The organism is Rhizorhabdus phycosphaerae, from assembly GCF_011044255.1.
GTDB classification, from domain to species: Bacteria; Pseudomonadota; Alphaproteobacteria; order Sphingomonadales; family Sphingomonadaceae; genus Rhizorhabdus; species Rhizorhabdus phycosphaerae.
The window spans coordinates 2,004,342-2,115,138 of record NZ_CP049107.1 but is presented as its reverse complement, the minus strand read 5'-3'; the positions used below and the strand labels follow the sequence as shown (position 1 = coordinate 2,115,138).

Sequence of the window (110,797 nt, the reverse complement as noted above, 5' to 3'; positions counted from 1 at the left end):
AGTACCTCCTGCCCTTGGGTTAAGTGGGCCAAATCATAAAATCCAATTGTTGTTCTTTGATGATATCCATAACCTCGGCTTATGCGACGCATTTCGCTCTATCATCTCGAAACGCTGCTCTGGATCAGCCGGCTCGGCACCTTCGCAGCCGCCGCCGACCGTCTCAACACCACCCAGCCCGCAATCTCGGCGCGAATCCGTGAATTGGAGGGACAGGTGGGGTTCGACATCTTCCAGCGCGCCGGTCGCAACATGGTGCTGACCGCCAGGGGGCGGCAATTGGTGGAAGAGTGCGAGCCGCTCTGGGCGTCGATCGAGCGGACATTGCTTCACTCGGCCCGGCTCTCCGGGACCGCCGGTATCGTGCGGATCGGTACCGGCGAGATCGTTGCCGCCACCGTCCTGCCGCCCTTCCTCAGAGCGTTGCAGGACGACTTTCCGCAGGCCTCGCTCGAGGTCGACATCGATCTCTCGCACAATATGCTCCAGAAGCTGCTGGGCGCCGCCAACGACCTGATCTTCGTCGCGGGGCCCGTCGCGACCCCGAATGTCGAGACGGCGCCGGTGGGAAGCGTCGATCTTGTCTGGGTCGCTTCACCCGCCGTTGCCCGCCGCGCGGTGAGCGGGCCCGGATCGCTTCCGATCTGGCTGCTGCACCGTCACTCGCCAATCCATGGCCTCGCCCTGTCGGCGCTGGAGGAAGGTGGCGCCGGCCGGCCTGCTATCCACATCTGCAACAATGCACGCATGCTGATCGACCTGGTCGCCGCAGATGGGGGATTGAGCCTCGTGCCGCGCCCGATGGTCGCCGACCAGCTCGACAGCGGCACGTTCGTGCGGCTTTGGCCCGAGCTCGACCGGTCGATCGAGTTCCACGTCGCGGTCCGCCGGCAGGAGCGGGATCCCCTCGTCCGCGCGCTGTTCGATCGCGCGGCCCTGCTGCGGATCGGCGGCTGATCGGTCAGCCCACCAGCATCTCGGCGACGCGCTCCATCATCCGTCGCGGCGTCTGGCCGCGCTGGCGGAGGAGCAGCGAGGCGACGCGATAGGTTCGTTCGTTATCGACGTCGATGGCGTGCGACCCATCCTCGATGATCAAAGGCGCGATGCGCAGGTCGAACCGCCGCGACAGCCGGTCGAAGGCACCCGCCAGCGAAAGGCGGTGAAGAAGGAGCAGCGCGACATTCGCCGCGCCCACCGCCGCGAGCAGGCGCAGGGGCTTCTTCGCGAACTGTCCGCCGCTGCGAAAGCTCTCGGCCGCCGCGACGGCCCGGCGTCCGCCGAACCCGTAGAGATTGCAGTTGGAAACCTCGACGTCGCTGAAGCGGTAGAAGCGGCGCTGGCCCTCCGGATGGGCGGCCAGTACGCTCTCGCGCGTGGCGAGCGCCACGCTGACATCGGCGCCCGTATGCAGGTCGCGCACCACGGCTTCGACGGCGGCCGGGGTAAGCAGGACATTGTCCGCCGTCGTGACGATCATCATGCCCTCTGCCGCTTCGGCGGCGGCGAGCACGCTGTCGGCCAGATTGTCGGCTGCCGCGACGAAGTCGATCGCCGGGGACCCATCGCCCAGCAGATCGCGCAGGGGCGCGAACATGGCGGGCTCGACCACGATCAGGATGCGCCGGCAGCCGGACGAGTTCCGCAGCGCCGCGACGACATGCGCGATCAGCGGGGCATCGTCGATCGGGACGAGGCATTTGTGCGACACGCCATGCGCTTCTGCCAGCGGGTCGACGACACCGGGACGCTGTGCCGCAAGGATAGCGGCGCTGAAGCCGGGCTCAGGCAGCAACACGTTGGGGGACCTGCTGCAGAAGCCCATGCCGCGCGAGGCTCTCGGTCAGGATCGTCTCGATCAGCTCGGCATGGCTCCAGCCGATCTGCCGTGCCGCCATGGAGATCGTCTTGCGCGACCAGAGGTTGCAGTTGAGGTTCACCTCCATGAAGCGAACCTCGCCGGTGCGGCTGTCCAGACGGAACTCGAACCGGCCATAATCGAACGGCAGGAACTCCTGCATCAGCGCAAGCGACTGGCGCTCGGCCTCGGCGATCACCGCCTCGTCTCGCAGCGGGCGGATCTCATAGGCCTGTCCGTCGATCAGGTTCCGCTTCTCCAGATAGGTGCGCAGATAGTGGGGATCCTCCTGCTCGACGATCTGCATCGGCAGGATGAAGGGGCGTCCCTCGCGGGTGATCACGCAAACCTCGATGTCGTGGCCGGGGATGAAGGGCTCGACGATGACGTCATGGCCTTCGCGGTGCAGCCGGTCGACCGCCGCGCCGATGTCGGCGAGGTCGTCGGCCGCGCTGATGCCCCAGCTCGCCGAGGATGCGTTGGGTTTGACCACCCATTTGCGCGCGGGCGGAACCGCCGAGAGATCGATGGCCGCCCCACGCCGGAAGATGGTCCAGGGCGCCGTTGGCAGCCCGCGCGCCACCGCCATGTGCTTCGACAGGTGCTTGTCGTCCGACAGGCCGCGCAGGATCGGGTTCGCGCCCAGATAGGGAATGCGGTGGCGCTCGCACAGGATCGGCAGCAGCATCTCCGAGTTGAGGAAGCCACCGCGATTGAGCAGGGGGAAGACGAAGTCGGCGTCGGGCTCCTCGAACAGCGCCTGATAGCTGTCGGCGAGGACCAGGTTCACGCCGATCTCCTCGAGCGTTGTCCGCATCTCTCGATGATAGGTCGCATGCGTGCCGTCACTGGGATGAAGGCCCCCTTCCCAAAGCACATGCTTGGCGATCAGGAGGATGCTGAGCGCGCGTTTCGCCGACGCGGGAAGCACGCTCGGTGCCGCGATACGAGTCATTCCGGTCTCCGGCCCTGCCGTGCGCGGAGACGATCTCCGGCGGGTTCGGTCGGGCCGGTCGAAAATAAGCGGGGCGTATGACGCGCGAAGGGCGGCTGGGTTACGGGGACGCTACGCTTTCATGGCGAGATGATAAGCGAGCAGGTTGCCATAGCGGCCTGCGCCCAGCCCGCGCCGGGCGGCGCGCTGCGGCATCAGAACCCCCGGCTTTCCGTTCCCCTCGATCAGGATAGGGCCTTGGGGCGACGGGGCGATGTCCCAGCCGATGATCACATAATCGACGAACGCCTCGCGATGGGCCCGCCTGGCCAGTGCCCGCATGTCGGACCAATCGGGAAGTCGGCGTCCCTCGATCGGTGCGCCGGTGGCGGGATGACGGTCATGATCTCCCCCGCCATAGCCGAAGCAGCCAAGCCCCAGCCTGCCCTCCTCCAGATCGACGGGAACGATCAATCCTCCGGCCTTCATATTGTCGACGCGCGCTTTCGGGTCCGACGCGCAACGGAAAGTCGCGCTGACCACTTCGGGCTGGCCTTGCTCGTCGAGCATGGTGACGATGCGGACGGTGGGCAGCGCGCCGAGCGCTATATCGGCCAGCGATGGATGGACCGTCACCAGCGGCTGCACGATCACGTCGTCGCCGCCCGTCTGCAGCCGCGCCATCAGCGCCGATCGGTCGGCGATCGGGCCCAGCATGCGGACTCCGTCGCCGCCCTCGCCCCGCCTGGGTTTCGCGATCATCGGCTGATCGGCGGGATCGATCCGCACCTCGGCGCGTCCCTTCTCCACCAGAGCCACCGTCGGCGGGCAGGGCAGGCCGCTTGCGGCACAGCGCTCGGCGAAGCGGTGCTTGTCGGAGAGTACGCAATCGCTGGTCCAGCCGAGCGGGTTCAACCGCTTGTTTATCGCCGCATCCTCGAATCGGCGGACATAATCGTCGAGTTGCTCGACGCGCTCGATGCGGAAAAGCGCAATGTCGTTGGGGTCGGCGAAGCGGGCGCGGGCGATGGCGACGGCCCGGCGGCGCCACGCTGCGTCGAGCCCGAACCTGCGCTGGACGGCGCCTGCACGCAAAGGAATCCATGCGTGGAAGGCGAGGCCGATGGCGGCGTCTGCCAGCGCCCGTGCCGCGCTGCGTTGCCGACGACGGCGCGCATAATGGTCCCGCAGGAAGCCCGCCGAACGAGGCTCGAATATGCCCGGATAGAGGGGCCAGGCCTTCTTCAGGAAATAGATGTGGTCATAGCCCGCCATGGGTCGTCGGCGCTCCATCGTCTCGCGGGACCGTCATATATGTCGGCTAGCGTGACGCTTTCGGGTCGGACCTGGGCATATGGATCACATCTACATCTACATTCACGATTTCCGGTCGAGCGGGGTTGTGCGCGATGCGTTGATGCTCGCCGACCATTGCGTCGATCATCACCCGACGACGCTCGTCGCGGGGCATGCGGAGGGCTTCTTCCGGGAGGCCGCTGCCATCGGCCGCTACCGTGTCGCCGTGATGAAGCCGATGGCCAGCCCGGCAGCGTCGCGCGTTACCGCTGCCTTCCCGCTTCGCCGCTGGCTGCGCGAACAGCCGGCTGGCGTGCTGCTGTCGATGGGCAATCTCGGTCATGCGACGCCGCATCTCGCCTGCCGCGGCATCGACCATATCCGCCGCATCTATCGCATCAGCAACGAGGTGCGGCGGGGCGATGGCCTGCGCGGCGCGCTGCGGATGCACTGGATGCAGCGGCTGGTCGACGATGCCGACCGGATCGCGCTGGTCGGCGCCGCACTGGGGCAGGTACCGGTGCTGGCGCGGGCAGTCGAGACCGGTCACGCGGTCACCGTTGCGAGTGGGGTCGATGTCGATCACGCTCTGGAGATGGCGGCGGTGCCCGCCCCGCACCCCTGGCTCGAAGAGGAGGTGCCGGTCGTGCTGGGCATCGGGCGACTGCGGCCGCAGAAGAATTTCTCCCTGCTCGTCGATGCGGTCGCCACCGCGCGCCGCTCGCGCCGTTTGCGGCTGGCCATCGTCGGTGGGGGCAGTGCCGAGGAAAGGGCTGAGCTCGAAGCACGGGCTTCGGCGGCTGGGCTGGGCGAGGATTTCCTGCTGGCCGGGGAGACCACCAATGTCTTCGCCTGGGCGGCGCGTGCCGCGACCTTCGTGCTGCCGTCCCGCTGGGAAGGGTCGTCTCTTGCCCTGCTCGAAGCGATGGCGGTCGGCACGCCGGTGATTGCCAGCCGCAAGGCGGGCGATGCTGCGGTCGTGCTCGACGAGGGACGGCATGGCATGCTCGTCGGCGGCGAGGATGCGGAGGAACTGGCGGCGGCCATAGCGCGTCAGCTCTCGCCGAACGCCGTTCGTCCGGGCGACCGGGCACGCGACTTCGGGCTGCCATCCCCCATCTATCTTCGCCTGGCACAACAGGTGATGGCCGAGCGCCGTGAAGGCGTGCGCCGCGCCGCATGACGCCGGCCGCGACGGCACCGTCCGGTGCCGCCATCTTCTCGCGCATGGGGCGGAACCTCGCCTGGCTGCTCGGCGGACGCGGATTCCAGGCGATCGCCAGCATCGCCTATCTGGGGATCGCCGCCCGCGCGCTGGGGCCGGCGGGCTTCGGCGAATTCTCGCTCGTGCTGGCTTATGGACAGGCGATCGCCAATGTCGCGCAGCTCCAGTCATGGCAGACGGTGATCCGCTACGGGACGCTGCACATCGCGGCTTCGGCCAGCGACCGGCTGGGACGATTGCTCGCCTTTACCACGCTGCTCGACACGGCCGGGGCTCTTCTCGGGGCGATGGTCGCCCTGCTTGCGGTACCGATCGTCGCGTCCTTCCTCGGCTGGGCGGCCTATGAACAGGACCGCGCGGCCTGGTTCGGCGTCGCGCTGCTGCTGTCGATCGGCGCGACGCCGACCGGCATGCTGCGGCTGGTCGATCGCTTCGACCTGATCACCTATGCCCAGGCGGTGGGGCCGCTGGTCCGGCTCGCCGGGGCGGCGTTCGTGTGGTTCCTGGGCGGCGGGGTCGAGCAGTTTCTGATCGCCTGGGCCGCTGCCGCGCTGCTCCAGCATCTCGCCACCTGGAGTTTTGCGCTGCTGTGCACCGACCTGCAGATCCGCTGGTCGCGCGCGAGCCTGTTGCGGAGCCGGATCGAAAATCCCGGCATCTGGCATTTCATGCTGACCACCAATGCGGCAGGGACGATCGGGCTTCTGTCCGAGCAGCTGGCGACGCTCGCCGTGGGGGGCATGGCCGGCGCGACCGCCGCAGGGGGCTTCCGCATCGCGAGCAAGATCGCGCGCGCGCTGGCTCGCCCGATCCAGATCGCCGCGCGCATCGTCTATCCCGAGCTGGCGCGCCTCCACGCGCATGAGGACAATGCGACCTTCGACATGGTCGGTTCACGCGTGGCGCGGCTCGGCCTGCTGCTGGGGGCATTGGCGCTGCTGCTCGGAACGCTGTGCGGCCCGCTGCTTATCCGGCTGCTGGCCGGGGAGGAGTTCGGTTTTGCGCGCTGGATGCTGGCGCTGCTCGCGATCGGCGTCGCGGTCGATCTTTCCGGTTTCACGCTCGAACCGCTGCTCGTGGCGCGTGGGGAGGCGGGGACGGTGCTGCATATCCGCCTGCTCGGGGCGCTGCTGTTCGCTGCGCTGCTCTTCGTCGGGCTCCATCTCGCAGGGCCTATCGGCGCAGCCGGGGCGACGGTTGCGGCGTCGCTGCTGATGCGCTTCCTGCTCGGTCGGGCGGCGTCGCAGGGGGCTGCACCGCGGGCCGTTAGCGCCTAAGGAGCGCTTCCATGAGCAATCTCTACACCCGTCTCGCCGCCGGCTTCCCCGATCCGGCCGCGCCTTTCCTCCACCTCGCCGACGGTGCGACCGTCACCTATGGCGATCTGGAGAAGCGCTCGGCTGCCTTTGCCAATGTCCTGCGAAACTGCGGCGTCGGCATCGGCGATCGGGTTGCGGTGCAGGCCGAAAAGAGCGTCGACATGCTGATGCTCTATCTCGGTGCGCTGCGCGCGGGTGCGATCTTCCTGCCGCTCAACACAGCCTACACCGCCGGAGAGCTCGATCATTTCCTGCGCGACGCCGAACCCGCGCTGTTCGTCTGTGACCCGGCCATGCGCGACGCCGCGGAAGCGCTTGCCCGGGACGCGGGCGTAGCCAGGGTCGAGACGCTGGGACCGGCGCGCGAGGGGAGCCTGTCCGGTCTGGCCGATGCCAGCCCGACTGCGTTCGACGATGTGCCTCGCGACGACGATGATCTCGCCGCGATCCTCTACACCTCGGGCACGACCGGTCGCTCCAAAGGCGCGATGCTGAGCCACGACAATCTCGGCTCCAACGCCTTCGTGCTGCGCGAGGAATGGCGCTTCACGGCCGACGACGTGCTGCTGCACGCGCTGCCGATCTTCCACACCCACGGGCTGTTCGTCGCGACCAACATTGTCCTTGCCGCCGGGGCGTCGATGATCTTCCTGCCGCGCTTCGACGCGGGCGAGGTGATCGCGCGGCTGCCGTCGGCAACCACGATGATGGGCGTCCCGACCTTCTACATCCGCCTGCTCGACGATCCCCGCTTCGACCGCGCGCTGACCCGCCACATGCGGCTGTTCGTCTCCGGCTCGGCACCGCTGTCGGCGGACATCCACCGCGAGTTTCGCGAGCGCACCGGTCACGCGATCCTCGAACGCTATGGCATGACCGAGACCAACATGAACATCTCCAACCCCTATGAGGGGGAGCGGATCGCCGGAACGGTCGGCATGCCGCTGCCGGGGGTGTCGATCCGGATCGCCGATCCCGATACGGGCGCCGAAATGCCGGTGGGCGAGGTCGGCGTGGTCGAGATCGCCGGGCCCAATGTCTTCAAAGGCTATTGGCGCATGCCCGAGAAGACCGCTGCCGAGTTCCGCGACGGTTATTTCGTCTCGGGCGACCTCGGCTTCATCGACGAGCGTGGCTATGTGACGCTGGTCGGGCGGGCCAAGGACCTGATCATCTCGGGCGGCTATAATGTCTATCCCGCCGAGGTCGAAACCGCGCTCGACGAATTGCCGCAGGTCCATGAATCCGCCGTGATCGCCGTGCCCCACCGCGATCTGGGCGAGGCGCCCGTTGCTGTCGTCGTGCCGCGCGAAAAGGGCTTCGCCGATGCCGAGGCGATCCGTGCGGGCCTTGTCGACCGGCTGGCGCGCTACAAACAGCCGCGCGCCATCCTGTTCGTCGAGGCGCTTCCAAAGAACGCCATGGGGAAGGTGCAGAAGGCGCTGCTCCGCGAGGAGCACCGCGAGCTGCTCGCCGGCTGATCCGTCAGGGCGCCTTGGGCGGGACGGCGACGCGCCGGACGCTGATGATCTTGATCGCGGGGGCGAGCATCTGCCCCTTCATCACCCCTTCGCCGAGCGTGGGGCTGCGCGGGGCGGCGAGGATCTTCTTCACCACCTCCATGCCCTGGAGGACATGGCCGAAGGCGGCATAGCCGACATTGTCGCCGGGCGCCGAGGGGTTGGCGTCCATATAGCTCATGTCGCCGACGACGATGAAGAAGTCGCCCGCCGCCGTGCCCGGCGCGTTGCGGCCCATCGAAATGGTGCCGTCGACATGCTTGAGCCCGGTCTTGGTCGTCGGCTCATGCGCGATCGTCGGGAAGACCTTCTTCGGGTCGAACTTGATCCCGCCCTGGACGAGGCCGAGCTCGGGTGCGCCGGGCACCGCGACCGCGCGGTAGAAGGTCGAATTGTCGAACCGCTTGCTGTCCACATAGCGCAGGAAATTGTTGGTGGTGATCGGCGCGCGCTCCTTCTCCAGCTCGAGCAGGATCGGCCCCTTGCTGGTCAGGATGCTGACCTGCACCGTCGCCGGCTTGGGCGCCGGGGCCGGTGCTGGGGCGGCGGCGGGCGTCGCTGGTTTGGCTGCAGGGGTTTCCTGCGCGGCGGCCGGCATAGCCGACAGACAGAGCAGGGCGGAGAGGGCGAATCGGATCATCGTCATGCCGCCAGTGTAGCCCAGATGGGCTCGCCCTTTGAACCCGCCCGAAGCGCTCGATTTGGCAGATCGCGACGCCGAAGCTATATCCCTGTCGGTCGGCGACCGATTGGCCGCCATTGAAGGACCGATGCGATGAACCTCCCCCTGACAGCAAAGCCCATAAGCTTCGTCAGCAAGGTCGTTCATCATGTCTTCCTCGATTCATCTCTCCCGGCTGTCCTTCTCCACCCCTGACGGGCGGACGCTTTTCGACGGCCTCGATCTCCATTTCGGCCGCGAACGCTGTGGCCTCGTCGGTCGTAACGGCGTCGGCAAATCCACCTTGCTGCGGCTGATCGCGGGCGAGATTGCGCCCCGTTCCGGCAAGGTCGTCGTCGATGGCCAGATCGCCGTTCTGCGTCAGCTGCTCAAGCCCCCGCCGGGCCTTACCGTCGCCGACCTGTTCGGGCGACGGGAAGCGCTGCGCCTGCTCGCGCGTGCCGTGGCAGGCGAGGCGTCGGTCGATGAAATGGCCGGGGCCGACTGGACGCTTGAAACCCGGCTGGAACAGGCGCTGGCGGACATGGGCGTAGCGGTCCCAGCCGATACGCCGCTGGGATCGCTGTCCGGCGGCCAGCGCACGCGGGCGGCGCTTGCGGCCGCCGTCTTCGACAATCCGGACTTTCTGTTGTTCGACGAACCGACCAACAATCTCGACCGCGAGGGGCGGCGGGCCGTGATCGACCTGCTCGCACGTTGGCGCAATGGCGCGATCGTCGTCAGTCACGACCGCGAACTGCTCGACCGGATGGATGCCATCGTCGAACTGTCGACCCTGGGCGCGGCCCGCTATGGCGGCGATTGGACCGACTATCGGGCCCAGAAGAGCGCTGAGCTTGAGGCCGTCCGCCACGATGTCGCGACCGCAGAGCGGCGCGCCGACGAGGTCGGGCGCAAGGCGCAGGTCGCCAGCGAGCGACAGGCGCGGCGCGATGCCGGCGGGCGGCGCAAGGCGGGGCGCGGCGATATGCCGAAGATACTGCTCGGCAAGCGGCGGCAGCAGGCCGAGGAAAGCGGGGCTGCGCACGTCCGCAATGCCGAACGGCAGCGGGGCGAGGCGAGCGAAGCGCTGTCAGAGGCCCGGGCGCGGCTGGAAGTCGTCGAACCGATCCGCATCGTGCTGCCCTCGACCGGCCTGGCCCCCGACCGCGTGGTCTTGGCGCTCGATGAGCTGGTCTTCGGCCACGACCCGGCCGTGCCGCTCGCCGCACCGCTTGACCTCGCAGTGCGCGGACCGGAGCGGATCGCGATCGTCGGAGCCAATGGATCGGGCAAGAGTACGCTGCTCGCAACGCTTGCGGGCCAATTGACGCCACTGGGTGGAAGCGTGCGCGCTCCGCTCGGGGCGGTGCTGCTCGACCAGCAGGTGTCGCTGCTCGACCGCACTCTGTCGATCGCGGACAATTTCGCGCGGCGTCATCCCGACGCCACGGCCAATGCCTGCCGGGCCGCGCTGGCGCGGTTCCGCTTCCGCGCCGAGGCGGCGGATCAGGTGGTAGGGACGCTCAGCGGCGGGCAGATGCTTCGGGCCGGGCTGGCCTGTGTGTTGGGCGGGGGCAGTCCGCCACCCCTGCTGTTGCTCGACGAGCCGACAAACCATCTCGATCTGGAGGCGATCGAGGCGGTCGAGGCGGGGCTCTCAGCCTATGACGGGGCGCTTCTCGTGGTCAGCCATGACGAGGCGTTTCTGGACGCAATCGGGATCGGGCGTCGGTTGCAGCTTCCCGCCGGGCCGATCGACCCCGGCTGAGTATCAGCGAGGCTCGATCAGGCCAGCCGGTGGGGCACGACCTCGGAATCCTCGAGCACCTTGTCGACCGGGGACATCTGTTCCCAGGGGAAGACGAACCAGTCCTTGTTCACCGTCCGGTCGATGGTGCGGAAGCGATAGTCGACCCGCTCGGTCGAGACGATATTGTCGATCAGCGTCGCGAAGCGGACATTGTCCAGCGTGCCGCCCGCCACCGTAACCGCCGCGCGAATATGGGTGATGGTCGACCCGCTGTCGTTGATGTCGTCGACGAACAGCAGCCGGTCGGTCGCGCTGCGCGCGGCGAGCTTGACCAGCAGTTCGGCGGAAAAATCGGGCAGCTGCGAGCTGTGGTCCACCGACAGCATCGGAATGCCGGTCGCGTGGCTCAGATAGACGGCGGGGGTCAGGCCGCCGCGACCGACGCCGATGATGAAGTCGGGCTGCCAGCCGCTCTCGCGGATCCGCGCGGCGACATAATGGACCGCGGTCAGGAACTCGGGCTGGTCGACGGGGGTCAGGGTCGGCATCGGGGTCCTCGGTTCAAAGGGCGGTAGCGATATAGGCGTCGAGCTCGGCAAGGTGGCGCGTGATTGCGGTCTCGTCGAGGAAGGACCCCAGGAAGCTGTTGCGGGCGAGTGTCGCGAAATCGCGCGCATCCAGCCGTCCGCCCGGAATCAGCGCGCGAAAATTGTCGTTCACATAGCCGCCGAAATAGGCCGGATCGTCCGAGTTGATCGTGGCCCTGATGCCCAGACGGAGCATCGCCTCGATCGGATGGGCGGCGATGTCGTCGACCACGCACAGCTTGAGGTTCGACAGCGGGCAGACCGTGAGCGTCATCGCCGACCGTGCAAGCCGGGTTACGAGGTCCGCATCCTCCAGCGCACGATTGCCATGGTCGAGTCGGTCGACATGGAGCATGTCGAGCGCCTCGTGGACATAGGTCGGTGGGCCTTCCTCACCGGCATGGGCGACGCGGAGCAGGCCCATCTCCCCGGCCCGGGCGAAGACGCGCGCGAATTTCGACGGCGGATGGCCAACTTCGGACGAATCCAGCCCCACGCCAACGATGCGGCCCAGCCATGGGTCGGCGGCGGCGAGCGTCGCCAGCGCAGCCTCCTCGTCCAGATGGCGCAGGAAGCAGAGGATCAGCTTGCTGGTCAGCCCATGGCGGCGCTCGGCCTCTTCCATGCCGGCGAGCAGGCCGTCGGCGACGACGCCGAAGGGGATGCCGCGATCGGTGTGCGTCTGCGGATCGAAGAATATCTCGGCATGGCGGACATTGTCGGCCGCTGCGCGGTCGAAATAGGCGAGGGCGAGGTCGCGGAAATCCTCCTCGGTGCGCAGCACATCGGCACCCTGATAATAGATGTCGAGAAAGTCCTGCAGGCGCGAGAAGCTATAGGCGCCGCGCAGTTCCTCGACGTTCTTGAACGGGATGGCGATGCGGTTGCGCCGCGCCAGCGAGAACATCTGCTCGGGCTCCAGGCTGCCCTCGATGTGCAGGTGGAGCTCGGCCTTGGGCAGGCCGGTGACGAAGGAGTCGAGATCGGTCATGGGCGACAGCAGTACACGATGATCAGCCCGCCGCCAGCCAGATGAAGCGGATCACGAACAGTCCGGCGAGCAGGAACAGCAGCCAGTCGCGCGAGCGCGCCTCGCCCTTGAGCATCTTCATCAGCGCATGGGCGGTGATGCCGAAGGCGAGGCCATTGGCGATTGAGAAGCTCAAGGGGATCATGACGAGGGTCAGGAAGGCGGGGATGGCGATGTCGGGCTCGTCCCAGGGGACCTCCGCCAGCGGAGCCATCATCAGCGCGCCGACCAGGATCAGTGCCGGGGCGGTGGCGGCCAGAGGGATCAGCTGCGCATAAGGCGCCGCCAGCATCGCCAGCAGGAACAGCAGTCCGGTGACGACCGCCGTCAGGCCGGTGCGCCCGCCCGCCTGCACGCCCGCCGCGCTTTCGACATAAGAGGTGACGGTACTGGTGCCCGCGACCGACCCGACCATCGTCGCGGTGGCGTCGGCGAGCAGGATGCGATTGAGCCGCGGGATGCGGCCATCCTCGCCGATCAGCCCGGCTCGCCGCGTTACCGCCACCAGCGTGCCGACATTGTCGAACAGGTCGACGAACAGGAAGACGAAGATGATCTCTAGCAGCCCGAGGCCGTGGCCGCCGAACAGGCCGGGCAGGTCGAGCTTAAAGGCGGTGTCGCCGATCGCACCGAGATCATAAGGTTGCGGGGCGAAGCTGACGACGCCCATCGCCCAGCCCGCCAGCGTGGTGACGACGATGCCGATCAACATCGCGCCCCGGACGCGCCACAGGGTGAGCGCGGCGATCAGCAGCAGCCCGAACAGGGCCAGCGCCGCGCCCGGCTCGGTCAACTTGCCGAGCGTGACCGAGGTCGCCGGACTGGACACCACAATGCCGGCATTCTTCAGGCCGATGAAGCCGATGAATAGGCCGATGCCCCCGCCGACAGCCGCGAACAAATGGAGCGGGATCGTTTCGATGATAAGCTGTCGAATGCCGCCCAGGGTCAGCAGCAGGAAGACGACGCCCGACAGGAAGACGCAGGCAAGCGCCACCGGCCAGGGAATACCCATGCCCTGCACGACGGTGAAGCTGAAATAGGCGTTCAGGCCCATCCCCGGCGCCAGCGCCAGCGGGACGTTCGCAACCAGCCCCATCAGCACGCTGGCAAACGCCGCCGCGAGGCAGGTGGCTGCCGCTACCGCTGCGACGGGCATGCCGGCCTGGCCCAGGATCGCCGGGTTGACCAGGATGATATAGGCCATGGTCAGGAAGGTCGTCGCACCCGCCAATATCTCGGTACGGACGGTCGTTCCGCGCTCGGACAGCCGGAAATGGCGGTCGAGGCGTTCGCGTAGAAGAGGCAAAGGCGGTCCCCCGGTCGCTGGATGATCCTCTCCGCCGCGATCCTAGCAGTGCGGCAGGGACGCGCAATGGCGCTTCAGGCCGCCTCGCCCGCCGTTGCGCGGGCGTAGCGGCCGGCGGCCACCGCGCAGACGAACAGCTGGAGCTGGTGGAAGATCATCAGCGGCAGGATGATGATCCCGACCTGGACCGGCGCGAAGATGGCCCCCGCCATCGGCACGCCCGAGACGAGGCTCTTCTTCGAGCCGCAGAACAGCAGCACGATCTCGTCCCCGCGCGGCAGGCCGATCCGCCGGGCGACGAACAGGTTGGCGCCCATCACCATGGCGAGCAGAACCGCGCTGAGCAGCAGAATGGCGAGCAGGTCGGCGGCTTCGGTCCGCTGCCAGATGCCGCCGACCACCGCCGCGCTGAAGGCGGTATAGACGACCAGCAGGATCGACGAGCGGTCGACTTGGGACAGGATCGCGCGGTGCCGCGCGACGAAGCCGCCGATCAGCGGGCGGGAGAGATGCCCGGCGACGAAGGGCAGCAACAGCTGGAGCATGATCGAGAGGATTGCGTCGGTCGAAATGCCCGGCGCCTGTCCCGGCACATGGATCAGCAGGCCGACGAGCACCGGGGTCAGCACGATTCCGACGATGTTCGACAGCGAGGCGCTGCAGACGGCGGCGGGGACGTTGCCCCTGGCCATCGCCGTGAAGGCGATCGAGGACTGCACGGTCGACGGGAGCAGGGACAGGAACAGCAGGCCTGAGACGATCTCGGGTGTGGTGATCGCCGTCGCGCTCTGCGCCAGCGTCCAGCCCAGCAGCGGGAAGAGCAGGAAGGAGGAAGCGAGCACGAGCAGGTGCAGCCGCCAGTTGCCGATCCCCGCCAGGATCGCCTCGCGCGACAGCTTAGCACCGTGCAGGAAGAAGAGCAGCACGATCGCGACATCGGTCGCGCCCTCGAACCAGATGACAGCCTGTCCCCGCGCCGGCAGCAGCGAGGCGAGCAGGACGACCAGTGTCAGCAGGACGAGAAAGGGGTCGAGCCCCTTGAGCGGGCGAAGGAGGAGGCGCATCGGGTGGGGAATGTCGGGGCGGCCCGATGGCGTCAACCCGCGATCCCTGACGGGATTGCGGTCGGGCGGCCGTCGCGGGGCTTGGTCTGGCGCGCGGCAGGGCTTATCGCGGCGTCATGTCCGAACCGCGCAGCTATCAGATCGACGCCCCCCGCATCCGGCTCAACATCGTCGAATGGGGCGATCCTGCGGCCCCACCGCTGATCCTCCAGCATGGCGGGCGAGACCATGCCCGCAGCTGGGACTGGGTGGCGCAGGCCTTTGCCGGCAGCCACCGCGTCATCGTCCCCGACCTGCGTGGGCATGGCGACAGCGAATGGTCGCGCGACGGGGGCTATGATCTCTTCGCCTATCTCGAGGATTTCGCTGCGATCGTCCGCCTGCTCGACCTGCCGCCCTGCGCGATGGTCGGCCACTCGCTCGGCGGTAACATCGTCACGCGTTTCGCGGGCCTCTATCCCGATCGCGTCACGCGCCTCGTCAATATCGAGGGACTGGGCGACTCGCCCGAGGTCGTCGCCCGCCGTGCCGCCGAGGACCAACTGGCGCTGCTGCGCAACTATCTTGAGGAGCGAGCGCGCCATCTCGCCCGCCGCCCGCGCGATTATCCCGACCGCGCCGCTTTGTTCGAGCGGATGCGCCAGATCGATCCGCGCCTGACGGCGGAGACGGTCGAGCATCTCGCGCTGCACGCGGCGCGCGACAATCCCGACGGCACTGTGCGGCTCAAGCATGACCCGGCGCTGTTCCCGCCCAATGGCGTCGACATCCCGCATGCGACCAAGGAGCTGATGTGGGCGGCGATCGCCTGCCCGGTGCTGCTCGTCTATGGCGCCGACAGCTGGGCGTCCAACCCGGCGGTCGACGGTCGCGCGTCGCATTTCCGCGATGCGCGGGTCGAACTGTTCGCCGATGCCGGCCACTGGGTCCACCATGACCGGCGCGCGGATTTCATCGCGCAGCTGCGCGACTTTCTTGGCTGAACCGCGCTCAGTCCGCCGTGATCAGGTGACGTGACAGAAAATCGCGGGCTTCCTGCGACAGCGGGCAGGATTTGCGAGTCTGCTCGTCCATCTGCACGATGACGGTCTCTGCCGACGCTACCCGGCGGCCGTCCTGGAAGAGGCCCTGATAGAGGCCGAGCGAGCTGGTGCCGACACGCAGCACGGCCGTGCCGATGTCGACCTGCCCCGGCCAGCGTATCTCGGAGACGAATTGAAGGTTCAAATTGGCGATGACGAAGGCGGCCTGCACCGCCAGCAGCGGGCGCACCGCGTCGTAAAGAAACTCGACCCGCCCGGTCTCGAGAAAGGTCGAGAAGACGGCGTTGTTCACATGGCCCTGCCGATCGGTGTCGGAATAGCGCAGCTTGTCGAAGGTGCGGAACGGGAACTGCTCGAAGCGCAGGTCCTGCAGGGCGGTCATGGGCGCGTCTCCTCTGATCGGGCAGGCGAGTCTCTAGCCGCGCCGCGCCCGGAATTGAAACAAGATCGAGCCTTGCCGCCCTAGTCCGGCAGATCGTCGAGCGCGAGCAGGGCAAAACTCGCCAGCCAATGCTCGCCCATATAATCGTCGCCCAGATGGGGCAGCGCCGCCGCGATATGGCGCTCCGCTGCCCTGTCGGCGAGCGCACGAACCGGGTGGTCGGGCGCCAGAGCCGACGCGATGGCGCGCCAGTTCCACGCGCGGCTGAGGTTGAGCCCGTCGAGATGGGCGATCTTGCCGTCGCTACGATCGGAAACAAAAGCAGGGGTGAGCAATGTCTCCGGGACCACAGGCAGGAAGGCGTCGAACCAGTCGCGGAAACGGTCCGGGGACAGAATCTCGCGCATCAGATGCGCTTCGCTGAGCGCAGGGGACAGGAATTCGTCGCCGCCCGGCTCCCACGCCTGGCATCCGCGATCCTCGCCGAACCAGTCGAGCGCGCGGGTCTGGATGAGCGCGCTCAGAGCCGGGTCGTGGCGTCGCGCCCAGCGATGCGCGTGGATGAGGGCGAAGCTGCTGTTGAAATGGGTGCCGACCCGGATCGGATAGCTGAGTTTGGGGAGATAGGCCGCAAAGCGCGCGGCGAACGCATTCGCCAGCGGGGCGAGCGCCGCAGCCCAGCGATCCTCTTCATGGTGGTCCAGCTCATCGTGCAGCGCGAGCAGCCAGCCCCAGCCATAGGGGCGCTCGAAACCGCCCGAGGCCGGGCGTGCGAGATAGGCGAGTTCGCCCGCCACCTTGTCCGGCACCAGCATGGTATCGGCACGCGTGCGGATGGCCTCGGCCTGCGGCAGGCCCGGGAAACGGCGCAGCAGCCGCATCACCTGCCACCAGCCATGGACACAGCTGTGCCAGTCGAAACTGCCGTGAAAGATCGGATGGAGATCAATCGGCGCGCGAACGTCTTCGGGGCAGGCCATCACATGGTCGAGCTTGTACGGCCATTGTCGGCCGAGATGGCCGAGCGTCATCGTGGCGAACGAGGAGGCGAGGGCGGACGTGAGGGCGATCGTCATGGCGTGGGTTCCCGGCGGCGTCAGCGAAAGGCGAGCCAGTAGAGCAGCGCTATGTTGACCAGGAGCAGCGGCAACGCGGTCGGGATCTGCGCCCGGATGACGCCATAGCGGTCCTTCAGGTCGAGCAGGGCGGCCGGCACGAGATTGAAATTGGCGGCCATGGGGGTCATCAGCGTCCCGCAGAAGCCGGCCAGCATCCCGATCGCGGCAACGATGGCGGGGTTGCCGCCCGCGCCCTGGATCAACAACGGGATTCCCACGGCTGCCGCCATCACGGGGAAGGCGGCGAAGGCGTTGCCCATCACGATCGTGAACAGCGCCATGCCGAGCGTATAAGCGAGCACGGCGCCGATCAGGCTGCCCTGTGGGATCATTGCGCCGACCAGCCCGCCCACCACCTCGCCGACTCCGGCCAGGGCGAAGACCGCGCCGAGACTCGCCAGCATCTGCGGCAGCACCGCCGCCCAGCCGACCCCGTCCATCAGCCGCCGGCCCTCGTCGAACGCGGTCATCGGGCGCGGTCGGAACCACAGCAGGGCGGTGCCCAGCGCAAGAATGACGCCCAGGCTCAGCGCGACGAGGGTCGCCTGCTTCGGGTCGACGGCGGTCGGCATCTGCTTGAACGCCAGCGTCCCGGCAAGCGCGGTAGCGGGAATGATCAGCGCCGGCACGAACAGCCGGTTGCGCCGCCGCGCGGCCTCCTCGCTGCGCTGCTCAGGCGAGGTCGAGGCGGCTGCGCCACGCCCCATCAGGCCGAACCCCGCAACGGCTACAAGGCCGAGTACGAGGACGCCGTTGCCGAGATCGCCGAGATGGTCTCCGGCGACGAGGCTGAGCGCGATCAGGGCATAGAAGCCGGCATTGCCGAACCTTTTGGGGTTGCTCCGATCGCGGAGCGACGAGGCGGCGAAGGCCAGAAAGATCAGCCCGGCGAAGGGATAGACGAGGTTGAGGCCGATCATCGCCGCGACTTTCGCCGGTCGAACAGCCACAGGCGCAGGCCGTGAATCAGGAAAGCGGCAATCGCGGTCGGGATTGCCCAGACCGACAAATGGAGCGGCTCGATCGAGATGCCATAGCCTTCAAGCACGCCCTTCATCAGCAGGATCGATCCGATCGCGATGAAGATGTCCTCGCCGAAGAACAGGCCGATATTGTCGGTCGCTGCCGCCATTGCTGCCGCTTCCTCGTCGCGTTCGTCTTCCCCGCTCTGCTGCTGCGCGGCGGCCTCGGCCATCGGGGCGACCAGCGGGCGGACGGTCTGCGCATGGCCCGCGACCGATACGAGGCCGAGCGCGGCGGTGATCTGGCGGAAGGCGAGATAGCCGAGCAGCAGCCGTCCGACGGTGAAGCCCTTGAGTCCGGCGATCAGCGTCCGTGCGCGCTCCTGCAGGCCGTGGCGTTCGAGCAGGCCGATCACCGGCAGCACCATGTAGATGACGGTGACATAGCGGCTGTCGTTGAACGCCTTGCCGAACGCGGCGAGCAGGTCGAGCGGCCCGATTCCGGCGGCAAGCCCGGTCGCCAGTGCCGAGACGAGCACGACCAGCAGCGGATTGAAGCGGAGCAGGAAGCCCGCGACGATGATGAGGATGCCGGACAGGACCAGCATCAGCTGTCCTTCGAGCCGCAGCCGCCACCGCCGGGCGTCTCGATCACGAACAGGTCACCTGCTGAGAGCTCGGCCGACGCGGTTGCCGGCAGCTCTTCGACCCGACCGTCGGCGCGCTCGATCCGGTTGATCCCCGGCCGGCCGTCACCCCCGCCGTCTAGTCCTGGGGGCGCGGTGCGGCGGCGGTTCGAGAGGATGTCGACATGCATCGGCGCGCGGAAGCGGATGTGCCGGACCGCGCCGTCGCCGCCCCGCCAGCGCCCGGCCCCGCCCGATCCGTCACGGATCGCGAAACGCTCGACCAGCACGGGAAAGCGGCTTTCGAGGATCTCCGGGTCGGTCAGCCGGCTGTTGGTCATGTGGGTCTGCACCGCCGCGCAGCCGTCGAAGCCCGGTCCGGCCCCCGATCCGCCTGCGATCGTCTCATAATATTGGTGGGTCGCGTCGCCGAAGGTGAAGTTGTTCATCGTCCCCTGGCTGCCCGCCATCGCCCCGAAGGCGAGCAGCAGCGAGTCGGTGATCGCCTGGCTGGTCTCGACATTGCCCGCCACGACCGCCGCCGGATGGCGCGGATTGAGCATCGATCCCTCGGGCACATGGAGGATCACCGGGCGCAGGCAGCCATCGTTGAGCGGGACAGGCTGGTCGATCAGCAGGCGGACCGCATAGAGCGTCGCTGCGCGCACGACCGACAGCGGCGCATTGTAGTTGCCCGGCAGTTGGGCACTTGTGCCGGTAAAGTCGATCTCGATCCCGCTCGCGTCGCGGTCGATCCGGACGGCGACGCGGATGATGGCGCCATTGTCCATCTCCACCGCCGCCTTGCCATCGTGCAGGGTCGGGACTAGCGCCCGGACGGCGGCCTCGGCGTTCTCCTGCACATGCTCCATGTAGGCGGAGACCACCGCGCGACCCTGGCTCGCCGCGAGCGCGCGCAGCGCTTCTGCCCCGCGTGTACAGGCCGCGACCTGTGCCGCCAGATCGGCGATATTCTGGTCGCGGTTGCGCGCCGGCCAGCGATCGTCGGCAAGGATCGCGCGCATCTCGGCCTCGCAAAACCGCCCCGCGTCGACGAGCAGGACATTGTCGAGGATGATGCCCTCCTCGTCGATCGTCCGGCTGGTCGACGGCATCGAGCCGGGGCTGATGCCGCCGACATCGGCATGATGGCCGCGCGCCGCGACGAAGAAGGCGGGGGCCGCATCGTCCGGTTCGACGAAAACCGGCATGATGACGGTGATATCGGGCAGATGCGTACCGCCCTGATAGGGCGCGTTGAGCGCATAGGCGTCGCCCGGCTTCATGCCGCGTCCATCGCGCGCTTCGCCGCGCCGCGCTATGATCGTGCGGATGCTGTCGCCCATCGAGCCGAGATGGACGGGAATGTGCGGCGCATTGGCGACGAGATTGCCGGCGACGTCGAACAGCGCGCAGGAGAAGTCGAGCCGCTCGCGAATGTTGAGCGACGAGGCGCTCTGGCGCAGCGCCGCCCCCATTTCCTCTGCGATCGCCATGAACATGCCCGCGAAGATTTCGAGGCGGATCGGATCGACTGCCGTTTCTCCGATGGTCGCCGAGGACGGCCGGGGCAGATACCGATCGAGGATCAGATTGCCCAGCCCATCGACCGTTGCGCGCCAGCCCGGCTCGACTGCGGTGGTCGCGACCGGGTCGACGATCAGGGCCGGTCCATCGACCGTAAAGCCGACCGGCATCGCCTCGCGGTCGAGCAGCGGCGTTTCGCGCTCGGCGCCGTCCATCCAGCAGCGGACGGTCGCGAGCGGCAGGGGCGTCGCGAGCGGCAGCGGCGCCACCGCTTCCGCGCCCGTCGCGCCTTTGACCAGCGCCTCGACCCGGATCGCGTCGACCATAGGCTCGCCCTGGCCGGGAAAGCCGAAGCGCCTGGCGAAGGCGGCTTCGAAGGCGGCGCGCATGGTGGCCGCATCGGACAAGGGCACGGGGATCGCGGAATCGCTCGCTGCATAGCGGACCAGGATGGTCGCGACGATGTCGGTCGCCTCGGGCAGGGCGGCTCTCGCTTCGCTTGCCAGCGCCTCGACGTCGGCTGCGATCCCTTCCGCATCGTCCAGCCGCAGCGGCGCGCTGCGTTCGCGGATGACGCTGCGATCGGCCAGGCCGATGCCATAGGCAGACAGGACCCCCGCCAGCGGGTGGATCATCACGCGCTCGATCGACAGGGCGTCGGCTACAAGGCAGGCGTGCTGCCCGCCCGCGCCGCCGAAGCAGGCGAGGGTGAAGCGGGCGGGGTCGTGACCGGCGCCGATCGACACCGCTTTTATCGCATGCGCCATATTGGCGACGGCGATCGCGACCATGCCCTCGGCCGCGACACGCGGATCGATATCGGTCCCGGCTTCGGCGAGCAGGGCGGCGAAGCGCGCCTCGACCGCCGCCCGGTCAATCGGCTCGTCCCCCGCCGGCCCGAACAGCCGGGGGAAATGATCGGGCTGGATCTTGCCGAGCACGACGTTGCAGTCGGTGACGGTCAGCGGCCCGCCGCGTCGGTAGCAGGCGGGGCCCGGCACCGCGCCGGCCGATTCCGGGCCGACGCGGAAACGGCCATTGTCGAAGCGGCAGATCGATCCGCCTCCCGCTGCGACCGTGTGGATCTTCATCATCGGCGCGCGGATGCGGGCACCGGCGATGCGCGTCTCGGTTTCGCGTTCATAGTCGCCTGCGAACAGCGAGACGTCGGTCGAGGTGCCGCCCATGTCGAAGCCGATGACATGATCGAAGCCCGCCGCCTGCGCGGTCCGCGCCATGCCGACGATGCCGCCCGCCGGACCCGACAGGATCGCGTCTTTGCCGTGAAAAGCGTCGCCCTCGATCAGCCCGCCGTTCGACTGCATGAAGAGCGGCACTGGCCCGTCGCCCAACGCCCGGCGGACACCATCGACATAGCGCTTGAGCACCGGAGACAGATAGGCATCGACCACGCTAGTGTCGCCGCGCGCGATCAGCTTGATCAGGGGTGCAACGACATGGCTCGCCGAAACCTGCTCGAAGCCGATGTCGCGTGCCAGATCGGCCAGTGCCGCCTCGTGGGCAGGATAGCGATAGCCGTGCATCAGCACGATGGCGATCGCGCGGTAGCCGTCTTCATAAGCCTGGCGGAAGGCAGTTCGCACCGCCTCCAAGTCGAGCGGGCGGAGTATCTCGCCTTCGGCAGAGAGGCGCTCCTCTATCTCGACGGTGCGGTCGTGGACGGGCGGCGCGCGGCGGATCGCGCGGGCGAACAGCTCGGGGCGTTCCTGATGGCCGATCGTCAGCGCATCGCCGAAGCCGTGGGTGATCGCAAGCAGGGTCGGTTCGCCCTTGCGTTCGAGCAGGGCGTTGGTCGCGACGGTCGTCCCGATCCGTACCTCCAGCGGGGGCAGCTGGCCTGTGGGGCAGCCGGTCAGCCGGCGGATCGCCGCGACCGCCGCGTCGTCATAGCGCTCGGGGTCTTCGGACAGCAGCTTGGCGGTGACGATATGCCCCGCCGGGTCGCGGGCCACGACATCGGTGAAGGTCCCGCCGCGATCGATCCAGAAATGCCAGGTCACGCGACCAACCTAGCAAAGCGCCGTTGCGACCGGTAGCCGCGCTGCATGCATGCCATGCGCGCGTGCCCCGTCAGACGGACAGCGACACGGTCACGGCGTCGCCCTCCGACAGGCCCTCGCGTTTCCGGACATCGGCCTTCACCGGCAGGATGAACCCACCGCTTTCCTTGTGGGGAAAGACCGAGGTCTGCCAGCAGGTTTGGCCGATCCGCGCCTCGACGCGGATCGAGCCGAAGCCGCCGATGCGGCCGAGCGCCGCATAGCGCATCTCGGCCGCAGTCTGCCCGTCGATGGTGATGAAGTGCCAGCCGCCGCCCTTGCGGTTCGGCTGCCAGCACCAGATCCTTGCCTCGATGTCGAACCGTTCGGCGGGCGGCATGGCGGCGTTCAGCTCGCGGGCGGGAAGACCGCGCGCGCGCCGCCCAGCTTGTGGACCACGCCGTGGCGCATCACGAAGTCGACCGTCTCCATCCGGGCAACGTCCTCCAGCGGGCTGCCGGCGAGGGCGATGATATCGGCGTCCTTGCCCGGTTCGATCGTGCCGATCGACGCGCTGCGGCCCAGCGCCTCGGCGGCGTTGACCGTTGCGGCCTTCAGCGCGGCGGCCGGGGTCATGCCGGCCTTGACGAGCAGGGTGAACTCGCGCGCGTTGAGGCCGTGGCGCGAGACGCCGCTATCGGTGCCGAATGCGACCTTCACGCCCGCCGCAATCGCCTTGGAATGGTTGGCAAAGGCCGCCGCTGCCGCTTCTTCTGCCTTCGGGATGACGGCTGGCGGAAGGGCACCGGCACGCGCCTGCTCCACCGCCGTTACGGGCGCGATCATCGTCGGGACCAGCCAGGTGCCGTTGGCCTTGAACGCCTTGATCGTCTCGTCATCGAGGAAGGTGCCATGATCGACCGTGTCGACGCCGGCGGCGATCGCCGCCTTGGTGCCCGCTGCCGCGTGGCTGTGGGTCGCGACCTTGCGGCCGAGACCATGGGCGGTGTCGATGATCGCCTTCATCTCCTCGTCGGTCATCGCCCGGCCGAGGCCGCCAGACACGTTCGAAAGGACGCCGCCGGTGGACATGTACTTGATCGCCTGTGCGCCGAGCGCGACCTGCTCGCGCACCGCGCGGCGGCAATCGTCGGGGCCGTCGCAGGTGTTGGTCGCATGCTGGTGCACCGCCTCGGCGAAGGTTTCGGCTAGACCGTTGGTGCGGTCGCCATGGCCGCCCGATACCGAGATCGGCGCGCCGGCATTGATGATCGTCGGGCCCGCGATGTCTCCGCGCTCGACGCCCTCGCGCATCGCGCGCATGCCGCGCGCATTGCCGCCGAGGTCGCGGACGGTGGTGAAGCCCGCCTCGAGCGTCGTGCGCGCATTGCCGATCGCGTTCAGCATGTCGTCGGCCTCGTCGCGGTTGAGCGCTCCCATCCGTGCGCGCATCGGATCGCCGCCGATGCCCCACAGGTGAACGTGCATGTCGATCAGGCCCGGCATAACGAAGCGGTCCTTCAGATCGACCAGCGTCGCGCCGGGCAGCGCTTCGGCATAGCCATTGCGGACCTCGGCGATCTTGCCGTCGCGGATGACGATGGTGCTCGGCCCGCGCGGGGCCTTGCCGGGCTCGGCCAGCAGCGCCCCGGCATGGATCATGGTCACCTGCGGGGCGGCGGCCATGGCCTGTGGCGCTGTGGCGGCAAGAAGCAGGGCGGTGGCGAGAGCGATGGATCGGCGCATTGGAAGTCCCCTGTAGCGTGATGCGCGATTGCTAACCGCTTTTCACCGCAAAGAAAATCTCCGTTGCTTGCGCGCCGACGGGGAGGCCTCTGGTCGGGTCGAGGCAGGCGGGGCACGCTTCGCCGTAGCGGGCTTGCAACCTCCGCGATGCTCCGTCGTTACGGAGCCATTGTCGCGGGGTGGGAGCAGATAGCATTGGAAATGCCGCAGCCAAGCCCGGGCTATGCCCGTTCGGGCAATCCGCTTTGGGCCTGGTGGCGCGACCGGGCGATTGCGACCGTCGATCATGATGCCGTCCTGCGCAAAGTCGCGCAGGAGGCCGGCTGGTCCGCTCGCTATGCGCTGATGGTGGTCATCTCGGCGGGCATCTCGATCCTTGGCCTGCTTCTTCCGTCCAGCGCGGTGCTGATCGGGGCCATGCTGATCTCGCCGCTGATGATGCCGATCATCGGTCTGGGCTTCGCGCTCGCGACGTTCGACTTCGACGAGATGCGCAGTGCCGGCTTCGCCCTGGGCGCCGGAGCGGTCATCGCGATCCTGCTTTGCGCCGCTTTCGTTGCCCTGTCTCCGGTTCAAACGGTGACCAATGAGATCGCCGTCCGGACACATCCAAATCTCTTCGACTTGCTCGTGGCATTGCTGTCCGCGCTTGCCGGCAGCTATGCGCTGATCCGCGGGCGTGGCGAGACGGTTGTCGGCGTCGCGATCGCGATTGCGCTGATGCCGCCGCTGGCGGTCGTCGGTTTTGGTCTCGCCACTGCTAACTGGACGATCGCGGGCGGCGCGCTGCTGCTGTTCATGACGAACCTCGTCACGATCGGGCTGACCGCCGCCTTCGTTGCCCGGCTCTACGGCTTCGGATCGCACCTTACGCCCGCACACACCCGGCTGCAGAGCATGTTGATGATCGTCGGGCTCACGGCGCTCGCGGTGCCGCTCGCGCTCACCCTGCGGCAGATCGCCTGGGAGGCGCTGGCTTCGCGCCAGATTCGCGATACGGTGCAGGCGCAATTCCCCGCCGGAGCCCGCATCAGCGATATCGAGACCGACTTCCGCGCCGATCCGATCAAGGTCGTCGCGACCGTGTTGACCCCCGCTTACGCGCCGGACATCGAACGGCAGGCGCAGTCGATTCTGACAGGCAATTTGCGGCGGCGGATGCAGCTGACGGTCGACCAGGTGCGCATAGGCAGCGACGACGCCGACAATGCGCAGGTTGTCGCCGCCCAGACGCGTGATCGCCAGCCTTCGGTCGATCTTGTCGCGGAGAAGGTTGCCGATCGTCTCGCGACGATCGCCGGCATTCCCGCCAACGCGGTGATCGTCGATCGATCCAACCGTCGCGCGGTTGCGATGGTCCAGCCGATCGCGGGTGCCACGCTCGGACTCTATCGACAGTTGGAGGTGCGCGCGACGGCGGGTCTCAAAGACTGGACCATCTTCCTCGTGCCGCCGCCACAGCCTTTGCCGTCGATTGCGATGGAAGGCAATGCGCCCGACGCGGAGGATGACGAAGCGCTCGACCTGAGCGCCTGGGCGATCCGCCGCCAGTCTTTGCCGGTTGTCCTGCGAGGTGCCGCCGGGCAGGCCGAGGCGGTGCGCGCGGCGTTGGTCGCGCGAGGCGTCGATGCCGGTCGGCTCCGTGTGGATGCCGACAGGCGCCGAAATGTGACGCTATCCTGGGCGCTGCCCGACTGATCGGAAGCGCTAGGTAGTATTACTGCAGTAAGCGTCCCGAATTGCGACACGGGCCGAAATGGACCACATGCGGCGCTCAGGTGGACGCGCGCCTCTCCCCCGGGAGGCATCCCCCAGCGTCTGCCTTACGGCCGCAGGGCTCCCCCGAAAGTGGACGATTCCCCCGTCGTCCACCCCTGCGGCCGCCCCCTTCCTCGAATTATCCCCTTTTGCGCAGTCTGCCGTAGCGGTTCGCCACAGTGCCGTCCGCAGGCACGTATCTTCCGCAGATGGTATTTTTCCCAATAGGCCGAGTGCTCTTCACGCCTTAGTCAGAAACTATCTAGATTACTCAATAAGTTAACGAAAAGTTACTTGGGTCGATCGAGGGTTGCAGCGGATGGAAGGGCTGCCGGATGAATGGACGAAACACTGAAAGTGGAATGGAACGACGGCTCGCTTTCATCCGGTTGACGGATGAGAATTACGAGACCTTTCCCCGGATCAGCGATGTTCTGGCCGAACATGCGCCGGAGGCATTGGACGACCTTTATCGGCATATCGCCGAAACGCCCGAGATTGCGTCTTTCTTCGCCACGAAGAAGCATGCCGACCACGCCCGAGACAAGCAGCTCGAACATTGGCGGGAGCTGTTTGCGCGTCGGATCGACGGGCAATATTTCACGCGGGCCGAGCGGATCGGGCAGGTCCACGCCACGATCGGTCTGGAGCCGACCTGGTATATCGGCAGCTATGCGGCGGTGCTTGAGCGGGTCATCGAGCGCGTGCTGACGCAAGGGGTGCTTACCCGCCTGAACGGGCGTGCGCTCAGCGCCTTGTTGGGAACGTTGGTGAAGACGGCGCTGCTCGACATGGACATTGCGCTGTCCACCTATTTCAAGGTGGAGAGCGAACGCCGCGCAGCGGTCGTGGACAAGCTCGGTACGGCGCTGGCGCAACTTGCCGGCGGCGACTTCACCGTCCGCCTCGAAGACCTGCCGGAGGATTACCGGAAGCTCGCCGACGATTTCGAATCCATGCGCGCCCAGATGGCGGAGACGATCGGCCAGGTCGCACGCTCCTCGGAGAGCATCAGCACCGGATCGGCCGAGATCAGCCAGGCATCGGACGACCTCGCCCAGCGCACCGAGCAGCAGGCAGCAAGCCTCGAGGAAACGGCCGATGCGATGAAGGAAATCACCGACGCGGTACGTACGACCGCAATGGGCGCCGCGTCGGTCAATGACAGCGTGGGCAAAGCCCATGAGGAAGCCTCGCACGGCGGTGATGTCGTCCGCGAAGCCGTGGCGGCGATGGGCGACATCGAGGCGTCCGCCCGCCAGATTGCCCAGATCGTCGACCTGATCGACGGTATTGCCTTCCAGACCAATTTGCTGGCGCTGAACGCCGGTGTCGAGGCTGCCCGCGCCGGGGAATCGGGTCGCGGGTTCGCGGTCGTGGCGAACGAGGTCAGAGCGCTTGCGCAGCGCTCGGCCGATGCCGCGCAGAATATCAAGGGACTGATCGAAACCTCGTCGCGCCAGGTGGGGCGTGGTGTCGACCTCGTCGGACGCACCGGTGCGGCCCTGGAGCGCATCGCCGGCAGGGTCGCGGAGATCAAGGAGCAGGCGGCCGAGATTTCGGAAGCCGCGGAGATTCAGGCGGGCCGGCTGGGGCTGGTAAGTGGCGCCGTGTCGAATATGGACCGGATGACCCAGCAGAATGCGGCGATGGTCGAGCAATCCAGCGCCGCCGCCCGCACGCTGGCCCATGAAGCGTCGGAACTGGTGTCAGCGGTCGGTTCCTTCCGTCTGGCGGGGAGCGCCGCGCCGCGCAGTGGAGCGGGGGGCAATGTCCGGGCACTGCGCGTCAAGACCGTCCCGGCGCCCTCGCAGGTCGTCCCGATCGCTCGCGCGGTGGGCGACGACTGGACCGAGTTCTGAGGATCATCCGGTAGTTGGAGAGGAGCCGAGAATGACCATCGAGCCGCATTCCGAAAGCCGCAGGCGCGACGTGCGCCATGTGACGACGTTCAAGGTGGCGAAGCTTCTCGGCGATCGGGGCGAAACCCTGTGCATCATCCGCAATCTTTCGGCCCGGGGCGCGCGGATAGAAACCAATTTTCTCGTTGAGATGGGCCAGAGGCTGCAGCTGCAGGTCCGGTCCGATATCACCGTTCCCGCGACGGTCCGCTGGAGCGCCGACGGGAGCGCCGGCGTGGAGTTCGATGCGCCGGTGGATACGGCCGAGTTTCTGGGGGGAGCAGCCGACCAGCTTCACCCGAGCCGGGCGCCGCGCTTCTGCGCTCGGGGCGGCGGGCGATTAATCGCCGGATGCGCCGAAACCCGCGTCTTCATCGAGAACATCTCGTTGTCGGGCGCTGGCCTCGGCCTCGCTGATCCCCTGCCGGTGGCTCCCGGCGACGTCGTCGAACTCATCCTGGATGGATTGGGCGACTTCACGGCGGTGGTGCGCTGGACGGCGGACGGCCGGCTCGGCGTGAAATTCTCCTCCGCTCTTCATTTCCGACGCCTGGCGGCCTGGCTGGGCGCAGGAGCGGCCTAGTTCCGGCGCACCGCTCCTACAGCCCCGCCATGATACCGAGCCGGACGAGCTCGCTGAGGCTGCGGGTCTGTGTCCGTTCCATGATCGCTGCCCGATAGGCCTCGACGGTGCGGACGCTGAGACCCAGCCGATGCGCGATCAGTTTGTTGGGCAGGCCTTCCAATATGCCGGTCAGCACTTCGCGCTGGCGACGCGTCAGCGATTCAACGACGCGGACATAGCGTTCGGCCTCGGGCGACCTGGGGGCGGGTGTGCGATCCAGCGCGGCCTGCACCGCATCTCGCAGAGGTTCGGCATGAAGAGGCTTTTCGAGGAACTCGACAGCGCCGGCTTTCATTGCCTCAACCGCCATAGCCACGTCGGCCTGTCCCGAAATAACGATGACCGGCATGTCCGACCCGATCGACTTCATGTGCCTGATCAGGCCGATGCCGTTCATGCCCGGCATATTGACGTCGGTGACGACGCAGCCGGACGCATCCGGATCCAGACTGTCCACGAGGGACTCTGCCGTCTCATAAACTGAGACGGGGTGGCCCGCCGCCCGCAGGATTATGGCAATCGTTTCCCGCACGCCGGGTTCGTCATCGATGACGTGAACATGCCCCGATCCGTCCTGCGCCATAAGCAACCCCTTCGCGGCCCCCCGCCCGGCGGAAATGGCCGGACAGCGCGATGACGGGGATCCCGTCCGGTCCGTCCTATAGACGGTCCGTTACGGCCCCCGCAGCAACCCTAAAGGGGGCTTGCATTGCCGCAAGTCCAATTTTCCGCAATGCGGTTTTTTGTCCGTGGGCTACAGCGGCGGCACTTCGTCGAGGACGCGGCGGACCTTCGCCGCCAGATCGCGTTTGGCATAAGGCTTCTGCAGAAGCGTCACCCCCGCCACGAGACGCCCATCCTTCATCAACGCATCGCGCGAATAGCCGGAGGTATAGAGAATGCGCAGCCAGGGCTGGCGGACCAGCGCCCGCTCCGCGAGGTCGCGTCCATTGATGCCCCCCGGCATCACGATGTCGGTGAACAGCAGGTCGATATCGTCGCGACCGGAGAGGATGTCGAGCGCGACTGCACCGTCTTCGGCCTCCAGCACCTCATAGCCCAGGCTCTCGAGCTGGGCACGGGCATGGGCGCGGAGCACCTCATTGTCCTCGACCAGCAATATGCGCTCCTCCCCCTTTTCGAGACGCTCCTGGGAAGGCTCTTGCGCGGGGGCCGGATTCTCTCCGGCATCGGCGGCGGCAGGCAGGAAGAGCGAGAAGCGGGTTCCGCGCCCGATCTCGCTGTCCACTTCGATGAAGCCGCCCGACTGCCTGACGAAGCCGTACACCATGCTGAGGCCAAGGCCCGAGCCCTTGCCGGTTTCCTTGGTAGTGAAGAAGGGTTCGAAGATCTTGTCCATCAGCTCGGGAGCGATGCCGCTGCCCGTATCGCTCACCTCGACGACCACATAGTCGCCCTCGGCGGCGTCGGGGTGCCTGCGGCACATGTCCTCGTCGAGCCGCGCATTTTGCGTCGCCAGCACCAGCACGCCACCCTGCGGCATCGCGTCGCGCGCGTTGATGCAGAGATTCAGGATTGCGGCCTCGGTCTGTCCGGGATCCGCGAAGACAGGCAGCAGGTCCGGCGATTCGTCGACGACGAAGCGCAGGCCACCGCCCAGAGAGCGGCGCAGCAGCGGTATGTTGCGCTCGACGAGGGCATTGAGGTCGAAGCTCTGCGGTTCGAGGGGCTGCCTGCGGGAGAAGGCGAGCAGCCGCCGCGTCAGTTCGCCGCCCTGTTCTGCGGCCTGCAGCACCAGCGCCGCCAGCTTGCGCTGCTCCTCGTCGCGGAGCGTTTCCAGCAGGGTCTCGCTGCTCCCGATCATGATCGTCAGCAGATTGTTGAAGTCGTGCGCGACGCCGCCGGTCAGCTGTCCGATCGATTCCATGCGCTGCGCAAACTCCATCTGGCTTCGCAGCGTCTTTTCCTCGGTGATATCCTCGATCATGCACAGATGCTGCGGCTTCGCTTCGTCCGGCATCGCAAAGCGCGCGATCGTCATATGGACCCAGACAGGCTCGCCCTGCTCGCGCACATAGCGCTTCTCGAGCTGGTAACCGTTGATCGAGCCCGCCGCGAACTGCTCCCAAAGCGCGACGTCCTGCTGGATGTCGTCGGGGTGGGTGATCGCCTGCCATGTAAGCGTCCGGAGCTCATCGATGCGGCGCCCGACGATCGCCTCGAAGCGCGGGTTGACGGTGTGGAAGTCGCCCGTTGCGGTGTCCATGACGGCGATGCCGATGGGCGAAGCCTCGAACACCGCGCGAAACCGCCGTTCGGATTCTGCCAGCTCGAGCTGGTAGCGGGCGGCGGCGTCTTCGGCTTCGTCGATTTCGAGCGCGAGGTTGAACTGCGCGGCGATGTCGACCAGCAAGGCACGGGCCTCGTCGTCGAAGAAGCCGACATCGCCGGCGTGAATGCCGAGGATCGCGACCGGTTCCATCTTCCGGCGCAACGGGATCACGGCCATGCTCTTCCAGCCGAACCGCGCGCCCACCTCGCGCCAGCTTTGCGTCAGAGGGTCATGGGCATAGTCTTCGACCCACACCGCCTCGTTCCGGCGGAACGCCACGCCCGTAGGGCCCAATCCCCGAGGGTCGTCGGCGCGCGCGGACAAGCGGACATTCGCGACATGTTCCAGCGCGTCGCCCCGGATCGTCATCGGCCCGAAGATGCCCGTCTCCTCATTGGCGAAGCCGATCCAGGCGAGCCGGATGTCGCTGCTGCCGACGAGGATGTCGCAGATCGTCGCGCACAGGTCGCTGATGGGTGCGCGGCGGGCGATCGCTGCGTTGCAGGCTGCCAGCGTGGCATAGAGCCGGGCATGGCGGCGGGACCGCAGTTCATAGGTCTTCTGCTGGTGGATGTCGGTATAGGTGCCGATCATGCGCACGGGCGTGCCGTCGGCGGCACGCTCGAAAATCATCCCCCGATCGTGAAACCAGCGATAGCTCCCGTCGGCGCACTGGCAGCGCATCTGGCATTCGTAGGTCGGGGCTTCTCCCTTCAGACAGCGCTGCAGGGCGACCCGGCTACGTTGCCGATCCTCCGGGTGGATGCGCTGGCGGATGCTGCGCAGATTATTCTGCCGCTCCTCTTCCGGGTAGCCGAACATTGCGTTGAGGCGCTGCGAGAGGAATATCTCGCGGCGGGCCATGTTCCAGTCCCATACGCCCAGTCCCGAGCCTTCGATCGCCGAGCGCCAGCGCAGCTCATTCTCGATCAGAGCCGCTTCGGAGCGACGCGCGGCGGCTTCGCTGTCCGCCAGCAGCGCGCTGCGCCGGTTGGCGGCTTCGAGCGCGTCGGCCAGCGCGCGCTCCATGCGCAGTTGCCGCGTCCGGCCGATCGCGAGTGGAAGGCACATCAGGATCGCGACGCTGAAGAACAGCTCCAGATAGGTGCCCCGCTCGGTGGCATTGTAGCCGGCTATGGAGAGCCTTCCATCGAGGCCGGAGGTGAAGCGCAGCAACATGCACGCTGCGACGATCGTGACGACCGATCCGAGGCCGGCGCCGAGCAGGCCATGCCGCCAGGCGAGCAGCATCAGCACGGGCACCGCCAGATAGACCCCCGGGTAACCCGGTGGCCCGAAGGTCAGGAAGAGCACTACAAGCTGCAGCAGGACCAGCGCGATACCGATGGGGTCGATCGGTTTGGACAGGCGGTCGCGTGGTGCGGAGAGGGCGAGGAGCGGCAGGGCGAGGACGAACAGACCGAGGAAGACGATCAGCGCCCAGTCGAGCATGTGCCGGTTGTAGATGTCCGCGATCCCGAGGCCGACGTTCAGGCCCATGGCGATACCGACCTTGAGCGCGGTCGTTGCTGCGCCCATCGCCCCCAGCCACAGCAGATGGCGGATATCGGTCAGATCGAAGAAGCGGCCGATGCGGTCGCGCACGACGGCGGCGCACAGGGTGAACTGAACGGCGTTAGTGCCCGAACTCAGGGCGTCCAGCAGCAGCGGCTTGTCGCGAAACTGCATGTCGGCGGCCAGATTGCCGAGATAGGCGGCCAGGATGATCGCTGGCCACCGCCGGCGTGAGGTGCGCAGAAGCGCGGCGAGGGCGATTCCGTTGACGAGCCAGACACCGGGGGTGAGGCGCCCTTCATTGGGAAAGGAGAGGCTGTAGGCAGCGGACAGATAGGTGGCGAGGGCGAGCAGCAGGATCGCCGCCGCCCCGATAAGCCTATTGTCGCGCAACAGATGCGGGGCCCCGAGCGACCTTGGTATCACCGCTGCACGCCTGATCGTCGCTCCGTCCATCCGGTCCCCACATCTTCCCCGGGCCCGATCCTGTCACCCGCGGGAAAAGCGGTCCAGACTCGGTAGTTACGGTAGTGGCCCGGCGATCGGTTCGAACGCGTCGGGTGGGGCATCTTGCCCGATGGACTTCGGGCGGCATGCTGCGTAAGGGGCGGCGCGATGATCGGGGGTCGGTCCTTCACCGCGGGAAGCGCGGCACGCGTCTGCATGCAGGCGGCTCTGTGCCTGTCCGTCCTGGCGCTGATCATGCGGGTTCTCATTCCTGCGGGTTGGATGCCGGCATCGGCCGAGCGTGGTTTTTCTATCATCCTTTGCACCGGACAAGGCGCGGTATCGGCCTGGGTCGACGACAAGGGTGAGGTGCATGAGGGCAAGCCGGGCGACGACCGGGCTTCGCATCCCTGCGTCTTCGCGGGCTTCGGAGCGGCGCTCGATCTGCCGTCGCTGGATAGCGGCGTTCCCTTCGCCTTCGCGCCGGTCATATCGTACCTCGTCCTGGCACGCGGCACCGGCGCGATAGGTCGTGGTCTCGCTGCGCCGCCGCCGCCGCCCACCGGACCACCAGCCCACTCCTGAACCACCATTCGAAGGCGCCGCGCATCGATGCGGCTCCATTTGCATGTTCAGGGGGGAGGCCGCGATCGGCCTGCCCGGTCGAGGTTTATCCATGTCTTTCAAGTATATTTCCACCTGGGGCGCCTCTGCGCTCGCCATCCTGCTGTCCGGCGCCGCGCATGCGGCAGCGGCCGAAACGGCGGACGAAGACCGCGCAACCATCGTGGTGACCGCTGCCTCGGTCACCGAAGAGGCGCGGCGTGAGGTCGAGAAGCGCCCCGGTGGTGTCGACGTCGTCGATGCCGCGGAGTTCGCCGATCGTGTCGCCGTCAGCCTGCGTGACGCGCTCGCCTTCTCGCCGGGCGTCTATATGCAGCCGCGTTTTGGCCAGGAGATCCGGCTGTCGATCCGGGGATCGGGGCTCAGCCGGGGTTTCCACATGCGCGGCCTGACGCTTCTCCAGGACGGCATCCCCATCAATCTCGCCGACGACAATGGCGATTTCCAGGAACTCGACCCGCAGGTGTTCGAGCGGATCGAGGTCTATCGTGGTGCGAACGCGCTGCGCTTTGGCGGTTCCACGCTCGGCGGCGCGATCAACGCCGTGACGCCGACCGGCCGTACCGCTCCGCGCCTCGAACTGCGCGTCGATGGCGGCAGCTTCTCGACTATCCGGACCAAGGCGGCAGCGGCCTTCGCCGACGAGCGGGGCGACGCCTATGTGGCCCTTACGACCGATAACTCGGACGGCGACCGGCAGCATGCGAAGCGTGGCGCGCTGCGCTTCAACGGCAATGTCGGCCTGCGGCTTGCCGATGCGATCGAGACGCGATTCTATATCGTGGCGAGCCGGATCGACCAGGACCTGCCGGGCGCCCTCAGCCTCGACCAGGTCCGGACGAATCCGCGTCAGGCGCTTCCCAGCATCATCGCGCTGGATCAGGAACGCGACATCGACTCGATCCGGCTGCAGAACCGCACCACGGTGGATCTGGGCACCGGCACGCTGGCTTTTGGCGGCTTCTACAACGCAAAGAAGCTGTTCCACCCGATCTTTCAGGTGATCGACCAGAACAGCGACGATCGCGGGGTCTTCGCCAGCCTCGACCTTAGCGGGCGTGCGGCGGGCATGGACTGGGAGATCACGCTGGGGACCCAGGCGCGGTTCGGCAAGGTCGCGGCCAAGCAGTTCTTCAACGTCGCCGGAAATCGGGGCGCTCCGACGGCCAATGTCCGGCAGACCGCGCGGACGATCAACAGCTATGGAGAGTTGCGCCTCAAGCCGGTCGATCGGCTGACGCTCGTGGCGGGCGGCATCTATACCAGCGGCAAGCGCGAGATCGTCAACCGCCTCGTTGCCGCGCGCAGCGGTTCAGCGGATTTCGACGCCTTCGCGCCGAAGATCGGGCTGCTCTACGATCTGGCCGACGGCGTTCAGCTCTACTCCAACTATAACCGCTCGGTCGAACTGCCGGGCTTCAGCGAACTCAGCCAGACCCCGGCGACGGGGCTTCCCGGCTTCACTGCGGTCGGCACGCAGAAAGCCTGGACCTTCGAGATCGGCACGCGCGGTCGTCATGGCATCGCGTCCTGGGACATCGGCATCTACCGCGCCGATCTGAAGGGCGAGATGCTGCAATATGCGATCAGCCCGACCTTCCCCGCCTCGACGTTCAACGCGGGCAAGACGCGGCATCAGGGCGTCGAGGCCGGGCTCGATCTCACGCTGGGCGCATTGCTGCGCCTGCGTCAGGTCTATCAGTATAACGACTTCAGCTTCCGCGATGACGCGCAATATGGCGACAACCGGCTGCCGGTGCTGCCGAAGCACCAATATCGCGCGGAGCTGCGGATCGGTTTCGAGGGGCTGAACCTGACACCCAATGTGGAATGGGTGCCGCAGGGCGCCTGGGTCGATTACCAGAATACGAAGCGCGCGCCCGGCTACACGATGTTCGGTGTGCGCGGCGAGGCGCGGGTGGCGGAAGGCGTGACGCTCTTCGTCGATGCGCGCAATCTGACGAACAAGAAGGCGGTGGGCGATGTGAGCGCCATATTGCGCTACGTCGCCAATAACCCGGCGACCGTCGCCGACGAAGGCAGCGTCGCCTTTTACCCGATCGAACGCCGCGCCGTTTACGGTGGCCTGCGCATGACGTTCTGACGCCGGGGAGCGGCCATGGCGCCGCTCCCGCCCTTTCAAAGGAGTGACCGATGAAGCCCAATGTCTCGATCGCCTGCCTCGCGGCCCTTGTCGCGTCCGCGCCTGCCCTTGCGGCTTCCGTCAGGGTCGAAACCCCCTGGCTGCGCGAAACCGCACCGGCGGCGAAGGCCGGCGGGGGCTATGCCGTCATCCGTAACGCCGGCAAGGTCGAGGACCGCCTGCTGGGCGGCAGCACGGCGGTGGCCGCCAGCGTCGACGTGCACAGCATGACGATGGACGGAAACATCATGCGGATGCGTCCGGTCAGCGGAGGCCTCGCCATCGCACCGGGCGGCAGCGTCGCGCTCAAGCCGGGCGGCTATCATCTGATGCTGATGGGGCTCAAGCGCCCGCTCAAGCGCGGCGAGACGGTGACGATAACGCTGCGCTTTGCGAAGGCCGGGGATGTGCCCGTCCGTTTCCGGGTCGAGCCGATCGACCATCAGCTGGGCGGGGGCCATGACCACCACTGATCCCAAGCCCGCGCCCGGCTGGCTGCGGCCGATCCTGTGGCTGGCCATCGCCTTGGCCGCCATCGGGCTGGGCGCGCTCGCCCTGTGGCCCCGGGAGGAGGTCGCCATGGGCTATGGTGATGCCTTTGGCGGGCCGTTCGAGCTTGTCGATCAGCATGGCAGGACCGTCACCGACCGCAGCTTGCAGGGAAAGCCTTTCGCAATCTTCTTCGGCTTCACCCGCTGCCCGGACATCTGCCCCACGACGCTCCAACGCATGTCCCGTCTTCGGCGGCAACTGGGCCCTGCGGGCGATAATCTGCGCCTGCTGTTCGTATCGCTCGATCCGGAGCATGACAGCCGCCAGACGATCGCCGACTATCTCTCACTCTTCCCGGTACCGATCACCGGGCTGACCGGCAGTCCGCAGCAACTGGCACGGATCATCGACGCCTATCATGTCTATCGGGAAAAAGTACCGATCGAGGGCGGCGATTATCTGATCGACCATACGGCGACGATTTTCCTGATGGACGCCGATGGCCGTTTCTTCGGCGCGCTTGCGCATGGCGAGGCCGACGATGTCAGCCTCGCCAAGCTGCGCAGGCTGGTCGGAGCCTGAAACGCGACGACCTTCGCATATCGCGTAGAGGCCCGGGGTCGTTTCGTTCACTCTTGTCGACTATCGGTCGGCTGATGTTGTGCAGTGAAACAGCAGTGGGGGCACGCGATCCTCGCTTGACCGACGAGGCCGGACGGCAGGCGGCGCTCGATCGCTACGAGATCGTCGATACGCCACCCGAAGACGCGTTCGATCGCATCACCGATCTCGTGCGGACGGTGCTGCGCGTTCCGATGTCGACGGTCACGCTGATCGACCGCGACCGGCAGTGGTTCAAGGCGCGGGCAGGCGTCGCGGCGAGCGAGACCCCCCGCTCGATCGCCTTCTGCAATCGCGCGATTCAGACGCACGAGCCACTGGTCATCCCGGACGCGCGGCTCCATCCCGACTTTCGCGAAAGCCCGCTGGTCCAGGGCGAGCCGGGGGTAGTCGCCTATGCCGGGGTGCCACTGCGGTCCCCCGACGGCTATAATGTCGGGACGCTCTGCGCGATCGATGTGGAGCGACGCGACTTCAGTGCCGAACAGATCGAGGTTCTGGGCAAGCTTGCGGCGATCGTCATCGACGAGCTCGAATTGCGGCGGATCGCCGGGAGCGATGCGCTGACCGGCTTGCTCAGCCGCCGCGCCTTGCTGTCCGCAATCGACGAACTGGTTCGGGGCAAAGGTCGCGAGGGCACGGTGGGAAGCCTGCTCCTGCTCGACATCGACCATTTCAAGGCGATCAACGACCAGTTCGGACATCCGGCCGGCGACGAGGTGCTCCGCGCGGTCGCACGGACCTGCGGCGACGTCGTCGGGGATGGAGGGCCGATGGGGCGCATCGGGGGTGAGGAATTCGCCTTGCTGCTGCCTTCGGTCGAGGCCGAGGAAGCGATGCGGCTGGCCGACCGGCTTCGTGCGGCGATATCGTCGCTCGCGCTGGACGTGATCGATCGGCGCCGGGTGACGATCAGCGTCGGGCTGTCGACGGCACGCCATCCGGTCGGCTCCACGGCCCGCTGGCTGTCGGCGGCGGATGCGCTGCTTTACGATGCCAAACGGTCGGGACGAGATCGCGCGGTCGGCGCGTTCCTGCCTCCACTGTAACGCAGGCGTCATCTCCTTTTCATCGCACCGTAAGCGCTACGGCACCAATGTTTCGCACGGCGCTGTTAGCCCGCCCCCTTCTCAACCAAGGGGTCCGACCAGATGAACGAGATGGTGCACGGCTACACGGACGGCAATGTCGATTGCAATCCGACTGACAATCCCACGCTGGAGAGCCTCGTCGCGCAGCGTTATTCGCGCCGCCAGACGCTGTTCGGTGGCATTTCGGCCATTGCGGCCGCGACTTTCGGCGGCATGCTGCTCACCGCCTGCGGCGGTAACGATGCGCCGGTCGTGAGCGCCGGGCAGAACGGCACCACCAGCTCGGGCAAGCTCGTCACGCTGGCCGGCACCGCTACCGACAAGAACGAGATCGGCAGCGTTTCCTGGACGCAGGTCTCGGGTCCGTCGGTCACGCTGACCAACGCCAACAGCAACAACGCGACCTTCATCGCGCCCGCCGTCTCGGCCTCGACCGCGCTGGTCTTCCGCTTCACCGCGACCGACAGCAAGAACAAGTCCTCGACCGCCGAGACGACGATCACCGTCTCGCCCGCCGTCCTTGGCTTCAACTCCATCGCCAAGAGCCTCGACGATATCGTCAAGGTGCCCGAGGGCTATGCGGTCTCGGTGCTCTACCGTCTCGGCGATCCGATCGACACCGCAACGCCGGCCTATGCCAATAACGGCACAGACACCGGCTTCTCGAAGCGGGCTGGCGACCATCATGACGGCATGAGCTATTTCGGCCTCGCCGCGACCGGCGCGACCCCCGACGCGAACAGCAACAGCCGCGGCCTGCTGGTGATGAACCATGAGAACATCACCCAGATCTATCTGCATGCCAACGGCCCGACCACCGTCGCCGGCGCTCGTCCCGAAGCCGAGGCGCTCAAGGAGATGGAAGCCCATGGCGTCAGCATCGTCGAAGTGACGCGCGCCAGCTCGGGCGCCTGGAGCTATGTTCAGGGCTCGACCCTCAATCGCCGCGTGACCCCGCTGACCCCGGCTACTTTCTCGGGCCCTGTGCGCGGTAACGCGCTGCTCCGCACCGCTTTCTCCCCCGCAGGCACGGACGGGCGCGGCACGATCAACAATTGCGCCAATGGCTATACCGCCTGGGGCACCTACCTGACCTGCGAAGAGAATTGGGCGGGCTATTTCCGTCGCGTCACGGGCGACAATGCCGCCCGGGGCGGTGCGACCGCCAAGTCGGTCGTCGCGCTCAACCGCTATGGCATCAGCGAAGGCGCCAATGGCAGCTATGGCTGGGCGACCGTTGTTCCCGCCGATGCAAGCAGCACCATCTATTCGCGCTGGAACGCCAGCGTCGTGGGTGCCGCCGCTGACGGCACCGGCGACTTCCGCAACGAGCCGAACCAGTTCGGCTGGGTCGTCGAGATCGATCCCTATGATCCGACCAAGGCGCCGCGCAAGCGCACCGCGCTCGGCCGCTTCGGTCATGAAGGCGCCTGGCCGTCGCAGTTCGTCGCCGGCCGCAAGCCCGCCTTCTACATGGGCGACGATTCGCGCGGTGAATATCTGTACAAGTTCGTCTCCGCGCAGGCATGGGCTGCCGCTGACGCCAGCGCGACCGATCGTCTGGCCATCGGCGACAAATATCTCGATGCGGGCACGCTCTATGTCGCGAAGTTCAACGCCGATGGCACCGGCACCTGGATGCCGCTGGTGTTCGGCACCGCCCCGCTGACCTCGGCCAATGCCGCCTATCCCTTCGCCGACCAGGCCGACGTGCTGACCAATGTCCGTCTCGCCGCCGACGCGCTGGGTGCGACGAAGATGGACCGTCCGGAGTGGACCGCAACCAATCCGGTCAACGGCGAGATGTATCTGACGCTGACTAACAACAACGCCACGGTTCGTCCGCTGACGGGCACCGATGCCGCCAATCCGCGCCACTATAACGATCCCAAGGGCTCGGCGAACACGGCGCAGCGCGGCAATCCGAACGGCCATATCCTGCGTATCCGCGAGACTGGCGACACGTCGGAAGCCACGACCTTCGGCTGGGACATCTATCTGTTCGGTGCGGACTCCGCCGATGCCGACCCCACCAACGTCAACATCTCGGGCCTGGATGCGTCGAACGACTTCTCCAGCCCGGACGGCCTGTGGTTCGGCCGTGGCCAGAATGCTTCCGGTCAGGCCAATCCGCTGCTGTGGATCCAGACCGACGACGGCGCCTTCACCGACCGCACCAACAACCAGATGCTGGTCGCGCTTCCGGGCAAGGTCGGCGATGGCGGCACGAAGACGATCACGAACACCGGCGCCGACGGCGCGACGCGGACCCAGGCGACCGTGGTCGGCAAGGCCGCGACGACCGGCACGCTGAAGCGCTTCCTCGTCGGTCCGAAGGGCTGCGAGATCACCGGCATCGATTCGACGCCGGATGGCCGCACGCTGTTCGTCAACATCCAGCACCCGGGTGAGGATGGTTCGCTGACCACGCTGCAGAGCAGCTGGCCGGCGACCCAGGGCGGCACCTCGACGACCGCGCGCCCGCGCTCGGCAACGATCGTGATCACCAAGACCGATGGCGGCGTCGTCGGTCTCTGACACGAGCCCGCCCATGTGACCTAAGGGGGATGCGCTAATAGGCGCATCCCCTTTTTCGTAATCGGCTCAGAGGCGGTCGGTGCTCAGCGCACCGCCGTCTCAGCCTGCGCCTTCAGCGCCTTCGCCTTGTCTTCGGCCGCATTGCGGATGGCCTCGGCCTGTGCCTCCAGCCGCTCGGCCTGGATATCGGCCGCGCGCTCGATACTGTCGCCGCGCTGCTCCAGCGCATCGGCGGTCGCCTCGCGTGCGTCCTCGGCAGCCTCCTTCGCCTTGTCCATCGCTGCGCCGATGCGCTCATTGGGGCCATTGCCCTCATAGGGGCGTCCGGCGGCCTGCGCTTCGGCCTTGTCCTTTTCGGCGCCCGCCTTCTGCTCTGGACCCTGGCACGCCGCGAGCGTGGCGAGTGCGAAAAGCGGGAAAAGGGCGATCCTGTTCATCAACATAGTCTCCATCTGCGGCCGAGCCCCGGCCTCAACCCTGACGGCGGGCGGGAAGTTCCTCCTCGAGTGTGGCGAGCCGTGCCCGATAGAGCCGGGCGAGCTCCTCATGGGCGAGGCGGGCGCCAGGGGTTGGGGCGGCAAGCGCCCGTTCCGCGCTCTCTGCGGCACGTCGGCGATAATAGGCGATGTCGGCGTCGAATTTGGACATGATATGACTCTTCTGCGGCCGTAGGGGTGACGACGGCTGCGCACGCAGTGCGGACACGGTCATTCTCGTCTTTCTCTGCGGTGATGGTAGAAAGGGCGCCGCGACCGGGCGGCGCCCGAGACCCGATCAGCGGCGCAGTGCATTCCGCGCGCCGTCGGCAAGCTTGCCCGCGGCAGCCTGAGCGGTGCCTGCGGCCTTCTCCGCGATGCCTTCGGCTTCGAGCGTGCGATCGCCGATGATCTTGCCGGCGGCTTCCTTGATCGAGCCCTTGACCTTGCGGGCCTCGCCCTTGATGCGATTGCTGTCCATGTCGGTCTCCATCTTCAAGAGTGCGGCGCTGCCGGACGCAGCGCCATGCCTCCCATCTGGACCCGAACAGGTCGTCGCCAAAGATGCAGGCGGACCAAATCGTATAGTAGTACCGGACTAGTAGCGGCTGCCGTCAACGGATCGGGCGGCTCAGCGGGAATCCGCGCTCCCGGGCCCAGAGGATGGCGGCGGCGCGGCGGTTGACGCCGATCTTGGCGTAGACGCGCGCGATGTGGTTGCGCAGCGTGTTGCGGGAAACGCCCATCTCGCGCGCGATACCGGCATCGTCTCCGCCTTCGCACAGCAGGCTGAGCACTTCCTTCTCGCGCCGGGTCAGCTCGCTCACCTCCACGGGCGCGGCATGCGGGTGGGGCGAGCGGAGATTGGCGAGCTTCTCGACCACGGTCCGGCTGAACCAGTTGGTGTCTTTCATGACCGCCTCGATCGCGGTGATCAGTTCGAGCTCGCTGTGGCGCCGCTCGTGGATGTCCTGGACGACCCAGAGGATACAGCGGTCGTCGTTCAGGGGGATGACTTCGGCCGAAACCAGGCAGTCGACGAATCCGCCATCCTTGGTCCGCACCCTGATGTCGCGACCGCGAAAGCCGGTCCGCTCCTCGAGCAGCGCGGCAGCCTCTTTGAGAAAGGTCGCGGGATCCCACAATTTGAGACGCGCCATCGACTGGTCCATCGCCTCGTCGCCGACATAGCCGGTGAGCTGTTCGAACGCGTCGTTGACGTCGCACAGGCGAAAATCGGCGCTGGTCGTGATCGCCATTCCGACCGGTGCCAGGCGGAAGGTTCGCACGAAACGCTCTTCGCTGGCGCGCAGGCGGTTTTCCGCCTGGCGATGCGGCTCCAGGTCGGCGAAGGAGAAAAGCATGCAGCGCTCGTCGTCGAGTTCGATCGGCTGCCCCGCCACGATCACCAGCTTGCGCCCACCATCGGGTAGAGCAAGATCGGCCTGCATCTGCGGGATCGTCTTTCCCTCGCGCAACCGCTCCTTCGCGCGGTCGAGATCGGCGGCGTCGCGCAGCACGTCGATATCGTAGAGCGAGCGGTCCAGCACCTCTTCCCGTGCGAAACCGGTCATATCGAGGAAGCCCTGATTGACCTTCACATAGCGATGGTCGCTCAGGCGGCAGATGACGGCAGGGGCCGGGTTGACGTTGAAGGTCTGCTCGAACCGGCGCTCGGCTTCGAGCAGCGGGGCGGCATCGCGGACGATCAGGACGTGAAGCTTCGAGCCGCCGGCATCGTCTAGCGAGAGGCCGCTGATCCGCAGCGTGCGGCAAGCATCCTCGGGGATCCGGGGAACGATCTCCACCAGCATCTCGTCGACTTTCTCGCCCCGCAGCAGCCGGTCTATCGGGTAAGCCTCGGGCTCGAGGACGCGGTTGTTGCGATAGCGGAGCGGATGACGAGCACGGTAGTCCTCCGCGTTACGGCCGAGGTCTGCCGGATCTTCCGCCCCGTGCAGCTCGGCGGCGACTGCGTTCGCCCAGATCAACCGTCCCCGCCTGTCCGCGAGGATGAGACCGTCGCCCAGTCGCGCAAGGATCTCCTCCCACTGTTCCGCTTCCACCGGGAGCGCATCCAACGTCTTCATGCCACGCCTCGCTCTGCTCAATAGGCCAGACGAGCGGATGGCGGCATGGTTCCAGTCCCGTATCGTTCGTGGTCAGGTCCCGGCGAGAACACGCAAAAGGCGGTCGCGCGACAGATTTGTCGCAAGGGCGAGCGCGGCGAGAGTGAAGCCGTAACGCACGGCGCTCTCCAGTGCAGCGGTGTCGATCCGGCGATCGGTCCAAGCCATCAGCGCCCCCGACAGCAGATAGACGAAGTTGCGGGTGAAGGCGGGCATGTCGGTTTCGTCCGACAGCAGCCCCTCCGCTTGCAGGGGCAGGAGCAGGCCGTCCCAGAAGGCCGCCGCCGTCTCGACCTGGGCGTCATGATCCTCGGCATCGGAGGCGTAGATGGTCGCGAACAGCTCGCGATAGAGACCGGCTTCGCGGTCCATCCGCGCCGCCATCAACCGGATCGCCGAATACATGCGGTCGAGCGCGTCGCGCGACTCGGTCGATGCGATCGATTCGATCAGTTCGGCTTCGAGTTCGCGGTGAAGAGCGACGTAAAGCCGGCGCTTTGTCCCAAACAGATTATAGGGCGTCGCCTGGCTGACCCCCGCCGCTTCCGCCAGCCGTCGCATCGACAGCGGTTCTTCCTGCAGAAGCAGGCGGGCGGCCTGCAATATCGACTGTTTGCGTCGCTCCGCTCCGGCATGAAGCTTCACTGTCATCTCCCCTATGGACGCCCTGTAGCAGCATCGTGCTCGGCCGGGTTGCGAATTCCCACTTGCTTCTTTCGTGATTTATAGCATGCTCTAAAAAATCAAAGGGCGATGACAGGCCCTGCACGAGGAGAGGCAGCATGAAATTTTCCATGGCGTTCGAAGCGCAGATGGCCGACACATCGCGCGAGTCCGAGCAGCGGACTTTTTTCGAGGCGGTCGAGCAATCGGTCTATGCCGAGAAAATGGGCCTCGACTGCATCTGGGCGGTAGAGCATCACGCGCTCACCCAATATTCGCACATGTCCTCGCCCGAGAGCTTTCTGGCCTTCGTCGCGGGCAAGACCGACCGCATCCGCATCGGCCATGGCGTGATCTGTTTGCCGCCGGCGATGAACCATCCGGTGAAGGTGGCCGAGCGCGTGGCGACGCTCGACATATTGTCGCGCGGGCGGCTCAATTTCGGGATCGGCAAGGGCGGCACCCAGCAGGAAGCGGGCACCTTCGGCTATGACCTCGAAGAGCTCCAGCCGATGATCGACGAGGCGATGTATCTGATCCCGAAGATCATGGTAGAAGACGAGATCGAGCATGACGGCAAGTACATCAAGATCCCGCGCCGGGCGATCCACCCCAAGCCCTATCAGGATCCGCACCCACCGATGTTCATGGCCGCCACGCGCGAGGAATCGCTGCGGGTCGCGGCGCAGCGCGGGCTCGGCGGGATGATCCTGGGCTTCAGCACGCCCGAGGAGACGGCGCGGCTCAACAAGGTCTATCGCGAGGCCTTCGCCACGCGCGATCCGAAGGACCAGGTCGGCTATTTCCCGAACGAATATCTGGCGGTGGGCTGCCCGATCATCGTCAGCACCGACCGGGAAAAGGCGGTCCGCATCGGCCTGCGCGGTCAGCGCTTCTTCGGCCAGGCGATCCACCATTGGTATGGCGCTGGGCCGAAGCCCGATGTCGACGATGTGACGATCGACGAGCATCGCCAGGCAGTCGATGCCGCGAAGCAGGCAACGATCGCCTATCTGCACGAGGCGCAGATCCCGATCACGGCTGCCGCCACCGACATGTACAATACCGAGCATGCCTATGGCACGCCCGAGGACGCGATTGCGCATATCGAGCGGCTCGAGGCGGCCGGCGCGGACGAAATCCTGATGCTGATGCAGATGGGCACCGTGCCGCACGAGGCGATCATGGAGACGCTTACCCATCTGGGCGAGACGATCATTCCCTATTTCCGCGAGAAGCAGCGCCGCGCCGCCGCTGCCTGACAGTCGGGCCGCCGTCTCCCCACGGGACGGCGGCCTTATCTCGCGAAAGGGAAGACCATGCCGCTCAACCCCATCGCCCAGGCGATGCTCGCCCATATGAACGCCAATCCGATCGACTGGGCCTCGATCACGCCGCAGCAGTTCCGCGCGATGAGCGCGGGAATGGAGCAGCCGGCCGATCCGTCCGATGCTATCGTGCATGAGGACGTCGATGCTGGTGGCGTGCCCGTGCGCATCTATCGCCGACAGGAGGTGCAGGGACCGGAGCCGGTGCTGCTGTTCCTGCACGGCGGCGGCTACATTGCCTGCGGGATCAGCAGCCACGAACGCCTGTGCTCCCGCCTGGCGCGGCGGGCGGAGTGCGCCATCGTCTCGGTCGACTATCGGCTGGCGCCCGAGCATGTCTTTCCGGCGGCGGTCGACGACGCGCTGACGGCGCTGCGCTGGCTGTCGACGCATGGCGGCGACCACGGGCTCGATACCGACCGCATCGCGGTGGGCGGCGACAGCGCCGGTGGCTCGCTGGCAACGGTCGCGGCGATCCGCGCGCGAGACGAGGGTGGCCCGGCGATCCGCCACCAACTGCTTTTCTATCCGGGCACCGACCTGACGGGCGAAACCGAGTCCGAACGGCTTTATTCGGACGGTTATTTCCTGGATTCCGATTTCTCGGCCATGTGTCTCGATGCCTATCTGCCGAACGCGGCGGATCGCGCGCATCCCTGGGCCTCGCCGTTGCTCACGCCGGACCTGTCGAACCTTCCGCCAGCGACGATCCTGACGGCAGAGTGCGATCCGCTGCGCGACGAAGGGCGGGCCTATGCCGATCGGCTGCGCGATGAAGGCGTGGTGGTGCGGTACAAGGATTTTCCGGGCGTATTCCACGGCTTTGTCAGCATGTTCGGGGTCCTCCCGGATGCGGACGAGGCGATCGAGGATGCGGCCGGCGAACTTCGGCGCGCCTTCGCGAAGGTGCCGGCATGAGCGTCCGTCCGTTCCAGATCGCCGTCCCGCAGGAGAAGCTCGACTGGATCGAGCGGCGGCTGCGCGAGGCGCAGTGGCCCAACGAACCGATGGTCGACGATCCCTGGGCTTACGGCGCCAGCGTGCCCGAGATGCGCAGCCTCGTCGCCTATTGGCTCGACCACTATGACTGGCGCGCGCGCGAGGCGGAGATGAACCGCCTGCCGCATTTCCTCTACGCGGTCGAGGTCGACGGCGCCCCCTATGACGTCCACTTCATCCATCTGAAGGGCAAGGGCGACAATCCGCGCCCGGTGATGATCATCCATGGCTGGCCGGGCTCCTTCGTGGAGTTCCTGGGATCGATCGAGCGGCTGACTGACCCGGCCAAGTTCGGCGGAGATCCGGCCGATGCGGTGAGCGTCGTCGTCCCGTCGCTGATTGGCTATGGCTTCTCGTCCAAGCCCTCCCGCCCGATCGGCCCGCGCACCATCGCGCGCGCCTTCGACCGGCTGATGCGCGAGGGGCTCGGCTACACCGATTACATCGCCCAGGGCGGCGACTGGGGCTCCTCGGTTTCAGGCTGGCTCGGTTATGAAGGCGAGGGCTGTGCCGCAGTCCATCTCAACTTCGCTTTCGGCTGGACCAATCCTGACGCCCGTCCCGAGACGCCCGAGGAGATCGCCGCGGCACAGAAACTCGGCCAGGTCTGGCAGACCGAGAGCGGCTATATGGTCGTCCAGTCGACCAAGCCGGTGTCGCTCGACCATGCGATGGCGGACAGTCCGCTGGGTGTCGCCGCCTGGCTCGTCGAGAAATTCCAACGCTGGTCGCAGCTCGACGGCGGCGATCTCTGGTCGGTCCATACGTGCGATCAGATCCTCGACAACATCATGGTCTATCTGGCCAACAACAGCTTCGGCACGGCGTCCTGGCTCTATCGCGGCGTGATGAGCGAGCCCGTCCCTGCCGGCGCGCGGGTCACCAAGCCGGTGGCGATGTCGGACTTTCCCGGAGAGCTGGCCCGCTTCCCCCGCAGCACGCTGGAGAAGAGCTATAACATCGTCCGCTGGAGCGAGCCGCCCCGCGGGGGACATTTCGCCGCGATGGAGCAGCCCGAACTGTTCGCGAACGAGGTCCACGCATTCGTTCGGCAGTTGCGCGAGGGAACCACAAGCTGATGGAGCCGACCTTGAGGCTTGCAGCCTGATCCTATTTCCGTAGCATATACGGTAATAAGTTGTCCGACCGATCGAGTCGGAAAAGGAGAGGTGAGAGATGCAGACCATTCTTCTGAAGGGCGGAACTGTCGTCGACGGTACCGGAAAGCCCGCGATCAAGGCCGATGTGCGCGTTAAGGGCGACACGATCGTCGACGTCGGACCCGATCTTGCGCCCGGTGACGATCGCGTGATCGACTGCACCGGCTGCTTTGTCACGCCGGGCTTCATCGAGCCGCACACCCATTTCGACGCGACGATGTGGTGGCAGCCCGATCTCGATCCACTGACGGGCTATGGCGTTACCACGATCGTCATGGGCAATTGCGGTTTCTCGGCCGCACCGGTGCACGAGACGGACGCCGAAGCCCGGCTGGAGATGATCAAGATCTTCTCCTTCTTCGAGGACATCCCCGAGGAGCCCTTCCAGACCAAGCTGCCTTGGGACTGGCGCAAATGGTCCGAATATCAGCGCTCGATGACGAGCAAGCTTCGTGTCCCCGCCAATTACACCGCCTTCGTCGGGCATATCGCGATCCGCCTGGCCGTGATGGGCATGGACGCCTGGGAGCGGAAGGCAACCCCCGAGGAAATCCGCCAGATCGCCGCGCATGTCGACGACGCGCTCGCGGCCGGCGCCTGCGGCGTTTCAAGCAACCTGCTCGACCATGACGGATCGGATCGACCGGTCCCGACCCAGATCGCCTGCGATGACGAATATCGCGCGATCCTCGAAGTGCTCGCGCGCTATCCCGGCCGCTCGCTGCAGGTCGTCATCGACACCTTCATGCGGATGACTGCGCCCGCCAGCATGGAGCGGCTGACCCGACTCAACGCCGATCTCAACGTCCGCATCCAGCTGGCCGGCGGTATCCCGACGCTGGAGTTCCAGCGCCCGATCCTCGAGCAGATGCGCGCGATCATCGAGAAGGCCCATGCCGAGGGGCAGGATGTATGGCCCGCCTTCACCCACACGTCGCCTACCAACACGCTGTCGCTGATCCGCTCGCTGATCTTCGCCCAGTCGAACGACTATGTGTGGCACGAGGTCGTGCTGCTCGAGGACCTCGACGAGAAGGTCGAGCTGCTCCAGGACCCGGACTGGCGCGCCCGGGCGCGCGAAAGCTGGGACACCAAGGTTTGGCCGCACGCGCCGATGGCCAATCCCGACCGGCTGCTGCTGCGCAATTCGGACAATGGCTTCGGCCCGGTCAACACGACGCTGAAGGCCTATGCCGACAGTCGCGGGCTGCATCCGTCCGACGCTATGGCCGAATGGATCCTCGCCAATGGCATCCGCTCCACGGTCCACATGGCGCCGTTCGACATGAACCGCGATGAGATCGTTCGCCTGATCCGCGATCCGAAGGCGCTCGGCAATCTCAACGATGCGCCGGCGCATGGGCAGATGTTCTGCGGCGGCGGCGAAAACATCCTGATGCTGACCGACTATGTCCGGAAGGGCGAGCTTTCGATCGAGGAAGCGATCCTGTCGATCACCGGCCGCATCGCCGAGCATTTCGGCTTCACCGATCGCGGCCGGATCGCGCCGGGCATGCGCGCCGACATCACGGTGTTCGACCTCGACGAGATCGAGCATCGCGAGGAATATAAGCGCTTCGACGTGCCGACCGGCGGCTATGACATGACCTGGCGCTATACGCGTGATGCGGCGCCGATGCGCCTCACCATGGTCAACGGCATGCCGACCTTCATGAACGGCCATTTCACCGGCTCGATGCCGGGGCGCTACCTCGTGCCCGCAGGCGAGCAGCAGCTGGCGCAGGCCGCCGAGTAAATCGGTCCGAGTGTCGAAGGGGCGGCGGGGCCAGCGTGCTTCGCCGCCCTTTCCTTTTTCCTCCGGGCAGAGCGCTTCCCCGCACGCGGCCGGGCCTCTAAGGATGTCGCATGGCAAGTCGCGCAGGAAGATCGCCGGGCAGGCCCAGCCGCATCTCTCAGGAGCAGATCCTGGAGGCGGCCGTGGCACTCATCCGGGAGGGCGGGCTCGACGGCTGCAACATGACGCAGATCGCCCGCCGGCTCGGCGTCTCCGTCATGGCACTCTACACCTATTTTCCGAGCCGCGACGCGCTGATCGAGGCGGTCGCCGCAGACGTCTTTGCGGCGTTGCCGATCCCGTCGGAAGAGGGCGACTGGAAAGCCTTTCTTACCGCCTGGATGCGGACGCTCTACGACGAGTTCATCCGCCGGCCCGAGGCGATCGAACTGATGTACCGCGACGATCATGTGCCGCGCGCCTGGCTGAGGCTATGGCTGCCGATGATGCGGGTGCTGTGGCGCCAGGGGCTGCGCGGCGGCGATCTCGGCATGGCCTCGACCTGGCTTGGGCTGGTCGTGCTGCAGATGATCGCGGGCCTCTACAAGCTGCGATCATCGCCCGAGCTGCTCGACGAGCTGGGCATCGACAGCCTCGATCCGGGCGACCGGATCATCTTCGAGGACGTCAATGTTCTGGCGACCCCGGATGCCCGGCGCCGGCTGGCCGAATTCACGATCGAGAACATCATCCTCGGCATCGAGCGGGCGATCGAGCAGGCCCGCGAGGCAGGACGCCTCGCCTCGTCGCCGCAAGCTGCGCTGCCCTGAGCCGAAGCCCGACCGCGTTCAGAGCGGCAGGATGCGGGCAAAGGCAGCGACGCCCTGCGACGCCGGGGCGGTCGGCGGAGATGCGCGGACGGCCGGCGCCAGTGCCGGTGTGACCGGACCGACCCCGGCGAACATCGCCTCGATATTGCGCACGCACAGCGCGACCGACTCGTCGGCGAGACGATACCAGACCTGCTTGGCTTCCTTGCGCGTCTCGACCAGATCGGCGCGGCGCAATTCGCCGAGCTGCTGGCTGAGCGCGGGCTGTCCGATGCCGGTGGTTTCCGCGATCTCGCCGACATTGCGTTCGCCGCGCAGCAGGCAGGACAGGATCATCAGCCGCTGCGCCTGCGCGAAGATGCGGATCTTCTCCGCCGCCGCCGCTGCGGCGTCCCGATCCTTGTGCAGTGCCGTCATTCGCCGTCCTCGAAGCGGCAGAACCAGTCCGCAGCGTCGCCGGCTCCCTCGGCCGGTGGCAGCAGCACGGGGCCTCCCGGTTGCCAGCCTTCCGGTGTGAGCCGGCCCGAGACATCGACCTGCTGGAGCGCGTTCAGCAGGCGCAGCATCTCGTCCACCGATCGGCCGACATTGTGCGGATAGGAGGTCGTCGCCCGGACAATGCCGTTCGGGTCGATGAAGAAGGTCGTCCGCATCGCCATGCTGTCGGCCGCATCCGCGCCGATCATGCCATAGGCGCGTCCGATCGCCATGCTTGGATCCTCGATGACGGGAAAGTCGACGGTCACGTCGAACAGCCCCCCCAGCGCCCGGACCCAGGCCATATGCGAATAGAGGCTGTCCACCGACAGGCCGACAAGCTGACAGCCGAGCGCGTCGAACGCCGCCTGCCGTCGAGCCAGCGCCACGAATTCTGTGCTGCATACCGGCGTGAAATCGGCGGGATGCGAGAAGAAGATCACCCATCGCCCGCGCAGCCGGGACAGCTGGAAGGGGCCCTTGGTCGAGCGGGCCATGAAATCCGGGGCGGTGTCGCCGATCCGGAGCGGGGCCGGGCTGTTCGTCTGACTGTCCATAGCCGCCTACCTGCTGTCGGTCCTGCGGATGTGCAAGTCCTTGACCATATCGGAATATAAGAATACATGATTTATGTAAATGTGAATAGGTGGAGAGTCGCAATGTCCGACGCAGCACTTGCCAGGGCCTCCGCCCAGATCGCTGCCGCGCAGAAGGGGGTGCCGATCATCCGGGCCTTTTTCGACGCGCCCACCTTCACCGTGACCTATGTCGTGCATGATCCGGAGACCCGTCGGGCCGCCGTCATCGACAGCGTGCTGACCTATGATCCGGCATCCGGTCGCACTTCGGCGGATGCCGCCGAGCCCGTCCTCGCCTATGTCCGCGAGCAGGCGCTGACCGTCGACTGGCACCTCGAAACCCACGCCCATGCCGATCATCTTTCCGCCGCACCTTATCTGCAGAAGCAGTTGGGCGGGCAGATTGCGATCGGGGCGCATATCTGCGCGGTCCAGAAGACCTTCGGCGCGCTCTTCAATGCCGGCGCCGATTTCGCCCGCGATGGATCGGACTTCGATCATCTCTGGGCGGATGGTGACAGTTTCTCGATCGGCAACCTCTCGGTCACCGTTCTCCATGTCCCGGGCCATACGCCCGCCTGTGTCGCCTATGTGATCGGTGATGCCGTCTTCGTCGGCGATACGATGTTCATGCCCGATTACGGCACCGCCCGTGCCGACTTTCCGGGTGGCGACGCGCGGACGCTGTTCCGCTCGCTCCGGCGCATCCTCGAGCTGCCGCCCGAGACGCGGCTGTTCATGTGCCATGACTATCTTCCCGAAGGCCGCAGCCATTATGTCTGGCAGACGACCGTCGCCGAACAGCGTCGGGCGAATGTCCACGCGCATGACGGCATGAGCGAGGATGATTTCGTGGCGATGCGCGAGGCGCGCGACCGAACCCTCGCCATACCGCGCCTGATCCTGCCGTCGGTGCAGGTCAACATGCGCGCGGGTCATTTGCCTCCCGCCGAGGACAATGGCGTCGTCTATCTGAAGATCCCGGTGGACCAGCTGTGATCGGCGCACTCTTTCCGCAGGCGCAGCCCGTCGCGGGCTTCGCTGGTGGCCTCATGATCGGCGTGGCCGCAGCCATCATGCTCCTCGGGCTCGGGCGCATCGCCGGCGTCAGCGGGCTTGCCGCCCGTGCCGTGGGCCTGGCCGAAGGCGGCGCGCCGCGCGCCATTGCGGCCGCCTTCATCATCGGCCTGCCGCTCGGCGCGGTGCTGGTCGCATCGCTGACCGGTGGCGTCGCCGCGCATTTTCCCGCGATGCCGCTGCTTTTGCTCGCCGGGCTTGTGGTCGGCTATGGCACGCGCCTTGGTTCGGGTTGCACCAGCGGCCATGGTGTCTGCGGCCTGTCGCGGCTTTCGCGCCGTTCGCTGGTGGCAACCGCGCTCTTCATGGCGAGCGGCTTCGCCACGGTGGCGCTGATGCGCCTCGCAGGGCTGTCATGAGGCGCGCGCTCCTCGCCCTCGCTGCGGGTATTTTATTTGGGGCGGGCCTCGCCCTGTCCGGCATGGCCGACCCGGCCCGGGTGCGCGCCTTTCTGGATATCTTCGGTGGCTGGGACCCGACCCTCGCCTTCGTGATGGGCGGTGCGATCCTGCCGATGGCGGTCGCCTGGCGCATTCGGTCGCGCATGGACCGACCGCTGGCCGACGCGGCCTTCGCGCTGCCGGAAACCCGTACGCTCGATGTCCGCCTCGCGGCTGGTGCGGTGCTGTTCGGCATAGGCTGGGGACTGGGCGGGCTTTGCCCCGGACCGGCGATCGCCAGCCTCGCTCTCCATCCGCTCGCCGTCGCGCCCTTTCTGCTGGCGATGGGCGCCGGCTTTGCTCTGCATCGTGTGACGAGCCGATGATGACGACGGCACAATATCTGCTCGGCTGCCTGTCCGGCGGACTGGTGGGCTTTGTGCTCGGGCTGGTCGGCGGGGGCGGGTCGATCCTCGCGGTGCCGCTGTTGGTCTATCTCGTCGGCGTGCCCAGCCCGCATGTCGCGATCGGGACCAGCGCGCTTGCGGTTGCCGCCAATGCCGCGGCCGGACTTGCGGGCCACGCCCGGGCGCATCATGTGAAATGGCGCTGCGGCGGCATGTATGCGGCGGCGGGTGTCCTCGGCGCGCTGGCGGGCTCGACCTTCGGCAAGATGGTCGATGGGCAGAAGCTCTTGCTCCTGTTCGCGTTGCTGATGCTCGTGGTCGGCGTGCTCATGCTGCGCGGTCGCGGTGATCCGGGTAATCCGGGAGCCGAATGCAACCGGCAGAAGGCGCCCAAGGTGCTCGGATTCGGTCTGGGGTCGGGGCTGTTCTCCGGCTTCTTCGGCATCGGCGGCGGCTTCCTGATCGTGCCGGGCCTCGTCGCGTCGACCGGCATGCCGATGCTGATGGCGGTCGGAACCTCGCTGGTCGCGGTCACCGCCTTCGGCCTCACCACCGCCGCCAACTATGCCTTTTCGGGGCTGGTCGACTGGCCGCTCGCGCTGGTCTTCGTCCTCGGCGGCGCCTTGGGCAGCCTTGGCGGCATCCGGCTGGCAGAGACGCTGGGGGGCAAGACTGGTCGCCTGACCACGCTGTTCGCGGTTTTGATCTTCGTCGTTGCCGCATACATGATCTGGAAGGGCATCGGTACGGTCTTTCCCGCGCTGGACATTATGCCCCATCCCGATGACGCCCGGTCAACGATAGAAGGCCACTGAGAGGAACTCGCGATGTTCGACATGGCCGACGCGCTTATTCTCGCGCGCGTACAATTCGCTTTTACCGTCAGTTTTCACTTCCTGTTCCCGGCCTTCACCATCGGGCTCGCCAGCTATCTGATGGTCCTGGAAGGTCTGTGGCTGAAGACCGGCAAGGGAGTTTACATCAACCTCTATCGCTACTGGCTGAAGATCTTCGCGGTGGTGTTCGCGATGGGCGTCGTGTCGGGCATCGTCATGTCCTACCAGTTCGGCACCAACTGGTCGGTCTTCTCGGATAAGGCCGGGCCCGTGATCGGGCCGCTGATGGCCTATGAGGTGCTGACCGCCTTCTTCCTCGAAGCCGGATTCCTCGGCGTGATGCTGTTCGGAATGAACAAGGTCGGGCGCAAGCTGCACTTCGTCGCCACCTGCGCGGTCGCGGTCGGCACCTTCATCTCGGCGTTCTGGATCCTGTCGGTGAACAGCTGGATGCAGACTCCCGTCGGCTACGAGATCGGCGCGAACGGGCAGTTCCTGCCGGGGCCGAACTGGATGGCGATCATCTTCAATCCCAGCTTCCCCTACCGCCTCGTCCACACCGTTCTGGCAGCTTATCTGACCACCGCTTTTGCGGTCGGCGGCGTCGGAGCCTGGCACCTGCTGCGCGATCGCACCAATCCCGGCGCCCGCACCATGTTCTCGATGGCGATGTGGATGGCGGCGATCGTCGCCCCGGTCCAAATCTTCGCGGGCGACATGCATGGCCTCAATACGCTCGAGCATCAGCCGGCGAAGGTGATGGCGATGGAGGGCCATTATCAGAGCCATCCCGAAGGCGCGCCGCTGATCCTGTTCGGCATTCCGGACAGCAAGGAGCGCCGGGTGGATTATGCGATATCCATCCCCAAGGCGTCCTCCCTGATTCTGAAGCATGATCCCAATGCCCCTCTGCGCGGGCTCGATACGGTGCCCCTGGCGGACCAGCCGCCGGTCGGGATTGTCTTCTGGGCCTTCCGCATCATGGTCGGAGTCGGCTTCGCCATGGTGGCTTTGGGGATGTGGAGCCTGCTCGCGCGGCTGCGCCACCGCCTTTACGACTGGCGCGGGCTGCATCGCGCTGCGCTGGCCATGGGGCCGGCCGGCTTCTTAGCTGTGCTGGCGGGCTGGATCGTGACCGAGGTCGGGCGGCAGCCCTTCACCATCTATGGTCTGCTCCGCACCGCGCAGAGCGCCTCGCCGCTCGACGCACCGGCCGTGGGGGCGTCGCTGCTTGCCTTCGTGCTGGTCTATTTCACAGTGTTCGGCGCCGGTATCTGGTATCTGCTCCGGCTCGCCGGCAAGCCTCCCGAGGCGCATGAGAGCGCGCTCGCGGATGCACCGATCCGCAGCGCGGGCATTACCCCCGCACCCGCCGTCCAGGGAGGCGACGCATGATCGACCTGACCGTCATCTGGGCCGCCATCATCGGCTTCGCCATCGTCGCCTATGTCGTCATGGACGGCTTCGACCTCGGCATCGGCATCCTCTTCCCGCTGTTTGCGGTGGGCAAGGATCGCGACCGGGCTATGAACAGCATCGCCCCCGTCTGGGACGGTAACGAGACCTGGCTGGTGCTGGGCGGCGGGGGGCTGCTCGCGGCCTTTCCGCTGGCCTATGCGATCATCCTGCCCGCACTCTATGCGCCGCTGATCGCGATGCTGCTCGGGCTCGTCCTGCGCGGCGTGGCCTTCGAGTTCCGCTGGCGCGATCCGGCGCATCGGGCCCTGTGGGATCGTGCCTTCTTCGTCGGTTCCACCGTCGCGACCTTCGCGCAGGGCATCACCCTCGGCGCGCTGCTCCAGGGGATCAATGTCGATGGCCGCGCCTATGGCGGGGGCTGGTGGGACTGGCTATCGCCCTTCTCGCTGCTGACCGGCGCGGGCCTGCTGGTCGGCTATGCCCTGCTCGGCGCCTGCTGGCTCAACTGGAAGACGGAGGATGCTCTGCAGCGCCAGGTCGTCACCTATGCCGGCCGGCTCGGGATCCTGCTGCTGCTGGTGATCGGCGCGGTCAGCCTCGCGACGCTGACGCTCGAGGCCGACTATCAGCGCCGCTGGCTGGCGTGGCCGGGCGTGCTGGCGACCGCGCAGGTCCCGCTCGCAACGCTGGTCGTCACGGCGCTCTTCTACCGCAGCCTGTCCGCGCGCCGCGACGCGCAGCCCTTCTTCTGGGCGCTGGCATTGTTCATGCTCTGCCTGCTGGGGCTCGGCATCTCGATCTGGCCCTATGTCATCCCCGCGCGGGTGACGATCTGGGAAGCGGCCGCGCCCTATCGCAGCCAGCTGTTCATGATCGTCGGCGCCGGTCTGCTCGTGCCGGTGATCCTCGCCTACACCGCCTGGGCCTATTGGGTCTTCCGCGGGAAGGTCGGCCATGACGGCTATCATTGATGGCGCGCGCTGACATGGCGGGGCGCTGGAGAAGGATCGCCTGGTTCGTGGGCCTCTGGGCCGGCAGCATCCTCGCGCTCGGCACGGTGTCGATGTTGATACGCTTCTGGCTGAGACCATAAAGCCGCCCCGCGCGGTCGCGATCCGATTACCCTAGCACAAAGGCGAGCCGGTCTCTGGACCGCCGGTTGACTTCGATCAAACGCGCTCGCCGTCGCCCATGGTTTCTCTTCTCCACGCACAGGAGAGGATTTCGCCATGGCCGATCGTGACCCCGCCATTCACAGCGCCGCCGCCCGCTGCCCCGGACCCGGCTGGGAAGACATATTGCGCGAGGACCTGATCGCGCCGCCCGCCTTCATGGCGGAGGACCGCTATCGCTATCTCGGTTCCGAACCGATCGACGCGAAGCGCTATTATGACCCGGCCTTCTTCCGCGCCGAGATCGAGAAGATGTGGCCTTTCGTCTGGCAGTTCGCCGCGCGCGAGGAGGACATGCCCGAGCCTGGCGACTATGTGACCTACGACAATGCGGGGCGATCCTACCTGATCGTCCGCCAGCCAGACGGCGAGGTCCGCGCCTTTCACAATGTCTGTCTTCATCGGGGCCGCAAGCTGGCGACGGACTCGGGCATGGCCGAGAAATTCGTCTGCCCGTTCCACGGCTTTGCCTGGAACACCGATGGCAGCCTGCGCGACATACCCTGCCGCTGGGATTTCGGCCATCTGAGCGACGAGCGCATGAAATTGCCGCAGGCGAGCATCGCGCGCTGGGGTGGCTATATCTTCGTCCGCGACAAGGCCGAGGGGCCGACGATCGAGGAGTTTCTTGCGCCGCTCCCGGAGTTTTTCACGCGCTGGCGGCATGAGGACTGCGAGACGATCGCCTGGGTCGGCAAGGTGGTCGACGCCAACTGGAAGATCACCATGGAAGCCTTCATGGAGAGCTACCACGCCTATATGACGCATCCGCAGCTGCTGCCGTTCACCGGCGATGCCAATGCCGCCTATCATGTCCTCGGCAAGCATGTGAACGTGAACTACACGCCCTTCGGCACCATTTCCCCGCACGTTGGTGGAACGGAGCGCCCCGAGCAGTGGATCGTCGAGGAATTCGTCAAATATAACGGCCGCTCCTCGGACAATTATGATCCCGAGAAGGACCAGTTCAACATCACCGTGCCCGAGGGCGAAAGCGCGCGCCATGCGCTGGGCGCGGCGATGCGCGACAGTTCGCAGCGCGCCTTCGGCGGCGATTATTCGGCGGTTTCGGAATCCGAACTGCTCGATGCGCTCGTGTTCAACGTCTTCCCCAATTTCGCGCCCTGGGGCGGCTTCATGCCGAACATCGTCTATCGGTGGCGGCCCTGGCCCGATCAGGATCGCTGCCTGATGGAGGTGCGCGTCCTTGCCCGGCGCCAGGACGGCGCCGAACCGCGACCGCCGATGACGATGCATCTGCTCGACGACGGCCAGAAATGGGCCGATGCGCCCGAGCTCGGTGCCCTGGGCGCGGTGGTCGACCAGGACATGGAGAATATGGAGCTGACCCATCAGGGGCTGAAATGCTCGGCCAATGGCCTCGTCGAGCTGGGCGACTATCAGGAGGTGCGCATCCGCCACTTCCACCAGACGCTCGACACCTATCTCGATCGCTGAGCGGGGGCACGAACCGATGACCGATCTCTACAAGGCCTATGGCGATGCCGCCGAGCGGATGCTCCATTTCGTCGAGACCCGCAGCACCGACCAGGCGAGCGGCGTGTTCGAGGTGCCCGTCGCCCATTATCTCGACGAGGCGCGCTGGCAGAAGGAGATGGACCTCATCTTCCGCCGCTTGCCGCTGATGCTCGCGCTCACCATCGAGCTGCCCAGGATGAACGACTATAAGGCGATGGACGTGATGGGGCAGCCGGTGCTCATCACCCGCGGCAAGGACGGCAAGGCGCGCGCCTTCCTCAACGTCTGCAAGCACCGCGCAATGCATCTGGCGAAGGAAGGCAAGGGCAATTGCTCGCGCTTCGCCTGCCAATATCATGGCTGGACCTACGCCAATGACGGCCAGCTGGTCGGCATTGCCGAGGCGAGCACCTTCGGCGATGTCGATCGCCGCACCCTGGCCATGACCGAACTGCCGGCCGAGGAGGTCGCGGGCATGATCTTCGTGATCCTGACGCCGGGCCTGCCGATCGACGTGCGCAGCTTTCTGGGCGGGATGCTCGACGACCTTGCCGCGCTACGGCTCGAGACCTGGTATTATCACAAGGCGCGGACGATGGAGGGCGCCAACTGGAAGGTCGCCTTCGACGGCTATCTGGAGGGCTATCATTTCCAGGCCGCGCATACGCAGACCGTCGCGACCCGCTCGCCGTCGAACCGGGCCAGCTATGAAGCGTTCGGACCGCATATCCGGCTCGGCTTCCCGCAGAACGGGATCGGCCGGCTGAAGGAGCTGCCGCGCGACGAGTGGGGCAAGCAGGAGAATGACGGTTACGACTTCATCCGCATCCTCTTCCCGAACTTCAGCTTCTTCCTTGCGCCCGAGATGTGCCAGTACGCGCAGCTCTTTCCGGGGCCGACGCCCGACCGCAACCTGACGGTGATGAACTATATCTACCCGACCGCGCCGGAGAACGAGGAGGAGATGCGCAAGCTCGACGAGATGAGCGACTTCTTCTTCCAGGTCGTGCTCGACGAGGATTATGCGCTGGGTCTCAAGGTCCAGAACGGGCTGGAATCAGGCGCGACCGACCGGCTGACCTTCGGCCGCAACGAGCCGGGCAACCAATATTTCCACAAATGGATCGACCATTATCTGTCGGGCTGCGAAGGGCCGCCACCGGTCCTTCGCGCCTGACGGACGATGGGCCTCTACCGCGTAGGAGCGGGAGCGGCGGGCGGCAACGCCCCCAGATAGGTCATGATCTTCGGCAGGTCGGCGGGATCGATCGGCGCCTTGTAGACGTCGATCATCTTGTGGACGATCTTGCCCCAGTCCGCCTGCGACAGCGGCGGCTGGACCAGCACCATCGACGGCGAATGGCAGGCGCGGCAATTGTCGTTCATCACCTGCACTTCTGGTCCTGCCGGATATTCGACCTCATAGTCGGTCGGCAGGGTCACGCTGGTCGAGGTCAGGCGGGGGCGATCGGTGGCCTTGGACCGCGTCCCCGCATCGGCAAGGCCCGAGCCGAGGACCGAGGCAAGTGCGATCGCGGCGGAAATACCGAGCATCTTGGACATCAGGCGTCTCCCGCGATCAGGTGGACGGTCTCGACCCCCGCGCGCATATAGCCGCCCGGGTTCCAGTTCATTTCCAGCGGCTGCGCCAATCCCTTTGTGTTGGTGCAGCGTGTCGAGACGGCGAGGGCGCCAGCGGCGGGCGCAGTGATGCGGGCCTCGAAGCGGCGGAAGCTGTAGGTGCCCTCGTCCTTGCCGAGCGTCGCTGCCTTCCAGCTGGTGCCCCCATCGGTCGATACCTCGACCTTGGCGACGCCGCAGTCCCCGCCCATGGCGATGCCCGCGACCGTCAGCGCACCCGGCTTCACCCGCTGTCCCTCCCGCAGGTTGGTCACCAGCGAGCGCGGGACCATCCGGCTGATCGGCTCGCTGGGATAATCCTTCGTGCCCGGCGCGATATGACCAAAGGGCGTGGAAGGCACGCGATAGGCCTTGGCCATCCAGAAATTGTCGTCCTTGCGGTCGAGCACCTCGATCTGGCTGAGCATCTTGACCCAGTAGGTCGAATACCAGCCCGGCACGACCAGCCGCAGGGGGAAGCCGTTGAGGAGCGGCAGTTGCTCGCCGTTCATCTCATAGGCGACCATCACTTCACCATCGCGGGCATGATCGAGCGCGAGCGACTTGAGGAATTTGGGCGCCTCGGGCGTCATCGGATCGTCAAGCCCGCCGAAACGGACGTCGACCGCACCCGCCTTGACGCCCGCCCGGTCGAGCAGGTCGCGCAGGCGAACGCCGCGCCAGCGGGCATTGCCCATCGCGCCATGCGCCCACTCTGCGCCCGGGATATTGGGCTGGAACAGCCCGCGTGAATTGCCCGAGCACTGGTTGACCGCGACATAGTCGATCGGCTCGAACTCGCGGATCAGCTGGTCGAGCGTGAAGGCGATCGGCCGATCGACATGCCCGCCGACGGTCAGCCGGAAGGCGTCTACGTCCACGCTTTCGGGAAATCCCCAGTGCCAGCGCACATAGAAACGATCGTTCGGCGTGATGACGTCCTTGTCGAACACCTCCAGCGGAGTCTCGAGCAGCGGCGGCCGTACCCGCTGCAGGATCATCGGACCCTTTCCGGGAAAGGCCGTGGTCATCGGCCGCGTCGGCGGCTTGCCCGGCAGGCCCAGGTCGGCAACCGCCTGCGCCCAGCCGGGAATGGCGATCATGCCGGTCCCCGCTGCGGCACTGCGCAGCAGGGCGCGCCGGGAGAGGCGGGGGGCACTGTCGGGCGTGTCGCGGTGGATCATGTCAGGCCTGTCCCAGTTCGAGCGCCAGCAGGGCGCGCCATTGATCGAGCCGACGCTCGCGCGTGGCGGCATCCATATGCGGTACGAAGGAGGACACCCCCGATCGCATCGCCGCCGCGTCCGACAGCGTGGCATGGAGCCCGCAGCCCACCGCCGCGAGCATCGCCGCCCCGAGCGCGGTCGTCTCGACATTGTGCGGCCTTTCGACCTCCAGGTCGAGTATGTCGGCGAGGTCCTGTGCCACCCAGTCGTTCGCGCTCATGCCGCCATCAAGCCGGAGCGTCGCCCAGGGCGAACCATCGGCGGCATAAGCCTGCTTCAGGTCATGCATCTGGTGCGCCATCGATTCGAGTGCGGCGCGGACAATATGGGCCTTGGTCGCGCCCTGGGTGAGGCCGCCGATAAGTCCGCGCGCCTCGGGCCGCCAGTGCGGCGCGCCAAGCCCCGACAGCGCGGGGACGATGCACACCCCGCCATTGTCGGGCACCGACCGGGCGAGCGCTTCGGTCTCGGCGGCGGTGCCGACGAAGCCGAGCTGGTCGCGCAGCCATTTGACCAGGCTGCCGGCGACGAATACCGATCCTTCCAGCGCATAGCTGCGCTTGCCGTCGCATTGCGCGAGGACGGTACCGAGCAGGCGGTTGTTCGAGCGCGGTATGTCGTGGCCGGTGCTGGCGAGGACGAAGGCGCCCGTGCCCAGCGTTGCCTTGACCTGGCCCGCCGACAGGCAGTTCTGGCCGATGGTCGCGGCCTGCTGGTCGCCGGCCAGGCCACAGATCGGGATCGGGCCGCCGAGGAGGTCGGGCAGGGTGGTGCCGAAGCGGCCGGCCGTGTCGACGATCTCGGGCAGCGCCGATTGGGGCACGCCGAGCAGCGCGAGCAGGTCTTCGTCCCACGTCGCCTTGTCGAGCGGCATCAGCATGGTGCGGCTGGCATTGGTCGCGTCAGTGATGTGCAGCCCACCGGTCAGCTTCCAGACGAGCCAGCTCTCGACCGTGCCGAGGGCCAGGCGGTCGCCCAGCGCCCGGGCCTCGGCCACGTTGTCGAGCACCCAGCGCATCTTGGTGCCGGAAAAATAGGGATCGACCACCAGCCCGGTGCGCGCGCGGATCAGTTCCTCATGACCATCTGCGCGCAGCCGATCGCAGAAATCGGCAGTGCGCCGGTCCTGCCACACGATCGCGCGGGTGATCGGCTCGCCCGTCTGCCGGTCCCAGGCGACGACCGTCTCGCGTTGGTTGGTGATGCCGATCGCCGCGATGCGGTCGGCGCCGCCGGCTTTCTCCACCGCGCGGCGGGCGCAGGCGAGGGTCTTGGTCCAGATCTCGGCCGCGTCATGCTCGACATGGCCATCGGCGGGATAATGCTGGGTCAGTTCGGCCTGCTCGATCGCCGATACCTTGCCGTCGGGGGCGAACAGCATGGCGCGGGTAGATGTGGTGCCTTCGTCGAGAACCAGCAGATAGGATGTTTGCACGTCGCTCTCCCCGCCGGCGCCGCGCCCGAGGGCCGCGCCGGCTTATGTCCTTACTTCGCCATGCCAGCGAGAAACTCGTCCAGTGCCGCGCGCTGTGCCGCATCGAGGCGCAGGCCCAGCTTGCCGCGCCGCCACAGGACGTCGTCGGCGGTCCGCGCCCATTCGCGTGCGACCAGATAGCGGACTTCGGCTTCGGTCAAGCCATGGCCGAAGTCGCGGCCACAAGCGTCGAGCGACTGCGCATTGCCGAATATCTCGATCGTCAGCCGCCCATAGCTGCGGACGAGGCGCTGGACCGTTCCGGCGTCGAGGAAGCGGTAGCGATCGGCGATCTCGGCGCGCAACGCCTCGACGTCCTCGACCGGGAAGTCGCCGCCGGGCAGGGGATGCTGGTCGCTCTCGAAAGGCTCACGCAGCAGGGGCAGGCGCTCCGCCAGCGTTTCGATCGCTTCGCGGGCGAGGTGGCGATAGGTGGTGATCTTGCCACCGAACACCGACAGCATGGCAGGCCCTTCGGCTTCGGGTGACAACTCCAGGCTGTAGCCGCGGGTCGCAGCTTCGGGTTTGCCCGAGCCGTCGTCGATCAGCGGGCGCACGCCCGAATAGGTCCAGACCACGTCCTCTGGCCGGATTTCCTTGCGGAAATAGCGGCTGGCGCCCTCGCAGAGATAGGCGATCTCCTCCTCGCTTGCGCGCACCTCGGCGAGGCTGCCCTCATGATCGCGGTCGGTCGTCCCGATCAGGGTGAAGTCCTGCTCATAGGGAATGGCGAAGAAGATGCGGCCGTCGGGGAGCTGGAAGAAATAGCTATAGGGGTGATCGAACAGCGCGGGCACGACGATATGCGAGCCCCGGACGAGCCGCATCCGCCGACCGCTCTGCTCCTTCGCCCGGCCCAGCAGCGACAGCACCGACGGTCCCGCCGCATTGACGACGGTCTTCGCGCGGAAGTCCCCGGCCGAGGTCCGGATCGCCCATTCCTCTCCGACCCGCTCGAGCGCCAGAACCTCGGTACGCGTGCGGACCTCGGCGCCGCGGTCGGCGGCGTCGCGGGCGTTGAGCGCGACCAGCCGGGCGTCGTCGACCCAGCAGTCCGAATAGACGAACGCCTTGCCGAACTCGGGCTTGAGCGGGCCGCCGGCCGGATGGCCGCGCAGATCGATCGACTGGGTCGCCGGCAGCTTCTTCCGCCCGCCGATATGATCGTAGAGAAACAGCCCGAGGCGCAGCAGCCAGCGCGGGCGCAACCCCTTCACATGCGGCAGGACGAAGCGCATCGGCCAGATGATGTGTGGCGCGATCGCCCAGAGCCGTTCGCGCTCGCTCAACGATTCCCGCACCAGCCCGAACTCATAATGTTCGAGATAGCGCAGTCCGCCATGGATCAGCTTGGTCGAGGCGGACGACGTCCCCTGGGCGAGATCTCCCTGTTCGAGCAGCAGGACCGAAGCCCCGCGCCCCGCCGCGTCGCGCGCAATGCCGCAGCCGTTGACGCCGCCGCCGATGACGGCGACGTCGAACAGCCGGTCCTGGATCGTCCGGGACGTCGTCATGCCGTCTCCGTTCAGCCTTCGAGCGGGCCGTGCTGCAGATGCGGCAGCACATGGCGCGAGAAGAGGTCGGCCTCGGCCGCGTGCGGATAGCCCGACAGGATGAAGGCCTCGATCCCTTCGGCCTGATAGGCGCGCAGCTTTGCCAGCACCTGGTCCGGATTGCCGACGATCGCCGCGCCACAGCCCGAGCGGGCACGGCCGATGCCGGTCCACAGATTGTCCTCGACGAAGCCGTCGCCGCCGGCCGCGCTGCGCAGTTCGGCCTGGCGCTGCACGCCGACGTTCTTCGCATCGAGCGACTTCTCGCGGATCGCGCGGCCGATCTCGTCGTCGAGCTTGGACAGCAGACGATCGGCGGCGGCGCGCGCTTCTTCCTCGGTGTCGCGCACGACGACGTGGACGCGGTAGCCGAACTTCAGCTCACGCCCGAAGCGCGCGGCGCGCGTCTTCATGTCGGCGATCGTCTCGCGGACCTTGTCCATCGTGTCGGGCCACATCAGATAGACGTCGCAGCCCTCGGCGGCGCATTCGCGCGCATCTTCGGACAGGCCGCCGAAATAGAAGGCGGGGCAGCTTCCCGAGATGGTCGAGATGCGCGGCGGGTCGAGCTTGAGCTTGTAGAACTCGCCCTCATGGTCGAGCGACTCCCCGTTAAGCAGCGTGCGGACGATCTTCATCACCTCGGTGGCGCGGGCATAGCGCGCCTTGCCGGGCAGCGCCTCGCCCGGCATGTCCGACGAGATGATGTTGACGTTCAGGCGACCGCTGGTCCCCGCGGCATTGGGGCCGAGGATACGGTCGAGCGTGGCGATGCGGCGCGCCAGCTGCGGCGGCCAGTCCTCGCCGATGCGGGTCGCCCAGAGCAGCTTGATCCGGCGCACCTGCGTCGCCACCGCCGCCGCGAAGGCGGTGGTGTCGAGGCCGAGCTGATAACCCGACGGCAGCAGGATATTGTCGAACCCGCCCTTCTCCGCTTGCAACACGATGTTGCGGCAATGCTCCCAGCTCGACTGGAGCCGGCTGTCGGGCACGCCCAGAAATTCATAATCGTCGTCACACAGCGCGGAGAACCACGCCACTTCGCATTGCTGCGTCATATTCGCCTCCCAGGCCTATCCTCGAACAACCGGCTGCTCAGGGCAGCCTTTCTCCACGGGCGGCGACCAGCACCGCATACCAGTCCTCGCGCGACCAGCGGACGTCGCGGGCCTTCGCGCCTTCGGCGATCCGCTCGGGCTGCTGCGAACCGATGATCGGGACGATTCCCGCCGGATGCGCCATCAGCCAGGCATAGGCGGCGACGGTCAGCGACACGCCCTGCTCGGTCGCGACCTTGCCCAGCGCTTCGGCCACAGCTTTGTCCCGCGGCGCTTCCGGATGGGCGAGGCGTCCGCCGCCGAGCGGCGACCAGGCCATCGGTACGAGGCCGAGCATCATCGCCTGATCCAGCTCGCCATTTTCGAAGCAGGTGATCCGCAGCGGGCTGATCTCGGGCTGGGTCGTGACCAGCTTGTTGCCTAGGAACTGCTGCAATGCTGCCGTCTGGTGGATGGTGAAGTTGGACACGCCGATCGTGCGGATCTTGCCGGCGGCGACGGCATCGTCGAGCGCGCGGGCAACCTCCTGCGGATGGGAGAGGATGTCGGGGCGATGGACCTGCCACAGATCGACGCTGTCGATCTTCAGGCGGCGCAGCGAGGCGTCGATCGCCTCGGCGAGATAGGCCTCGCTCTGGTCATAGGGCAGAGGGGGGCGGATGCCGCCCTTGGTAGCGAGGACCATGCGGCCGCGCAGCGCCGGCTCGGCCGCCAGCACCTCGCCCAGCATCGCCTCGGCATCGCCGAAGCCATGGGTACCGTCGAAGCCATAGATGTCGGCGGTGTCGAGGAAGGTTATGCCGGCGTCGAGCGCCGCATGGACGAGGCGCGCGGCCTCTGCGACGGTACGGCCGTCCTCGGCGAGGCGCCACATGCCCCAGGCGATTGAGGATATCTCGATGCCGCTGGTGCCCAGAGTGCGGGTGGCCGGCGGCTGGGGAAGAAGACTCATGAACATGTCCTGCGTGGCGGCGCGACGGAGCCGCGCTCGATCAGTTGGTGGGGAAGACGGCGGTGGGCGATGTCGCCCCCCGCGATGAGGATCTCCGTGGCGGTGTGCGCCAGGTCGAACATCGGCTGATGAATGGTGGTGAGCGGCGGCCAGACGGTGCGCGCCAGCGTGGTGTCGTCGAAGCCGGCCACCGACAGATCGCCCGGCAAATCGAGACCGCGATCGTGCGCGACCGCGAGCACGCCTGCGGCCATATCGTCGTTCGACGCGAAGATCGCGGTCGGCGGCTCCGCCATGTCGAGAAAGGCTGCTCCGGCGGAGACGCCGCTGTCGAAATCGAACTCGCCATTGGCGACGAGCTGCGGCTCGTAGGAGATGCCCGCCCGGTCGAGTGCGCGGCGATAGCCGAACAGGCGGTCGTCCGATGCCATATGGTTGGGATGGCCCTTGATGAAGCCGATCCGCCGATGCCCCATATTGACGAGATGGGTGGTCATGTCGTCGGCGGCCTGAGCGTCGTCCATGTAGACCGAGCTCGTCAGCGCATGATTGGTACCGGGTGAGATGCGGACGAAGGGTACATCGAGTGCTTCGAGCGCGCGCAGCACCTCGTCGCAGTCGGTGACCGGCGACGACAGGATGATCCCGTCGACATGGGTTTCGGTGACCAGGCCGCGCACCTGATCGCCGACATTAGGCGCGGCGACATCGACCGGCTGGGCGAGCAGGCGGATGCCGTCTGCCTGGCAGCGCGACCAGCAGCCATTCTGGATCTGGAACATGTAGTAGGGGCTGTGATTGTCGTAGATCAGCGCGATCTGGTTCGACTTGGCGCCCGACAGGATACGCGCGGCCGTGCTGGGCCGGAATTCCAGCTCGCGCATCGCCTGCTGGACCCGCGCCTTTGTCTCTGCGCTGACATAGGGATGGTCGTTCAGCACCCGGCTGACGGTCTTGACCGCCACACCCGCACGCGCCGCGACATCCCTGATGTTCGATCTCTCACTCACCCCTGCAACACCCCCGGCAAGGCCGCGAACAGCCCCGAAAATGCGCTGCCGGGCCGATAGAAGACCGGTGGCCGGCCGATCGGCGCGTCCACCCTGTGGAGGCCCGGTGCGAGATCCTCGCCGCTCCACACCGACCGCCAGGGCAAAGAGCCGGGCAGGACGACGTCGCGCGACGTGGTGCCTTCCTCGATCACCGGCGCCACCAGCAGATCGGCACCGTAGAGGAACTGGTCCTGCACGGTCCACAATTCGCGCTGGTCGGGATGATGGAGAAAAAGCGGGCGCTGGGCAGGTAGGCCGGTCGCGACAGCCTCGTCGCACAGGGTGCGGACATAGGGCGCCATATGGGCGTGGACCCGGCTCCACCGGGCGAAGCAGGCCATCAGCTCCGCATCGCTGTCATATTGCAGATTGTCGTCGGGGCGATTGCCCTCATGGCTGCGCATGACCGGCGCGAAGGCCGCCAGCTCGCACCAGCGCTCGAGCAGTTCGCGCGACCGGATGTTGCCATGGAGCGAGGTGTAGCCGCCGCAATCGGAATGGCTGTAGGCGTTGCCGACGAGGCCCGAGGAGAGGGCCCCGGCGATTACCGTCCCGATGCCGTCGTGGCGGGTGAAGTCGACCGACTGGTCGCCGGCCCAGAGCAGCGGGCAGTGGCGCTGCACGCCCGAAAAGCCGGCACGCATGAAGAACAGCGCATCGCCAGTGCGGCCGCGCGAAGACAGCGCCATCGCGTTCACCTCGGCCCACAGCACCGGCCACAGATTATGCGCTTCCATCGGGTCTGAGCCGTCCGCGAGGCGAAGGTCGACCGGCAGATATTCGCCGAAGTCGGCCATCCAGCCATCGATCCCCTTGTCGAGCATCTCCTGACCCAGCACGCGTTCGGCGAACCAGGCGCGGCTCTCGGCGCGGGTGAAGTCGACCACGCCGCAGTCGAACTCGCCGAAATCGACGAGATAGGGCTCGTCGCTGTCGAGCCGCAGCGCGAAATGGCCGCTGGCCGCCGCCTCAGCGTAGAGTTCGCCATCCACGGCCAGATACGGATTGGCATAGGCGAGGAAGCGGATGCCGCGCGCTTTCAGATCGGCGATGCGGCTTTCGAGCGCGGGATAGCGCTGTACGCTGCGTTCGCCGACATGCCAGTCCCAGAACAGGCGGCGACCGAAGCTCGTCTCGCGTATCCCGGCCCAGTCCTCGCACCAGAGGCCCGAGACGGCCGTGCCGGCCTCAATGAAACGCTCCATCCGATCGAAGCTGCTTGCGCCCGACTTGAGGCCGAGGATCGCGCCCCCGATCGCCCAGTCCGGCAAGGGCGGCTGGCGGCCGAAGCGTTCGGACAACAGGCCGACCAGCTCGACCGGGCCGTCGGCCGCAAAGAACTCGAAGCCTGCGTTGTCCTTCCAGACTTCGACGCGATGCTCCGCCGGATCTCTGAAGTCGAGCACGCTGTAGCAGCTCTCGTCGAGATGGGTCGCGATCCAGCGCGAGGTCAGGAAGGTCGGCTGCGGATAATTGCTGTTCCAATAATCGCCGCCCGCCATGGCCTGCTCGTCCATGATGCGGGTCAGCTCGGTGCTCTTGTCGCGGCCGACGCCGGGTTCGCTGGTCCAGATCGGAAAGCGTCGCCCGTTGAGCGCGACATAGCTCATCTGTTCGCCACCGCCCCAGACGCATTCGCCCGGCTCGGCAAAGAAGGAGAGGGTCAGCCGGTCATGGCCCGGCAGCAGGGCGGAAATGGCGAGACGATTGCCGTCGATCGACAATGTGGCGGCAGCCACATCCCCGTCGAACAGGGTGATACTCTGTCCTTCGATCGTGAAGGCGATGGGTGAGATCGTGCTTTCCGGGCTATCCTCGATGCGGAAATTGCCACGATACATTTCGATCGCGGGGTTGCCGCGCGCCATGGCAAGCGCTGGACAGGCGGGACCGTGCCGCAGCAGCAATCTGCCCCCGAAAAGGAGGTCGAAACCGTCAGAATTCAAAGCGAATTCGAGTTTCAAGGCTAGTAAATCCTCTGGTCGCAGGCCTTGTTGCAGAAATGCCGCAGCTTGGCCTGTCTTGTGTGACACCGCTTGACATATCGTCGCTTCCGCCGCAACACAAGGGCCGCAAGCGGTGATGCCAAAGAGGTGAGCCGCTACTGGAACGTTCGCAGCGGGGCGCAAAGTCCCGGACTAAAAGGGGAGGAAAACCCGTGAAATCGTTGCTCCGTGCCTCATCCGCCATGGCTTTGGCGGCTGTTTCCGTTGGCTATGCCGCGCCCGCATTTGCCCAGGCTCCGGCCGAAGCCGAAGAGTCGGTCGCCGAGATCGTGGTCACCGCGCAAAAGCGCTCCGAAAATCTGCAGAGCGTGCCCGTGGCCGTGTCGGTCCTGTCGGGCCAGGCGCTTGCCACCACCGCGCGTCCGAGCATCGAGAGCGCGGCGCAGCTCGTTCCGTCGCTCAACTTCCTGAAGTCGGGCACCACGCTCAACCAGACGATCTTCCTGCGTGGCGTCGGCACCGCGACCTTCTCGATCGCGGGCGAGCCGTCGGTGTCGACCGTTGTGGACGGCGTCGTTTACGCGCGCTCGGGCGAGGCGTTCAACGACCTCGTCGACGTCGCCCAGATGGAAGTGCTGCGCGGCCCGCAGGGGACGCTGTTCGGCAAGAACGCTTCGGCCGGCGTCATCAACATCACGACCCAGATGCCGAAGAACGAGTTTTCCGGCACGGTCGACGCCAGCTATTTCGATCGCCAGGAATATCGCCTGAAGGGCTCGGTCAACGTGCCGCTGGGCGAGGATCTCGCCGCGCGCTTCACCGGCTTCTACGGCGAATATGATGGCAACATCCGCAACCTGACGACCGGCAATCACGTCAACGGCTACAAGCATCGCGGTGTACGCGGCCAGGTCCTGTACAATCCGTCCGACGCGCTGCGCATCTACATCGCCGCCGACTATTACAAGAATGACGACGATTGCTGCGCCGAAGTGATCGGCACCGGCCCGCTGACCGGCGCCGGTGCTCCGAGCACCAGCCTCGCCTTCAACGCGCTGCCGACCCCGCGCGGTGCCAACACCCGCGAGATCCGTCAGGACCTCGTGACCTCGACGAAGGAAGAGGGCTGGGGCGTTTCGGGTCAGGTCGACCTTGAAGTGGGCACCCACACGCTGACCAGCATCACCGCCTATCGCAGCTGGGACAATACCGAGATCCGCGACGGCGACTGGCTCGACCGCGCCTATGTCGGCTTCAACCAGCTGCATGATTCGGGCCCGCAGACGAGCCACACCTTCACGCAGGAGTTCCGCCTCGCCTCGCCGACCGACCAGACGGTCAGCTATGTGCTCGGCACCTTCTATTCGAACGCCAAGTCGCGCCGTATCTTCCGTCGCGACGACATCGTCTGCACCGCAGCCGCCGGCGCTCCGACCAACGTGCTGATCCCCTGCGGCAGCGCGAACGCCAATCCGTCGACCTTCCCGACCGGCGTGGCCGACTTCGGGTCGACCTTCCTCAACTATGCCGCCTTCGGTCAGGCGACGTGGAACATCAGCGAGGATCTGCGCCTCGTCGGTGGCCTCCGTTACAGCTATGACAAGCTGAAGGTCTTCCACAGCCGCAACACGACCTTGGCAGGCCCCGGCATCCAGCCGAGCTTTCCGACCACGGCGACCGGCACCGGCCAGCCCGCGACCGTCTTCCGCGCCAAGACCGACAATGACGATCTGTCGGGTAAGGCCTCGGTCCAGTACGACATCAGCCGCCGCATCATGGCTTATGGCAGCTACACGCGCGGCTATAAGGGCCCCGCGTACAACGTCTTCTTCAACCTGACCGCGACCGGTACCAATTCGATCGCGCCGGAAACCTCGGACGCGTTCGAGGCGGGCCTGAAGAACACGCTGTTCAACGGTCGCATGACCCTGAACATCGCCGGCTTCTACGCCAAGTATAAGAATTTCCAGGCGAATAATCCGGATCTCGTCGCCGGTGTCGTGGTCACGCGCTTCACCAATGCCGGCACGGTTTCGACCCGCGGCTTCGAGGCCGACCTCAACTGGTTCCCGGTCGACGATCTGACGATCAGCGGCGGCATTGCCTATACCGATGCCAAGGTCGACCGCTTCCGCGTCGCGCCCGGCGCAGCGGCCACCGCGGTCATTCCGGCAGGCTCGTCGCTGGCCTATGCACCCAAGTGGAAGGGGTCGCTTTCGGCCGACTATCGTTGGCGCACCGGTGGCGCGTTCGACGTCTTCTTCGGCGCCCAGGGCAATTACCAGACCAAGCAGCTGTCGATCTTCACGCCCAACGTCGTGCAGACCCGGCTGGGCACGATCCCGTCCTATGGCCTGGTCAACGTCAAGCTGGGCGTGGGTGATGCGGACGAACGCTATCGCCTGACCTTCCAGGTCCGCAACCTGTTCGACAAGTCCTACATCGCCGCGATCCAGAGCGGCGGTCCGGGCGGTTCCTATCGCTACCAGATCCCGCGCGACGCCGATCGCTACTGGGGCCTGACTGGCACCGCCAACTTCTAAGTTTCTCTCCAGTTATCTCCTACTGGGGCCTCCGGTTTATGCCGGGGGCCCCTTTTTTATGGGCGCTTCTCCACCTGAACGCCGGTTGCCCGTTCGTAGCTCGAGCGGCTAGAGGGGGGCGATGGACAACAGGCTCGAGGTCGCCGCCGCCCGCTGGGCCGTCAGGCAGGAAGCGGCTCACTCCCGTTGGTGGTCCCACCCCCGAATTGTCCGTCACGTCAACCGCATCGTCTGCGGCGATCCGGTCGAAGGCCCTCATGCGGGCTTCAACCGGCTGATCCGGCGTGCTGCGCCCTCGGACGGGTTTGGCCATGCGCTTTCCGTCGGATGCGGTAGCGGCGGCAAGGAGATGAAGCTTCTCCAACAGGGGGTCGTCCGCCACTTTCACCTGTGCGAAATCGGGGAGCATCGGCGCGAACAGATTCTCGCCAAGGCGGAGGAGCATGGCGTCGCGGACCGGGTAACCGTCCATATCGGCAACGCGCTCGATCGCCCGCTCGACCATTCATTCGACCTCATCTATTGGAATAATGCGCTTCACCACATGTTCGATGCACGCGCGGCGCTGCTGTGGAGCAGGGCGGGATTAAGCGTCGGCGGCCTGCTGGCCATGGACGACTTCGTCGGACCTACGCGCTTTCAGTGGACCGATGCCGAACTCGATCTGGCGGCACGCGTCAGAGCGATGTTGCCCGACCGTTTCCTGCCGCACCCGCGCAACCAGCAGATTATGATCCCATGTCGGCCCAAACGGCCTACGATCGAGGAAATGCTCGCCGCCGATCCTACCGAGGCCGCCGACAGCGAGGCGATTCTCGGCGCGCTGGCGGATGTCTTCCCGGATGCCGAGATCATCCGCACGGGCGGGGTGGTCTATCATCTCGCGCTCAACGACGTGCTGGCCAACTTCCGCGAGGGTGAGGATGATGCCCTGCTCGATGCGCTTTTGTTGCTCGATGAGACACTCGCTGGGCAAGGGCACTCGCATTATGCGGTCGCCCTGGCCCGAGCGAGCTGACGCCCTCAATTCTGCGCGAGTTCCAGCTTCGGCTGCATCAGATGAATGAACAGCAGTGCCGCCAGATAGGCGCTGCCACAGATCGCGAACATGGGCCAATAGCCATGGCCATTGTCGAGCGACCAGCCCGCCAGCTCGATGATTGCGGTGCCCGACAGATTGCCGGCCACCGCGCCGAGTGCGACGACGCTGGCGACGCGGACGCCGGGGACGATGTCGGCGGTCATGCCGAAGATGTTGGTCGAGAAGCCCTGATGCGCGAACAGGCCGCATCCGATCAGCAGCGCCGCGATCCACGGGCTTTGTGCCGATAGCGCGAGCGGCATGGCGAGGACGACCAGCGCGAAGAACAGCATCGAGGTCTTGCGCGCGGCGTTGACCGAGAAGCCGCGGCCCAGCAACAGCGGATAGAGCGCGCCCGAACTGATCGCGCCCAGTGCCGCCATGGCGAAGATCAGCGCGATCGGCCCGCCCAGATCGCCCTGCGCCATGGCGAACTGCCGCGAGAAGAAGTCGGGCATCCAGAACAGCACGAACCACCAGACGCAGTCGGTGAAGGCCTTGGCGCCGACCACAGTCCAACTGCGGCGATCGCTCAGGAGGACGCTCCATTTGACCGGTGCGCGCTCGGGTATGTTGCCGATCGGCGCGAGGTTGCGCGTGCCGAAGAACCAGCCGATGAGCCAGACGAAGCCCAGTGCACCGGTCAGGACGAACGCCGCTTTCCACCCGAAGGCCAGTGCCAGCGGCGGAATGAGCAGCGGGGTCAGGATCGCCCCGATATTCGGCGCGGTGTTTATCAGGCCGATGGCGATGTTGCGCTGGCGCGGCGGCATGTAGATCGCGGCTGCCTTCAGGCCGGCCGGGGTGCTGACCGACTCACCGACCGCGAGCACGATGCGCGCCGCGACGAATTGCTGGACGGTCATCGCCAGCGCATGCGCCATGCCGGCCGCGCTCCACACCACCACGGCGATGCCATAAGCCATCCGCACGCCCAAACGGTCGACGAACCAGCCGACTGCGAGCAGGGCGCCGGCAGCTGCGATCTGGAAGGATGATCCGAGATGCGCATAGTCGGCGTCGCTCCAGCCGAATTCGGCCTCTAGCGTCGGCTTCAGCAGAGCGAGCACCTGGCGGTCGACATAGTTGAGGGCATTGCCAAGGAAGAGCAGCGCGATGAGCGCGACGACCGTCCCGCGCGCCATGACCTGTCCACCGCCAGCCTTGTTCACCGCATCCCTCCCGATCCTCCCGCCGTCGCGCGGCGGATTGCGACTTGCAGACTAGCGCGCTGCCACGATAAGGGAAACAGGATATGACACCGTAAGACAGAAAAATGGCAGGAGCGGCATGAACGGGATAGATTGGGATGCGACGCCCCATGGCGGCGATCTGTTCGGCGAACTGCATCTCGCCGAGACTGCCAAGGCCCCCCCGCCCGAACGCGACAGCCTCATCCCCGGCCTGATGATCTGCGGGGTCGGCGCTGCGGCCGCCGCCTGGCTTTCCGACCATTATGGCTTCCCGATCATCCTGCTCGGCCTGCTGATCGGCCTTTCGCTGAATTTCGTCACCCGCGATCCCCGCACCACCAAGGGGCTCGACTTCGCCTCGCGCACCTGCCTGCGCGCCGGTATCGTCGTACTCGGCCTGCAGGTGACTTTCGCTCAGGTCCAGGCGCTGGGCGCGACGCCCTTTGCGGCGCTGGTCGTGGTCATGCTGCTGACCTTCGGCGCGGGCCTGCTGTTCGCGCGGGGCTCGGGGCAGGGGCGCTATGCCGGCATTCTCGCCGGAGGTGCCACCGCCATTTGCGGGGCGAGCGCCGCGCTCGCGCTCTATGGCGTGATCGGAAAGGAGCGGCTCAGCCAGGCGCAGTTCGCACTCACCCTGGTCGGCGTCTCGCTCGCCAGCGCGCTGGCCATGTCGATCTATCCGGTACTGGCGGCCGAACTCGGGCTCAACGACCAGCAGGCGGGCTTCCTGATCGGTGCCTCGATCCACGACGTCGCCCAGGCGATCGGTGGCGGCTACGCTTTTTCGGACGCGGCCGGCAGCTACGCCACCATCGTCAAGCTGTCGCGCGTGGCACTGCTCGCGCCCGTCGTCGCGCTCGCCAGCCTGTGGCTGGGGTCGGTCGGCGGCGATGCGGGCCGACCGGTGTGGCGGCGGCTCGCGCTGCCCTGGTTCATAACCGCCTTTCTGGCGGTCGTAACGGTCAACAGTTTCTTCCCGATCCCGCCGCAGGTGAAGGACACCGCACTCGACGCGTCCAAGGGTCTTCTGCTGCTGGCGGTCACTGCAACGGCGATGCGTTCAAGGATGGACCTGTTGATGGAACTGGGCTGGAAGGCGGTCGCACCCGTCATCGGTGCCACCGTCGTCAGCTTCCTTGCCTCACTGCTCTTCGCCGTCTGGCTGGTGGCCTGACGCGGCACGCCGGCCGCATTGCATTCGTCGCCACAGCCTCCATAGTCCGGTCGAAGAATGACAGGCCGTGGAGAGTGGCGAATGACGTCCGAGGAGCGGATCGACCGCATCGAATCCGAATTGGCGATCCGGCGGCTGGTCGCCGCCTATTGCTTCACCATCGATGATCGCGACCTGCCCGCCATCGCCGCACTGTTCGCCGACGATGCGCGGGTGGCGTCGCAGGACGGGGTGATGGAGGCGCGCGGCGTCGATGCGATCATGGACCAGTATCGGCATCGCTTCACCGTGCTGGGGCCGGGCGCCCATTATATGCATGACGTGCTGATCGACTTTTCGGATGAGGATCCGGACCTCGCCTTCGGCCGGGTCTCGGGCCATGCCGAATTGTGGCGCAACGGTCGCATGATGGTCGCCTCGCTGCGCTATCGCGACCGCTATGTGCGGACGCCGGCCGGATGGCGCTTCGGCGAGCGGATCATCAGCTTCCTCTATTATGTCGATGCCGACGAGTATCGCGGCATCCTCGGCCATGCCGATCGCAACCGCGCCTATGCGACGCCGATGGCTGCGGACTTTCCCGAGACGCTTCCCGGCTGGGCGGCTTCGACGGAGGCCGTGCCCCATGGCTGAGCAGGGCGTCCGCATCGAGGATCGCGGCGCGGTCCGCATCATTACGATCGATCGCGAAAGGCGCAGCAATGCGCTGGACGTGGCCGCATCCGAAGCGATCGATCAGGCGGTAGACGCCGCCGAGCGCGATCCTGCGATCCGCGTGGTGCTGCTGACGGCGGCGGGCGAGCGCAGCTTTTGTGCCGGCATGGACCTCAAGGAGGCTGCCGAGCGTGGGCCGGGTCATGGACTCGTTCCGGGACGCGGCTTCGCCGGGATCACCGAGCGACGCCGCACCAAGCCCCTGATCGTCGCTGCCAATGGAGCGGTGGTGGCGGGCGGCTTCGAACTCGCGCTGGCAGCCGACATCGTGATCGCCGCCGATCATGCGATCTTCGGCCTGGCCGAGGTGAAGCGGGGCCTGTTCGCGTTCGCCGGGGGCGTCCAGCGGCTCGCCCGCTCGGTCCCGCGCGCGACCGCGCTCCATATCGTTCTGACCGGGGAGCCGATCGGCGCGGCGCGCGCGCTCGAACTCGGGCTGATCTCCGAGGTGGTGCCGCGCGACCGGCTGATGCCGCGCGCGATCGAACTGGCCGAGACGATCGCCGGCTTCGACCGCGACACGGTCCGCCGCGCGCTCGCCCTGCACGACTTCGCCGCCGATGCTCCGATCGCCGAGAGCCTGAGCTTCGGTCGCGCCTATGGTGAGGAGACGCTGGGTGGTCTCGCGACACAGGAGGGCATTCGCGCCTATGCCGAGGGACGGGCGGAGTAGCGCCCTCCCGATCGGCCGTCGGCTCAGAGCGTGGCGGCCGACCCCAGGATGACCGTCGCCTGGCTCGACAGCGTACCGCCATTGCCATGGGCGAGCGCGATGTCGACCCCGGGGATCTGGTTCGCCGCGTCGCCCCGTATCTGCCGCACCGCCTCGACGATGGTGAACAGCCCGTACATGCCGGGATGGCAGCAGGACAGACCGCCGCCATTGGTGTTGACTGGCAGGTGGCCGCCCGGCGCGATACCGCCATTTTCCACGAAGCGCCCGCCTTCGCCCTTGGGGCAGAAGCCGAGATCCTCGAGGAACAGGATCGTGTTGATCGTGAAGGCGTCATAGAGCTGGACGACGTCGACGTCCGATGGACCGATCCCCGCCATCGCATAAGCCCGTCCGCCGGATTCGCTCGCAGCTGTGGTGGTCAGATCCGGCATCTGCGATATCGCATTGTGCCAGGTCGCTACAGCAGCCCCCAGAACGGGGACTAGCGGCTTCGCGCCGTCGCGCGCGCGGTCCGTGCGGGTCAGGACGATTGCGGCGGCGCCGTCGGTGACGAGGCAGCAGTCCTTGACCGATAAGGGGCTCGACAGCATCCGGGCCGCGAGCACGTCGTCGATGGTCAGCGGGCCGGTTGCGAAGGCCTCCGGGTTGCCGTTCGCCCAGGCGCGCGCGGCGACCGCAACCTCGGCCAGGTGCCGCCGTGTCGTGCCGAACTCGTGGAAATGGCGCGACGCTGCCAGCGCATAGGAGGAGGCGGGGAAGAGCGGGCGGTAGGGCGCTTCCCAGACATTGCTGCCGACCGGCGTCGACAGCTTGCCGCCGCCGCTGCGCTGGTTCGATCCATAAGCGATCAGGGCCGTGTCGATATAGCCGGCCGCCAGCATGGTCGCTGCGGTCGCGACATGACTGAGGAAGGCCGATCCGCCGGTCCGGTTGCAGTCGGTGAAGCGCGGGGACAGGCCCAGATATTCGGCGAAGCTGAGCCCTGCGAGGACATCGTCGGGCAGGCAGATGAACAGCCCGTCGACCTGCGATAGCGGCATCCCGGCGTCGGCCAGCGCGAGCAGGCCGGCCTTTGCCGCCATCTCCATCGTCGTGTGACCCGGGCATTCCCCTATCCCATAGGTTGCGATGCCGGCGATCGCGGTCTGGCCGCGCGGAAAGTCGCCCGCCATGTCAGGCCGCCTGGAACAGGAGGATGGGTGCGCCGTCGCGCTCGCCGATCCGGGCGCGGACGCGCAGGCCGATGGCGATGTCTTCTGCCGGCAGGCCCTCGACCTCGCTCATCAGCCGCACCTCCTCGTCGAGATCGACCAGCGCGACCGCACGCGGCGGCTCGGGCGGGCGGGGATGGATGACGGTCACGGCATGGATGGTGCCGAACCCCGATGCCTCGATCCATTCCCAGTCGGTGTCGCCGCTGCGCGGCTCGGCGAGGCGCGGCGGGAAGAAGATCGTCCCGCTGCCCCGCGCACGCTGGAGCAGGAAGCGGCCCTCCGCCAGCGCGGCGCGCCACTGCGCCTGCGGTGCCGCTTCGCTCATGCGGGAAGCTTGCGCGCGCCGTCGAGCAGCGCGTCGATGGTCGCGTCGTCGAAGCCCGCCTCGGCCAGGATGTCGCGGCTGTCGGCGCCCAACGCCGGCCCCGGATCGCCGATCGCGCCGGGCGTCTCGGAGAAGCTGGTCGGGATTCCGGGAAAGCGCAGTTTGCCGAACTCGCTGTCGCGTTCCTGCCAGAAGCCGGTCGCCTCAAGATGCTCGTCATGGAGCAGGTCCTGCGTCGTCGCGATCGCCATGGCGGGTACCTCGGCGATGCGGAACAACTCGAGCCATTCGGCGGTCGTCCGCTCCGCCAGCACCTCGGCCAGCTTCGCCAGCACCGTTCCGATATTCTCGGTGCGGCTGCGCATCGACGCGAACATCGGGTCGCGCGTCCATTCGGGATCGCCTATCGCGTGGAAGAAGCTGCGCCAGTGCTTGTCGTTGTAGATCATCACCCCGACATAGCCGTCGCTGGTCTTGTACGGTCGGCGCGAGGCGGTGGTGACGCGCGGATATTCGGGCGGCCCCTGCGGCGGGTCGAACAGCGAGCCGCACAGATGCTCGATCATCGTGAACGAGACGAGCGTCTCGAACATCGGCACCTCGATCTCTTGGCCCCGGCCGGTCTTCTCGCGGGCGTAGAGTGCTGCGAGCATTGCGTAGAGGCCGGTCAGGCCGGTCACCTTGTCGGCAACCACCGTGCCCAGATAGGTCGGCACGCCGTTCGACAGCCGCGCCTGCAGGTCGACGAGGCCCGACGCCGCCTGGACGATGTCGTCATAAGCGGGATAGTCGCGATAGGGGCCGTTACGGGCGAAGCCGTAGAGATTGGCGTAGATCAGCCCGGGATTGGCTTCCCGCAGCGACTCATAGTCCAGGCCGAGCCGCTTGATCGCGCCGGGGCGCATCGAATGCACGAAGATGTCGGCGCCCTCGACGAGCCGGACGAGCGCGGCGCGCGCCTCGGGTTGCTTGAGGTTGAGCGACAGGCTGCGCTTGCCCCGATTGACGTTCAGGAACATCCCCCCACGCGTCGCGTCGGGGCCGGGCGGCAGATAGCGCGTCGTGTCGCCATCGGGGCTCTCGACCTTGATGACGTCCGCGCCGAGATCGGCCATGATCTGCGTCGCATAGGGCCCCATCAGCACGCTGGTGCAGTCGATCACCCGGACGCCCGCAAGCGGCCCCTTGAGACGACCGCTCATCGCACGGCCCCCCTTGCCAGACCGATCGGCGGGCATAGCCTCGTGCGCATGTGCGTAAGGGGAGCGGGATCGTGAAGGTACATCTGGTTGCGGCTGGCAAATTTCATGACATCGACTTTGCACGGCTGGAGTTGCTGAAGCTTCTGGCCGAACGGCCGGAGATACGGACCTCGGTGGCGTCGGACTATTCCGACACGACCAGCCTTGCGGCCGCCGACCTGCTGATCACCTACACATGCGACGTGCTGCCCGACGCGGCGCAGACCGAGGCGCTTGCGGCCTTCCTTGCGCGGGGCGGGCGCTGGTTCGCGCTGCACGGTACCAACGCGACGCTGCGCTTCGGTGCGGATGGGGTGGTCGACACGCCCGACCTTGCGCCGGCCTTCACCGAAATGCTCGGGACGCGCTTTGCAGGGCACCCGCCGATCGCGCCGTTCAAGGTGTTCGTTACGCGCGGCGATCATGCGCTGACCCAGGGGCTGCGCGACTTCCGGGTCGAGGACGAACTGTACCTGACGCACCGCACCGCCGAGATCGACGTGCTGCTGCACACCAGCTTCACCGGCTCCTGCCCTGAGTTCCGCGATTCGGAATGGGACGAGGCGGAGGTCCCGGTGCTGTACGAGCGACGCGTTGGTGCCGGTTCCATCCTCTACCTCACCCTCGGCCACTGCCGAGGTCATTATGATCTGCGTCCGGTCGCCGATTTCTGGCCGCATCCCCAGCGCTGCTCGTGGAATTATCCGGTCTTCACCGAACTGCTCCGCCGCGGCATCCGCTGGGGTCTTCCTCAACCGGGCTGACCTCAGGCCTTGTCGAGATTGGGGTTCATCGAGCGGATCTGCTGTTCGAGCAGGGCGAGCATCGGCTCCACCATCGCCTCCGCCATGGCGCCCGTCACCAGATTGATGGCCATGCCTTCGAGCATGGTTTGGGAGAGCGTCATGGCGAGGTCGAACCGCTCGCGATTGCCCTGCCATTCGGGGAAGAGCGCGACCGCCTGGGCGTTGAACCGCTCGCGATATTCGACCTGCAGCGGCTGCAGGATCTTGGCGAGGTCGGGATGGGTGCGCGCCGCCAGCGCCAGCTCGTGAAAAGCGACGAAGGCCGGCTTCTGCAACTGGCGCCAATAGGCACGGACCAGCGCGTCGACATCGTGATTCTCGGTGTCCGCCGCGCGGCGGAATGCGCGCAGCCGCTTCTCGTGAAGCTCGACGATCGCCGCCTTGATCAGCGCCGATCCATTTTCGAAATGGTGGAGCATCGCGCCGCGCGACAGTCCCGCCTCGGCGGCCACCTGCGGCGTGGTCGTGTTGGCATAGCCGACCTTGACGATGCAGCGGATCGTCGCGTCGATCAGTCGCGCGCGGGTCTGTGCGCTTTTGAGCGACTGCTGGGTCTGCCCGCCCTGACCGCGTTCGCGCGGCTGGCGGGCGGGGGAACCGGAACGAACTGCTGCCAACGCCATCGTACGGAAATTCCTTTTCGAGAAACAATCATGTTTGTTTTTCATGCAGGCTGTCAAGCAGCCTCGTCGAGGCGCCCATAGCATAATCGGACCGCGATGCTGCAGGGAGAGTGCGGGACCCAATAAAAAACATTCATGCATGTTTTCATCTTGCCTTGGCGCGAAGCCTCGGTGCAGAAAGGCGGCGACGCCAGAGGGTCGTGAAGATCGGAGAGGTAGAGTGGATCTCGGTTTGCAGGGGAAGAAGGCGATCGTCGTCGGAGCCGCGCGCGGCATCGGCATGGCGGTGGCCGAAACACTGGCGCGCGAAGGCTGCGATCTCGCCATCGCCGCGCGGTCCGAGGACGGCGTAAAGGACGCGGTCGCCAGCCTGAAGCGCTATGGTACCAACGTCGTCGGCAAGGCCGTCAACGTGAAGAAGGCGGACGATTACAAGGACTGGCTGAATTGGGCCATCGATGCGCTCGACGGCTGCGACGTCCTTATCCCGATTTCCTCGGCGGGCGGCGGCCTGGGCAGCGAGAAATATTGGCACAATGCGTTCGAGGTCGACGTGATGGGCCCGGTCCGCGCGGTCGAGGCCGTGCTCCCGCGCATGGTCGAGCAGAAGTCGGGATCCATCGTCCTGATCGCCACCACCTCCGCCGGCGAGGCGATGGGTGGGCCGCAGCCCTATAACGCGATGAAGGCGTCGCTCGTCACCTGGGGCAAGCAACTCGCCCTGTTCCACGGCAAGGATGGCATCCGCGTCAACGTCGTCTCCCCCGGTCCGGTCGAGTTCGAGGGCGGCAACTGGGACATGATCAAGGGGACGATGGAGAAGTTCTACCAGTCCCAGCTGCGGCAGCATCCGGCCGGTCGTCTCGGCACGCCCGAGGAGATCGCCCGCTGCGTCGTGTTCATGGCGAGCCCGGCGGCCAGCTGGTGCAACGGATCGCACCTCGTCGTCGACGGGGCCTTCACTAACCGGACGCATTTCTGAGGTCGCCCCCGCGATGGACGTGAAGCGCAAGGTCGATGTCATCCGGGTCAATCCCGAGGACTGGCCCAATGGCACCCCGGCCGCGAAGGCGGAGGACCCGGATCTCGGCTATGACGTGATCCCGGCAGCCCGTTACACGTCCGAAGAGTTCATGAAGCTCGAATGGGAGCATGTCTGGACGAAGGTCTGGCTGCTCGGTGGTCGCTCGTGCGACATCAAGGAGCCGGGCGACTATATCTGCACCGACATCGGCAAGGAGAGCGTCATCATCGTCCGTCAGAAGGACGGCTCGGTGCGCGCTTTCCCCAATGTCTGCCTCCATCGCGGCAACCGCTTGCGTCCCGAGGGCCTGGGCAATGCGGAGGCGTTCCGCTGCCTCTACCACCACTGGACCTACGGGCTCGACGGCTGCATCGAGCGCATTCCCGACATGGCGACCTTCCCGCAGGGTGGTCCCCCCGGGATGAAGCTTCCCTCTTATCCGTGCGGCGAATGGGGCAGCTTCGTCTGGTTCTCGCTCAACCCCGACGTCGAGCCGCTCGAGGACTTCCTCGCGCCGATGCCGCAGCACCTGAACCCCTATCATATGGAGCGGATGGCGTGGCAACGCGACGTCACCGTCGAATGGGACTGCAACTGGAAGGCAAGCGTCGATGCCTTCAGCGAAGTCTATCACGTCCAGGGCATCCACCCGCAGCTGCAATGGTATCTCGACGACACCAATGCGCAGATCGACGTCTATGAGCGGCACAGCCGCTATCTCGTCCCCTTCGCCGCCATTTCGGGTCGCGTCGCGCTGCCCTCGTCGATCCCGCCTGCGATTTACGAGATCATGGTCAAGGCCGGCATGGATCCGGCCGAATATGAAGGCCGCGTCAGCGACATTCGCCGCGACGTGCAGCTGTTCAAGCGCAAGCATGGCAAGTCGCAGGGCAAGGACTATTCTGAGCTGAACGACGATCAGCTGACCGACGATTACCATTACACCATCTTCCCGAACGTCTCGCTGAACGTCCATGCCGACGACGTGATGATGTTCCGGCAGCGCCCGCACGCGACCGATCCGAACAAGATGCTCTACGACATCTGGGTGCTCGAGCTCGTCCCCGAGGGCGAGGAGTGGCCGGAGCGGGTCAAGCACCGCCACTTCAAGCATGGCGAGAAGTCGATCGGGCAGGTGCTCGATCAGGACGCCTTCAACCTGCCGACGGTACAGAAGGGGATGCAGTCCGATGCATTTCCCGGCCTGTGGATCGGCGATCAGGAACTTCGCATCCGGCACTTCCACAAGGTGCTGGACGACTATGTCTACGGGCCGGGCGGCAAGAAGCCGGGCGACATCTGAAGGAAGCAGGATGCAACTGAGCCGCGACGAGCTTCTCGGCGCCTATCGGCGCATGGCGACCATCCGCCAGTTCGAGGAAAGGCTGCACGACGAGATCAAGACCGGTGAGATCGCCGGCTTCACCCATCTCTATGCGGGGCAGGAAGCCGTCGCCGTCGGCGTCTGCGACCATCTGACCGTCGAGGACATGATCGTGTCGACCCATCGCGGCCATGGTCATTGCATCGCCAAGGGCTGCGATGTGCCGGGCATGATGCAGGAGATCTTCGGCAAGGCCGGCGGTCTCTGCAAGGGGCGTGGCGGATCGATGCACATCGCCGATCTGTCGGTCGGCATGCTGGGGGCCAACGGTATCGTCGGTGGCGGTGCGCCGCAGGCGGTCGGCGCGGCGCTCGCGGCGAAGCTCGACGGCAAGGGCCGTGTGGCGATCGCTTTCTCGGGCGACGGCGCCTGCAACCAGGGGACGACCTTCGAAGCGATGAACATGGCGGTGGTGACCAAGGCCCCGGCGATCTTCGTGTTCGAGAATAATCATTATTCCGAACATACCGGCGACGCCTACGCCGTCGGCACGTCCAAGGACATCGCCAGCCGCGCGGAGGCCTTCGGCATGCGGGCCTGGCGGGCCAATGGCTGCGACTATTTCGACACCTATGAGACGATGCGCGAGCTGCTCGACTATGTCCGCGCCGGCAACGGGCCGGCGGCGATCGAGCTCGATACCGAGCGCTTCTACGGCCATTTCGAGGGTGATCCGCAACGCTATCGCGGCAAGGGCGAGGTCGACCGCCTCCGCGACGAGCGCGACTGCCTCAAAGCCTTCCGTGCGCGCGTGGGCGCGGCGAAGCTGCTCGACGCGGCCGAGCTCGACGCGATCGACGCCGAAGTGGCGGCGCTGATCGACGCATCGGTGACCGAGGCGCGTGCCGCCCCGGCCCCCGACCCGGCGACCGTCGCCGAAGACGTCTATGTCGACTATTATTGAGAGGGGCTGCTGACATGGCGATCATGACCATCCGCGATGCCATCTTGCAGACCCTGCATGCGGAAATGGAGCGCGACCCGAACATCATGCTGCTGGGCGAGGACGTCGTCGGCGGCAACGGCACCGCTGGCGGTCCGGAAGCGATCGGCGGCATCTGGGGCACCTCGGGCGGGCTCTATGCGAAGTTCGGCCCCGACCGGGTGATCGACACGCCGATTTCCGAAAGCGCGATCGTCGGCGCGGCGGCGGGCGCGGCGCTCGCCGGCAAGCGACCGGTTGCCGAGTTGATGTTCGCCGATTTCGTCGGCGTCAGCCTCGACCAGATCTGGAACCAGATTGCCAAGTTCCGCTATATGTTCGGCGGCAAGACCAAGTGCCCCGCCGTCATCCGCCTGATCTATGGCGCCGGCATGAACACGGCCGCCCAGCACAGCCAGTCGGTCTATGCAATGCTGACCGCCATGCCCGGCCTGAAGGTCGTGCTGCCCGCAACACCGGCCGATGCCAAGGGTCTGCTGACCGAGGCGCTGCGGGGCGACGACCCGGTCATGTTCTTCGAACATAAGGCGATGTACGGCGTGAAGGGCGAGGTGCCCGAGGGCGACTATCGCCAGCGCTTTGGCGAGGCGCGGATGGTCCGCGAGGGTGGGGACGTGACCATCGTCGCCTGCGGCCGCATGGTGAACTTCTCCGAGAAAGCCGCCGACAAGCTCGCTGCCGACGGCATCGGCTGCGATCTGATCGATCTGCGCACGACGAGCCCGCTCGACGAGGAGGCCATTCTCGACTCGGTCGAGGCCACCGGTCGGCTCGTGGTCGTCGACGAAAGCCCGCCGCGGTGCAGCCTGGCAGCCGATATCTGCGCGCTGGTCGCGACCAAGGGCTTCACCAGCCTCAAGGCCCCGCCGGAGCTGGTCACAGGCCCGCACAGCCCTATCCCCTTCGCACGCGAACTCGAACGGGCCTGGGTGCCGTCTCCCCAGAAGATCGAGGCTGCGGTCCGCCGCGTCCTCGCGCGCTGAGGAAAGACGCGATGGCCAAGCTCAAGCCGTTCACCATGCCCAAATGGGGCATCGAGATGAGCGAAGGCACGCTTGCCGAATGGCAGGTCGCCGAGAACCAGCCCTTCGCCAAGGGCACGGTGCTGACCCTCATCGAGACCGACAAGATCACCAATGAGGTCGAGGCCGAGGCCGAAGGTCGTTTCGTGCGCCTGATCGCCGAGCCCGGCCAGACCTATCCGGTCGGCGCGCTGCTTGCGGTGCTGTCGGACGGCGGCGAGGCGACGGCCGCCGAGATCGACGCAGTCGTCGCATCCTTCAAGGCCGTCGACGCAGGCTTCGCGCCGGACGGCGATGAGGGGCCTGCGCCGGCTGCAGCCGCGCCGGTCGCCGATGCGCTCCCCGCTCAGGTCGCCATCCCCGATGGCATGGCCATCAGTCCGGTTGCGCGTGAAAAGGCGCTGGCGGGCGGTCTCGACGTCGCCGCGCTGACGGGGTCCGGACGCGGTGGCCGTATCACTGCGCAGGACGTCGACGAGGCTCTCCGCCCCGCGGTTGCCCCGTCGCTCGTTGGCGTGCTGCCGCCGACGCCGGCCTCGCCGGTCTTCGCGACCCCGATGGCCCGACGCATCGCGGCGATCAATGCGGTCGATCTCGCTACGGTCGCCGGCTCGGGCCCGCGCGGCCGGGTGCGCAAGGTGGATGTGCTGGCTGCCGTTCCGGCTCAGGCTCCAGCGCCCGTCGCGCAGACTGTGCCTGCCGCCCCTGCGCCGGCTGCTGCGGCACCTGTAGCTCCACCGCCGGCAGCTCCTGGCTCGGTCGATGTCGTGCCGATGACGTCGATGCGGCGAACGATCGCGCGGCGTCTGACCGAGGCGAAGCAGCAGATCCCGCATTTCTATGTCCGTCGCCGCGTGCGCGCCGATCGTCTGCTCGCCTTGCGGGCGGCGGTTCAAGGGCAGCGGCCCAGCGTCAACGACTATCTGATCCGCGCCTGCGCGCTGGCGCTGATGGAGGTGCCGCAGGTCAATATCCAGGTCCATGGCCAGGACATCCACCGCTTCGGTTCGGCCGATATCGCCGTGGCGGTCGCGACCGAGCGCGGGTTGGTCACGCCGATCGTCCAGGGGGCCGACGAACTGTCGGTCGAGCAGATTTCCGAACGCATGGCCGGGCTCGCCCAGCGCGCGCGCAGCGGCAAGCTCAAGGCCGAAGAGTTCAGCGGCGGCAGCTTCTCGCTATCCAATCTCGGCGGATTCGGGGTCGAGCAGTTCGACGCGATCATCAACCCGCCACAGGGGGCGATCCTCGCCGTCGGTACCGCGCGGCCCGAACCGATCGACGATCACGGGGCGATCCGGATCGTGCCAGTGCTGCACCTGTCGCTGTCGTGCGATCACCGCGCTATCGACGGTGCCGATGGCGGTCGCTTCATGGCCGCGCTCGCTCACCTGATCGAGACTCCCACTCTCCTCTGAGGAGGAGAGCCGGGACGTCCTGGCCACCCCTTTGCAGGCCTGGCCGCCCCGGCTTCCGAGCCGCGCGGGACGGCGGCTAGCTCTTAGGACTATTATGTGGGGCGGGTGTCAAAGGCCGCCCTTACCGAACACCAGATCGCCAGCTCCGCGCTCGCCGCGCGGTTCGAGCGTGGCGAACATGCCCTGGGTCAGGATCTCGCCCGATGGCTTGTTGTCGTTCCAGTCCATCACGACCTGGCGATGGAAGATCCGCCATTCGCCGTCTCGCCGCTCGAAGCGGTCGAGATAGCGCCCGCCGAAATAGAAATGATGATGCTCGGCATCGAGACCATGGCCCTCGAACATCGCCATGTAGCGCGAGCCGAAAATCTCGTCGGCCTTCTCGGCCCGGACCTTGTGATAGGCGAACAGGTAGGTCTCGGTGAAAGCGCTGTCGCCGTCGATCTCCATATGCACGTTCATCAGGCCGTGCATCGTGACCTCGAACCAGTTCTGGATTTCGCGCACGATGAACTCGGCGAACTCGGCGGCATTGCCGTTGAACACGCCGTGATTGTCGATCCCGTCGGGCCAGTAGACGGTCTTCATCGCCTCGACGTCGGAGCGGTCGAGCGCCCGCGAATAGCGGGTCAGGATCGCATAGATGTCGCGCCGGGCGATCAGGTCGTCGAGATCGGCCGCGCTCGGCATCAGCTCAGCGACCGGTAGAAAGCGATCTTCATCTCCCCTTCGACGCAATCGAGGATCGGCGGCACCAGCCGGTCGTGGAAGTCGATGTGCATATGATGGTCGAAGGCGGCATCGTCGCGGAAGGTGGCGACGACCTGGAACAGGTCCGGATCCTCCTCGGACTGAAACAGCTCGTAGACCAATGCGTCGGGTTCGTTCTGGAACACCAGACCCTTCAGCTCGCACTGGAGCGCGATCAGATCGGCGCCGCGGCCCGGTTTGGCACGCAGTTCGGCGATGAAACTCTTCCCGCTCATGCGGCCTCTCCCAGTCCCAGTTCCTCGACCAGCTGCGTGCGCAGCTTGAACTTCTGAATCTTCGACGTCGACATCGGCCATTCGTCGATGAAGCGGACATGGCGGGGAATCTTGAACCCGGCCAGTTTGCCGCGGCAATGGGCGATCAGTTCGGCCTCGGAGGTCTGGCCGCCGTCGACCAGTTCGATGAAGGCGGCGGGCACCTCGACATAGCGCGCGTCGGGCAGGCCCACGACCTGCGCCAGCTTCACCGCCGGATGCGACTGGAGCATCGCCTCGATCTCGGCGGCTGCGACATTCTCGCCGCCGACCTTGAGCATGTCCTTGGTGCGGCCGTGGAACATGATGTGCCCACTCTCGTCGAACGAGCCGATGTCGCCGGTGAAGAACCAGCCGTCGCGGATGACCTCGGCGGTCTTGTCGGGCGCCTTGTAATAGCCTTTCAGCATGTTCGGCCCGCGCGCAACGATCTCGCCGCGCTCGCCGAGCCCGCAATCTTGGCCGGTTTCGGGATCGACGATCCGGACTTCCCACTCGTCGAGCGGCACGCCCAGGCGCCCTGTCCGCAGTTCGAAAGGATCGTCGATGCGGCTGGTGCAGATCGTCCCCGCGCCCTCGGTCAGGCCATAGGTGCCGACCTGGATGGTGTGCGGCATCGCCTTGGTCATCGCTTCCTTGATCCAGGCGGGCTGGACGGCGAAGTTGGAGTTCATCAGGCGCAGCTTCGACAGGTCGGTCGTCGCGAAGGTCGGGTGGGTGATCAGGTCCTGCATGATCGTGACGAAGCTCGGATAGGCGACCGTCGCCCCCTCGCGGCCGAGCATCGCCAACGCGGTTTCGGCATCGAAATGCGGCACCGTCAGATAGGCGCCGCCGGCATCGAGGACCATCGTCAGCGGCAGGATGCCGGCGATGTGGAAGATCGGCAGCGGCGACCAGACCTTGTCCTCGGACGTGATGCGATAGCGCTTGCCGAGATTGCGGCTGTTGCCGACGATCGCGCGGTGGCTGATCAGCGCGCCCTTGGGATTGGCGGTGGTGCCCGATGTGTAGAGGACCAGCGCAATCTGCTCGGGATCGACCGCGTCGATCCGTGCATCGACGCTGGCATCATCGATTGCAGCGCCCCTGGACAGGGCTTCGTCGGCCGACAGCATGAAGGGCTGGCAGGGCGGGTCGAGGCAGATGATCGCGCGCAGCAGTGGCGCGTCGTCGAGCGCGAGCGCCTTCGGGTCGGCGTCGCACAGGGCGGGGAAGGCGGTCTTCAGCCGTTCGGAGAAATTGAGCTGGTCGGTAACCGCACCCGTCGTGACGAGCGCGACCAGATCGGCGTCGCGCACCAGGAAGGCCAGCTCATGCGCCTGGTAGCGCGCATTGACCGGCACAGCGACCGCGCCGATCATCGTCGCGCCGAACATGACCTCGACGAATTCGGGACGCGTGGTCAGCAATATGCCGATATTCTGGCCGGGCTCGACCCCCATCGCGAGCAGCGCCTTCGCCCAGCGGCGGGCCGAAGCATAGAGATCGGCGTGGGTGAGACGGCGGCCTGGAAAAACCAGCGCGTCGGAGGCGCCATGTGCCGCCGCACTTGCGCGCAGCATCTTGCCATAGCTGTAAATGGCGTCGCTCATCGCGCGGGCTCCAGGTCATAGAGCATCTCGCGCTCATAGCTTCCGTCCATGCAGCCGATCATCTGTTCGATCAGCGGCTTGCCATGATCGGTTTCCATATGCGCCTTGTCCGCCGCCTCGTCGACGAAGCTCTCATAGACCGCGAACATGCCGGGCTCGCCGAGACGGAAGAATTTGAACGCCAGCGTCCCGGGCTCGCGATCGACGAGCGATTCCATCTGTCTGGCAAGCGAAACGAATTGTTCTTCGCGTTCCGGTTTGATCCGGAAACGCGACAAGAAGCTGTAAGCCATCGGCGACCCTCTCCCGCCATGAGGCGCGCTAGCGCCGTGTGAGCGCATAGAAAACAATCATGCATGCTTTTTCAAGGGGTCATTTTTCGCGAGGTGCATTTTTGTTGCGTCGCGGCAAACCCTGATATCTTCGCGTCCTGAGGCAAAAATAAAACATACATGACTGATTGCTTTTTTGTTTCGCCGCGCTAATCTCCGCCCTGTTCTGAACGCTCCCGGCCAGCAAGAGTCGGGTTCAGGAGAGGAGGTTTGGGGTGATCAAGCATCGTTGGTATGGTGGTTCTGCATGTGCGGCATTGATGGCTGCGCTCGTTGCGGGGCCCGCGCTCGCACAAACGGCGGCGGAAGCGCCGCAGGCATCTGAGGTCGTCGATCAGGGCGGGCTTCAGGAAATCGTCGTCACGGCAACCCGCCGCAGCACGAATCTTCAGTCGACCGCGATCGCCATCTCGGCGGTCGACGAATCGCTGATCCGGCAGTCGAGCCCGCGCAATATCGGCGATCTCGCGGCCTTCGTCCCGAACTTCTCGGCGGCCACCATTACGGGCTTCAACGCGGCGTCCTTCTCGATCCGCGGCGTCGGCCAGAACAACATCATCGTCTATTTCGAGCCGCCCGTGGCCGTGCTGGTCGACGACTTCGTCGTGCCCTCGGTCCAGACCCAGCTGCTCGACACGTTCGACGTGGCGCAGGTCGAAGTGCTGCGCGGTCCGCAGGGTACGCTGTTCGGCAAAAACACGACCGGTGGTGCCGTCGTCGTCAAGACCAAGCGGCCCGAACTGGGCGTCACCAGCGTCGAGGGTCGCCTTCAGGCGGGGTCCTTCGGCACGGTCATTCCGCAGGCGGCCGTCAATATCGGCTTCGGCGAGACGCTCGCCTTCCGCGGTGTCATCGGTTACACCAAGTCCGACGGCTATTATAAGGCTGGCGGCTGCTTCGGCCCGGTCACGCCTTTCGCAACCGGTGAGATCGCGACGAAGTTCGCCGGCCGCAGCGGCTGCGGCGACGGGCGCCCGCTCGGTGGCCAGGAGGCCTGGAACGGCCGTGCGAAGCTGCTGTGGGAGCCGGGTGATTCTTTCAGCGCCTTGCTGCAATATGAAATGCTGCGGGATCGCTCGGACAGCGTTCCGGCGGTCAACTTCACACCGGCGTCGAATGCCTTCCTGTTCCATTCGCTGGGCCTGGGTTCGACGCCGAACCGCAACAGCGACCCGCTCGACAATGCCGCGATCAGCAACCGTCAGGGCGGCCTGGTCAAGATGCGGAACGGTCAGATCGTCAATGTCGACGGCGTCTATCTCAACATGGACTACAAGACCGACATCGGTACCCTGACCTCGGTCAGCGGCTATCGTTCGCAGCGGTCGCGCCTGCCCAACACCTATATGGGCACTGCACCGGTCGCCGCCGACGGCACGATCCTGTCGCTGTTCGACGCGCAGCGCGACGACAATCGCAAGACCTATCAGCAGGAACTGCGCTTCGCCTCGTCGTTCGAAGGTCCGTTCAACTTCGTTGCCGGCGGCTTCTACCAGAAGGACAACACCACCTTCTGCGTCGCCCAGCTGCTCGGCTTCCTCGATCTGGCGAGCGGTGGTCTGCCTTTCGGCAACTGGAACGACAACCCGTACATCCTCTGCAATGCGCAGCGTTCGCGGTCGAAGGCGGCCTTCTTTGAAGGCACTTTCAAGATCACGCCTACCCTGACCCTGACCGGCGGCGCGCGCTACACCTGGGAAAAGAAGACCTGGTTCGGTCGTCAGCAGGTGTTTGCGCAGCAGCTTACCGGCGGCTTCGATCCGTCGATCGCGCTCGGCAGCGCGCTCGATGCGAACGTGTTCGACTATCCGGCCGGCGTCATCCAGGTCCGCGACAGCGTCAAGGAACCGACCTGGCGCATCAGCCTCGGCTGGCAGGCTACCCGCGACATCTTCGCCTATGCGACCTATTCGCGGGGCTTCAAGGCGGGCGGCTTCAACGACCAGATCGGCAGCTTCCATCCGTTCGTGAACGCCGATGGCAGCGACAACAACGCCGCCTTCGCCGCCGCCGCCTCGGCGACCAAGCCCGAAAAGGCCGACAGCTATGAAGCGGGCGTGAAGACCGAGCTGTTCGACCGGATGCTGCGCTTCAACCTGACCGGCTTCTACGTCGAGTATAACGATCTGCAGAAGCAGATCGTCGTGCCGCTGACGGTTGGTGGGCAGCAGTTCCAGGTCACCCGCTTCTTCAACGCCGCCAAGGCGACGGTGAAGGGTCTCGAACTGGAAACCACGCTGGTCCCGACCCGTGGGCTGACGCTGCGCGGCCTGCTCGGTTATCAGGACGGCAAGTACGACAGCTACACCACGCCGATCCCTGCCGGCTATGACCTCTCCACAGCGCCGCTCGACCGTCTGCCCAAGTGGCAGTGGACGCTCGACGCGACCTATGAGGTGCCGGTCGGCGACTATAAGCTGCAGTTCAACGGCAGCGCCAACTATGTCGCCCGCAACCTGTTCACCCAGTCGATCACCAGCCCGGCGGAGAATACCTACCTCAACGCCCGGACGCTGCTGAACGCCTCGGTGACCGTGGCCCAGGCGGACGACAAATATTATCTCCGTCTGATCGGCCGGAACCTGTCCGACAAGCGCTACATCACTGCCGCGCAGGTGGTGGGTGGCCTGTGGTCGAACGGCCAATATGGCGCACCGCGCTATTATGGCCTGGAGCTCGGCTTCAAGCTCGGCAACAACTGATCCTGAAATGAAGGCGCCCGCGCGATGGTTGGTCCATCGCGCGGGCGCTTTTTTTGTGGGTGACGTTCAGGCTGCGGCGGACGTCGGCAGGCACACCGTGTCGAGGCCGAGGGCATGGGTGAAACGACCCATCGCCATCCACATGCCGATCGCCAGCGTCAGGTCGGCGATCTCGGCATCGTCGAACGCGGCGCGCATCTTCGCCCAGAATTCCTCGTCATAGCCGAGCTCGTTGGGCGAGAAGGCCATGCGCTCGGCCAGATCTACCGCCAGTCGCTCGCGATCGTTGAGCAGTGGGCTCGTCTTCCAGTCGTCGATCGCATCGTAAAAGGCCTCGTCCGGCCGCTCGCCACCGCGTGCCACGAGCGATGTCGTGGGATCCCCACCCACAGCGTCGAGATAGCCGTCTAGATGGTCGGCAGCGCGAAAGCCCTTGCAGACAAGGCAGCCATTGATCTGCGCGATCCGATAGCGGGCGGCTTCTGCCAGCCGCAGCGGCAGGCGCACCGACTGATAGACCGACTTGACGAATTCTCCGGCGGCGCGGCCTATGACCGGCGAATGGCGGGTCAGGGCATAGCCGAGCGGATCGGCCATGGCATGATCGGGGATATGGATGTTCGGCATCTGTCTCTCTCCTTCTCCTGGTCGTCTTGATTTTACGCCATCTCCGGCTCCTGCCGGACGATCAAAGTTCCACAACCGGCGTCTTGCCGTCCCATTCGCGCGATGCTGCGCGGATGGCGGCGAAATAGTCGTGCATCTCCGGCTTGGCCTCGATGATCTCGACCATCGTGCCCGGCCACAATGCGTCTGTATCGAGATAGGCGAAGCGCGAGATCGGCAGCACGCCCTCCATCGCCACCGTGATCCCGGTCTTGCGCGCCGCGGCGAGCTGCGCGTCATAATCGTCGGCGAAGGTGCCGAGGTGGTGCACGCCCGCACGCCCCGCCGCGAGAAACTCGCGATAGGGAGAGGGGGCGCTGCCCGGCTGTATCAGCTCGATCATGCTGTCGCCGCTATAGGCGATGGCGACCGCGGCGAAGATGTCCTCGTCGGCGGGAACGCGCTTGCCGCGCACTTCGAGCCACTCGGCCGCAAGCGGGACCGGGAAGCGCACGAAGGGGCCGACGCCCATGGTTCCCGTCCAATGCGCGACCGCCGCGTCCACGTCTTCCACCACATAGGCGATCTGAAACACCGGACCGAACAGTCGACTCATCGCATCTCTCCCTAACGGGCAGTCGCTTTGCCCTTGCAAAACAATCATGCATGTTTTTTTATGACTGTCGAATCCGGTTTGCCCGGGCGCCAAGGAGAGAGGGCGATGAACTACGACTTCCGCTTGTGGAACATCCATGTGGGCGCGCCGCACCCCTTTTACGAACATCGCTATATCGACAACGGCACCGGGCGCCCTTCGCCCGCCCGTTATCATGACGCCGCCTTCGCCGAAGAAGAGTGGGAAAAAGTCTTCGCGAAGAGCTGGCTGATCGCCTGCCCGCTGTCCGACATCCCCGAGGAGGGCGATTTCGCCCGCTTCGACATCGGCCGCGAGAGCTTCATCATCGTGCGCGGCGAGAATGATCAGGTCCACGCGCATTATAATGTCTGCCCGCATCGCGGCAGCCAGCTGGTGCTCGACGATCTCGGCAGCCTCTCGCGCTTCACCTGCCCCTTCCACAGCTGGCAGTTCGACCTCGACGGCACCAACATCGCGGTGACCGATCCCGAGACCTTCCGGCCCGAGGTGCTGTGCCACGATCACAATCTATCGTCGGTCCGCTGCGAGGTCGCGATCGGCCTCGTCTTCATCTCGATGGACCCCGACATCCAGCCGCTGAAGGAGTGGCTCGCCCCGATCCTGCCTCAGCTCGATCTCTACGAGATCGACAAGATGCATGTGATCCAGCATCGCCGCTCCGACTGGGGCGCCAACTGGAAGGGCGGCGTCGACGCTTTCGCCGAGATCTATCATCTTCACGCGGTCCATCCGCAGACCCAGTGCCTGATGGACGACCGCACCCAGATCGACCTCTATCCGGGCGGTCTCAGCCGGCAGTTCGTTCCCTTCGCCCAGCCGAGCCCGCGCTTCGCCGATCAGGAAAGCGTCAATCCGGGCATCGCGCTCATGCTGCGCGACGCGGGGATCGATCCGGCCGATTACAAGGGCACTGCCAAGGAAACCCGTGCCGCCGTGCAGGCCGCCAAGCGCAAGCGCGCGGCGGATTTCGGGCTCGATTATGACCGCTTCAGCGATTCCCAGCTGAGCGATTCCACCGTCTACAGCCTGTTCCCGAACGCACAGATCGGCTGCCATCCCGAGGCGGTGTTCGTCCACCGCTTCCTGCCGCACGCGACCGATCCCAACCAGTTCACCTATGACACGATGATCCTCTACCGCCATGTCGACGCGCCGGGCTATGCGCCCCCGGCCTGGATGGGGCTGAGCGAGGAGATCGACACCACCGGTGCCACCCGGCCCGACATCGTCCACACCGGCCTCGGCGAACCGCCGGGGCTGGGCGAGGTGCTCGACCAGGACTCGGACCTGTTGCCGATCGTGCAGAAGGGCGCGCGCTCGCGCGGTTTCCGCGGGCCGCTGTGGAGCGAGCAGGAAGGGCGCCTGCGGCACTTCCATGCCGAGCTCGACCGGCGCATGGGCGCGGGCGATCCCGCATGAACTATGACAGCAGGGCGTGGGCGGTCCATCGCGGATCGACCCATGCGTTCGATCGCCCCGCCCCGCATGTCGACAATGGCGCGGTCCGGCCCGACCCCGAGCGCTATGTCTCGCGGGCCTTCGCAGCGGAAGAGTGGGAGAAGGTCTTCACAAAGGCCTGGCTGCTCGCCGGCCCGTCCAGCGACGTCCGCGAAGCGGGCGACTGGATGAAGTACGACATCGGGCCGGAAAGCTTCATCGTCGTGCGCAAGCCCGACGGCGGGCTGGCCGCGCATTACAATGTCTGCCCGCATCGCGGCAGCCAGCTCGTCCAGGGCGATGTCGGTTGTCAGGACGACTTCACCTGCCCGTTCCACAGCTGGAAGTTCGGGCTCGACGGTCGCAACCTCGCCGTCACCGACCCGGAAACCTTCCGGCCGGAGGTGCTGTGCCACGGCACCGACCTGTCCTCGCTCCACGTCGCCGAGGCGGCGGGGCTGGTGTTCGTCTCGATGGCCGATGCGCCGCCGCCGCTCGCCGACTATCTCGGCCCGATTCTGCCGATGCTCGAGACCTACCGGATCGACGAGATGCACGTCGTCCAGCATCGTCGCTCGGACTGGGCGGCCAACTGGAAGGGCGGGATCGACGCGTTCTATGAGAGCTACCATCTCCATGCGATCCACCCCCAGACGATGGGCATTCTCGACGATCGCACCCATATCGATCTCTATCCGGGCGGGATGAGCCGGCAGTTCGTGCCCTTCGGTCAGCCCAATTCGCATTTCCCCGACCAGGAGGGGATCAACCCCGGCATCGCCGCCATGCTGAGCGACGCGGGAATCGAGCCCGACAGTTTCGAGGGTTCGGCGCGCGACAGCCGCTCCGCCATCGCCGCCGCCAAGCGCGAGCGGGCGACGCGGCTGGGTCTCGACTATGACCGCTTCAGCGATGCACAGCTGACCGACAGCACCATCTTCGGCATCTTTCCCAATGCCCAGATCGGCTGCCACCCGGAGGCCGTCTTCCTCCACCGCTTCAAGCCCGACGCCGACGATCCGGAGCGCTTCACCTATGAGACGGTGATCCTCTACCGGCATGTCGACGTGCCCGGCTATGGCGCGCCCTTGTGGATGGGCCTCGGCTCCGACGTCGACCTGACCGGCGCCACCCGCCCCGACGTCGTCCACACCGCCCTCGGCGAACCGCCCGGCATGGGCGAGGTGCTCGACCAGGATTCCGACCTCCTCCCGATCGTCCAGAAAGGTGCCCGCTCGCGCGGCTTCCGGGGACCGCTCTGGGGCGAGCAGGAAGCGCGGTTGCGGCATTTCCATGTCGAGCTGGACCGCTGGATGGGGCGGTAGGGGAGCGTCCCGCGTAGGGACTATTGTGCAGTTAGGCTTACTCCGTGCGAAGCCAAAAGATAGGTGAGTGGAGCGTCACCGTAATTCGCACGCGACGTGCGGTCTGGCCCATTCGAACAAAATGTGCTTGGCTAACGGCGGCATATTGTAGCAGGATGTGCGAAGCACGGAGCGGATGACGAACGCCGTAACCCTTATGGAAGGGGCTACGTTATCCTTCCCGATAGCGTCATCCGCTCCGTGCCTCTTGTCTCAGTGTGAGCCGAGACCGTGAGAGCGAGACATATCTCGCGCTCCACCTTGTAAAACGTGGACCCAGCAAAAAGCTGCATCTACCGTCTTACGGGCTCTATTGTGTCTCATCTGAATCCGGACGCAAGAGTCAAAATGACATTAACGAGACTCGTTTCGTCGCCTGCACAGAGCGATCTTCCGCCCTCTTGACGCGCAAAAGCGGCGATTCGCCAGAAATTCGCACCACAATCAACGGAACAAAATAAGAACAAAAGAATCTGTGGGTAAAACTATATCTGGATCACGATAACACTCCTCAATTGCCCCGACTTCGGCCCGCGCTTGCCTTGAGGGTAGCCGGGGCACTAAAGAGCAACAGGGACACTATACTAAATTCGATGCCAAACTGAACTCCGCCAGCGGCTTCAGATCATATGACATTGATTAACGATAGCGTTCAGTTGTCTATGCTCCGATGCTGCAGTCCGGTAAGAAGAGGGTCGCAGACGAAAGATAGTTGTTTGGAGTGTCGCTATAATCAAAAAGGCATCACGAGCACTTCCTGAGCGTGTGATGGTGCGAGGATGATTAAACCATCCGAGAGCATATTAGCTTCCAAGGTGGTGTTCGCTATGGCGGCTCGGTTGTCCATTATTCCCGCCCGTAGAAAGCGTTCTCTTCGAGGACGCAGGCGCGCGCCACATCTCCGTTCAACATCTCGTCCGATATAAGGGGATCATTCTGGCGGATGCGATAGGCGTTTCGGTTGAGACATTCTCGGCGATCCCATTGAGGCGGCTCATATCGAGCCGTGCTCCCCTTCAGGGGTTCTATGACGCCCATCCAGCGTCCAATCTTCACAACGATCGCCACGGCAATGAGTGCGAAAAAGGCGATGCCGATGATAGCCGAATAGTCGCGCTTCTCGCTCACTGGACGGTGGCCTCCCCATCGATCTTCTCGTTCCGGCTGATCTCTCTCACGATCGCGGTCCATACTCGACCGCATCAATTGCGATGGATACCCCCGGGATTCCGGTGACACTCCTCTTTACTACCCTGCCTCGGCTCACCCCCGCTTCCCCAACGCCGCCAGCGCCGCGCCGTCGACCCGCCACGGTTCCCAATCCTGCATGTGGCGCGCGCCGAGCTTGCGGTAGAGGCCTTTCGCCAGTTCGTTCCAGTCGAGCACCGACCAGTCGATCCGGGCGCAGTCGTTCTCTCGGGCAGCGTCGCCCAGCGCCTCGAACAGCAGGCGCGCGATGCCGCCGCCGCGGGCCTGCGGGTCGACATAGAGGTCTTCGAGATAGATGCCGTGGCGGCCGGTCCAGGTCGAGAAGTTGAAGAACCAGACGGCGATGCCGACGACTGCGCCGTCGCGTTCGGCGACATGGGCGAAGACACGGGGGTTCTCGCCGAACAGCTTGTCGGCCAGACCTTCCGGGGTCGCCTCGACCGCGTCGGGTTCCTTTTCATAGGTGGCGAGGTCGCGGATCAGGCGGAGGATGTCATGCTCGTCGCCGGGCCGGGCACGACGGATGGTGACGGGTGAGGCGGTGGTCATGGAACGACGTCCCTTTCGAGATTGGGCGCGCGGGCGGCGATCATGCAGCCGGCGACGATCAGGGCAGCGCCGGCCAATGTCGGCAGGCCGACCTTCTCGTCGAAGAAGATGAAGCCCCACAAAGTCGCCCAGATGAAGGCGGTAAACTCGACCGGCGCCAGATAGCTGGCCTCGGCGCGGGCATAGGCCCAGCCGAGCAGCCCCAGCGACAGGGTCGCCAGCAGCGCGGCGAGCAGCAGCATCGGCCAGTGCTCTACCGGCGGCAGCTCCGCCAGCCAGGGCATGGCGACCGCCAGGCTGAGCGCCACGATCACGCTCTGGAAGAAGGCGACCTCATAGGGATCGGCGACCTGCGCCTGCCGCCGCATCAGGATGATGTTATAGGCATAGCAGACCGCCGACAGCATCACCGCGATCGCGCCGAGAAAGGCTTCCGGCCCCATCTTCGCGCTGCTCTGCCCCCACAGGATGATCAGCACCCCGCCAAAGCCGAGCAGCGAGCCGAGCAGCGCGCCGCGCTTCATCTTCTCCTTCAGCAGCAGCACGGCGAGGCCCTGCGCGATCAGCGGGGCGATGAAGGTCAGCGCGACGGCCTGCGCCATCGGCGTGCGGGCAAGGCCCCAGAAGAACAGCACCGCCATGACGGCGGACACGACGCCGCGCTCGATGTGCAGGCGCATCGCGTGGCGCGAGGGGCGGGCAGGACGCGACCAGAGCCAGGGAAGGCCGCTGAACCCGATGCCTGCAAAGCTGCGCCACAGCAAAGTATTGTAGGTGCCGAGGATCAGCGTCAGCGCCTTCACCACGGCATCCATGGCAGAGAAGACGGCGATGCCGAGGCAGCCGACGCCGAAGGCCACCACCACCGGATATTGCTTCATCTGCGCCTTCGTCCCCAATCTGCACTGGCCGGTCGGCCGTGCAGTCCCCCATCGTCAACCGTGCATTGCCGGCGTCACTCGGCCGCTTCGGCCTGCGCGGCTTCGGCAGCCTCGATCTCGGCGGCCTTGGCCTCGACCAGACGGACGATATGTTCGACCATGTCGGCATCCTGCACCGTATGGTCGGTGACCCCCGACAGATAGACCATATGCTTGCCCGCGCCGCCCCCGGTCAGGCCGATATCGGTCTCGCGCGCCTCGCCGGGGCCATTGACGACGCAGCCCAGCACCGACAGCGACAGCGGCACGCGGATATGCTGGAGCCGCTCCTCCAATGTCTGGACGGTGCGGATCACGTCGAAGCCCTGACGCGCGCAGCTGGGGCAGGACACGACGCGGACGCCGCGGTTGCGGATGCCCAGCGCTTTCAGAATCTCAAAGCCGACGCGGACCTCTTCCTCGGGCTCGGCCGACAGCGAGACGCGGATCGTGTCGCCGATCCCGGCCCAGAGCAGATTGCCGATGCCGATCGCCGATTTGACGGTGCCGCCGATCAGGCCGCCCGCTTCGGTGATGCCCAGGTGGAGCGGGCAGTCGACCGCCTCGGCCAGGCCCATATAGGCGGACACCGCCAGGAAGACGTCGGACGCCTTCACCGCCACCTTATATTCGTGGAAATCGTGGTCCTGCAGCAGCTTGATATGGTCGAGCGCGCTTTCGACCAGCGCCTCGGGGCAGGGCTCACCATATTTCTCCAGCAGGTCCTTTTCGAGGCTGCCGGCGTTCACGCCGATGCGGATCGAGCAGCCATTGGCCTTGGCGGCGCGGACGACCTCGGCGACGCGGTCGGCCGAGCCGATATTTCCGGGGTTGATGCGCAGGCAGGCGGCGCCGGCATCGGCGGCTTCGAGCGCGCGCTTATAATGGAAATGGATGTCGGCGACGATCGGCACCTTCGCCGCGCGGACGATCTCGCGCAGTGCGGCGGTCGAGGGCTCGTCGGGGCAGGAGACGCGGATGATGTCGGCGCCCGCATCCTCGCAGCGGCGGATCTGGTCGATCGTGGCGCGCGCATCCTCGGTCGGCGTGTTGGTCATGGTCTGCACGGTCACGGGGGCGTCGCCGCCGACCGGAACCTTGCCGACCATGATCTGCCGCGACTTGCGCCGCTCGATGTTACGCCAGGGACGAAGGGACATGGGATTCCGCTCTTTGAAAATCGATGCCGCCCGTATAGGCTCAAACGCCTGATGAGAACAGCCGTCATGCCGGTTCGCCCCGGCTTTTCCGGAGGAGCGCCAAGCGCGGTTCCGCCGGTGTCCTGCGTCACGTGGGAAGGCGCCGTTCCCCCTGCAATGTCGGGCCCTGCCGCGCGCGGAAGCCCCATAGTCCGGATGATCCCGTGTCTCAAGATCGCACTATCTCTTCCTATTGGAGCGCCCCGGCCGACGGCTGGACGCTCGTCATCCATGGCGGCGCGGGCCAGCTCCGCCAGCTGAACCTCAGCAAGGAGCAGGAGGACCATGCCCGCGTCGTTCTCGCCGCCGCGCTCGATTCCGGCGCGAAGATCCTCGCCGCGGGCGGCAGCGCCGTCGACGCCGTAGAGGCGGCGGTGCGCGTGCTGGAGGACGATCCCTATTTCAACGCGGGCCGGGGCGCCGTCTTCAGCGCCGACGGCATCAACGAGCTCGACGCCGCGATCATGGATGGTGCCACCCGCGATGCCGGCGCGGTCAGCGCGGTGACCAAGGCGCGCAACCCGGTGACTCTCGCCCGCGCGGTCATGGAGCAGAGCCCGCACGTCATGCTCACCGCCGGTGGTGCCGACCGCTTCGGTGCCGAACATGGCATCGAACAGGTCGCCCCCGCCTGGTTCCACACCGACGAGCGCTGGCGCCAATATGAAGAGCTTCGCAGGGGCGGCACCTTCGACGCCGACCTGAAATATGGCACTGTCGGCGCGGTCGCACGCGACGCGCAGGGCCATGTCGCGGCGGCGACCTCGACCGGTGGGCTGACCGGCAAGCGCTGGAACCGCATCGGCGATTCGCCGGTGATCGGCGCGGGTACCTGGGCCGAGGATGCGGGCGCGGCCACCTCCTGCACCGGATCGGGCGAGCATTTTATCCGGGTCGGCGCGGCGCACGAACTGTCGGCGCGGGTTCGCCTCGGCGGGTCAGGTCTCGACGAGGCGGCGGGCGCGGTGATCGGCGAGATCGGTGCCTTCGGTGGCGTCGGCGGATTGATCAGCGTCGACGCGCAGGGGCGCGGCGGCTGGTGCTTCAACAGCCAGGGCATGTATCGCGGCATGGCGCGCGCCGATGAGCCGCACCGCGTCGAGCTTTATGGCATCGGCCAATGAACCGCGTCCTGCTGATGCTGGCGGCGCTGCTCGGCGCCGCGACCCCGGCCCATGCCTGGTGGGAATATGGGCATGAGACCGTCGCGACCATCGCCATGGCTTCGGTCAAGCCGCAGACGCGCGCGCGGATCGAGCGGCTGCTGGCGCGCAGCGACCTGCTCGAGACCCCGACCTGCCCGGCGCGCACGATCGAGCAGGCTTCGGTCTGGGCCGACTGCGTCAAAAATCTGAAGGACCGCTACAGCTACGCCTATAATTGGCACTATCAGAATATCGACGTCTGCCGGCCGTTCGACCTCAAGGCGAACTGCCCCGACGGCAATTGTGTCGCGCGGCAGATCGAGCGCGACGTCCGCCTGCTCGCCGACCGCAGCCAGCCTACCCGCGTGCGCGTCGAGGCACTGGTCTTCCTGGTCCATTTCATGGGCGACCTGCACCAGCCGCTCCATGCGGGCGACCGGCATGATCGCGGGGGCAATGATATGAAGGCCGATTACGGCTTTCGCCCGAACAGCAATTTGCACAGCATCTGGGACGGGTTGCTCGCCGACCGCGCGATTTCGACCCCACCGGGCGGGCCGATAGGCATCCTTTCGACGGTGCCCGTTGCAGATCGGCCGGCCGAAGCGGCTGGGACGGTCGAGGACTGGAGCCGCGAGAGCTGGCGGGTCGCGCATGACGCCTATGCGGCGCTGCTCGGCGACGCCTGCGCGCCGATCCCGGTGACCCGACCGGTGCTCGACAATGACAGGATCGTCACCCTGATCCCGGTGCTGCGGCATCAGGTCGCGCGCGGCGGCCTGCGCCTTGCGCGCCTGCTCGACGAAAGCCTCGGCTGAGCCTTGCGGCCGGTCAGCCCGGTATCATTCGTGCGGGCGCATGCCCCAGTTGAGCTTGTCCACCACCTCGCCCAGCGGCTCGGTGACGGTCACGCTGCGCCCTTCGCCGAAGCGGATGCGCGTGCCCTCGGTGACTTGCGAGATGAAGGTGACCTGCGAGGCGTTGACGGCGGTTTCGACGCGGTCGGCGCCGACGAACATCACGAGCATGTATCCTCTCCATCGTTATGGGAATGGGAGGATAGAGCGGGTTTGCCCGCCGTCAAAGGGCTTTGCGCAAGCCGCTTATTTTAGCGCCGTCTTGCACTTGCGGGTCTGGTGAACGCCGCGCAGGAAGCCGCGCCGTGCTATGCCGGCGTCGATCGCGCGGTCAAGCCGACGCTGCGCCGGGGCGGCGCCGGTCACTTCGCGGACGAGGCCCCGGAATGGGATGATCGAGTTGACGATCGTCTTGCCGCCGGCTTCGGCCAGCTTGCCGGCGCGGTTTTCCTTGGGTTTGTCGCCGGCCTTGAAGTCGGGTCCGATTACGTCGGTCAACTGCGCGAAGGCTTTGGAAATGTCGCGGCAGGTCTTGATACCGGTGAGGCTGTAGGGCGCCTCGGCGGCGGTCTGCAGCGCGGGCGGAATATTGGTCTTGGCCACGCCGACGTCGCGCGCGGGCTGCGACGCGATCCTGCCTGCGCCCCGCCCGACTTCCTCGACGCGGTTCGGCTGTTTCTCGGCCTCGTTCTGCTCCTGCCGCGCCCCGGCCATCGCCGGCAGCGCGAGCAGCGCAATAAGGGTAGCGCCCGTCAGAATCCTGTTCATGCCCCTGGTCCCATGACATCCTGCCCTGCGGCAGCGGATATTGCATTTTCGCGACTAGGGTAATGGGCTGCCGGCCAATTGGTTCCGCCCGCGCATCATTTGCCCGCGAAAGGCACTTAGCGCGTCCTTAACCGGGTCGATGAAGCCTTTGTTGGCCGGCGCGGGTCGATGAGGGCTGCGAACCGGAGCATTGTCATGGATAGTTTCAACATCGCGCGATCGGGCATGCAGTTCGGCCAGGCGATCGTCACCGCCGCCGCGTCGAACGTGGCCAATGCGCGCACCCTTGGCACGCTGCCCAGCAACACCCCGGCGACCGCCGCCGCCACCGCGGCAGCGGTGCCCGCCGTCTATCAGCCGATCCGCGCGGTCGGCCGCACCCAGCCGGGCGGCGGCGTGGCGGTGCGCTTCGAGGAAGAACCCGGCTATCGCGCCGAGTACGACCCGGAAAACCCGTTCGCCGATGCCGATGGGATGGTCGCTGCGCCCGTCGTCGATCTGGCCGACGAGACCATCGACCGCATGGTCGGGGTCCAGCTCTACACCGCCAGCGCCGCCGCGCTTCGGACCGCGGGCAAAATGGCCGACGCGACGCTCGACCTGCTCGCCTGACCGGTCAGGCGGCGATCGACCGCCCGCCGTCCCAGCCGCTGCGCATCGTCACCCTGGGGATGCAGTAGCGAAACAGGCGCGGGCCGGTGCAGCTGCGGAAGAAGGCGACGCTATGCTCGCTCAGCTCGATGCGCTCGTCCGCCGCCAGCGGGATCGTCTCCCCGTGCAGTTCGCGCACCAGCAGCGCATCCTCGTCCATGCGCCCATGCAGCGCCCGCAGCGCGTGCACGTCCACATGCCGCTGATCCGTCGCGCGCAGGCAGCCGTCGATGTCGACTATATAGCGACCGATAGGCTGATGTTCGAAGCCGATGCTCATGTCCTTCGTCCTTCTCAAGTTCGACGAAGACCGATGTAGGACATGGAGGTGACAGAAACGGTCGCCCCTTCTGAGTGTTTAATAGGTATCCGGAGGGGGCTATCGAAGGCCATCCGTTTGGTCCTGCCTTCGGAACTCCCTCGTTTCCCTCGCGTTACATAATCTACGTCGAAAGCAGCTTTCGATGACGAGGATCCACCCCATCATCACGTGTCCACCCCATGCGCCGGGCGAACGCATCGCCATCATCGGGGCGGGGGCGACCGGCACCTATACGCTCGAGGCGCTGACGCGTGCGGGAGTCGCACGGGAGATCGTTGTTTTCGAGAGCAGCGACGTCTGTGGCCCGGGTCTCGCATATTCCGCGCAGCTGAACGACCCGCATGCGCTGTCCAACATCGGGGGGATCGAAATCCCGCCGGTGGTGGACCCGCTCAACGTCTGGGCCGTGCGCCAGCCTCGAAGCAGACTCCAGGCCTGGGGCATCGCCGACGATGCCGGCAATGAGCGCGCTTTCTTTCCGCGCGTCGTGCTCGGGGCCTGGCTTGCCGACCAGTTTGCGCTTGCCGCGGAACGCAGCTCGGTTCCCGTTTCGGCCCATGTCGGTGCAGACGTGTTCGATGTCGTGGCCTTGCCTCACGGCTGCCGGATCGACTGGCGAGGCAGCGATGGGTCGGTCTTTCAGGATGAGTTCGATCGGGTGATCGTGGCATCGGGCTATGGTCCGATCACGCCGGAAGACAGCGGCGCCGTGGAGCGTACCGGAAAGGCAGCGTCCGGCGCGGCACAGGACAAGGCGTCGCCGCATATCGGCGTGCTGGGCTCGTCGCTTTCGGGTATCGATGCCGTTATTGCCATTGCGATGAAGCGCGGCTCGTTCGAGGAGCGCAAAGGGCGGCTGGTCTATGTGCCGGAAACGCCATGGCGTGCGACGCTGCTCAGCCGGAATGGGCTGTTGCCCGAAGCCGATTTCTGGTTTCCGCACCCCTTGCCCGAACTCGAGCATCTCACCCCCGAAGCAGCCGCCGCAAGCGTGCGCGGCGAGGATGGCGACTTGGATCGGTTGTTCGCGCTGTTCGCGCGCGCTCTGGAGGCCTCCGATCCGAAATGGGCGAAAGCCATCGGCCTTGCGGATGCCACAGCGGATGATTTCGCCGAGCGCTATTTCGCAGCCCGTCGGGCGCGCGGTGCGTGGGCGCATGCGCGTGCCAATCTGGCGGATGTCAGGGCATGGCATTCCGATCACCGGACGCCATCGTGGCGTATAGCCATTCTCAGGGCGCATGAAGTCTTCGCGCAGGTGATACCGTCGCTGTCGCCGGCGGATCTGGTCCGCCTGCACCGCGGACTCAAACGCATATTCACCGATAATTACGCGGCCGTTCCCCATCTTTCGATCAAACGCATGCTCGCCCTGCACGAGGCGGGCGTCGCGGATCTGGTCGCACTGGGCGATGACTATGATATCGCGCCCGGCTCCGATCTCGGCTGGCGGGTGCGCTCGCCGAACTGGACCGGTCGGGTGGACGCGTTGATCGATGCGCGTGGTCCGCAGGCGGCGGCGCTCAACCATTTCCCCTTTCCCACGCTGCGCCTGCAACTCTGTGCCAGCGCGCTTGCCGAGGGGGAGGATTGGAAAAGCGGCCTCAACCCCGCCGGGGATCTTACTTGCGGCAGCGACGGAGATGTCGCCCTCAAGCGCGTGCATCTGTGCGCTCTGCCGTTCCTGCTGCGCAACCGGCCGTTCGTGCAGGGGCTGGTCGAATGCGCGGAGATGGCGCGGGCCGTCGCCGAGTCCATCCTCGCGGAGCAAGCCGAAGCCGGCGGGTCGATCTCGACCGAGGATTTGCTGGAGATGCTGGACAAGCCGGCCATTGCTCTGGCCGACGGCGCCCTGTTGCCGATCGCCGCTATCGGCGAACAGCTTGCCATGGAAATACCCTAAGGCAGCGCTTTGAAATCCGTCCGTCGGAACGGATGCACCATCTCTGCCAGCGCCGGCGGCGCGAGCACCTCGACGGCATCTCCCCAGCTGTAAAGGTGCCAGGCCATCTCCAGATGCCCCGATGCGGCGAAGCGGACTATCAGGGAGCCGTCGGGGAGCGCCTCGCTGGTCTGGCGCGGATGGAAAAGGAAGCGCCGCGCCCGGTCGGCGGCGTGGGGCGCGAACTTCCAGACGGTCTCGCCATATTCGGCGTCATTGTGGAAGGAGCCGAAGGCGCGCTCAGCATAGTCCGCGAGGTGGAAGTCTTCCGGGTAATCGAAGCTCGTGTCGAGCGGGGCGGCCTCGCCGATATCCTCGACCCGGTAATGGCGCAGCCGCCCGTCATCGCGCGCCAGGTCCATGCCGACCAGATAGCGCCGTGCCCCCAGCAGCAGGCCATAGGGCGCTATCGTCCGGACGCTCGGCGCGCTCTCGGCGCGGCTCTGATAGGTGATGCGCAGGTGGAAGGGGCCTTTCAGCGCATGCGAGATGGCGGCGTCGACCTCCGCATCGAGCGTCGGACGCGGGCCGGGGCGGGCGGCATAGCCCATCGCCTCGAGTAGCGCCTCCTCGTCCACCGCGAGCCGGCTGCCCTTGTCGGGGGGCAGCAGGGCGCGGACCTTCTGGCCCAGCGCGCGCAGCCGCCCCGCCTCGGCGGCCATCCCTGCGCGATCGAGTTCGCCGACCGCCGCGCTCATCGCCGCGAGCTCGTCCGCCGTGGGGGAGAGCAGGGGCGCGATCGCCCGCGCGGGCAGGCGCCAATAATGACGGCCATCCTCGCCGATATGGCGCTCGGCGGCGGGAAAGGCTTCTTCGAGGGCGGCCATCATCCGCTGCGCGGTGCGGCGGACGCAGGCGAACTCGGCCTCGACCTCGCTCAGCGAAACGCCGCGCCGCCCGCTGCACATCATCGCCAGCCGGAGCAGGTCGACCGCCTTGGTGAAGGACATGGCCCCGCTCCGCCCGTCGGAGGATCAGCCGGCCGCGCCGGCCTTGCGATGGTGGTGGATCACCTCGTCGATGATGAAGCGCAGGAATTTCTCGGAGAAATCGGGGTCGAGATTGGCGCTTTTGGCCAGCGTGCGCAGCCGTTCGATCTGCACCTGCTCACGGCCGGGATCGGCCGGGGGGAGGCCGGTCTTGGCCTTGTGCTCGCCCACTGCCTTGGTGATCTTGAAGCGCTCGGCGAGCATGAAGATCAGGGCGGCATCGATATTGTCGATGCTCTCGCGATAGCGGTTCAATGTCTCGTCGGCCATGTGGCGCTACGCCCCCCGGATTCTGCTGTTCGCCGCCTATCGAGTATAGCGCATCGCTTTGGCAAGGGGCGAGTTTCGACCGGCCTTCCAAAAGCCCCGGCTGGAGCCGAAACAGGTGGCCTCCGGGCTTGCCTTTCGCGCGCGCGGGTTCCATGGGCAAGCCCATGACTGCGACTGTTACCCCGATCCGCCGCGCCGCCGCTCCGTCGCTGGAGCCGATGATGGCGCTCGTCGCGAACGATATGAACGCGGTTAACGCGGTCATCCTCGAGCGGATGCAGTCCGACGTGCCGCTGATCCCCGAACTGGCGGGGCATCTGATCGCGGGCGGAGGCAAGCGGATGCGCCCGATGCTGACGCTCGCCTGCGCGCGTCTGCTCGACTATGCGGGGCAGCGCCACTTCAAGCTCGCCGCGACGGTCGAGTTCATCCACACCGCGACGCTGCTGCACGACGATGTGGTCGACCAGTCGGGCCTGCGCCGTGGCCGCCGCACCGCCAACATGATCTGGGGCAATGCCGCCTCGGTGCTCGTTGGCGATTTCCTGTTCAGCCGCTCGTTCGAGCTGATGGTCGAGGACGGATCGCTGCGCGTCCTGCGGATCCTGTCCAATGCCTCGGCGGTGATCGCGGAGGGCGAGGTCAATCAGCTGACCGCGCAGCGGCGGATCGAGACGAGCGAGGAACGCTATCTCGAGATCATCACCGCCAAGACCGCAGTGCTGTTCGCCGCCGCCTGCAAGATCGCCGCCGTGGTGGCCGAGCGCGAGCCCGCGGTCGAAGAGGCGCTCGACCAATATGGCCGCTATCTCGGCATCGCCTTCCAGCTGGTCGACGACATCATCGACTATGAATCGGACGGCGCCACCATGGGCAAGGATGCCGGCGACGATTTCCGCGACGGCAAGGTGACGCTGCCCGTCATCCTCGCTTATGCCCGCGCCGAGGGCGACGATCGGGAGTTCCTGCGCGAGGCGATCGAGGGCCTGCGTAACGAGGACGAGGATCTGGTCCGTGCGACGGCTCTTCTGCGCCAGACCGGCGCACTCGCCGACACCGCCGCCCGCGCCCGCCATTATGCGCAGCGCGCGATCGATGCGCTCGCCAGCTTCCCCAATGGCATGGCCAAGGCCGCACTGGTGGAAGCGGCGCAATTCGCGGTAGCGCGCGCCTACTGACCCGCTCTTTCACCCCTCCCTTTCAAGGGAGGGGCAGGGGGTGGGTCGCGAGCGAAGCGAGCGTCTTCGGTCGATTGACTGACGTCGCCAAGGGGCATCGAGCCCCTTGCCGCCGGCACCCACCCCTTCCCCGTCCCTTGAAAAGGAGGGGCTTATGGGTCCAAAGCTCGTGGCATGCTGCCGATCGACGCCGTCCTGCCGGAATTGCTTGCTGCCCTGCGCGATGGGCCCAACGCCGTGCTGGTGGCGCCGCCGGGTGCCGGCAAGACGACCGCCGTCGCGCCCGCGCTGCTGGGGGAAGACTGGTGCAGCGGGCGGATATTGCTGCTGTCTCCGCGTCGCCTCGCCGCCCGTGCCGCCGCCGAGCGCATCGCCGAGCTGGCGGGCGAGCCGGTAGGGCGCACGGTCGGCTATGCGACCCGCCTCGACAGTCGGCAGTCGGCCGAGACGCGCATTCTGGTCGTGACCGAAGGTATCTTCGTCAACCGCATCCAGGCCGATCCCGAACTTGAAGGCATATCGGCGGTGCTGTTCGACGAGGTCCATGAGCGCAGCCTCGACAGCGATTTCGGTCTTGCCCTTGCGCTCGACGCGCAGGCCGCCTTGCGTCCCGACTTGCGGCTGGTCGCGATGTCGGCGACGCTCGATGGCGCGCGTTTCTCGACGCTGATGGACGGCGCGCCGCTGGTCGAGAGTGCCGGACGCGGGCATCCGATCGACATCCGCCACCTGCCGCGCTCGGCCGAGCGGCGCATCGAGGATGACATGGCCGCGGCGATCCGCCGCGCGCTGGCGGAAGAGGAGGGCAGTCTGCTCGCCTTTCTGCCCGGTGTCGCGGAGATCGAGCGGACCGCCGAGCGGCTGACCGGCTTGCCCGCCGACGTCGTTCTCCACCGCCTCCATGGTTCGCTGGACCCCGCCGAGCAGCGCGCGGCGATCGCGCCGTCGCCCAAGGGCACACGCAAGCTGGTGCTGGCGACTTCCATTGCCGAGACCAGCATCACGATCGACGGCCTGCGCATCGTCGTCGATTCGGGTCTCGCCCGCCGGCCGCGCTATGACCGTGCGGCGGGGATGACGCGGCTCGTGACCGAGCGGGCGAGCCAGGCTGCGGCGACCCAGCGGGCCGGGCGCGCGGGACGGCAGATGCCCGGCGTGGTCTATCGCCTGTGGGAACAGGCAGCGACGGCGGGCCTCCCACCTTATGATCCGCCCGAGATCCTCGAGACCGATCTGTCGTCGCTGACGCTCGACTGCGCGCTGTGGGGCGTGAGCGAGCCGGCCAGTCTGCGCTGGCTCGATCCGCCGCCCGAAGCCGCCATTGCCGAGGCGCGCCAGCGTCTGTCCGGGCTCGATGCGATCGATGCGGATGGCCGCCCTACCGCCCATGGCAAGGCGATCGCGGCGCTGCCGTTGCCGCCGCGCCTCGGCCATATGCTGATCCGCGCGGCCGAGGGGGGCTTCGCGGGGACCGCCGCCGAGGTTGCGGTGCTGCTGTCGGAGCGCGGGCTGGGTGGCCAGGATGCCGATCTGGAGCTGCGCCTGCGCCGCTGGCGTGGCGAGCGTGGACGTCGTGCGGATGCGGCGCGGCAGCTCGCGACGCGCTGGGCGCGGCTGGTGGGGCAAGGCGGCGAGCGGGACGATGCGATGGTCGCGGCCTGCGTCGCGCTGGCCTATCCCGACCGCGTCGCGCGCCGCCGCTCCGCTTCGGGCGAGGACTGGATCTCGAGCGGCGGACGGGGCTTCCGCCTCGACGCGACCTCCAGCCTGGCGCGGACAGAATGGCTCGCGGTTGCCGAGATTCAGGGCGCCGCATCGGGCGCGCGCATCTTGTCGGCGGTGCCGATCGAGGCCGTCGAGGTGGAGCGTCTGTTCGCCGACCATATCGAGGTCCGGCGCACGGCGCGTTTCGACCCAGCCTCGGGTGCGGTGGAGGCGCGGCGTGAGCGGCGGCTGGGCTCGATCGTCCTGTCCGCTGGACGCGACGAGACGGCATCGCCTGCAATGATCGCTGCCGCGTTGGTCGATGCCGTGCGGACGCGCGGGCTGGAACTGCTCGACTGGAGCGAGGCTGCGACGACGCTACGCGCGCGTGCCGCTTTCGCGGCGACGCTGGAGGGCGACCTGCCCGACCTGTCCGATGCAATGCTCATGCTGACCCTCGACGACTGGTTCCCGCCGCTGGTCGACGGACGGCGCCGGCTGTCCGACATATCGGGCGGCGACCTGGTCAACGCGCTCTACGGCCTGCTCGGATGGGATGGCCGGCAGGCGCTCGACCGGCTCGCACCCGAACATCTTCAGTCTCCTGCCGGCAGCCGCCACCCTATCGACTATGCTGCTGAGGGCGGGCCGGCGGTCGAGGTGCGGCCTCAGGCACTGTTCGGTCTGTCGGCGCATCCGATGGTCGGCGGGGGGCGGGTGCCGCTGACGCTGCGCCTTACCTCACCGGCGGGACGGCCGATCCAGACGACCAAGGATCTGCCCGGCTTCTGGTCGGGCAGCTGGTCGGCGGTAGCCAAGGAAATGCGCGGCCGCTACCCGCGCCACCCCTGGCCCGACGATCCGGCTGCGGCCGATCCCACGCTGCGCACGAAGAAGGCCGCGCAGCGTTCTTGACGCGGGTCGGCTCGGTGCGGCAAGGGACGTTCGAGCTTCAATGCCTTCGGGACGATCATATGGCGCACGCGCGAATCTACCAGCAGATCAAGAATGCCATGCAGTCGGGCCGCGCCCGCACGGGCAGCTGGGTGTTGGAGCATGAGCCCGCCGAGGCGAAGCGCGCCGATCCGCTGACCGGCTGGGCCGGCTCGGGCGATACGCGCGCCCAGGTTCGGCTGACTTTCCCGACGCTGGAAGCCGCCAAGGCCTATGCCGAGCGCGAAGGCCTGACCGCGCATGTCGTCGCGGGGCCGGAGCGCAAGCTCAAGCTCCAGGCCTATGCCGACAATTTCGTGGTGGGTCCGATCAACCTCTGACGATTGCGGGCGGCTGCCGCAAGGCGCCCGCTGGCGTTCAGGCGTCCTCGCCCAATATGTCGCCGGCCAGCAAAAGCAGCAGCCGGACGTCGATCATCTTGCCAAGCCGCCGCTGTTCGGCGACGAAGGCCGGGATCTGGGCCACAGGCACGCGATGGACGGTGATGTTCTCGCCCTCGACCCCGCCACCTGCGTGGACCCGCTCGAGCCCGGTTGCCCGCACCAGAGAGAAGGTCTCTGTGACCATGCCGGGCGATGAGGAAAACTCCCCGATCGTCTCGATCCGCGCCGCGCGATAGCCGGTTTCTTCCTCCAGTTCGCGTGCAGCAGCCTCTTCGTCGGGCTCGCCCTCGCTGGTGTCGCCGATCAGCCCGGCGGGCAGTTCGATGCAGTTGCGCTTCAGCGGCACACGATATTGCTCGACGAGTATCGCATGGCCCTCATCGATCGCCAGTATCACGGCGGCGCGGACGCCACGCGTGCGGCTGACATATTCCCACGTGCCCTCGCGGCGGACGGTGATATATTTCCCCTGCCACATCGTCTCGGCGGGGTTGGCGTCGTCGCTCACAGGCAGATCATCCGATTGGGGATTTCGTCGGGGTCGTTCCCGGTGCGTGGGAAATGCTGCTCCAGCACATCACCGATTGCGGTAACGGCAGCGGCCATGCCCTCGCCAGGGCGCC

Annotated in this window: 104 protein-coding genes (1 of these 104 running past the window's edge); 50 read left to right on the top strand and 54 right to left on the bottom strand. The window is 66.5% G+C overall.

The features are described 5' to 3' along the window. Nucleotides 1–81 precede the first annotated feature (81 nt). Nucleotides 82–957 (top strand): LysR family transcriptional regulator, encoded by an 876-nt coding sequence (locus G6P88_RS09720; RefSeq protein WP_165322972.1) that lies wholly within the window; start codon nt 82–84, stop codon nt 955–957. 4 nt (nt 958–961) lie between these two features. Here the strand turns inward: G6P88_RS09720 and G6P88_RS09715 are convergent, their stop codons facing one another. The 3 genes from G6P88_RS09715 to G6P88_RS09705 all read right to left on the bottom strand — a co-directional run bounded on the left by G6P88_RS09715 (nt 962) and on the right by G6P88_RS09705 (nt 4,067). Then, complete coding sequence (locus tag G6P88_RS09715) at nt 962–1,798, bottom strand: NTP transferase domain-containing protein (RefSeq protein ID WP_165322971.1); 837 nt, start codon at nt 1,796–1,798, stop codon at nt 962–964. Next, entirely contained in the window at nt 1,785–2,813 is a 1,029-nt protein-coding gene (locus G6P88_RS09710; RefSeq protein WP_165322970.1) for a D-alanine--D-alanine ligase family protein, read from the bottom strand. Before G6P88_RS09710 ends, G6P88_RS09715 begins: the two co-directional genes overlap by 14 nt. A 111-nt stretch (nt 2,814–2,924) precedes the next feature. Then, nucleotides 2,925–4,067: a sugar-transfer associated ATP-grasp domain-containing protein gene (locus G6P88_RS09705; RefSeq protein ID WP_165322969.1), complete on the bottom strand. Its 1,143-nt coding sequence runs from the start codon at nt 4,065–4,067 to the stop codon at nt 2,925–2,927. Nucleotides 4,068–4,146: 79 nt separating this feature from the next. Here G6P88_RS09705 and G6P88_RS09700 point away from each other — a divergent pair, with 79 nt between their 5' ends. The 3 genes from G6P88_RS09700 to G6P88_RS09690 are packed head-to-tail and all read left to right on the top strand — an operon-like array spanning nt 4,147 to nt 8,113. Further along, nucleotides 4,147–5,271 (top strand): glycosyltransferase, encoded by a 1,125-nt coding sequence (locus G6P88_RS09700; protein ID WP_165322968.1) that lies wholly within the window; start codon nt 4,147–4,149, stop codon nt 5,269–5,271. Continuing rightward, on the top strand, nt 5,268–6,590 hold the full coding sequence (locus tag G6P88_RS09695) for a lipopolysaccharide biosynthesis protein (protein ID WP_165322967.1): 1,323 nt from the start codon (nt 5,268–5,270) through the stop codon (nt 6,588–6,590). The genes G6P88_RS09700 and G6P88_RS09695 overlap by 4 nt, the downstream gene beginning before the upstream one ends. Nucleotides 6,591–6,601: 11 nt before the next feature. Further along, a complete protein-coding gene (locus G6P88_RS09690) occupies nt 6,602–8,113 on the top strand; it encodes a malonate--CoA ligase (protein ID WP_165322966.1) in 1,512 nt (503 codons plus the stop codon). 4 nt (nt 8,114–8,117) lie between these two features. Here G6P88_RS09690 and G6P88_RS09685 read toward each other — a convergent pair whose 3' ends face one another. Beyond that, on the bottom strand, nt 8,118–8,798 hold the full coding sequence (locus G6P88_RS09685; protein ID WP_165322965.1) for a peptidylprolyl isomerase: 681 nt from the start codon (nt 8,796–8,798) through the stop codon (nt 8,118–8,120). Between the two features lie 184 nt (nt 8,799–8,982). Here G6P88_RS09685 and G6P88_RS09680 point away from each other — a divergent pair, with 184 nt between their 5' ends. Further along, nucleotides 8,983–10,584: an ABC-F family ATP-binding cassette domain-containing protein gene (locus G6P88_RS09680; protein WP_206335912.1), complete on the top strand. Its 1,602-nt coding sequence runs from the start codon at nt 8,983–8,985 to the stop codon at nt 10,582–10,584. Between the two features lie 17 nt (nt 10,585–10,601). Here G6P88_RS09680 and G6P88_RS09675 read toward each other — a convergent pair whose 3' ends face one another. The 4 genes from G6P88_RS09675 to G6P88_RS09660 form a co-directional block, all read right to left on the bottom strand. Further along, nucleotides 10,602–11,114, bottom strand: a complete 513-nt coding sequence (locus tag G6P88_RS09675; RefSeq protein WP_165322964.1) for a phosphoribosyltransferase — start codon at nt 11,112–11,114, stop codon at nt 10,602–10,604. Nucleotides 11,115–11,127: 13 nt separating this feature from the next. Further along, the gene (locus tag G6P88_RS09670; RefSeq protein ID WP_165322963.1) at nt 11,128–12,144 is read right to left on the bottom strand and encodes an adenosine deaminase; all 1,017 of its coding nucleotides are present in this window, start codon (nt 12,142–12,144) and stop codon (nt 11,128–11,130) included. A gap of 22 nt (nt 12,145–12,166) precedes the next feature. Beyond that, nucleotides 12,167–13,492, bottom strand: coding sequence for an NCS2 family permease (locus G6P88_RS09665; RefSeq protein ID WP_226946798.1), 1,326 nt, complete (start codon nt 13,490–13,492; stop codon nt 12,167–12,169). 74 nt (nt 13,493–13,566) lie between these two features. After that, nucleotides 13,567–14,556, bottom strand: a complete 990-nt coding sequence (locus tag G6P88_RS09660) for a bile acid:sodium symporter family protein (RefSeq protein WP_165325085.1) — start codon at nt 14,554–14,556, stop codon at nt 13,567–13,569. Nucleotides 14,557–14,672: 116 nt separating this feature from the next. Here G6P88_RS09660 and G6P88_RS09655 point away from each other — a divergent pair, with 116 nt between their 5' ends. Beyond that, nucleotides 14,673–15,539 (top strand): alpha/beta fold hydrolase, encoded by an 867-nt coding sequence (locus G6P88_RS09655; protein WP_165322962.1) that lies wholly within the window; start codon nt 14,673–14,675, stop codon nt 15,537–15,539. Between the two features lie 7 nt (nt 15,540–15,546). On the opposite strand, the gene G6P88_RS09650 is transcribed toward G6P88_RS09655, so the two are convergent. The 7 genes from G6P88_RS09650 to G6P88_RS09620 form a co-directional block, all read right to left on the bottom strand. Continuing rightward, nucleotides 15,547–15,981 carry an acyl-CoA thioesterase gene (locus G6P88_RS09650; protein WP_165322961.1) on the bottom strand — a complete coding sequence of 145 codons (435 nt, stop codon included), beginning with the start codon at nt 15,979–15,981 and terminating at the stop codon, nt 15,547–15,549. A gap of 80 nt (nt 15,982–16,061) precedes the next feature. Continuing rightward, entirely contained in the window at nt 16,062–17,057 is a 996-nt protein-coding gene (locus G6P88_RS09645) for a DUF2891 domain-containing protein (protein WP_165322960.1), read from the bottom strand. Between the two features lie 20 nt (nt 17,058–17,077). Next, nucleotides 17,078–18,019 (bottom strand): DUF979 domain-containing protein, encoded by a 942-nt coding sequence (locus G6P88_RS09640; protein ID WP_165325083.1) that lies wholly within the window; start codon nt 18,017–18,019, stop codon nt 17,078–17,080. Beyond that, complete coding sequence (locus tag G6P88_RS09635; protein WP_165322959.1) at nt 18,016–18,669, bottom strand: DUF969 domain-containing protein; 654 nt, start codon at nt 18,667–18,669, stop codon at nt 18,016–18,018. The genes G6P88_RS09640 and G6P88_RS09635 overlap by 4 nt, the downstream gene beginning before the upstream one ends. After that, on the bottom strand, nt 18,669–22,235 hold the full coding sequence (locus G6P88_RS09630; protein WP_165322958.1) for a hydantoinase B/oxoprolinase family protein: 3,567 nt from the start codon (nt 22,233–22,235) through the stop codon (nt 18,669–18,671). Before G6P88_RS09630 ends, G6P88_RS09635 begins: the two co-directional genes overlap by 1 nt. A gap of 70 nt (nt 22,236–22,305) precedes the next feature. Then, entirely contained in the window at nt 22,306–22,614 is a 309-nt protein-coding gene (locus G6P88_RS09625) for a DUF1905 domain-containing protein (protein WP_165322957.1), read from the bottom strand. Nucleotides 22,615–22,622: 8 nt separating this feature from the next. Continuing rightward, entirely contained in the window at nt 22,623–23,960 is a 1,338-nt protein-coding gene (locus G6P88_RS09620) for an amidohydrolase family protein (RefSeq protein WP_165322956.1), read from the bottom strand. A 201-nt stretch (nt 23,961–24,161) separates the two neighbouring features. On the opposite strand from G6P88_RS09620, the gene G6P88_RS09615 reads away from it, so the two are divergent. From G6P88_RS09615 to G6P88_RS09605, 3 genes are all read left to right on the top strand, one after another. Next, complete coding sequence (locus G6P88_RS09615; RefSeq protein ID WP_165322955.1) at nt 24,162–25,658, top strand: DUF389 domain-containing protein; 1,497 nt, start codon at nt 24,162–24,164, stop codon at nt 25,656–25,658. Nucleotides 25,659–26,080: 422 nt separating this feature from the next. Next, nucleotides 26,081–27,580, top strand: a complete 1,500-nt coding sequence (locus G6P88_RS09610) for a globin-coupled sensor protein (RefSeq protein ID WP_247710577.1) — start codon at nt 26,081–26,083, stop codon at nt 27,578–27,580. A 31-nt stretch (nt 27,581–27,611) separates the two neighbouring features. Then, entirely contained in the window at nt 27,612–28,202 is a 591-nt protein-coding gene (locus tag G6P88_RS09605; RefSeq protein WP_165322953.1) for a PilZ domain-containing protein, read from the top strand. A gap of 16 nt (nt 28,203–28,218) precedes the next feature. Here G6P88_RS09605 and G6P88_RS09600 read toward each other — a convergent pair whose 3' ends face one another. Together G6P88_RS09600 and G6P88_RS09595 are read right to left on the bottom strand one after the other, a co-directional pair. Beyond that, the gene (locus tag G6P88_RS09600) at nt 28,219–28,827 is read right to left on the bottom strand and encodes a response regulator transcription factor (protein WP_165322952.1); all 609 of its coding nucleotides are present in this window, start codon (nt 28,825–28,827) and stop codon (nt 28,219–28,221) included. Nucleotides 28,828–28,998: 171 nt separating this feature from the next. Then, complete coding sequence (locus G6P88_RS09595; protein WP_165322951.1) at nt 28,999–32,478, bottom strand: PAS domain-containing protein; 3,480 nt, start codon at nt 32,476–32,478, stop codon at nt 28,999–29,001. 189 nt (nt 32,479–32,667) lie between these two features. Here G6P88_RS09595 and G6P88_RS09590 point away from each other — a divergent pair, with 189 nt between their 5' ends. The 6 genes from G6P88_RS09590 to G6P88_RS09565 all read left to right on the top strand — a co-directional run bounded on the left by G6P88_RS09590 (nt 32,668) and on the right by G6P88_RS09565 (nt 40,008). Beyond that, a complete protein-coding gene (locus G6P88_RS09590; protein WP_226946797.1) occupies nt 32,668–33,084 on the top strand; it encodes a hypothetical protein in 417 nt (138 codons plus the stop codon). A 91-nt stretch (nt 33,085–33,175) separates the two neighbouring features. Continuing rightward, entirely contained in the window at nt 33,176–35,227 is a 2,052-nt protein-coding gene (locus G6P88_RS09585) for a TonB-dependent receptor family protein (protein ID WP_165322950.1), read from the top strand. A gap of 50 nt (nt 35,228–35,277) precedes the next feature. Next, nucleotides 35,278–35,739, top strand: coding sequence for a copper chaperone PCu(A)C (locus tag G6P88_RS09580; protein ID WP_165322949.1), 462 nt, complete (start codon nt 35,278–35,280; stop codon nt 35,737–35,739). Beyond that, nucleotides 35,726–36,340, top strand: coding sequence for an SCO family protein (locus G6P88_RS09575; protein WP_165322948.1), 615 nt, complete (start codon nt 35,726–35,728; stop codon nt 36,338–36,340). Before G6P88_RS09580 ends, G6P88_RS09575 begins: the two co-directional genes overlap by 14 nt. A gap of 116 nt (nt 36,341–36,456) precedes the next feature. Beyond that, the gene (locus G6P88_RS09570) at nt 36,457–37,428 is read left to right on the top strand and encodes a GGDEF domain-containing protein (RefSeq protein ID WP_226946796.1); all 972 of its coding nucleotides are present in this window, start codon (nt 36,457–36,459) and stop codon (nt 37,426–37,428) included. 102 nt (nt 37,429–37,530) lie between these two features. Further along, on the top strand, nt 37,531–40,008 hold the full coding sequence (locus tag G6P88_RS09565; protein ID WP_165322946.1) for a PhoX family protein: 2,478 nt from the start codon (nt 37,531–37,533) through the stop codon (nt 40,006–40,008). Between the two features lie 83 nt (nt 40,009–40,091). Here the strand turns inward: G6P88_RS09565 and G6P88_RS09560 are convergent, their stop codons facing one another. The 5 genes from G6P88_RS09560 to G6P88_RS09540 all read right to left on the bottom strand — a co-directional run bounded on the left by G6P88_RS09560 (nt 40,092) and on the right by G6P88_RS09540 (nt 43,264). Continuing rightward, a complete protein-coding gene (locus G6P88_RS09560) occupies nt 40,092–40,445 on the bottom strand; it encodes a hypothetical protein (RefSeq protein WP_165322945.1) in 354 nt (117 codons plus the stop codon). 34 nt (nt 40,446–40,479) lie between these two features. After that, nucleotides 40,480–40,656 carry a hypothetical protein gene (locus G6P88_RS09555; RefSeq protein WP_165322944.1) on the bottom strand — a complete coding sequence of 59 codons (177 nt, stop codon included), beginning with the start codon at nt 40,654–40,656 and terminating at the stop codon, nt 40,480–40,482. A 126-nt stretch (nt 40,657–40,782) separates the two neighbouring features. Then, nucleotides 40,783–40,965, bottom strand: coding sequence for a CsbD family protein (locus G6P88_RS09550; RefSeq protein ID WP_165322943.1), 183 nt, complete (start codon nt 40,963–40,965; stop codon nt 40,783–40,785). Nucleotides 40,966–41,098: 133 nt separating this feature from the next. Then, entirely contained in the window at nt 41,099–42,574 is a 1,476-nt protein-coding gene (locus tag G6P88_RS09545; RefSeq protein ID WP_165322942.1) for a PAS domain S-box protein, read from the bottom strand. Nucleotides 42,575–42,646: 72 nt separating this feature from the next. Continuing rightward, complete coding sequence (locus G6P88_RS09540; RefSeq protein ID WP_165322941.1) at nt 42,647–43,264, bottom strand: TetR/AcrR family transcriptional regulator; 618 nt, start codon at nt 43,262–43,264, stop codon at nt 42,647–42,649. A gap of 131 nt (nt 43,265–43,395) precedes the next feature. Between G6P88_RS09540 and G6P88_RS09535 the strand changes: the two genes are divergently transcribed. The 5 genes from G6P88_RS09535 (at nt 43,396) to G6P88_RS09515 (ending at nt 49,328) form a co-directional block, all read left to right on the top strand. Beyond that, nucleotides 43,396–44,538, top strand: a complete 1,143-nt coding sequence (locus G6P88_RS09535; RefSeq protein WP_165322940.1) for an LLM class flavin-dependent oxidoreductase — start codon at nt 43,396–43,398, stop codon at nt 44,536–44,538. A 57-nt stretch (nt 44,539–44,595) separates the two neighbouring features. After that, nucleotides 44,596–45,522, top strand: a complete 927-nt coding sequence (locus G6P88_RS09530) for an alpha/beta hydrolase (RefSeq protein WP_165322939.1) — start codon at nt 44,596–44,598, stop codon at nt 45,520–45,522. Continuing rightward, nucleotides 45,519–46,682: an epoxide hydrolase family protein gene (locus tag G6P88_RS09525; protein ID WP_165322938.1), complete on the top strand. Its 1,164-nt coding sequence runs from the start codon at nt 45,519–45,521 to the stop codon at nt 46,680–46,682. The genes G6P88_RS09530 and G6P88_RS09525 overlap by 4 nt, the downstream gene beginning before the upstream one ends. Before the next feature lie 97 nt (nt 46,683–46,779). Then, nucleotides 46,780–48,519: an N-acyl-D-amino-acid deacylase family protein gene (locus G6P88_RS09520; RefSeq protein ID WP_165322937.1), complete on the top strand. Its 1,740-nt coding sequence runs from the start codon at nt 46,780–46,782 to the stop codon at nt 48,517–48,519. 110 nt (nt 48,520–48,629) lie between these two features. Further along, the gene (locus tag G6P88_RS09515) at nt 48,630–49,328 is read left to right on the top strand and encodes a TetR/AcrR family transcriptional regulator (protein ID WP_165322936.1); all 699 of its coding nucleotides are present in this window, start codon (nt 48,630–48,632) and stop codon (nt 49,326–49,328) included. Between the two features lie 18 nt (nt 49,329–49,346). Here G6P88_RS09515 and G6P88_RS09510 read toward each other — a convergent pair whose 3' ends face one another. Continuing rightward, nucleotides 49,347–49,745 carry an ArsR/SmtB family transcription factor gene (locus tag G6P88_RS09510; RefSeq protein WP_165322935.1) on the bottom strand — a complete coding sequence of 133 codons (399 nt, stop codon included), beginning with the start codon at nt 49,743–49,745 and terminating at the stop codon, nt 49,347–49,349. Then, nucleotides 49,742–50,362, bottom strand: coding sequence for a peroxiredoxin (locus tag G6P88_RS09505; protein WP_165322934.1), 621 nt, complete (start codon nt 50,360–50,362; stop codon nt 49,742–49,744). Before G6P88_RS09505 ends, G6P88_RS09510 begins: the two co-directional genes overlap by 4 nt. A gap of 102 nt (nt 50,363–50,464) precedes the next feature. Here G6P88_RS09505 and G6P88_RS09500 point away from each other — a divergent pair, with 102 nt between their 5' ends. From G6P88_RS09500 to G6P88_RS09460, 9 genes are all read left to right on the top strand, one after another. After that, nucleotides 50,465–51,382: an MBL fold metallo-hydrolase gene (locus tag G6P88_RS09500; protein WP_165322933.1), complete on the top strand. Its 918-nt coding sequence runs from the start codon at nt 50,465–50,467 to the stop codon at nt 51,380–51,382. Continuing rightward, a complete protein-coding gene (locus G6P88_RS09495) occupies nt 51,379–51,819 on the top strand; it encodes a YeeE/YedE family protein (protein ID WP_206335911.1) in 441 nt (146 codons plus the stop codon). The genes G6P88_RS09500 and G6P88_RS09495 overlap by 4 nt, the downstream gene beginning before the upstream one ends. Continuing rightward, nucleotides 51,816–52,226: a DUF6691 family protein gene (locus G6P88_RS09490; RefSeq protein WP_165322932.1), complete on the top strand. Its 411-nt coding sequence runs from the start codon at nt 51,816–51,818 to the stop codon at nt 52,224–52,226. The genes G6P88_RS09495 and G6P88_RS09490 overlap by 4 nt, the downstream gene beginning before the upstream one ends. Further along, entirely contained in the window at nt 52,223–53,062 is an 840-nt protein-coding gene (locus G6P88_RS09485) for a sulfite exporter TauE/SafE family protein (protein WP_165322931.1), read from the top strand. The genes G6P88_RS09490 and G6P88_RS09485 overlap by 4 nt, the downstream gene beginning before the upstream one ends. A 12-nt stretch (nt 53,063–53,074) precedes the next feature. Then, the gene (locus G6P88_RS09480; protein ID WP_165322930.1) at nt 53,075–54,478 is read left to right on the top strand and encodes a cytochrome ubiquinol oxidase subunit I; all 1,404 of its coding nucleotides are present in this window, start codon (nt 53,075–53,077) and stop codon (nt 54,476–54,478) included. Further along, complete coding sequence (gene cydB, locus G6P88_RS09475) at nt 54,475–55,473, top strand: cytochrome d ubiquinol oxidase subunit II (protein WP_165322929.1); 999 nt, start codon at nt 54,475–54,477, stop codon at nt 55,471–55,473. The genes G6P88_RS09480 and cydB overlap by 4 nt, the downstream gene beginning before the upstream one ends. Then, nucleotides 55,473–55,595 (top strand): DUF2474 family protein, encoded by a 123-nt coding sequence (locus G6P88_RS09470; protein ID WP_165322928.1) that lies wholly within the window; start codon nt 55,473–55,475, stop codon nt 55,593–55,595. Before cydB ends, G6P88_RS09470 begins: the two co-directional genes overlap by 1 nt. Before the next feature lie 136 nt (nt 55,596–55,731). After that, the gene (locus tag G6P88_RS09465; protein WP_165322927.1) at nt 55,732–57,132 is read left to right on the top strand and encodes an aromatic ring-hydroxylating oxygenase subunit alpha; all 1,401 of its coding nucleotides are present in this window, start codon (nt 55,732–55,734) and stop codon (nt 57,130–57,132) included. A 16-nt stretch (nt 57,133–57,148) separates the two neighbouring features. Further along, a complete protein-coding gene (locus G6P88_RS09460; RefSeq protein WP_165322926.1) occupies nt 57,149–58,330 on the top strand; it encodes an aromatic ring-hydroxylating oxygenase subunit alpha in 1,182 nt (393 codons plus the stop codon). A gap of 14 nt (nt 58,331–58,344) precedes the next feature. On the opposite strand, the gene G6P88_RS09455 is transcribed toward G6P88_RS09460, so the two are convergent. Genes G6P88_RS09455 through G6P88_RS09420 form a run of 8 tightly spaced genes read right to left on the bottom strand, consistent with a single transcriptional unit; the run spans nt 58,345 to nt 68,052 of the window. Beyond that, entirely contained in the window at nt 58,345–58,716 is a 372-nt protein-coding gene (locus G6P88_RS09455) for a cytochrome c (protein WP_165322925.1), read from the bottom strand. Next, complete coding sequence (locus G6P88_RS09450) at nt 58,716–59,957, bottom strand: molybdopterin-dependent oxidoreductase (protein WP_165322924.1); 1,242 nt, start codon at nt 59,955–59,957, stop codon at nt 58,716–58,718. Before G6P88_RS09450 ends, G6P88_RS09455 begins: the two co-directional genes overlap by 1 nt. Nucleotide 59,958: 1 nt before the next feature. Beyond that, entirely contained in the window at nt 59,959–61,434 is a 1,476-nt protein-coding gene (gene glpK / locus G6P88_RS09445) for a glycerol kinase GlpK (protein WP_165322923.1), read from the bottom strand. 50 nt (nt 61,435–61,484) lie between these two features. After that, nucleotides 61,485–62,987: a glycerol-3-phosphate dehydrogenase gene (locus G6P88_RS09440; protein ID WP_206335910.1), complete on the bottom strand. Its 1,503-nt coding sequence runs from the start codon at nt 62,985–62,987 to the stop codon at nt 61,485–61,487. Between the two features lie 11 nt (nt 62,988–62,998). Beyond that, the gene (locus G6P88_RS09435) at nt 62,999–64,084 is read right to left on the bottom strand and encodes an LLM class flavin-dependent oxidoreductase (protein WP_165322922.1); all 1,086 of its coding nucleotides are present in this window, start codon (nt 64,082–64,084) and stop codon (nt 62,999–63,001) included. A 37-nt stretch (nt 64,085–64,121) separates the two neighbouring features. Beyond that, nucleotides 64,122–65,036, bottom strand: a complete 915-nt coding sequence (locus G6P88_RS09430; protein WP_165322921.1) for an aldo/keto reductase — start codon at nt 65,034–65,036, stop codon at nt 64,122–64,124. After that, nucleotides 65,033–66,046, bottom strand: a complete 1,014-nt coding sequence (locus G6P88_RS09425) for a LacI family DNA-binding transcriptional regulator (RefSeq protein ID WP_165322920.1) — start codon at nt 66,044–66,046, stop codon at nt 65,033–65,035. Before G6P88_RS09425 ends, G6P88_RS09430 begins: the two co-directional genes overlap by 4 nt. Further along, nucleotides 66,043–68,052 carry an alpha-glucosidase gene (locus G6P88_RS09420; RefSeq protein ID WP_165322919.1) on the bottom strand — a complete coding sequence of 670 codons (2,010 nt, stop codon included), beginning with the start codon at nt 68,050–68,052 and terminating at the stop codon, nt 66,043–66,045. Before G6P88_RS09420 ends, G6P88_RS09425 begins: the two co-directional genes overlap by 4 nt. Nucleotides 68,053–68,246: 194 nt before the next feature. On the opposite strand from G6P88_RS09420, the gene G6P88_RS09415 reads away from it, so the two are divergent. After that, nucleotides 68,247–70,577, top strand: coding sequence for a TonB-dependent receptor (locus G6P88_RS09415; RefSeq protein WP_226946795.1), 2,331 nt, complete (start codon nt 68,247–68,249; stop codon nt 70,575–70,577). 121 nt (nt 70,578–70,698) lie between these two features. Continuing rightward, nucleotides 70,699–71,595 carry a class I SAM-dependent methyltransferase gene (locus G6P88_RS09410; RefSeq protein WP_165322918.1) on the top strand — a complete coding sequence of 299 codons (897 nt, stop codon included), beginning with the start codon at nt 70,699–70,701 and terminating at the stop codon, nt 71,593–71,595. A gap of 5 nt (nt 71,596–71,600) precedes the next feature. Here the strand turns inward: G6P88_RS09410 and G6P88_RS09405 are convergent, their stop codons facing one another. Next, the gene (locus tag G6P88_RS09405) at nt 71,601–72,803 is read right to left on the bottom strand and encodes an MFS transporter (protein ID WP_165325077.1); all 1,203 of its coding nucleotides are present in this window, start codon (nt 72,801–72,803) and stop codon (nt 71,601–71,603) included. A 145-nt stretch (nt 72,804–72,948) separates the two neighbouring features. Here G6P88_RS09405 and G6P88_RS09400 point away from each other — a divergent pair, with 145 nt between their 5' ends. The 3 genes from G6P88_RS09400 to G6P88_RS09390 all read left to right on the top strand — a co-directional run bounded on the left by G6P88_RS09400 (nt 72,949) and on the right by G6P88_RS09390 (nt 75,412). Next, entirely contained in the window at nt 72,949–74,025 is a 1,077-nt protein-coding gene (locus G6P88_RS09400; protein ID WP_165322917.1) for a YeiH family protein, read from the top strand. Between the two features lie 81 nt (nt 74,026–74,106). Further along, nucleotides 74,107–74,658 (top strand): nuclear transport factor 2 family protein, encoded by a 552-nt coding sequence (locus G6P88_RS09395; RefSeq protein WP_165325075.1) that lies wholly within the window; start codon nt 74,107–74,109, stop codon nt 74,656–74,658. Further along, complete coding sequence (locus G6P88_RS09390) at nt 74,651–75,412, top strand: enoyl-CoA hydratase/isomerase family protein (protein ID WP_165322916.1); 762 nt, start codon at nt 74,651–74,653, stop codon at nt 75,410–75,412. The genes G6P88_RS09395 and G6P88_RS09390 overlap by 8 nt, the downstream gene beginning before the upstream one ends. 23 nt (nt 75,413–75,435) lie before the next feature. On the opposite strand, the gene G6P88_RS09385 is transcribed toward G6P88_RS09390, so the two are convergent. The 3 genes from G6P88_RS09385 to G6P88_RS09375 are packed head-to-tail and all read right to left on the bottom strand — an operon-like array spanning nt 75,436 to nt 78,156. Beyond that, nucleotides 75,436–76,587: a thiolase gene (locus tag G6P88_RS09385; protein ID WP_165322915.1), complete on the bottom strand. Its 1,152-nt coding sequence runs from the start codon at nt 76,585–76,587 to the stop codon at nt 75,436–75,438. A gap of 1 nt (nt 76,588) precedes the next feature. Continuing rightward, nucleotides 76,589–76,954: a Zn-ribbon domain-containing OB-fold protein gene (locus tag G6P88_RS09380; RefSeq protein ID WP_165322914.1), complete on the bottom strand. Its 366-nt coding sequence runs from the start codon at nt 76,952–76,954 to the stop codon at nt 76,589–76,591. Beyond that, nucleotides 76,951–78,156, bottom strand: a complete 1,206-nt coding sequence (locus G6P88_RS09375) for a CaiB/BaiF CoA transferase family protein (RefSeq protein ID WP_165322913.1) — start codon at nt 78,154–78,156, stop codon at nt 76,951–76,953. Before G6P88_RS09375 ends, G6P88_RS09380 begins: the two co-directional genes overlap by 4 nt. Before the next feature lie 71 nt (nt 78,157–78,227). Here G6P88_RS09375 and G6P88_RS09370 point away from each other — a divergent pair, with 71 nt between their 5' ends. Next, nucleotides 78,228–78,959, top strand: a complete 732-nt coding sequence (locus G6P88_RS09370; protein WP_165322912.1) for a ThuA domain-containing protein — start codon at nt 78,228–78,230, stop codon at nt 78,957–78,959. 2 nt (nt 78,960–78,961) lie between these two features. On the opposite strand, the gene G6P88_RS09365 is transcribed toward G6P88_RS09370, so the two are convergent. Then, nucleotides 78,962–79,624: a TetR/AcrR family transcriptional regulator gene (locus G6P88_RS09365; protein ID WP_165322911.1), complete on the bottom strand. Its 663-nt coding sequence runs from the start codon at nt 79,622–79,624 to the stop codon at nt 78,962–78,964. A gap of 220 nt (nt 79,625–79,844) precedes the next feature. Between G6P88_RS09365 and G6P88_RS09360 the strand changes: the two genes are divergently transcribed. Genes G6P88_RS09360 through G6P88_RS09340 form a run of 5 tightly spaced genes read left to right on the top strand, consistent with a single transcriptional unit; the run spans nt 79,845 to nt 85,415 of the window. Then, complete coding sequence (locus tag G6P88_RS09360) at nt 79,845–80,606, top strand: SDR family NAD(P)-dependent oxidoreductase (protein WP_165322910.1); 762 nt, start codon at nt 79,845–79,847, stop codon at nt 80,604–80,606. A gap of 13 nt (nt 80,607–80,619) precedes the next feature. Beyond that, nucleotides 80,620–81,951, top strand: a complete 1,332-nt coding sequence (locus G6P88_RS09355; RefSeq protein WP_165322909.1) for an aromatic ring-hydroxylating oxygenase subunit alpha — start codon at nt 80,620–80,622, stop codon at nt 81,949–81,951. A 10-nt stretch (nt 81,952–81,961) separates the two neighbouring features. After that, complete coding sequence (locus tag G6P88_RS09350) at nt 81,962–82,936, top strand: thiamine pyrophosphate-dependent dehydrogenase E1 component subunit alpha (protein ID WP_165322908.1); 975 nt, start codon at nt 81,962–81,964, stop codon at nt 82,934–82,936. A 14-nt stretch (nt 82,937–82,950) separates the two neighbouring features. After that, nucleotides 82,951–83,958 carry an alpha-ketoacid dehydrogenase subunit beta gene (locus G6P88_RS09345; protein ID WP_165322907.1) on the top strand — a complete coding sequence of 336 codons (1,008 nt, stop codon included), beginning with the start codon at nt 82,951–82,953 and terminating at the stop codon, nt 83,956–83,958. Between the two features lie 11 nt (nt 83,959–83,969). Further along, on the top strand, nt 83,970–85,415 hold the full coding sequence (locus G6P88_RS09340) for a dihydrolipoamide acetyltransferase family protein (protein WP_165322906.1): 1,446 nt from the start codon (nt 83,970–83,972) through the stop codon (nt 85,413–85,415). A 108-nt stretch (nt 85,416–85,523) separates the two neighbouring features. Here the strand turns inward: G6P88_RS09340 and G6P88_RS09335 are convergent, their stop codons facing one another. From G6P88_RS09335 to G6P88_RS09320, 4 genes are read right to left on the bottom strand one after another with little or no spacing between them, the layout of a single operon-like run. Beyond that, on the bottom strand, nt 85,524–86,105 hold the full coding sequence (locus G6P88_RS09335; protein WP_165322905.1) for a nuclear transport factor 2 family protein: 582 nt from the start codon (nt 86,103–86,105) through the stop codon (nt 85,524–85,526). Beyond that, the gene (locus tag G6P88_RS09330; RefSeq protein ID WP_165322904.1) at nt 86,105–86,401 is read right to left on the bottom strand and encodes a putative quinol monooxygenase; all 297 of its coding nucleotides are present in this window, start codon (nt 86,399–86,401) and stop codon (nt 86,105–86,107) included. The genes G6P88_RS09335 and G6P88_RS09330 overlap by 1 nt, the downstream gene beginning before the upstream one ends. Continuing rightward, on the bottom strand, nt 86,398–88,035 hold the full coding sequence (locus G6P88_RS09325; protein ID WP_165322903.1) for a class I adenylate-forming enzyme family protein: 1,638 nt from the start codon (nt 88,033–88,035) through the stop codon (nt 86,398–86,400). Before G6P88_RS09325 ends, G6P88_RS09330 begins: the two co-directional genes overlap by 4 nt. Then, nucleotides 88,032–88,328, bottom strand: coding sequence for a putative quinol monooxygenase (locus G6P88_RS09320; RefSeq protein WP_165322902.1), 297 nt, complete (start codon nt 88,326–88,328; stop codon nt 88,032–88,034). Before G6P88_RS09320 ends, G6P88_RS09325 begins: the two co-directional genes overlap by 4 nt. Nucleotides 88,329–88,582: 254 nt before the next feature. On the opposite strand from G6P88_RS09320, the gene G6P88_RS09315 reads away from it, so the two are divergent. Beyond that, complete coding sequence (locus tag G6P88_RS09315; protein ID WP_165322901.1) at nt 88,583–91,069, top strand: TonB-dependent receptor; 2,487 nt, start codon at nt 88,583–88,585, stop codon at nt 91,067–91,069. Nucleotides 91,070–91,135: 66 nt separating this feature from the next. On the opposite strand, the gene G6P88_RS09310 is transcribed toward G6P88_RS09315, so the two are convergent. Both G6P88_RS09310 and G6P88_RS09305 read right to left on the bottom strand, forming a co-directional pair. Continuing rightward, nucleotides 91,136–91,696, bottom strand: a complete 561-nt coding sequence (locus G6P88_RS09310; protein ID WP_165322900.1) for a carboxymuconolactone decarboxylase family protein — start codon at nt 91,694–91,696, stop codon at nt 91,136–91,138. 61 nt (nt 91,697–91,757) lie between these two features. Continuing rightward, nucleotides 91,758–92,291: a VOC family protein gene (locus G6P88_RS09305; protein WP_165322899.1), complete on the bottom strand. Its 534-nt coding sequence runs from the start codon at nt 92,289–92,291 to the stop codon at nt 91,758–91,760. Nucleotides 92,292–92,396: 105 nt separating this feature from the next. Here G6P88_RS09305 and G6P88_RS09300 point away from each other — a divergent pair, with 105 nt between their 5' ends. Both G6P88_RS09300 and G6P88_RS09295 read left to right on the top strand, forming a co-directional pair. Beyond that, complete coding sequence (locus tag G6P88_RS09300; RefSeq protein WP_165322898.1) at nt 92,397–93,752, top strand: aromatic ring-hydroxylating oxygenase subunit alpha; 1,356 nt, start codon at nt 92,397–92,399, stop codon at nt 93,750–93,752. Continuing rightward, nucleotides 93,749–95,095, top strand: a complete 1,347-nt coding sequence (locus tag G6P88_RS09295; RefSeq protein WP_165322897.1) for an aromatic ring-hydroxylating oxygenase subunit alpha — start codon at nt 93,749–93,751, stop codon at nt 95,093–95,095. Before G6P88_RS09300 ends, G6P88_RS09295 begins: the two co-directional genes overlap by 4 nt. Before the next feature lie 885 nt (nt 95,096–95,980). On the opposite strand, the gene G6P88_RS09290 is transcribed toward G6P88_RS09295, so the two are convergent. The 4 genes from G6P88_RS09290 to ispG all read right to left on the bottom strand — a co-directional run bounded on the left by G6P88_RS09290 (nt 95,981) and on the right by ispG (nt 98,972). Next, complete coding sequence (locus G6P88_RS09290) at nt 95,981–96,262, bottom strand: hypothetical protein (RefSeq protein ID WP_165322896.1); 282 nt, start codon at nt 96,260–96,262, stop codon at nt 95,981–95,983. Between the two features lie 135 nt (nt 96,263–96,397). Next, entirely contained in the window at nt 96,398–96,892 is a 495-nt protein-coding gene (locus G6P88_RS09285; RefSeq protein ID WP_165322895.1) for a GNAT family N-acetyltransferase, read from the bottom strand. Next, nucleotides 96,889–97,773, bottom strand: coding sequence for a DMT family transporter (locus G6P88_RS09280; protein WP_165322894.1), 885 nt, complete (start codon nt 97,771–97,773; stop codon nt 96,889–96,891). Before G6P88_RS09280 ends, G6P88_RS09285 begins: the two co-directional genes overlap by 4 nt. Nucleotides 97,774–97,847: 74 nt before the next feature. Beyond that, nucleotides 97,848–98,972 (bottom strand): flavodoxin-dependent (E)-4-hydroxy-3-methylbut-2-enyl-diphosphate synthase, encoded by a 1,125-nt coding sequence (gene ispG / locus G6P88_RS09275; protein ID WP_165322893.1) that lies wholly within the window; start codon nt 98,970–98,972, stop codon nt 97,848–97,850. A 203-nt stretch (nt 98,973–99,175) separates the two neighbouring features. On the opposite strand from ispG, the gene G6P88_RS09270 reads away from it, so the two are divergent. Together G6P88_RS09270 and G6P88_RS09265 are read left to right on the top strand one after the other, a co-directional pair. Beyond that, nucleotides 99,176–100,135, top strand: coding sequence for an isoaspartyl peptidase/L-asparaginase family protein (locus G6P88_RS09270; RefSeq protein ID WP_165322892.1), 960 nt, complete (start codon nt 99,176–99,178; stop codon nt 100,133–100,135). Further along, complete coding sequence (locus G6P88_RS09265; RefSeq protein ID WP_165322891.1) at nt 100,132–100,974, top strand: S1/P1 nuclease; 843 nt, start codon at nt 100,132–100,134, stop codon at nt 100,972–100,974. The genes G6P88_RS09270 and G6P88_RS09265 overlap by 4 nt, the downstream gene beginning before the upstream one ends. A gap of 24 nt (nt 100,975–100,998) precedes the next feature. Here the strand turns inward: G6P88_RS09265 and G6P88_RS09260 are convergent, their stop codons facing one another. Both G6P88_RS09260 and G6P88_RS09255 read right to left on the bottom strand, forming a co-directional pair. Further along, the gene (locus G6P88_RS09260) at nt 100,999–101,184 is read right to left on the bottom strand and encodes a hypothetical protein (RefSeq protein ID WP_165322890.1); all 186 of its coding nucleotides are present in this window, start codon (nt 101,182–101,184) and stop codon (nt 100,999–101,001) included. A gap of 75 nt (nt 101,185–101,259) precedes the next feature. Then, a complete protein-coding gene (locus G6P88_RS09255) occupies nt 101,260–101,781 on the bottom strand; it encodes a hypothetical protein (protein ID WP_165322889.1) in 522 nt (173 codons plus the stop codon). 195 nt (nt 101,782–101,976) lie between these two features. On the opposite strand from G6P88_RS09255, the gene G6P88_RS09250 reads away from it, so the two are divergent. Then, nucleotides 101,977–102,393, top strand: coding sequence for a flagellar basal body rod protein FlgC (locus G6P88_RS09250; RefSeq protein WP_165322888.1), 417 nt, complete (start codon nt 101,977–101,979; stop codon nt 102,391–102,393). Nucleotides 102,394–102,397: 4 nt separating this feature from the next. On the opposite strand, the gene G6P88_RS09245 is transcribed toward G6P88_RS09250, so the two are convergent. Next, nucleotides 102,398–102,712, bottom strand: a complete 315-nt coding sequence (locus tag G6P88_RS09245; RefSeq protein ID WP_165322887.1) for a hypothetical protein — start codon at nt 102,710–102,712, stop codon at nt 102,398–102,400. A gap of 184 nt (nt 102,713–102,896) precedes the next feature. Between G6P88_RS09245 and G6P88_RS09240 the strand changes: the two genes are divergently transcribed. Continuing rightward, nucleotides 102,897–104,657 carry an FAD/NAD(P)-binding protein gene (locus G6P88_RS09240; protein WP_165322886.1) on the top strand — a complete coding sequence of 587 codons (1,761 nt, stop codon included), beginning with the start codon at nt 102,897–102,899 and terminating at the stop codon, nt 104,655–104,657. Here G6P88_RS09240 and G6P88_RS09235 read toward each other — a convergent pair. Then, the gene (locus G6P88_RS09235; protein ID WP_165322885.1) at nt 104,654–105,646 is read right to left on the bottom strand and encodes a helix-turn-helix transcriptional regulator; all 993 of its coding nucleotides are present in this window, start codon (nt 105,644–105,646) and stop codon (nt 104,654–104,656) included. The genes G6P88_RS09240 and G6P88_RS09235 overlap by 4 nt on opposite strands. 24 nt (nt 105,647–105,670) lie before the next feature. Next, on the bottom strand, nt 105,671–105,955 hold the full coding sequence (locus G6P88_RS09230; RefSeq protein WP_165322884.1) for a chorismate mutase: 285 nt from the start codon (nt 105,953–105,955) through the stop codon (nt 105,671–105,673). A 164-nt stretch (nt 105,956–106,119) separates the two neighbouring features. Here G6P88_RS09230 and G6P88_RS09225 point away from each other — a divergent pair, with 164 nt between their 5' ends. The 3 genes from G6P88_RS09225 (at nt 106,120) to G6P88_RS09215 (ending at nt 110,111) form a co-directional block, all read left to right on the top strand. Continuing rightward, nucleotides 106,120–107,133: a polyprenyl synthetase family protein gene (locus tag G6P88_RS09225; protein ID WP_206335909.1), complete on the top strand. Its 1,014-nt coding sequence runs from the start codon at nt 106,120–106,122 to the stop codon at nt 107,131–107,133. A 174-nt stretch (nt 107,134–107,307) separates the two neighbouring features. Then, entirely contained in the window at nt 107,308–109,752 is a 2,445-nt protein-coding gene (gene hrpB, locus G6P88_RS09220; RefSeq protein ID WP_165322882.1) for an ATP-dependent helicase HrpB, read from the top strand. A 59-nt stretch (nt 109,753–109,811) separates the two neighbouring features. Beyond that, entirely contained in the window at nt 109,812–110,111 is a 300-nt protein-coding gene (locus tag G6P88_RS09215; RefSeq protein ID WP_165322881.1) for an ETC complex I subunit, read from the top strand. A gap of 37 nt (nt 110,112–110,148) precedes the next feature. On the opposite strand, the gene G6P88_RS09210 is transcribed toward G6P88_RS09215, so the two are convergent. Then, complete coding sequence (locus G6P88_RS09210) at nt 110,149–110,652, bottom strand: NUDIX hydrolase (protein ID WP_165325073.1); 504 nt, start codon at nt 110,650–110,652, stop codon at nt 110,149–110,151. A gap of 26 nt (nt 110,653–110,678) precedes the next feature. Beyond that, nucleotides 110,679–110,797, bottom strand: the 3' portion of a protein-coding gene (locus tag G6P88_RS09205) for a TPM domain-containing protein (RefSeq protein WP_165322880.1). Its footprint extends 562 nt past the window's final position; only the last 119 of its 681 coding nucleotides appear in the window; its start codon lies beyond the right edge, outside the window; it ends in the stop codon at nt 110,679–110,681.

What these genes read in the sequence shown, in the direction of transcription:
- G6P88_RS09720 (WP_165322972.1), top strand. Translation starts at nt 82, where the DNA reads ATGCGACGCATTTCGCTCTATCATCTCGAAACGCTGCTCTGGATCAGC.
- G6P88_RS09710 (WP_165322970.1), bottom strand. Translation starts at nt 2,813, where the DNA reads ATGACTCGTATCGCGGCACCGAGCGTGCTTCCCGCGTCGGCGAAACGC.
- G6P88_RS09705 (WP_165322969.1), bottom strand. Translation starts at nt 4,067, where the DNA reads ATGGCGGGCTATGACCACATCTATTTCCTGAAGAAGGCCTGGCCCCTC.
- G6P88_RS09700 (WP_165322968.1), top strand. Translation starts at nt 4,147, where the DNA reads ATGGATCACATCTACATCTACATTCACGATTTCCGGTCGAGCGGGGTT.
- G6P88_RS09695 (WP_165322967.1), top strand. Translation starts at nt 5,268, where the DNA reads ATGACGCCGGCCGCGACGGCACCGTCCGGTGCCGCCATCTTCTCGCGC.
- G6P88_RS09690 (WP_165322966.1), top strand. Translation starts at nt 6,602, where the DNA reads ATGAGCAATCTCTACACCCGTCTCGCCGCCGGCTTCCCCGATCCGGCC.
- G6P88_RS09685 (WP_165322965.1), bottom strand. Translation starts at nt 8,798, where the DNA reads ATGACGATGATCCGATTCGCCCTCTCCGCCCTGCTCTGTCTGTCGGCT.
- G6P88_RS09680 (WP_206335912.1), top strand. Translation starts at nt 8,983, where the DNA reads ATGTCTTCCTCGATTCATCTCTCCCGGCTGTCCTTCTCCACCCCTGAC.
- G6P88_RS09675 (WP_165322964.1), bottom strand. Translation starts at nt 11,114, where the DNA reads ATGCCGACCCTGACCCCCGTCGACCAGCCCGAGTTCCTGACCGCGGTC.
- G6P88_RS09670 (WP_165322963.1), bottom strand. Translation starts at nt 12,144, where the DNA reads ATGACCGATCTCGACTCCTTCGTCACCGGCCTGCCCAAGGCCGAGCTC.
- G6P88_RS09660 (WP_165325085.1), bottom strand. Translation starts at nt 14,556, where the DNA reads ATGCGCCTCCTCCTTCGCCCGCTCAAGGGGCTCGACCCCTTTCTCGTC.
- G6P88_RS09655 (WP_165322962.1), top strand. Translation starts at nt 14,673, where the DNA reads ATGTCCGAACCGCGCAGCTATCAGATCGACGCCCCCCGCATCCGGCTC.
- G6P88_RS09650 (WP_165322961.1), bottom strand. Translation starts at nt 15,981, where the DNA reads ATGACCGCCCTGCAGGACCTGCGCTTCGAGCAGTTCCCGTTCCGCACC.
- G6P88_RS09645 (WP_165322960.1), bottom strand. Translation starts at nt 17,057, where the DNA reads ATGACGATCGCCCTCACGTCCGCCCTCGCCTCCTCGTTCGCCACGATG.
- G6P88_RS09640 (WP_165325083.1), bottom strand. Translation starts at nt 18,019, where the DNA reads ATGATCGGCCTCAACCTCGTCTATCCCTTCGCCGGGCTGATCTTTCTG.
- G6P88_RS09635 (WP_165322959.1), bottom strand. Translation starts at nt 18,669, where the DNA reads ATGCTGGTCCTGTCCGGCATCCTCATCATCGTCGCGGGCTTCCTGCTC.
- G6P88_RS09625 (WP_165322957.1), bottom strand. Translation starts at nt 22,614, where the DNA reads ATGCCGCCCGCCGAACGGTTCGACATCGAGGCAAGGATCTGGTGCTGG.
- G6P88_RS09620 (WP_165322956.1), bottom strand. Translation starts at nt 23,960, where the DNA reads ATGCGCCGATCCATCGCTCTCGCCACCGCCCTGCTTCTTGCCGCCACA.
- G6P88_RS09615 (WP_165322955.1), top strand. Translation starts at nt 24,162, where the DNA reads ATGCCGCAGCCAAGCCCGGGCTATGCCCGTTCGGGCAATCCGCTTTGG.
- G6P88_RS09610 (WP_247710577.1), top strand. Translation starts at nt 26,081, where the DNA reads ATGGAACGACGGCTCGCTTTCATCCGGTTGACGGATGAGAATTACGAG.
- G6P88_RS09605 (WP_165322953.1), top strand. Translation starts at nt 27,612, where the DNA reads ATGACCATCGAGCCGCATTCCGAAAGCCGCAGGCGCGACGTGCGCCAT.
- G6P88_RS09600 (WP_165322952.1), bottom strand. Translation starts at nt 28,827, where the DNA reads ATGGCGCAGGACGGATCGGGGCATGTTCACGTCATCGATGACGAACCC.
- G6P88_RS09590 (WP_226946797.1), top strand. Translation starts at nt 32,668, where the DNA reads ATGATCGGGGGTCGGTCCTTCACCGCGGGAAGCGCGGCACGCGTCTGC.
- G6P88_RS09585 (WP_165322950.1), top strand. Translation starts at nt 33,176, where the DNA reads ATGTCTTTCAAGTATATTTCCACCTGGGGCGCCTCTGCGCTCGCCATC.
- G6P88_RS09580 (WP_165322949.1), top strand. Translation starts at nt 35,278, where the DNA reads ATGAAGCCCAATGTCTCGATCGCCTGCCTCGCGGCCCTTGTCGCGTCC.
- G6P88_RS09575 (WP_165322948.1), top strand. Translation starts at nt 35,726, where the DNA reads ATGACCACCACTGATCCCAAGCCCGCGCCCGGCTGGCTGCGGCCGATC.
- G6P88_RS09565 (WP_165322946.1), top strand. Translation starts at nt 37,531, where the DNA reads ATGAACGAGATGGTGCACGGCTACACGGACGGCAATGTCGATTGCAAT.
- G6P88_RS09560 (WP_165322945.1), bottom strand. Translation starts at nt 40,445, where the DNA reads ATGAACAGGATCGCCCTTTTCCCGCTTTTCGCACTCGCCACGCTCGCG.
- G6P88_RS09555 (WP_165322944.1), bottom strand. Translation starts at nt 40,656, where the DNA reads ATGTCCAAATTCGACGCCGACATCGCCTATTATCGCCGACGTGCCGCA.
- G6P88_RS09550 (WP_165322943.1), bottom strand. Translation starts at nt 40,965, where the DNA reads ATGGACAGCAATCGCATCAAGGGCGAGGCCCGCAAGGTCAAGGGCTCG.
- G6P88_RS09545 (WP_165322942.1), bottom strand. Translation starts at nt 42,574, where the DNA reads ATGAAGACGTTGGATGCGCTCCCGGTGGAAGCGGAACAGTGGGAGGAG.
- G6P88_RS09540 (WP_165322941.1), bottom strand. Translation starts at nt 43,264, where the DNA reads ATGACAGTGAAGCTTCATGCCGGAGCGGAGCGACGCAAACAGTCGATA.
- G6P88_RS09535 (WP_165322940.1), top strand. Translation starts at nt 43,396, where the DNA reads ATGAAATTTTCCATGGCGTTCGAAGCGCAGATGGCCGACACATCGCGC.
- G6P88_RS09530 (WP_165322939.1), top strand. Translation starts at nt 44,596, where the DNA reads ATGCCGCTCAACCCCATCGCCCAGGCGATGCTCGCCCATATGAACGCC.
- G6P88_RS09525 (WP_165322938.1), top strand. Translation starts at nt 45,519, where the DNA reads ATGAGCGTCCGTCCGTTCCAGATCGCCGTCCCGCAGGAGAAGCTCGAC.
- G6P88_RS09520 (WP_165322937.1), top strand. Translation starts at nt 46,780, where the DNA reads ATGCAGACCATTCTTCTGAAGGGCGGAACTGTCGTCGACGGTACCGGA.
- G6P88_RS09515 (WP_165322936.1), top strand. Translation starts at nt 48,630, where the DNA reads ATGGCAAGTCGCGCAGGAAGATCGCCGGGCAGGCCCAGCCGCATCTCT.
- G6P88_RS09510 (WP_165322935.1), bottom strand. Translation starts at nt 49,745, where the DNA reads ATGACGGCACTGCACAAGGATCGGGACGCCGCAGCGGCGGCGGCGGAG.
- G6P88_RS09505 (WP_165322934.1), bottom strand. Translation starts at nt 50,362, where the DNA reads ATGGACAGTCAGACGAACAGCCCGGCCCCGCTCCGGATCGGCGACACC.
- G6P88_RS09500 (WP_165322933.1), top strand. Translation starts at nt 50,465, where the DNA reads ATGTCCGACGCAGCACTTGCCAGGGCCTCCGCCCAGATCGCTGCCGCG.
- G6P88_RS09490 (WP_165322932.1), top strand. Translation starts at nt 51,816, where the DNA reads ATGAGGCGCGCGCTCCTCGCCCTCGCTGCGGGTATTTTATTTGGGGCG.
- G6P88_RS09485 (WP_165322931.1), top strand. Translation starts at nt 52,223, where the DNA reads ATGATGACGACGGCACAATATCTGCTCGGCTGCCTGTCCGGCGGACTG.
- G6P88_RS09480 (WP_165322930.1), top strand. Translation starts at nt 53,075, where the DNA reads ATGTTCGACATGGCCGACGCGCTTATTCTCGCGCGCGTACAATTCGCT.
- cydB (WP_165322929.1), top strand. Translation starts at nt 54,475, where the DNA reads ATGATCGACCTGACCGTCATCTGGGCCGCCATCATCGGCTTCGCCATC.
- G6P88_RS09470 (WP_165322928.1), top strand. Translation starts at nt 55,473, where the DNA reads ATGGCGCGCGCTGACATGGCGGGGCGCTGGAGAAGGATCGCCTGGTTC.
- G6P88_RS09465 (WP_165322927.1), top strand. Translation starts at nt 55,732, where the DNA reads ATGGCCGATCGTGACCCCGCCATTCACAGCGCCGCCGCCCGCTGCCCC.
- G6P88_RS09460 (WP_165322926.1), top strand. Translation starts at nt 57,149, where the DNA reads ATGACCGATCTCTACAAGGCCTATGGCGATGCCGCCGAGCGGATGCTC.
- G6P88_RS09455 (WP_165322925.1), bottom strand. Translation starts at nt 58,716, where the DNA reads ATGTCCAAGATGCTCGGTATTTCCGCCGCGATCGCACTTGCCTCGGTC.
- G6P88_RS09450 (WP_165322924.1), bottom strand. Translation starts at nt 59,957, where the DNA reads ATGATCCACCGCGACACGCCCGACAGTGCCCCCCGCCTCTCCCGGCGC.
- G6P88_RS09440 (WP_206335910.1), bottom strand. Translation starts at nt 62,987, where the DNA reads ATGACGACGTCCCGGACGATCCAGGACCGGCTGTTCGACGTCGCCGTC.
- G6P88_RS09435 (WP_165322922.1), bottom strand. Translation starts at nt 64,084, where the DNA reads ATGACGCAGCAATGCGAAGTGGCGTGGTTCTCCGCGCTGTGTGACGAC.
- G6P88_RS09430 (WP_165322921.1), bottom strand. Translation starts at nt 65,036, where the DNA reads ATGAGTCTTCTTCCCCAGCCGCCGGCCACCCGCACTCTGGGCACCAGC.
- G6P88_RS09410 (WP_165322918.1), top strand. Translation starts at nt 70,699, where the DNA reads ATGGACAACAGGCTCGAGGTCGCCGCCGCCCGCTGGGCCGTCAGGCAG.
- G6P88_RS09405 (WP_165325077.1), bottom strand. Translation starts at nt 72,803, where the DNA reads ATGGCGCGCGGGACGGTCGTCGCGCTCATCGCGCTGCTCTTCCTTGGC.
- G6P88_RS09400 (WP_165322917.1), top strand. Translation starts at nt 72,949, where the DNA reads ATGAACGGGATAGATTGGGATGCGACGCCCCATGGCGGCGATCTGTTC.
- G6P88_RS09395 (WP_165325075.1), top strand. Translation starts at nt 74,107, where the DNA reads ATGACGTCCGAGGAGCGGATCGACCGCATCGAATCCGAATTGGCGATC.
- G6P88_RS09390 (WP_165322916.1), top strand. Translation starts at nt 74,651, where the DNA reads ATGGCTGAGCAGGGCGTCCGCATCGAGGATCGCGGCGCGGTCCGCATC.
- G6P88_RS09385 (WP_165322915.1), bottom strand. Translation starts at nt 76,587, where the DNA reads ATGGCGGGCGACTTTCCGCGCGGCCAGACCGCGATCGCCGGCATCGCA.
- G6P88_RS09380 (WP_165322914.1), bottom strand. Translation starts at nt 76,954, where the DNA reads ATGAGCGAAGCGGCACCGCAGGCGCAGTGGCGCGCCGCGCTGGCGGAG.
- G6P88_RS09375 (WP_165322913.1), bottom strand. Translation starts at nt 78,156, where the DNA reads ATGAGCGGTCGTCTCAAGGGGCCGCTTGCGGGCGTCCGGGTGATCGAC.
- G6P88_RS09365 (WP_165322911.1), bottom strand. Translation starts at nt 79,624, where the DNA reads ATGGCGTTGGCAGCAGTTCGTTCCGGTTCCCCCGCCCGCCAGCCGCGC.
- G6P88_RS09355 (WP_165322909.1), top strand. Translation starts at nt 80,620, where the DNA reads ATGGACGTGAAGCGCAAGGTCGATGTCATCCGGGTCAATCCCGAGGAC.
- G6P88_RS09350 (WP_165322908.1), top strand. Translation starts at nt 81,962, where the DNA reads ATGCAACTGAGCCGCGACGAGCTTCTCGGCGCCTATCGGCGCATGGCG.
- G6P88_RS09345 (WP_165322907.1), top strand. Translation starts at nt 82,951, where the DNA reads ATGGCGATCATGACCATCCGCGATGCCATCTTGCAGACCCTGCATGCG.
- G6P88_RS09340 (WP_165322906.1), top strand. Translation starts at nt 83,970, where the DNA reads ATGGCCAAGCTCAAGCCGTTCACCATGCCCAAATGGGGCATCGAGATG.
- G6P88_RS09335 (WP_165322905.1), bottom strand. Translation starts at nt 86,105, where the DNA reads ATGCCGAGCGCGGCCGATCTCGACGACCTGATCGCCCGGCGCGACATC.
- G6P88_RS09330 (WP_165322904.1), bottom strand. Translation starts at nt 86,401, where the DNA reads ATGAGCGGGAAGAGTTTCATCGCCGAACTGCGTGCCAAACCGGGCCGC.
- G6P88_RS09325 (WP_165322903.1), bottom strand. Translation starts at nt 88,035, where the DNA reads ATGAGCGACGCCATTTACAGCTATGGCAAGATGCTGCGCGCAAGTGCG.
- G6P88_RS09320 (WP_165322902.1), bottom strand. Translation starts at nt 88,328, where the DNA reads ATGGCTTACAGCTTCTTGTCGCGTTTCCGGATCAAACCGGAACGCGAA.
- G6P88_RS09310 (WP_165322900.1), bottom strand. Translation starts at nt 91,696, where the DNA reads ATGCCGAACATCCATATCCCCGATCATGCCATGGCCGATCCGCTCGGC.
- G6P88_RS09305 (WP_165322899.1), bottom strand. Translation starts at nt 92,291, where the DNA reads ATGAGTCGACTGTTCGGTCCGGTGTTTCAGATCGCCTATGTGGTGGAA.
- G6P88_RS09300 (WP_165322898.1), top strand. Translation starts at nt 92,397, where the DNA reads ATGAACTACGACTTCCGCTTGTGGAACATCCATGTGGGCGCGCCGCAC.
- G6P88_RS09295 (WP_165322897.1), top strand. Translation starts at nt 93,749, where the DNA reads ATGAACTATGACAGCAGGGCGTGGGCGGTCCATCGCGGATCGACCCAT.
- G6P88_RS09285 (WP_165322895.1), bottom strand. Translation starts at nt 96,892, where the DNA reads ATGACCACCGCCTCACCCGTCACCATCCGTCGTGCCCGGCCCGGCGAC.
- G6P88_RS09280 (WP_165322894.1), bottom strand. Translation starts at nt 97,773, where the DNA reads ATGAAGCAATATCCGGTGGTGGTGGCCTTCGGCGTCGGCTGCCTCGGC.
- ispG (WP_165322893.1), bottom strand. Translation starts at nt 98,972, where the DNA reads ATGTCCCTTCGTCCCTGGCGTAACATCGAGCGGCGCAAGTCGCGGCAG.
- G6P88_RS09265 (WP_165322891.1), top strand. Translation starts at nt 100,132, where the DNA reads ATGAACCGCGTCCTGCTGATGCTGGCGGCGCTGCTCGGCGCCGCGACC.
- G6P88_RS09260 (WP_165322890.1), bottom strand. Translation starts at nt 101,184, where the DNA reads ATGCTCGTGATGTTCGTCGGCGCCGACCGCGTCGAAACCGCCGTCAAC.
- G6P88_RS09255 (WP_165322889.1), bottom strand. Translation starts at nt 101,781, where the DNA reads ATGAACAGGATTCTGACGGGCGCTACCCTTATTGCGCTGCTCGCGCTG.
- G6P88_RS09250 (WP_165322888.1), top strand. Translation starts at nt 101,977, where the DNA reads ATGGATAGTTTCAACATCGCGCGATCGGGCATGCAGTTCGGCCAGGCG.
- G6P88_RS09245 (WP_165322887.1), bottom strand. Translation starts at nt 102,712, where the DNA reads ATGAGCATCGGCTTCGAACATCAGCCTATCGGTCGCTATATAGTCGAC.
- G6P88_RS09240 (WP_165322886.1), top strand. Translation starts at nt 102,897, where the DNA reads ATGACGAGGATCCACCCCATCATCACGTGTCCACCCCATGCGCCGGGC.
- G6P88_RS09235 (WP_165322885.1), bottom strand. Translation starts at nt 105,646, where the DNA reads ATGTCCTTCACCAAGGCGGTCGACCTGCTCCGGCTGGCGATGATGTGC.
- G6P88_RS09230 (WP_165322884.1), bottom strand. Translation starts at nt 105,955, where the DNA reads ATGGCCGACGAGACATTGAACCGCTATCGCGAGAGCATCGACAATATC.
- G6P88_RS09225 (WP_206335909.1), top strand. Translation starts at nt 106,120, where the DNA reads ATGACTGCGACTGTTACCCCGATCCGCCGCGCCGCCGCTCCGTCGCTG.
- hrpB (WP_165322882.1), top strand. Translation starts at nt 107,308, where the DNA reads ATGCTGCCGATCGACGCCGTCCTGCCGGAATTGCTTGCTGCCCTGCGC.
- G6P88_RS09215 (WP_165322881.1), top strand. Translation starts at nt 109,812, where the DNA reads ATGGCGCACGCGCGAATCTACCAGCAGATCAAGAATGCCATGCAGTCG.
- G6P88_RS09210 (WP_165325073.1), bottom strand. Translation starts at nt 110,652, where the DNA reads ATGTGGCAGGGGAAATATATCACCGTCCGCCGCGAGGGCACGTGGGAA.